92 protein-coding genes, 1 tRNA gene and 1 riboswitch (1 of these 94 running past the window's edge) are annotated in these 115,343 nt (G+C 67.2%); of the genes, 47 read left to right on the forward strand and 46 right to left on the reverse strand.

What is annotated here, in order from left to right:
• A partial coding sequence (locus tag AAFU51_11420; protein ID MEO1571866.1) for a hypothetical protein occupies positions 1-205 on the forward strand: 205 nt, incomplete at its 5' end.
• Between the two features lie 6 nt (positions 206-211).
• On the opposite strand, the gene AAFU51_11425 is transcribed toward AAFU51_11420, so the two are convergent.
• The 7 genes from AAFU51_11425 to AAFU51_11455 all read right to left on the reverse strand — a co-directional run bounded on the left by AAFU51_11425 (position 212) and on the right by AAFU51_11455 (position 6,934).
• Positions 212-838: a hypothetical protein gene (locus AAFU51_11425; GenBank protein ID MEO1571867.1), complete on the reverse strand. Its 627-nt coding sequence runs from the start codon at positions 836-838 to the stop codon at positions 212-214.
• A gap of 125 nt (positions 839-963) precedes the next feature.
• On the reverse strand, positions 964-1,716 hold the full coding sequence (locus AAFU51_11430) for an SDR family oxidoreductase (GenBank protein ID MEO1571868.1): 753 nt from the start codon (positions 1,714-1,716) through the stop codon (positions 964-966).
• Positions 1,717-1,751: 35 nt separating this feature from the next.
• Positions 1,752-3,080, reverse strand: a complete 1,329-nt coding sequence (locus tag AAFU51_11435; protein MEO1571869.1) for an FAD-binding oxidoreductase — start codon at positions 3,078-3,080, stop codon at positions 1,752-1,754.
• A 3-nt stretch (positions 3,081-3,083) separates the two neighbouring features.
• Positions 3,084-4,016 (reverse strand): UbiA family prenyltransferase, encoded by a 933-nt coding sequence (locus tag AAFU51_11440; protein ID MEO1571870.1) that lies wholly within the window; start codon positions 4,014-4,016, stop codon positions 3,084-3,086.
• 59 nt (positions 4,017-4,075) lie between these two features.
• Positions 4,076-5,302: an MFS transporter gene (locus tag AAFU51_11445; protein MEO1571871.1), complete on the reverse strand. Its 1,227-nt coding sequence runs from the start codon at positions 5,300-5,302 to the stop codon at positions 4,076-4,078.
• A 61-nt stretch (positions 5,303-5,363) separates the two neighbouring features.
• Positions 5,364-6,161, reverse strand: a complete 798-nt coding sequence (locus AAFU51_11450) for a DUF4037 domain-containing protein (GenBank protein MEO1571872.1) — start codon at positions 6,159-6,161, stop codon at positions 5,364-5,366.
• A gap of 8 nt (positions 6,162-6,169) precedes the next feature.
• Positions 6,170-6,934, reverse strand: a complete 765-nt coding sequence (locus AAFU51_11455) for a TMEM175 family protein (protein ID MEO1571873.1) — start codon at positions 6,932-6,934, stop codon at positions 6,170-6,172.
• A gap of 221 nt (positions 6,935-7,155) precedes the next feature.
• Between AAFU51_11455 and topA the strand changes: the two genes are divergently transcribed.
• Both topA and AAFU51_11465 read left to right on the forward strand, forming a co-directional pair.
• Positions 7,156-9,759 (forward strand): type I DNA topoisomerase, encoded by a 2,604-nt coding sequence (gene topA / locus AAFU51_11460; protein ID MEO1571874.1) that lies wholly within the window; start codon positions 7,156-7,158, stop codon positions 9,757-9,759.
• Positions 9,760-9,856: 97 nt separating this feature from the next.
• Entirely contained in the window at positions 9,857-10,234 is a 378-nt protein-coding gene (locus tag AAFU51_11465) for a hypothetical protein (GenBank protein MEO1571875.1), read from the forward strand.
• Positions 10,235-10,248: 14 nt separating this feature from the next.
• Here AAFU51_11465 and ppdK read toward each other — a convergent pair whose 3' ends face one another.
• Both ppdK and rsgA read right to left on the reverse strand, forming a co-directional pair.
• Complete coding sequence (gene ppdK / locus AAFU51_11470) at positions 10,249-13,023, reverse strand: pyruvate, phosphate dikinase (GenBank protein MEO1571876.1); 2,775 nt, start codon at positions 13,021-13,023, stop codon at positions 10,249-10,251.
• A 146-nt stretch (positions 13,024-13,169) separates the two neighbouring features.
• The gene (gene rsgA / locus AAFU51_11475) at positions 13,170-14,177 is read right to left on the reverse strand and encodes a ribosome small subunit-dependent GTPase A (protein ID MEO1571877.1); all 1,008 of its coding nucleotides are present in this window, start codon (positions 14,175-14,177) and stop codon (positions 13,170-13,172) included.
• Between the two features lie 184 nt (positions 14,178-14,361).
• Here rsgA and AAFU51_11480 point away from each other — a divergent pair, with 184 nt between their 5' ends.
• Together AAFU51_11480 and AAFU51_11485 are read left to right on the forward strand one after the other, a co-directional pair.
• Complete coding sequence (locus AAFU51_11480) at positions 14,362-14,595, forward strand: hypothetical protein (protein MEO1571878.1); 234 nt, start codon at positions 14,362-14,364, stop codon at positions 14,593-14,595.
• A 5-nt stretch (positions 14,596-14,600) separates the two neighbouring features.
• Entirely contained in the window at positions 14,601-14,849 is a 249-nt protein-coding gene (locus AAFU51_11485; protein ID MEO1571879.1) for a hypothetical protein, read from the forward strand.
• A 242-nt stretch (positions 14,850-15,091) separates the two neighbouring features.
• On the opposite strand, the gene AAFU51_11490 is transcribed toward AAFU51_11485, so the two are convergent.
• The gene (locus tag AAFU51_11490) at positions 15,092-16,513 is read right to left on the reverse strand and encodes an adenylate/guanylate cyclase domain-containing protein (GenBank protein ID MEO1571880.1); all 1,422 of its coding nucleotides are present in this window, start codon (positions 16,511-16,513) and stop codon (positions 15,092-15,094) included.
• A 282-nt stretch (positions 16,514-16,795) separates the two neighbouring features.
• Here AAFU51_11490 and clpB point away from each other — a divergent pair, with 282 nt between their 5' ends.
• Entirely contained in the window at positions 16,796-19,531 is a 2,736-nt protein-coding gene (gene clpB, locus AAFU51_11495; protein ID MEO1571881.1) for an ATP-dependent chaperone ClpB, read from the forward strand.
• Positions 19,532-19,603: 72 nt separating this feature from the next.
• Entirely contained in the window at positions 19,604-21,112 is a 1,509-nt protein-coding gene (locus AAFU51_11500; GenBank protein ID MEO1571882.1) for an AAA family ATPase, read from the forward strand.
• A gap of 86 nt (positions 21,113-21,198) precedes the next feature.
• Here AAFU51_11500 and AAFU51_11505 read toward each other — a convergent pair whose 3' ends face one another.
• Both AAFU51_11505 and AAFU51_11510 read right to left on the reverse strand, forming a co-directional pair.
• A complete protein-coding gene (locus AAFU51_11505; protein ID MEO1571883.1) occupies positions 21,199-21,576 on the reverse strand; it encodes a hypothetical protein in 378 nt (125 codons plus the stop codon).
• Between the two features lie 417 nt (positions 21,577-21,993).
• Positions 21,994-22,350: an endonuclease domain-containing protein gene (locus AAFU51_11510; protein MEO1571884.1), complete on the reverse strand. Its 357-nt coding sequence runs from the start codon at positions 22,348-22,350 to the stop codon at positions 21,994-21,996.
• A gap of 156 nt (positions 22,351-22,506) precedes the next feature.
• On the opposite strand from AAFU51_11510, the gene AAFU51_11515 reads away from it, so the two are divergent.
• Both AAFU51_11515 and AAFU51_11520 read left to right on the forward strand, forming a co-directional pair.
• A complete protein-coding gene (locus AAFU51_11515; GenBank protein ID MEO1571885.1) occupies positions 22,507-22,821 on the forward strand; it encodes a heavy metal-binding domain-containing protein in 315 nt (104 codons plus the stop codon).
• Positions 22,822-22,910: 89 nt separating this feature from the next.
• Positions 22,911-23,786 (forward strand): hypothetical protein, encoded by an 876-nt coding sequence (locus AAFU51_11520; GenBank protein ID MEO1571886.1) that lies wholly within the window; start codon positions 22,911-22,913, stop codon positions 23,784-23,786.
• Positions 23,787-23,878: 92 nt separating this feature from the next.
• Here the strand turns inward: AAFU51_11520 and AAFU51_11525 are convergent, their stop codons facing one another.
• The 5 genes from AAFU51_11525 to AAFU51_11545 all read right to left on the reverse strand — a co-directional run bounded on the left by AAFU51_11525 (position 23,879) and on the right by AAFU51_11545 (position 27,977).
• Positions 23,879-24,901, reverse strand: coding sequence for an endonuclease/exonuclease/phosphatase family protein (locus tag AAFU51_11525; GenBank protein MEO1571887.1), 1,023 nt, complete (start codon positions 24,899-24,901; stop codon positions 23,879-23,881).
• Between the two features lie 73 nt (positions 24,902-24,974).
• Positions 24,975-25,928 carry an LD-carboxypeptidase gene (locus AAFU51_11530; protein MEO1571888.1) on the reverse strand — a complete coding sequence of 318 codons (954 nt, stop codon included), beginning with the start codon at positions 25,926-25,928 and terminating at the stop codon, positions 24,975-24,977.
• Between the two features lie 96 nt (positions 25,929-26,024).
• The gene (locus tag AAFU51_11535; GenBank protein ID MEO1571889.1) at positions 26,025-26,480 is read right to left on the reverse strand and encodes a hypothetical protein; all 456 of its coding nucleotides are present in this window, start codon (positions 26,478-26,480) and stop codon (positions 26,025-26,027) included.
• A gap of 44 nt (positions 26,481-26,524) precedes the next feature.
• Positions 26,525-27,379: a ParA family protein gene (locus AAFU51_11540; GenBank protein ID MEO1571890.1), complete on the reverse strand. Its 855-nt coding sequence runs from the start codon at positions 27,377-27,379 to the stop codon at positions 26,525-26,527.
• A gap of 319 nt (positions 27,380-27,698) precedes the next feature.
• Positions 27,699-27,977, reverse strand: coding sequence for a hypothetical protein (locus tag AAFU51_11545; protein MEO1571891.1), 279 nt, complete (start codon positions 27,975-27,977; stop codon positions 27,699-27,701).
• 557 nt (positions 27,978-28,534) lie between these two features.
• On the opposite strand from AAFU51_11545, the gene AAFU51_11550 reads away from it, so the two are divergent.
• Positions 28,535-30,526 (forward strand): caspase family protein, encoded by a 1,992-nt coding sequence (locus AAFU51_11550; GenBank protein MEO1571892.1) that lies wholly within the window; start codon positions 28,535-28,537, stop codon positions 30,524-30,526.
• A 70-nt stretch (positions 30,527-30,596) separates the two neighbouring features.
• Here the strand turns inward: AAFU51_11550 and AAFU51_11555 are convergent, their stop codons facing one another.
• Positions 30,597-32,534, reverse strand: coding sequence for an ATP-dependent DNA helicase RecQ (locus AAFU51_11555; GenBank protein MEO1571893.1), 1,938 nt, complete (start codon positions 32,532-32,534; stop codon positions 30,597-30,599).
• A gap of 84 nt (positions 32,535-32,618) precedes the next feature.
• Complete coding sequence (gene thiO, locus AAFU51_11560) at positions 32,619-33,770, reverse strand: glycine oxidase ThiO (GenBank protein ID MEO1571894.1); 1,152 nt, start codon at positions 33,768-33,770, stop codon at positions 32,619-32,621.
• 95 nt (positions 33,771-33,865) lie between these two features.
• Here thiO and AAFU51_11565 point away from each other — a divergent pair, with 95 nt between their 5' ends.
• Positions 33,866-34,807 carry an SMP-30/gluconolactonase/LRE family protein gene (locus AAFU51_11565; protein MEO1571895.1) on the forward strand — a complete coding sequence of 314 codons (942 nt, stop codon included), beginning with the start codon at positions 33,866-33,868 and terminating at the stop codon, positions 34,805-34,807.
• Here AAFU51_11565 and AAFU51_11570 read toward each other — a convergent pair.
• The 3 genes from AAFU51_11570 to AAFU51_11580 all read right to left on the reverse strand — a co-directional run bounded on the left by AAFU51_11570 (position 34,804) and on the right by AAFU51_11580 (position 39,177).
• Complete coding sequence (locus AAFU51_11570) at positions 34,804-37,035, reverse strand: ATP-binding protein (GenBank protein MEO1571896.1); 2,232 nt, start codon at positions 37,033-37,035, stop codon at positions 34,804-34,806. The two genes, AAFU51_11565 and AAFU51_11570, sit on opposite strands and share 4 nt — an antisense overlap.
• A 217-nt stretch (positions 37,036-37,252) precedes the next feature.
• Positions 37,253-37,642 carry a hypothetical protein gene (locus AAFU51_11575; GenBank protein ID MEO1571897.1) on the reverse strand — a complete coding sequence of 130 codons (390 nt, stop codon included), beginning with the start codon at positions 37,640-37,642 and terminating at the stop codon, positions 37,253-37,255.
• A gap of 74 nt (positions 37,643-37,716) precedes the next feature.
• A complete protein-coding gene (locus tag AAFU51_11580) occupies positions 37,717-39,177 on the reverse strand; it encodes a PQQ-dependent sugar dehydrogenase (protein MEO1571898.1) in 1,461 nt (486 codons plus the stop codon).
• Between the two features lie 111 nt (positions 39,178-39,288).
• Between AAFU51_11580 and AAFU51_11585 the strand changes: the two genes are divergently transcribed.
• The gene (locus AAFU51_11585; protein MEO1571899.1) at positions 39,289-39,930 is read left to right on the forward strand and encodes a DUF1684 domain-containing protein; all 642 of its coding nucleotides are present in this window, start codon (positions 39,289-39,291) and stop codon (positions 39,928-39,930) included.
• A gap of 18 nt (positions 39,931-39,948) precedes the next feature.
• On the opposite strand, the gene AAFU51_11590 is transcribed toward AAFU51_11585, so the two are convergent.
• Positions 39,949-40,875, reverse strand: a complete 927-nt coding sequence (locus tag AAFU51_11590) for a hypothetical protein (GenBank protein ID MEO1571900.1) — start codon at positions 40,873-40,875, stop codon at positions 39,949-39,951.
• A 302-nt stretch (positions 40,876-41,177) separates the two neighbouring features.
• Positions 41,178-41,454, forward strand: a riboswitch (cobalamin riboswitch).
• Positions 41,455-41,612: 158 nt separating this feature from the next.
• Between AAFU51_11590 and AAFU51_11595 the strand changes: the two genes are divergently transcribed.
• From AAFU51_11595 to AAFU51_11610, 4 genes are all read left to right on the forward strand, one after another.
• A complete protein-coding gene (locus AAFU51_11595; protein ID MEO1571901.1) occupies positions 41,613-43,634 on the forward strand; it encodes a TonB-dependent receptor in 2,022 nt (673 codons plus the stop codon).
• A gap of 75 nt (positions 43,635-43,709) precedes the next feature.
• Positions 43,710-45,023 (forward strand): T9SS type A sorting domain-containing protein, encoded by a 1,314-nt coding sequence (locus AAFU51_11600; protein MEO1571902.1) that lies wholly within the window; start codon positions 43,710-43,712, stop codon positions 45,021-45,023.
• A 5-nt stretch (positions 45,024-45,028) separates the two neighbouring features.
• Positions 45,029-45,271 (forward strand): (2Fe-2S)-binding protein, encoded by a 243-nt coding sequence (locus AAFU51_11605; protein ID MEO1571903.1) that lies wholly within the window; start codon positions 45,029-45,031, stop codon positions 45,269-45,271.
• 179 nt (positions 45,272-45,450) lie between these two features.
• Positions 45,451-46,194, forward strand: coding sequence for a PIG-L family deacetylase (locus tag AAFU51_11610; protein MEO1571904.1), 744 nt, complete (start codon positions 45,451-45,453; stop codon positions 46,192-46,194).
• On the opposite strand, the gene AAFU51_11615 is transcribed toward AAFU51_11610, so the two are convergent.
• Together AAFU51_11615 and AAFU51_11620 are read right to left on the reverse strand one after the other, a co-directional pair.
• Positions 46,175-46,393 carry a hypothetical protein gene (locus AAFU51_11615; GenBank protein MEO1571905.1) on the reverse strand — a complete coding sequence of 73 codons (219 nt, stop codon included), beginning with the start codon at positions 46,391-46,393 and terminating at the stop codon, positions 46,175-46,177. The genes AAFU51_11610 and AAFU51_11615 overlap by 20 nt on opposite strands.
• An 88-nt stretch (positions 46,394-46,481) precedes the next feature.
• Positions 46,482-47,624 (reverse strand): metal-dependent hydrolase, encoded by a 1,143-nt coding sequence (locus AAFU51_11620; protein MEO1571906.1) that lies wholly within the window; start codon positions 47,622-47,624, stop codon positions 46,482-46,484.
• Positions 47,625-47,820: 196 nt separating this feature from the next.
• Between AAFU51_11620 and AAFU51_11625 the strand changes: the two genes are divergently transcribed.
• From AAFU51_11625 to AAFU51_11645, 5 genes are read left to right on the forward strand one after another with little or no spacing between them, the layout of a single operon-like run.
• A complete protein-coding gene (locus AAFU51_11625; GenBank protein ID MEO1571907.1) occupies positions 47,821-50,517 on the forward strand; it encodes a DUF5916 domain-containing protein in 2,697 nt (898 codons plus the stop codon).
• Positions 50,514-52,058, forward strand: a complete 1,545-nt coding sequence (locus AAFU51_11630) for a PLP-dependent aminotransferase family protein (GenBank protein MEO1571908.1) — start codon at positions 50,514-50,516, stop codon at positions 52,056-52,058. Before AAFU51_11625 ends, AAFU51_11630 begins: the two co-directional genes overlap by 4 nt.
• A complete protein-coding gene (locus AAFU51_11635; protein MEO1571909.1) occupies positions 52,051-52,581 on the forward strand; it encodes a GNAT family N-acetyltransferase in 531 nt (176 codons plus the stop codon). The genes AAFU51_11630 and AAFU51_11635 overlap by 8 nt, the downstream gene beginning before the upstream one ends.
• 3 nt (positions 52,582-52,584) lie before the next feature.
• On the forward strand, positions 52,585-52,800 hold the full coding sequence (locus tag AAFU51_11640) for a DUF1272 domain-containing protein (GenBank protein ID MEO1571910.1): 216 nt from the start codon (positions 52,585-52,587) through the stop codon (positions 52,798-52,800).
• A gap of 4 nt (positions 52,801-52,804) precedes the next feature.
• Positions 52,805-53,341, forward strand: coding sequence for a DinB family protein (locus tag AAFU51_11645; GenBank protein MEO1571911.1), 537 nt, complete (start codon positions 52,805-52,807; stop codon positions 53,339-53,341).
• Positions 53,342-53,356: 15 nt separating this feature from the next.
• On the opposite strand, the gene AAFU51_11650 is transcribed toward AAFU51_11645, so the two are convergent.
• The 3 genes from AAFU51_11650 to AAFU51_11660 form a co-directional block, all read right to left on the reverse strand.
• Positions 53,357-54,250 carry a GNAT family N-acetyltransferase gene (locus tag AAFU51_11650; protein ID MEO1571912.1) on the reverse strand — a complete coding sequence of 298 codons (894 nt, stop codon included), beginning with the start codon at positions 54,248-54,250 and terminating at the stop codon, positions 53,357-53,359.
• A gap of 20 nt (positions 54,251-54,270) precedes the next feature.
• Positions 54,271-55,809 (reverse strand): T9SS type A sorting domain-containing protein, encoded by a 1,539-nt coding sequence (locus AAFU51_11655; GenBank protein MEO1571913.1) that lies wholly within the window; start codon positions 55,807-55,809, stop codon positions 54,271-54,273.
• A gap of 249 nt (positions 55,810-56,058) precedes the next feature.
• The gene (locus AAFU51_11660) at positions 56,059-56,490 is read right to left on the reverse strand and encodes an IS1595 family transposase (protein MEO1571914.1); all 432 of its coding nucleotides are present in this window, start codon (positions 56,488-56,490) and stop codon (positions 56,059-56,061) included.
• Between the two features lie 308 nt (positions 56,491-56,798).
• On the opposite strand from AAFU51_11660, the gene AAFU51_11665 reads away from it, so the two are divergent.
• The gene (locus AAFU51_11665; protein ID MEO1571915.1) at positions 56,799-57,170 is read left to right on the forward strand and encodes a hypothetical protein; all 372 of its coding nucleotides are present in this window, start codon (positions 56,799-56,801) and stop codon (positions 57,168-57,170) included.
• A gap of 71 nt (positions 57,171-57,241) precedes the next feature.
• Here AAFU51_11665 and AAFU51_11670 read toward each other — a convergent pair whose 3' ends face one another.
• From AAFU51_11670 to AAFU51_11695, 6 genes are all read right to left on the reverse strand, one after another.
• Positions 57,242-58,735, reverse strand: a complete 1,494-nt coding sequence (locus tag AAFU51_11670) for a T9SS type A sorting domain-containing protein (GenBank protein MEO1571916.1) — start codon at positions 58,733-58,735, stop codon at positions 57,242-57,244.
• Positions 58,736-58,993: 258 nt separating this feature from the next.
• Positions 58,994-60,412, reverse strand: a complete 1,419-nt coding sequence (locus AAFU51_11675) for an alpha/beta fold hydrolase (GenBank protein MEO1571917.1) — start codon at positions 60,410-60,412, stop codon at positions 58,994-58,996.
• A gap of 282 nt (positions 60,413-60,694) precedes the next feature.
• A complete protein-coding gene (locus AAFU51_11680) occupies positions 60,695-61,669 on the reverse strand; it encodes a VWA domain-containing protein (GenBank protein MEO1571918.1) in 975 nt (324 codons plus the stop codon).
• A gap of 60 nt (positions 61,670-61,729) precedes the next feature.
• The gene (locus AAFU51_11685; protein ID MEO1571919.1) at positions 61,730-62,479 is read right to left on the reverse strand and encodes an NAD-dependent deacylase; all 750 of its coding nucleotides are present in this window, start codon (positions 62,477-62,479) and stop codon (positions 61,730-61,732) included.
• 45 nt (positions 62,480-62,524) lie between these two features.
• Positions 62,525-63,589, reverse strand: a complete 1,065-nt coding sequence (locus tag AAFU51_11690) for a hypothetical protein (protein MEO1571920.1) — start codon at positions 63,587-63,589, stop codon at positions 62,525-62,527.
• 35 nt (positions 63,590-63,624) lie between these two features.
• Entirely contained in the window at positions 63,625-64,515 is an 891-nt protein-coding gene (locus AAFU51_11695; protein ID MEO1571921.1) for a DUF58 domain-containing protein, read from the reverse strand.
• Between the two features lie 136 nt (positions 64,516-64,651).
• Between AAFU51_11695 and purQ the strand changes: the two genes are divergently transcribed.
• Positions 64,652-65,365, forward strand: a complete 714-nt coding sequence (purQ, locus tag AAFU51_11700) for a phosphoribosylformylglycinamidine synthase subunit PurQ (protein MEO1571922.1) — start codon at positions 64,652-64,654, stop codon at positions 65,363-65,365.
• 13 nt (positions 65,366-65,378) lie between these two features.
• On the opposite strand, the gene AAFU51_11705 is transcribed toward purQ, so the two are convergent.
• Complete coding sequence (locus AAFU51_11705; protein MEO1571923.1) at positions 65,379-67,724, reverse strand: T9SS type A sorting domain-containing protein; 2,346 nt, start codon at positions 67,722-67,724, stop codon at positions 65,379-65,381.
• A 326-nt stretch (positions 67,725-68,050) separates the two neighbouring features.
• On the opposite strand from AAFU51_11705, the gene AAFU51_11710 reads away from it, so the two are divergent.
• The 3 genes from AAFU51_11710 (at position 68,051) to AAFU51_11720 (ending at position 70,596) form a co-directional block, all read left to right on the forward strand.
• Entirely contained in the window at positions 68,051-68,527 is a 477-nt protein-coding gene (locus tag AAFU51_11710) for a hypothetical protein (protein MEO1571924.1), read from the forward strand.
• An 85-nt stretch (positions 68,528-68,612) separates the two neighbouring features.
• Complete coding sequence (locus tag AAFU51_11715; GenBank protein ID MEO1571925.1) at positions 68,613-69,977, forward strand: AAA family ATPase; 1,365 nt, start codon at positions 68,613-68,615, stop codon at positions 69,975-69,977.
• Between the two features lie 142 nt (positions 69,978-70,119).
• Positions 70,120-70,596, forward strand: coding sequence for a YdeI/OmpD-associated family protein (locus AAFU51_11720; GenBank protein ID MEO1571926.1), 477 nt, complete (start codon positions 70,120-70,122; stop codon positions 70,594-70,596).
• 36 nt (positions 70,597-70,632) lie between these two features.
• Here AAFU51_11720 and AAFU51_11725 read toward each other — a convergent pair whose 3' ends face one another.
• On the reverse strand, positions 70,633-73,104 hold the full coding sequence (locus AAFU51_11725; GenBank protein ID MEO1571927.1) for a CotH kinase family protein: 2,472 nt from the start codon (positions 73,102-73,104) through the stop codon (positions 70,633-70,635).
• A 295-nt stretch (positions 73,105-73,399) separates the two neighbouring features.
• Between AAFU51_11725 and infC the strand changes: the two genes are divergently transcribed.
• The 9 genes from infC (at position 73,400) to AAFU51_11770 (ending at position 83,761) form a co-directional block, all read left to right on the forward strand.
• The gene (infC, locus tag AAFU51_11730) at positions 73,400-73,900 is read left to right on the forward strand and encodes a translation initiation factor IF-3 (protein ID MEO1571928.1); all 501 of its coding nucleotides are present in this window, start codon (positions 73,400-73,402) and stop codon (positions 73,898-73,900) included.
• Positions 73,901-74,097: 197 nt separating this feature from the next.
• On the forward strand, positions 74,098-74,292 hold the full coding sequence (rpmI, locus tag AAFU51_11735) for a 50S ribosomal protein L35 (GenBank protein MEO1571929.1): 195 nt from the start codon (positions 74,098-74,100) through the stop codon (positions 74,290-74,292).
• A 72-nt stretch (positions 74,293-74,364) separates the two neighbouring features.
• Positions 74,365-74,718 carry a 50S ribosomal protein L20 gene (gene rplT / locus AAFU51_11740; protein MEO1571930.1) on the forward strand — a complete coding sequence of 118 codons (354 nt, stop codon included), beginning with the start codon at positions 74,365-74,367 and terminating at the stop codon, positions 74,716-74,718.
• Positions 74,719-75,071: 353 nt separating this feature from the next.
• A complete protein-coding gene (pheS, locus tag AAFU51_11745; GenBank protein ID MEO1571931.1) occupies positions 75,072-76,157 on the forward strand; it encodes a phenylalanine--tRNA ligase subunit alpha in 1,086 nt (361 codons plus the stop codon).
• 699 nt (positions 76,158-76,856) lie between these two features.
• On the forward strand, positions 76,857-79,469 hold the full coding sequence (gene pheT, locus AAFU51_11750; GenBank protein ID MEO1571932.1) for a phenylalanine--tRNA ligase subunit beta: 2,613 nt from the start codon (positions 76,857-76,859) through the stop codon (positions 79,467-79,469).
• 192 nt (positions 79,470-79,661) lie between these two features.
• On the forward strand, positions 79,662-79,949 hold the full coding sequence (locus AAFU51_11755) for a hypothetical protein (GenBank protein MEO1571933.1): 288 nt from the start codon (positions 79,662-79,664) through the stop codon (positions 79,947-79,949).
• A gap of 15 nt (positions 79,950-79,964) precedes the next feature.
• The gene (locus AAFU51_11760; protein MEO1571934.1) at positions 79,965-80,279 is read left to right on the forward strand and encodes a cell division protein ZapA; all 315 of its coding nucleotides are present in this window, start codon (positions 79,965-79,967) and stop codon (positions 80,277-80,279) included.
• Between the two features lie 486 nt (positions 80,280-80,765).
• A complete protein-coding gene (rny, locus tag AAFU51_11765) occupies positions 80,766-82,448 on the forward strand; it encodes a ribonuclease Y (GenBank protein MEO1571935.1) in 1,683 nt (560 codons plus the stop codon).
• Between the two features lie 884 nt (positions 82,449-83,332).
• Positions 83,333-83,761, forward strand: a complete 429-nt coding sequence (locus tag AAFU51_11770; GenBank protein ID MEO1571936.1) for an ADP-ribosylation/crystallin J1 — start codon at positions 83,333-83,335, stop codon at positions 83,759-83,761.
• Positions 83,762-83,764: 3 nt separating this feature from the next.
• On the opposite strand, the gene lhgO is transcribed toward AAFU51_11770, so the two are convergent.
• Positions 83,765-84,961, reverse strand: a complete 1,197-nt coding sequence (lhgO, locus tag AAFU51_11775; protein ID MEO1571937.1) for an L-2-hydroxyglutarate oxidase — start codon at positions 84,959-84,961, stop codon at positions 83,765-83,767.
• Between the two features lie 142 nt (positions 84,962-85,103).
• On the opposite strand from lhgO, the gene AAFU51_11780 reads away from it, so the two are divergent.
• The 3 genes from AAFU51_11780 to AAFU51_11790 all read left to right on the forward strand — a co-directional run bounded on the left by AAFU51_11780 (position 85,104) and on the right by AAFU51_11790 (position 87,277).
• Positions 85,104-85,679, forward strand: coding sequence for a hypothetical protein (locus tag AAFU51_11780; protein ID MEO1571938.1), 576 nt, complete (start codon positions 85,104-85,106; stop codon positions 85,677-85,679).
• A gap of 19 nt (positions 85,680-85,698) precedes the next feature.
• Positions 85,699-86,187, forward strand: coding sequence for a tRNA adenosine(34) deaminase TadA (tadA, locus tag AAFU51_11785; GenBank protein MEO1571939.1), 489 nt, complete (start codon positions 85,699-85,701; stop codon positions 86,185-86,187).
• A gap of 88 nt (positions 86,188-86,275) precedes the next feature.
• A complete protein-coding gene (locus AAFU51_11790) occupies positions 86,276-87,277 on the forward strand; it encodes a YpdA family putative bacillithiol disulfide reductase (GenBank protein ID MEO1571940.1) in 1,002 nt (333 codons plus the stop codon).
• A gap of 78 nt (positions 87,278-87,355) precedes the next feature.
• On the opposite strand, the gene AAFU51_11795 is transcribed toward AAFU51_11790, so the two are convergent.
• The 4 genes from AAFU51_11795 to serA form a co-directional block, all read right to left on the reverse strand.
• Positions 87,356-88,387: a PorV/PorQ family protein gene (locus AAFU51_11795; GenBank protein ID MEO1571941.1), complete on the reverse strand. Its 1,032-nt coding sequence runs from the start codon at positions 88,385-88,387 to the stop codon at positions 87,356-87,358.
• 34 nt (positions 88,388-88,421) lie between these two features.
• Positions 88,422-91,922: a hypothetical protein gene (locus tag AAFU51_11800; protein MEO1571942.1), complete on the reverse strand. Its 3,501-nt coding sequence runs from the start codon at positions 91,920-91,922 to the stop codon at positions 88,422-88,424.
• 91 nt (positions 91,923-92,013) lie between these two features.
• Positions 92,014-95,451 (reverse strand): TonB-dependent receptor, encoded by a 3,438-nt coding sequence (locus tag AAFU51_11805; protein ID MEO1571943.1) that lies wholly within the window; start codon positions 95,449-95,451, stop codon positions 92,014-92,016.
• A gap of 584 nt (positions 95,452-96,035) precedes the next feature.
• Positions 96,036-97,628: a phosphoglycerate dehydrogenase gene (gene serA / locus AAFU51_11810; GenBank protein MEO1571944.1), complete on the reverse strand. Its 1,593-nt coding sequence runs from the start codon at positions 97,626-97,628 to the stop codon at positions 96,036-96,038.
• Positions 97,629-97,852: 224 nt separating this feature from the next.
• Here serA and AAFU51_11815 point away from each other — a divergent pair, with 224 nt between their 5' ends.
• Entirely contained in the window at positions 97,853-98,710 is an 858-nt protein-coding gene (locus tag AAFU51_11815) for a sulfurtransferase (protein ID MEO1571945.1), read from the forward strand.
• 80 nt (positions 98,711-98,790) lie between these two features.
• Complete coding sequence (locus AAFU51_11820) at positions 98,791-99,204, forward strand: DUF423 domain-containing protein (GenBank protein ID MEO1571946.1); 414 nt, start codon at positions 98,791-98,793, stop codon at positions 99,202-99,204.
• A gap of 64 nt (positions 99,205-99,268) precedes the next feature.
• Here the strand turns inward: AAFU51_11820 and AAFU51_11825 are convergent, their stop codons facing one another.
• Positions 99,269-99,625, reverse strand: a complete 357-nt coding sequence (locus tag AAFU51_11825) for a hypothetical protein (protein MEO1571947.1) — start codon at positions 99,623-99,625, stop codon at positions 99,269-99,271.
• Positions 99,626-99,930: 305 nt separating this feature from the next.
• Here AAFU51_11825 and malQ point away from each other — a divergent pair, with 305 nt between their 5' ends.
• Positions 99,931-101,676 carry a 4-alpha-glucanotransferase gene (gene malQ / locus AAFU51_11830; protein MEO1571948.1) on the forward strand — a complete coding sequence of 582 codons (1,746 nt, stop codon included), beginning with the start codon at positions 99,931-99,933 and terminating at the stop codon, positions 101,674-101,676.
• A gap of 138 nt (positions 101,677-101,814) precedes the next feature.
• Here the strand turns inward: malQ and AAFU51_11835 are convergent, their stop codons facing one another.
• On the reverse strand, positions 101,815-103,122 hold the full coding sequence (locus tag AAFU51_11835) for a T9SS type A sorting domain-containing protein (protein MEO1571949.1): 1,308 nt from the start codon (positions 103,120-103,122) through the stop codon (positions 101,815-101,817).
• Positions 103,123-103,167: 45 nt separating this feature from the next.
• Entirely contained in the window at positions 103,168-104,985 is a 1,818-nt protein-coding gene (locus tag AAFU51_11840) for a T9SS type A sorting domain-containing protein (GenBank protein ID MEO1571950.1), read from the reverse strand.
• A gap of 1,277 nt (positions 104,986-106,262) precedes the next feature.
• On the opposite strand from AAFU51_11840, the gene treZ reads away from it, so the two are divergent.
• From treZ to AAFU51_11860, 4 genes are all read left to right on the forward strand, one after another.
• A complete protein-coding gene (gene treZ / locus AAFU51_11845; GenBank protein ID MEO1571951.1) occupies positions 106,263-108,098 on the forward strand; it encodes a malto-oligosyltrehalose trehalohydrolase in 1,836 nt (611 codons plus the stop codon).
• 16 nt (positions 108,099-108,114) lie between these two features.
• Positions 108,115-109,305, forward strand: a complete 1,191-nt coding sequence (locus tag AAFU51_11850; GenBank protein MEO1571952.1) for a CaiB/BaiF CoA-transferase family protein — start codon at positions 108,115-108,117, stop codon at positions 109,303-109,305.
• Positions 109,306-109,346: 41 nt separating this feature from the next.
• Entirely contained in the window at positions 109,347-110,216 is an 870-nt protein-coding gene (locus tag AAFU51_11855; GenBank protein ID MEO1571953.1) for an aldo/keto reductase, read from the forward strand.
• An 81-nt stretch (positions 110,217-110,297) separates the two neighbouring features.
• Positions 110,298-110,681: a TerB family tellurite resistance protein gene (locus AAFU51_11860; GenBank protein MEO1571954.1), complete on the forward strand. Its 384-nt coding sequence runs from the start codon at positions 110,298-110,300 to the stop codon at positions 110,679-110,681.
• Positions 110,682-110,795: 114 nt separating this feature from the next.
• Here the strand turns inward: AAFU51_11860 and rho are convergent, their stop codons facing one another.
• A complete protein-coding gene (rho, locus tag AAFU51_11865) occupies positions 110,796-112,523 on the reverse strand; it encodes a transcription termination factor Rho (GenBank protein ID MEO1571955.1) in 1,728 nt (575 codons plus the stop codon).
• Between the two features lie 776 nt (positions 112,524-113,299).
• On the opposite strand from rho, the gene AAFU51_11870 reads away from it, so the two are divergent.
• A complete protein-coding gene (locus tag AAFU51_11870) occupies positions 113,300-113,992 on the forward strand; it encodes a response regulator transcription factor (protein MEO1571956.1) in 693 nt (230 codons plus the stop codon).
• Between the two features lie 86 nt (positions 113,993-114,078).
• Here AAFU51_11870 and AAFU51_11875 read toward each other — a convergent pair.
• Positions 114,079-114,150, reverse strand: a tRNA-Met gene (locus tag AAFU51_11875).
• A gap of 185 nt (positions 114,151-114,335) precedes the next feature.
• Between AAFU51_11875 and AAFU51_11880 the strand changes: the two genes are divergently transcribed.
• Positions 114,336-115,343, forward strand: the 5' portion of a protein-coding gene (locus tag AAFU51_11880; GenBank protein MEO1571957.1) for a DUF1015 family protein. The gene runs 192 nt beyond the window's last position; 1,008 of the gene's 1,200 nt are visible here — the first part of the coding sequence; it begins with the start codon at positions 114,336-114,338; the stop codon falls past the right edge of the window.

The raw sequence follows: 115,343 nt of genomic DNA on the forward strand, positions 1-115,343 counted from the left end.
AGGGCGTGTCGCTTGGGTGGCATCGGCGTGGCTTGGAAAAGCGCCGAAGTTACCTCACATTTTCCAGACAGAGCCTAGCGAGACTGCTAAGAACGCAGGATGGCTTCTCAAAGCTGTGGTCGCGAAAGACCGCAGGCGGTTTGATACGAAAAAAGAGGCGCAGACTCGCCAGTATCGATGGACAGAGGACTTAGGAACGGACTGATGTTCGTCACGCCTCCACGTTCACGTTGCGCATCGCGGCGAGGGCGGCGAGGCCGTGGGCGCGCAGGAGGTCCTTGATCGTGTCCATCGGCACGCGGCCTTCGGCGGAGACGAGAAAGCGGCCCGCGACGATGACCTGCAGCTCGGCATAGTCGCCGCGCACCTCCTCATAGGCCCGGTGCCCCTCGAACTCGGTCGTCCGCTCGTAGCCCTCGCTCGACTCCCGGTCGATGGTGACGCCCATCCAGCCCACGCCGAACATCGTCAGTTGCGGGAACGTGCCGAGGTCCACGATATCGACCTCCACGTCGGTGCCCGCGTCGTCCTCAAACGTGGACGCAACGCGCGATACGGACATGCCCATCGCGCCTTCGGTGGCGCCTTCGATCTCAGTGCGTGTCAACCCCGCAGCTTCTTCAGGGACGAGCGCGCGGAGATCGCGGAAGTTGACGGGGGCAGAGGCGCGCCGCCCGTCTTCGCCGAACGCATCCTGGATCTGGTCCATGGCGTCGGCAATCGCGTCCTGCGGCGACTGCGGCGTGTCAGGGTCCGTTGCCTCGGTCGCAGTCGGACCGGCACCCGGCGCGTCGGCGGGGTCTCCACACCCGCCGCACACGGCGAAGGTCAACAGCATGGCGAGACAGAGAACGGATGCAGTACTACGACACATGGTATTGCAAACGGATGAGTTAGACCGAGTCGCTATTCCAACGTACGACGCCTTGCTCGAACAACCCTCACCCCAGGATGTGATATCCGCTACAGTCCCAGCCGCTTGAAGACGCGCTCGGGCAGATTCCGCAGCACGCCCATGATGGGCCGCCACCACGACGGCGTGTGGACGATGTCGCGGCCGCGCGTCATCGCGGCGTAGATGCGATCCGCCACATCCTCCGGCTCGGCGAAGAGGACGCCCTGCTCCAAGTGCGCCGTCATAGGCGTCTTGACGGGGCCCGGCTTTACGGTCAGCACGGTCACGCCCGCCGGAGCGAGTCGCACGCGTAGCCCTTCGAGGAACCGCGTCACAGCCGCCTTGGCCGCGCCGTAGACGTAGTTCTCGCGCCGCCCGCGGTCGCCCGCCACCGACGAAAGCACGGCGATCAGCCCGCGCCGCTCGGCTTCGAAGTAGGCGGCCACGGGCGTCAGCAGCGCCAGCACGCTCGTCGCGTTGACCTCGAAGGCGTACCGCATTGCCTCGACAGAACGCTCAGCCTTGGCTTGGTCGGGCAGCAGGCCGTGCGCCACCAGCACCGCGTCGATGCGGCCGAGGTGCGCCACGGCGGCGTCGAGGAGCGCTGGGTGGCGGTCGTAGTCAGTCGCGTCGAGGAGGAACGGCTCGGCGAGTGCCGCTCCATGGGCGAGGAGGTCGGCCGCAACGGCATCGAGCTTGGCCGGGTCGCGCGCAGCGAGCACGAACGACGCGCCCTCGGCGGCGAAGCGACGACACGTCTCGTGCGCGATGCGGGACGTGGCTCCCACGACGAGCAGACGACGGACGGTGAGACGAGGCATCCTGTGGGGTGTGGATGTGTGCGGGTGTGGACGTACTATGACTCCGATGCCGTGACGCGACGCCAGAAGGAGGACGAGAACTTCGGATCGACGTGCGCGCCGAAGGCCTCCCAGTCTGGGTACGACGCGCGAAACTGCGCAGGCGACATGACCGCGTCCTTCGCCGGATAGAGCGCGCCCCCCGCCTCGATGGCGATGGCGTTGAGGCGGCGCACGAGCGCGAGCGTCTCAGGGCCCCGATGCGGGAGGTCGAGCGCGAGCGTGATGCCGGGGCGCGGGAACGAGAGCAACCCCGGCGAGGGCACGTCGCCGAACGTCTTAAGCACGGCCAGAAACGATGCGGCCCCCGCTGCGCTGATCGCGGCGAGGAGCGCCTCCGTCACCGCCACGCCGTCCGCGAACGGAACCACGCACTGGTACTGTAAGAACCCGCGCCGCCCGTAGATCCGGTTCCAGTTGCCGACGGCGTCGAGCGGGTAGAAGAACGGCTCGTAGTGCGTCTGGGAGCGAGCGACGTCGCGACGCTGGGCGTGGTAGTACACCGCGTTGAAGGCGCGCACCGTGAGCGCGTTGAGCGTGCCTGAGGGTACGTCGAACGGAGCGGCGAGCTTCTGTCTAAAGCGCGACGGCGCGGGCAAGCCGCCCGGCGCGTGGTGTCCCTGCATGAAGAGCCCTCGCCCCGCCGGCGAGAGCGCGTCGATCCAGGCGACGGTGTAGGGCTGGTCGGCCGCAGCCCCGGCGAGCGCCAGGAACTCCGGGAGCGAGCGGAAGCGCGTCCGCGTCACCGCGATCTGGTCGCTCGGGATCGGGATCGCCTGGAACTCGGCCCACGTGATGAGCCCCGTCAGCCCTAGCCCGCCGATGGTGGCTCGGAAGAGATCGTCGTGCTCCCCGCTGGGCGTGAGGAGGAGGCGCTGCCCGTCGGACCGCACCAGTTCCATCGCCGTGACGAAGCGGCCGAACGTGCCCGCAATGTGGTGGTTCTTGCCATGCACGTCGTTGGCGATGGCCCCGCCGAGCGAGACGAACTTCGTCCCTGGAGTGACGGGCAGAAACCACCCGGCCGGGACGAGCACGTCGAGCAGCTTGGCAAGCGTCACGCCGGCCTCGGCCCGCACACGCCCCGTCACCCGGTCAAAGGCGATGAGCCGGTCGAGGCCGTCGGTGTCGAGCAGCACGCCGCCGCTGTTGAGACAGGCATCGCCGTAGGAGCGGCCTTGCCCGTAGGCCAGCACGGGCCGTTCGGACGCGCCGAGGTCGGGCAAGGCATCGCGCCACGCCAGCCGCTCCACAGCAGCCGGGCAGGCAACCGGGTAGCGGCCCCACGAGGCATAGTTCTTCGAGAGCAAGTCTGCCGGTGCCATGAACTAGATGCGTACGACGGCAGCGATGGCGACGAGCGCGGCGACCGCACCGAAGACGAGGTAGCTCGCCGGGTCCTTGACCGTGAACAGGATCGGGTCATCGTCCATGTCGCCGCGGTGGGCGAGCAGCCAGATCCGCATCTGCCAGTAGATCAGCAGCGGGCTCAGCAGCCACAGCAGCGCAGGCGACCGGTAGAGCATCATCACCTCGGGGCTGGTGAGGTAGAGCGCGAGGACGAGCACGGCGAGGTAGGCGCTCGTGGTGCCGAAGTTACGCAGCATGCCGAGGTCTTCCACCTGGTAGCCGCGGTTGTTGGCCCGCGCCTCGACGTTGGTTTCGAGGATGCGAAGCTCGGCGTAGCGCTTCACGAGGGCGAGCGCGAGGAAGAAGAAGAGCGAGAAGCTCAGCAGCCACTGCGAGATGGGGATGCCCGTGGCCGCGCCGCCCGCGAACACGCGCAGCGCGTAGAGCCCCGCGAGCACCAGCACGTCCACGATGGGCAGCCGTTTGAGCGCATACGAATACGCGACCGTCGTCAGTAGATAGAGCCCGAGCACCGCCGCGAACGTGGCTGGGAGCTGCCACACGGCGAGCGCAAACCCGGCGGCCACGAGCGCCGGCGCGAGCACGTAGCCAACCTCCGGAGCAAGCGCACCCGATGCGAACGGGCGATGCCGCTTCGTAGGGTGCAGCCGGTCGGCCTCGCGGTCGACAAGGTCATTGAGCACGTAGGTGCCACTGGCGCACAGGCTCAGCGCGAAGAAGGCGAGGCTGGCATCGAGCCACACGCTGACATCCATGAGCCGGTGGCCCATCAGCATCGGCAGGAAGACGAGGCCGTTCTTCACCCACTGGTGCAGCCGTACCGCGCGCACCGCTGCCCAGCTCGGTGAAGGGGCTGTAGCTGCTGCGAGAGGCGACGAGTTCGAGGCCATGTCAGTGTGGTGATCCAGCGCCGTCGAGTGGTGCGGTCGCAACCTACTCCGGCTTGCTGCTAGGCGACAACCGAATCGGCGTTCTCAGTAGGGTCGTAGTCTGCACGCTGCTCGACGCGCACGGCGGCCCGGCGAAACGCCCCGCTGCTGCCGAGCGCCATCGCGAGCGCGAGGACGACCAGAATCGAAAACGATCCGCGCAGGCTTGTCGCCTCGGCCACGAAGCCGAGCAGCGGCGGGCCGAGCATGAAGCCCATGTAGCCCACACTCGTCACCGCCGCGATGCCGACACCGCCCGCGAGCCCCGGCACGCGCCCGGCCGCGCGGAAGAGCGACGGCACCACGCCCGCAAAGCCAAGCCCCACCAGCCCAAATCCGACGACGGCCAGCGGAAGCACCGGTGCCACGAGGCACAGCACGAGGCCGACCGCGCCGAGGAGCGTACCGCCGCGCACGAGCCGCCGGTCGCCGAAGCGCGCCGTGAGCGCGTCCGCCGCGAAGCGCGCCGTCGCCATGCACCCCATGAACACGCCGAAGCCGAGCGCGGCCAGGCTCGCACTCGCGCCGTGCACGTCCTGGAGAAACAGCGCGCTCCAGTCGCCCATCGCACCCTCGACGATCAGTCCGCAAAACGACAGCGCCGCGAGGCCCACGACTGGCCCACGTGGCAGCGTGAACGTAGGCTCGTCCGAGCCGATAGATGCCTGCGTCGCCGTGTCCGGCTCGTGCTGTCGCACGGCCCACCCCTGCGCAATCGCCATGCCTGCGAACACGACGCCCGCGGCTGTGAAGTGGACGAATAGAGAGACGTCGAGCGCGGCCATCGCCGCGCCAAGGCCTGCACCGAGCATGCCGCCGAGGCTGAACACGCCGTGGCACGCGCCGAGGATAGGCCGCCCGCCGCGCGTCTCGACCCCCACCGCCCAGGCGTTCATCGACACGTCCACGAGGCCGCTCGCGAGGCCGATGAGCACGAACGCCCCCGTGAGCGGCCACAGGCTCTCGGCGAGCCCCGGCCCGGCCTGCGACAGCCCCATCACCGCGAGGCCGAGCAGCGCGATGCGGTGCGCGCCATGCCTCGCCACGAGGCTGCCCGTCGCCGACGCTGAGATCACGAGCCCGAGCGCCAAGCCGAGTAGGGCTGCGCCGAGTTGCGCCTCGTTCAGTCCCGTCTGCGCCTGGATCTCGGGGATGCGCGCCGCCCAGCTTCCATAGAGCACGCCGACCGCCCCAAACGGGAGCACGGCCGAGCGCAGCAGCGGCGTCGAGAGGAAGTAGGGGACCATAGACAGCGAACGTTTCAGAACGTGCAAGATCCGACACGGACGCACCGCGCGCAGGCTTCGCTCAGCCCCTCGGCATCCCCTCGCTTCCTACAAGCGCGTCGAGGCCGTCGCAGAGCGCGTCGACGGCAGCCACCCGCTCGGCGGACGATGCCAAGAGGAGGGTTCGAACCTGCGCGTCGAAGCCGTCGGGGACGAGCGGGAGGCGCGAAGCGTGCCAGAGGAGCCGCTTTTCGCCGGGGTGCGGGGCGCGGTTGAGCGCGAAGAGCACGTCGAAAAAGCTCGCCAGCAGCGCAGTTGTGCGGTGGTTGACGCTCACCGCGTCGTCCCGGTCGACGGCGCGGGCGAGTTGGTAGCGAAACGAGGCCGTCGTCGTGCGGAGCAGCGGGTGGTTTTTCGCCACGATAGCCTGGCGCAGCGGCTCGGGGTAGGGTTGCTGCGCCCGCGCGCGCAGCGCCGCGTACCACCCGTCGCGGTCGAAGAGCACCGCCGAGGTGCGGACGTTGTGCCAGAGACAGGTCGAGGTGCCCACCGACGCCTCGTGGCGCACCAGCACCCGGTCGAGTTGGTCCTCGATCCACGACGGCGCGCGAAACATCGCGTCGAAGCGGCGGCCTGCGGTGTCGGTCCACTCGTCGCCCGGCTCGAAGAACGTGTTGCCGACTTCGGCGTGCTGCGCATCAGCCGGAACGACAGATCGGCGTTCGTTGAGCGAGAGGGGCGGGTCGGCGTAGACGTAGAGGTCGGCGTCGGCGTCCGGTCCGCCTGCGCCGGTGGCGAGCGAGCCGCCCAGCGCCACGGCACGGACGCTCGGAAACGCGGCGTAGCGGTCGGCGACGGCCTGGATGGCATCGGGCTGCATGGACCTCCTCAGGCGACGAGTGAGGATTCCTCGTGTTCGCCCTCTAGACCTTGGTCGTTCTTGGCTACTGCACCAAGCGCTAGGTCTTCATCAGGCACCAGGTCACGCTCCGGCGCGCGCTCGCCCGACCACCAGCCGTGGACGCCACACAGCGGCCCGAGCAGCGCATAGATGAAGCCTGGCGCGCCGATCGTGAGCCCCCACCCCAGCACCGCTAGCGCAATCGACAGCAGCCCGACGAGCACAAACAGCCCGTAGTGCCGCGCAAGCATCGCGGCCTCGTGACGCTCGTAGACGCTCAGCCCGAGCGCGTCGCGTCGACGATAGGCATGCCCATACAGCAGCATCACGCACGCGAAGATGGCGACGAAGCCCACGCTGTAGAGCACGAACAGCAGTTGCAGATCGCCCTCCGACTGTAGGCCGAACTGCGCGCCGCCCGTGCCCATCACGAGCGCCGCCTGCATCTCGGCCATGAACTTGAGGGGGTAGACGTAGAACAGCACCACGAAGAGCAGCGCCGTGTTGAGGACCACCGTGAGGCCGTCGTCGAGGCCGTAGCGTCGGAAGAAGGCGTTGTGGACGCTCCAGATCAGCACGAGCGCGAGGAAGCTCACCCCGAACGCACCGAAGCCGCGCAGGTCGGCGACGAGTTCGGGGAACGTCTGCGGCACCTCCAGCGACACGACCAGCAGCGTCGCCGAGAAGCCAAACACGGCGTCGCTGAAGCCTTCGAGGCGGCTCACGGGGCGGGTGCGCTTCCAGGGCAGCATGGCACGGCGGCGGGGGGATCGGAACAGCGAAGGATAGCACGCCGCGCGCCATTAAGCTTCTTCGCGGAGTGACTTTGGCGGGAACGCCCGTGTGCGGCTTGCGTGAGACGCGCCCGGTTTCGCCCCTCTCCGCGCGCCGCTGACCCGCTGTTGGCACCCATCGCGCCTTAGGTTGGACGGCTCCCGCGAGCCCATCCGCACACGCTCATCCTCGCCCCTCTATGAAGCGCCTCGTCGTCGTCGAATCGCCGACCAAAGCCCGCACCATCCGCAAGTTTCTCCCGGCCGACGCCTACCAGATCGAGGCGTGCATGGGGCACGTGCGCGATCTCCCCTCGTCGGCGGCGGAGATCCCGGAGTCGGTCAAAAAGGAGAAGTGGAGCCGCCTTGGCGTGAACGTCAACGACGGCTTCACCCCGCTCTACATCGTCCCGCCGGAGAAGAAAAAGGTTGTCCGCGAGCTCAAGAAAGCGCTCAAGGACGCCGATGAGCTCTACGTCGCGACGGACGAGGATCGCGAGGGCGAGTCGATCGGCTGGCACCTGCTGCAGGTCCTGGAGCCGAAGGTACCCGTGCGCCGCATGGTCTTCCACGAGATCACCCGCGAAGCCATCGAGCGCGCCGTGGAGGAAACGCGCGAGATCGACCACCGGCTGGTGGACGCGCAGGAGACGCGCCGCATCCTCGACCGCCTCGTCGGCTACACGATCTCGCCGCTGCTCTGGAAGAAGATCCGTCCGAAGCTCTCGGCAGGCCGCGTGCAATCGGTCGCCGTGCGCATGCTGGTCGGGCGCGAGCAGGAGCGCCTCGACTTCATCCCGGCGGGCTACTGGGACCTGAAGGCGACGCTGGCGCAAGCCAACAAGAATGGTGATAGCCAGGCCTTCGAGGCGAAGATGACGCACCTCGGCGAGGAGCGCCTTGCCACCAGCCGCGACTTCGACGAGAACACCGGCAAGCTTAAGGACGGCACCGACGGCGTCCTCGTCCTCAAGGAGGCCGATGCCCGTCGCCTCGCCCAGACGCTGCCCGGTGCCGACTGGCGCGTCGCCGAGGTCGAGACGAAGGAGCGCACGCGCAAGCCCGCTGCACCGTTCATCACCTCGACGCTCCAGCAGGAGGCCAACCGCAAGCTCGGCCTCAGCGCCCGCCGCACGATGCAGATCGCGCAGGCGCTCTACGAGCAGGGCCACATCACCTACATGCGTACCGACAGCCCGACGCTCTCCGGCGAGGCCATCGGTGCGGCGCGCTCAGCCGTCGAGAAGCGCTACGGCAAGAACTACCTCAGTCCGAGCCCGCGGCAGTACGGCGGCAAGGTGCGCAACGCGCAGGAGGCGCACGAGGCGATCCGTCCTGCTGGCACGGCCATGAAGACACAGCGCGAGCTCGGCCTCACAGGCCTCGACGGCAAGCTCTACGACCTCATCTGGAAGCGCACCGTCGCCAGCCAGATGGCCAACGCGAAGCTACTCGCCACCCGCGCCACCATTACAGCTGAAATGGGCACGGCCACCGCGGGCGACGAGGTCGCGACATTCCGCGCCAACGGCCAGACGGTGTCGTTCCCCGGCTTCTTCCGCGCCTACGTGGAGGGCTCCGACGACCCCAACGCGGCGCTCGACGACCGCGACAACCCGCTGCCTGAACTCAGCCAGGGCGACACGCCCGCGTGCCAGGAGGTCGAGCCGCTCGGCCACGAGACGCGCCCGCCCGCCCGCTTCACGGACGCGACCATCGTCCGCGCGCTCGAATCGGAGGGCATCGGCCGCCCGTCGACGTACGCCTCGATCATCGACACGATTATCAACCGCGGCTACGTCCGCCGCCAGGGCAACCAACTCCTCCCGACGTTCACGGCGTTCGCCACGAACAACCTGCTGGAGCAGCACTTCAGCCGCCTCGTGGACAGCGAGTTCACCGCGCGCCTCGAAAACGCCCTCGACGACATCGCCGACGGCGATGCCAAGGCGCGGCCCTACCTCGACGACTTCTACCACGGCGACGACGGCCTCGAAGCCCGCGTCACGGACGGCCTCGACAAGGTCGACGCGCGCGGCGTCTCGACACTGGAGCACTTCAAGTGGACGCCGTTCCTCGTGCGCGTCGGCAAGTACGGCCCCTATGCCGAGGGCGAGATCGACGGCGAGACGCAGACAGCGTCGCTCCCCAACGACGTGGCCCCTGCCGACGTGACGCGCGAGGCGCTCGAAACGCTCGTCCGCGAGTCGAACAGCGAGCAGATGCTCGGCATCCACCCGGACGCCGACCAGCCCGTCTTCCTCAAGTCCGGCCCCTACGGCCCCTACGTCCAGCTCGGCGACGACGAGCAGGAGGGCAAGCCGAAGCGCACCTCGCTCCCGAAGGGCCTGGAGCGCCGCGACGTGACGTTCGAGATCGCACAGAGCCTGCTGGAGCTTCCCAAGACGCTCGGTACGCACCCGACGGACGGCGCCGACATCAAGGCCAACATCGGGCGCTACGGCCCCTACGTGCAGCACCACCGCACCTTTGCCTCGCTCAAGAAGGAGGACGACATCCTCAACATCGAGTTGCCGCGTGCGCTGGAACTGCTCGCCGAGAAGACGAAGAAGAACGAGCCGCTGCGCACCCTCGGCGCACACCCGGAGTCGGGCGAGCCGATTGGCGTCTACGAGGGCCGCTACGGCCCCTACGTGAAGCACAAGCGTATCAACGCCACGCTTCCCAAAGGCACCGCCATCGACGAGGTGACGCTGGAGCAGGCTGTCGTGCTCATCAACGAGAAGGCCGCGAAGAAGGGCAAGAAGAAAGGCGGGCGCAAGAAGAAGGCGAAGGCATCGTAAGGTGTGGACGTGTGAACGCGTGCAGGTGTGAACGTGGAGCGCTTCGCAACACACTCGCACCTCGCGTCATCCTGAACTTGATTCAAGATCCTCTCGCATGGACCCACGCGCCTCTGCCACGCTCAAACAGCTCCTGCTTAGGATCCCTGCCATCGGCGGAGCCATCGGCACGGGCCACCGAGACGGACTGTGGTGGGTCAAATTTCGAATCGACCTTCAACACCCGCTGGCCTGGCGCGTCGTCCAGGAACTTGCGTGGGTGCTGAACTATCTCTCGCTTCGGGAGCGACTCCCAACGGTGTTCACGCCCGTGTCGCCCGCGCCGTACCTCAACGGTGGACCCGATGACTACCTGTCGTGGATTGTTGAGGCCAAGGACGCGTCCTTCCGACCTGGTACCTGCGCGAAGTGGCTCGAAGGACGCCTTCCTCAGCCCGTTGAGGACGAGGCAGCATGGCAGAGCGAGCAGGATTGATCTGCCTCTGATTCCTACGAGGCGAGCGCGGCCTGCGCTGAGGCAAGCCGAGCGATGGGGATACGGAACGGGGAGCACGAGACGTAGTCGAGGCCGACCGCGTGGCAGAACGCCACCGAGGCGGGGTCGCCACCGTGCTCGCCACAGAGGCCCACCTTGAGGCCTGGCTTCGTTGCGCGGCCCGATGTGGTCGCCATCGAGACGAGTTGGCCGACGCCCTCGCGGTCGAGCGTCTGGAACGGGTCGGCGGGCAGCACCTTGCGGTCGAGGTAGGCGGGGATGAACGTGCCTGCGTCGTCGCGGCTGTAGCCGTAGGTCATCTGCGTGAGGTCGTTGGTGCCGAACGAGAAGAAGTCGGCCTCGGCGGCGATGGCCCCCGCCGTGAGCGCCGCGCGTGGGATCTCGATCATCGTCCCGACGAGGTAGGCGACCTCGGCCCCGCGCTCGGCGAAGACCTCCGCTGCCACGCGCTCCACGACGGCGCGCTGGTCGGCGAGCTCGGCGACTGTCCCGACGAGCGGCACCATCACCTCGGGCTGCACATCGACGCCCTCGGCCTGCACCTCCACGGCGGCCTCGAAGAGGGCGCGGGCCTGCATCGCCGTAATGCCCGGGTTCGTGATCCCAAGGCGGCAGCCGCGGTGACCGAGCATCGGGTTGACCTCGGCGAGCCGTGCCACGGCGGCCTGCACCTGCTCGATGGGCACGCCGAGGCGGTTGGCGGTCTCCTGCTGGCTCTCGGGCGTGTGCGGGACGAACTCGTGCAGCGGCGGGTCGAGAAGGCGGATGGTGACGGGGAAGCCGTCCATGGCGCGGAAGATGTCCGCGAAGTCGGCACGTTGGAACGGGAGCAGGCGGTCGAGCGCGGCAGCGCGGGCGGCGTCGGTGTCGGCGAGGATCATCTCGCGCATGGCCCCGATCCGGTCGTCACCGAAGAACATGTGTTCGGTGCGACACAGGCCGATCCCGGCGGCCCCGAACGCGCGGGCCTGGGCGGCGTCGGCAGGCGTGTCGGCGTTGGCGCGGACGCCGAGCGTGCGGGCGGCGTCCACCCAACCCATGAACGTCTCGAAGTCGCCCGTCAGCTCGGGCTCGACGAGCGCTTCCTGACCGAGGATGACCTCGCCGGTGGAGCCGTTGATCGAGAGCCAGTCGCCCGCCTCCACGACCGTGTCACCCACGGTAAAGCGGCCCGCCACCTCGTCGACGACGAGCGCGCCGCAGCCGGAGACGCAGGGCGTCCCCCAGCCTCGCGCCACCACGGCGGCATGACTCGTCATCCCGCCGCGCGCTGTCAGGATGCCCTGGGCGGCGTCCATCCCACCCACGTCCTCCGGGCTCGTCTCAACGCGCACGAGGAGCACGCGCTCGCCCGCGTCACGCTGTCGCTCGGCCTCGTCCGCCGTGAACACGACGCGCCCGACGGCCGCCCCTGGCGAGGCCGGCAAGCCCGTGGCGATCACGCGGCCGGCATAGCGATCAGCGTCAGCGAACTGTGGGTGCAGGAGTTGGTCGATGTGGTGCGGCTGCACGAGCGAGCGCACGGCGGTCGGCGGGTCGGCGAGACCCTCCCGCACGAAGTCGACGGCGATCTTGAGCGCGGCGGGGCCGGTGCGCTTGCCGTTGCGCGTCTGGAGGAGGAAGAGGTGTCCGTCCTGGACCGTGAACTCGACGTCCTGCATGTCGGCGTTGTGCGCTTCGAGACGGCGCGCGGCGTCCACGAGTTGAGCGTACACGCCGGGGAATGCTTCTTCCATCTCGGCGATGGCGCGCGGCGTGCGGAGGCCGCCGACCACGTCCTCGCCCTGGGCGTTGGCGAGGAACTCGCCGAAGAGGGCGGCCTCACCCGTGGCTGGGTTGCGCGTGAAGAGGACGCCCGTGCCGCTCGTCGGGCCGGTGTTGCCAAAGACCATCGCCTGGACGGTCACGGCGGTGCCGACGAGGTCTTGCATCCGGTTGATGCGGCGGAATTTGACGGCGCGGTCGTTATTCCACGAGGCGAAGACCGCGTTGATGGCGAGGCGCAGCTGGACGCGCGGGTCGGTCGGGAACGGTGCACCCGCGTGGGTTTCGTAGACGGCCTTGTAGCGCGCGACGAGGGTGCGGAGGTCGGCGGCGGTGAGGTCGAGGTCGGACGTGACGCCGCGCTCGGCCTTGAGCGCCGCGAGCGCCGCCTCGAAGTGGTGGTGCGGGACGCCTGTGACCACATCGCCAAACATGTCGATGAAGCGACGGTAGGCGTCGTAGGCGAACCGCTCGTTGCCCGTAGTCCGGGCGAGCCGCTCGGTGACGGCGTCGTTCAAGCCGAGGTTGAGCACCGTGTCCATCATGCCGGGCATCGACTGCGCGGCCCCGCTGCGTACGGAGAGCAGGAGCGGAGCCTCTGTGTTGGTGGCCGCCGTCGCGGGTGCTCCATCGCCGCCGACCTCAGTCGCGTCTTCAGCCTCGCCGAACTGTGCGCCCAGGATCGCCTCAATGTGACGCAAGCCTGCGTCCACCTCCTCGGCGAGCCCGTCGGGCCACGCGCCCTCGTGGTCGATGGTGTATTGGCAACAGACGGTGCTGATCGTGAAACCGGGGGGCACCGGCAGGCCGATGCGACTCATCTCGGCGAGGCTCGCGCCCTTGCCGCCGAGGAGCGGCTTGAGGCTCAGGTCGCCGTCGGCCTCGCCCGCGCCGAAGCGGTAGACGAGGCGGCCAGAGAGGTTGGCGACGGGTGCGCTCGTGTCGGAAGCAGAAACAGCGGGAGGGGCACCGTTCGAGGAACGGCGGTCGGGCGCGGCAGACATGCGGCTGGAGGGGCTGGGAGGGACGGGCAGATCAGCGCAGGAAGCGCTTCCGAGAGAGGCACCGTGGCTACGGGGCACACCGACGCGGGATCCGAGTCCTCAAACCTTCACCCTTCCTCCGAAACGTTCATCTACCACAGGCGATGCTACCGTCCCCGGTCCTCGCCACTGCGGAGCGATGCGAGGATGTTGAGGTAGCTGCCGTAGCGCTCCAGCGTGACGGTGCCCTCATCCACAGCCGCCGTGACCGCGCAGCCAGGCTCGTGGTCGTGCGTGCAGTTGGGGAAGCGGCAGTCCTGGATGAGCGGGCGCATCTCCACAAAGTAGCCGCCGAGTTCAGGGGGCGTCATGTCCCAGAGGCCGAACTCGCGGATGCCGGGCGTGTCGACAACGTAGCCCCCGGCCGCGAGCGGGTAGAGCGTGTAGAATGTCGTCGTGTGCTTGCCCTTCTGCGTCTTCTGGCTCACCTCGCCCGTCCGCAGGTCAAGCGCGGGGTCCACGGCATTGAGCAGCGACGACTTGCCGACGCCGGACGGCCCTGCGACCACGCTCGTTCGGTCGGTGAGCGCGTCGCGAAACTCGTCGACGCCGATGCCGAGTTCGGCGCTCGTGAGGAGGACCGGGTAGCCGAGGCTCTCATAGAGCGATATCCAGAACCCGATGGCCTCTTCGGCCTTCTTGTGGCCCACCATCAGGTCGGCCTTGTTGATGACGACGCCCGCCTCCACGCCGTACGCCTCGGCCATGACGAGCACGCGGTCGACGAAGCCGCTGTTGAACTTCGGCGCGAACACCGACTGCACGCACCACGCCGCATCGACGTTGGCGACGAGGACGTGCTCGCGGCTGTGGCGACGGCCGGCAGCGCGGCGCGAGAGCTTCGTCGTGCGTGGGCGAATGTCGGTGATGAGCGCCGTGCCGTCGTCTTCGAGCCGGATCTCCACGTGGTCGCCGACGGCCACCGGGTTGGTCTCGTCGATCTCCTCGGCGATGAGCCGGAACTTGCCCCGCGCCCGCGCCTGGATGCGCTCGCCGTCGGGCAGCAGCACATCGTACCAGCTCCCCGTCGAGCGCGCGACGACGCCCTCCGCGGTGGACGGTGCCTCGGGGGCAGCCTCGGGGGCGGGGTCAGCTTCGGGACTGAGATCGGACATGGAGGAGTGTGGGGCGGTGTTACCGTGTTGCGGTGGGCCTACGAATGCACCGCCCCACCGCGTAACTGCTGCACCGCCGCACTCTCTGAAACACAGGGGGCCTCTGAAACACAGCGGGGCAGTCTTCTCGTACAGGCAGCGGTCCGGTTTCGATCCATGCCCTCCCACTTGAACCTCAGCGACCATGCCTTCCGATAAGTCTGGCAGCACCGACTCGCCCTTCGCCGACGTCCGCGCCGCCTTCGACAAGCTCGCCACCGCCGACAAGACCGCGTTCATCGTCGAGGCCACCGTCGGCACGATCTCCAGCGCCATCGAGGAGACGAGCCAGCGCGTCACCGACTGGTTCGACGCGATGGACCCGGAGAAGCCGGCTGGCGCTGACAAGGGCACGAAGAACACCGACGACACGAAGTAGCCGCCGTGTCCGAGCCGAATTGGGTCGAGCGCTTCGAGCGCGCCGGACCCGTGGGGCGTGTCAAGCTCCTCGGCGGGGGTGCCGTGCGTCTGCTCGCCCTCGGTATCGAGCGCGTCCTCGACCGCACCGCCGAGACGATCGCGCTCGCAGAGCAGAACGTCCGCAAGGAACTCGACCCGAACATCTCCGACGCCACGATTCTGGAGGAGCAGGACGAGTCGGAGCGGAGAGACAGCGACGAGGCGAAGGGGTGAAAGAGGTGTGGACGTGTGCAGGTATGAAGGTGAGCCAGCCGGTTTGACTCCCCCCGCTTGACGCGCCTGAACGGCGGTCAAGCTGTCCCCCTCACGCGTGAGGGGGACAGTTCGAGGAGCGTAGTTCGTCAGAACGGAGGCGACGAGAACGGGGGGAGGCGCTTCGGCTAGAGGCTGTTCGCAGCGCGCCCTTGAAATTGAGGACAGTCTCCTACTTCATCCTTCGTCCTTCTGCCTTCCCCTCACGCCTCGCTTTCCTGTTCCAGCAGGCCGCGGACCACGCGGGCGGCGCCGGGCGGGAGCGCGGTGAAGCGGACCGTGATGAGGTCGCCCTCGCGGTCGATGACCTTGCCGTAGACCGTTTGGAGGCTCACAACCTCCGCGTCGTCGGGCGGCGGAAGGTAGAGTTGGAGGTTTTCGAGCAGCGTGAGCGCGTCCGGGTCGGCGGTGCGGAAGACGGCGGCGAGGCGTGAGAGCGCGACCAGTTCGGCGTCGGTGCGGTCGCCGGTGAGCATCACGCCGTCGATGCGGGCATACCCGAACGGCAGCGGCGCAGCAAGCGTGACGGGGTCGTCCTCGTCGGGGATGAGCGTGCAGTCGTAGGGGCCGCCCACGCCCACGGCGTCGCACACGGGGATCGGCTGCGGGAAGCCCTTCACCGAGACGCGCATCTCGCGGGCCACCTCGACCTCCGCTTCGGCCGCGTCGACCGTCGCTTGCGAGGCGAGCACCTGACCGCCGACCGTGTACGACTCGATGCGCGCGGCCAGGTTGACGTGGCTCCCGACGACGCCGTACTTCGCGCGGCGCTCGGAGCCGATGTTGCCGACGATCACCTCGCCCGTGTGCAGCCCGATGCCCATGCGCAGCGGCGCGATGCCGAACGAAGCCAGCCGTTCGTTGACGCCGCCCATCGCGTTCTGCATTCCAATGGCGCAGGCGAGCGCCCGCCCGGCGTCGTCGTCGCGCTGCATGGGCGCGCCGAAGAGCACGAAGATGCCGTCGCCGATGAACTCGTTGATGGTGCCGTTGTGCGCGGTGATGACATCGGCCATTGCGCCGAGGTAGACGTTCAGGATCTCGACGACGCGCTCCGGCTCCAGCGCCTCGGCGAGCGCCGAGAAGCCGCGGATGTCGCTCATGAGGATCGTCACCTCGCGCCGTTCACCGCCCAGCCGCAGCGCCTCCGGATCGGCGAGGAGCGTCTCGACTACTTCGGGTGAGAGGTAGCGCCCAAACGTGGAGCGCGCCAGCCGCCCGCGCGCCTCGCGCTCCGCCTCCTCAATGGCCTTGTCGAGCGTGATCTCGAGGTCGCTCAGGTCGATGGGCTTCGGGAGGAAGTCGAACGCGCCGCGGTTCATCGCCGCGCGGATGTTCTCCATGTCGCCGTAGGCCGTCACCACGACGGGCCGGAGCGTGCGCTGCTCGGCCTTCGTGCGGAGGTGTTCGAGCAGCGTGAGCCCGTCCATGCGCGGCATGTTGAGGTCCACGAGCGCCACCTGGATCTCGGGCGTCTCGGCCATCACTTCCAGCGCCTCGACGCCGTCCTGCGCGAAGTGGAATTCGTAGTCGCCCTGCCGGATGCGGCGGCGGAACTTCTGGCGCACGAGCAGCGCGAGGTCCGGCTCGTCGTCGACGACGAGGATGTGGGTGGGCGTGGGCACAGGGAGCGGGTCGGAGGTGAGAGGCGATGGAAGGTACCGCGCGCCTCTCTACGATGGTCCAGGCGGTGAGGTTTGGAAGGTCGAAGGTCGAAGGTCGAAGGTCGAAGGTCGAAGAAGCAAAGCGGCTTCAGAGGTGAGGCCAAACGAATTCGTCGCGTCCGGCCTCCCCCCTATTCGCCAATCGCTAGTCCCTAGTCGCCCTACTCTGCCATCCTGACAGGCCCCATGCGCTTGGCACGCCGTTCGTTCTAGCCCGAGCAGCAAACTCAACCACACCCGACTATGAACGTCCAGAAGTTTACCGTCAAGGCGCAGGAGGCCGTGCAGGCCGCGCTGGAATTGGCGCAGAGCCGCCAGCACCAGGGCCTCGAACCGGCGCACCTCCTGAAGGCCTTCCTCAACGACGAGGGCGGGCTTGCCCGCACGCTGCTCGGCAAGCTCGGCGCGAACCTCGACTACCTCGACGCCAAGACCGATGCCGCGCTCGACGCGCTGCCGAAGGTGAGCGGTGCCTCTGTCTCGGGGCAGTACCTCGGATCCGGCGCGAAAGCTCTGTTCGACATGGCGCTCGCCGAAGCCGAAGCGCTCAACGACGAGTACGTCGCCACGGAACACCTCCTCCTCGCGCTCGCGCAGGACCGTGGCCCCGTCGGCCAGGCGATGCAGCAGCAGGGCGCGGCGAAGGCGGCGCTCTTGACCGCGCTCCAGGAGACGCGCGGCAGCCAGCGCGTGCAGGACCCCTACGCTGAGAGCAAGTACGACGCGCTCAACCGCTACGCCCGCGACCTCAAAGTCCTCGCCGCCAAGGGCAAGATCGACCCCGTGATCGGGCGCGACGAGGAGATCCGCCGCGTGCTGCAGATCCTCTCGCGGCGCACCAAGAACAACCCCGTCCTTGTCGGCGAGCCGGGCGTCGGCAAGACGGCCATCGCCGAGGGCCTCGCCATCCGCATCGTGCAGGGCGACGTGCCCGAGGGCCTCAAGACGAAGCGCATCATGGCGCTCGACATGGGCGCGCTGATCGCGGGCGCGAAGTACCGCGGCGAGTTCGAGGACCGCCTCAAGGCCGTCGTTAAGGAAGTCGCGGAGTCGGAGGGTGAACTGATCCTCTTCATCGACGAGATCCACACGCTCGTGGGCGCTGGCGGCGGCGACGGCGCGATGGACGCGGCCAACATCCTCAAGCCCGCCCTCGCGCGCGGCGAGCTGCGGGCCATCGGCGCGACCACGCTCGACGAGTACCAGAAGTACTTCGAGAAGGACAAGGCGCTCGAACGGCGCTTCCAGATGGTGCTCGTCGCGGAGCCGTCCGTCGAGGACACCGTCGCTATCCTGCGCGGCATCAAGGACCGCTACGAGGTGCACCACGGCGTCCGCATCACCGACGGGGCCATCGTGGCCGCCTCCGAACTGTCGGACCGCTACGTCACGAACCGCTTCCTCCCCGACAAGGCCATCGACCTCGTCGACGAGGCCGCTGCCCGCCTGCGCATCGAGATCGACTCGATGCCAGAGGACCTGGACGCGCTCGAACGGCAGATCCGCCAGCAGGAGATCGCCCGCGAGGCGGTCAAGCGCGAGGGCGACACCGAGCAGGAGGCCGAGATCACGCGCATGCTCGCCGACCTCGAAGAGGAGCGCGACCGGCTGCGCGCGCGCTGGCAGCAGGAGAAGGCGCTCATCCAGACGATCAAGGAGAACAAGGCCGCCATCGACGCGCTCAAGACCGAGGCCGAGAGCCTGGAGCGCCAGGGCGAGTTCGGGCAGGTCGCCGAGATCCGCTACGGGCAGATCCCTGGCCTCCACGCCGAGATCGCCGACGCGACGCAGGAACTGGCCGAGGTCCAGAAGGGCGGCGCGCTCCTGAAGGAAGAGGTCGACGCCGAAGACATCGCCGACGTCATCAGCCGCGCGACGGGCATCCCCGTGAGCAAGATGCTGGAGACGGAGAAGGAGAAGCTGCTCCAGATGGAGCGCGAACTCGAGAAGCGCGTCGTCGGGCAGCCCGAGGCGATCCACGCCGTCGCGAACGCCGTCCGCCGAGGCCGTGCGGGGCTCCAGGAAGCCAGCCGCCCCATTGGCTCGTTCATCTTCCTCGGCACCACGGGCGTCGGTAAGACCGAGTTGGCAAAGGCGCTCGCCGAGCAGCTCTTCGACAACGACGACGCGGTCGTGCGCATCGACATGAGCGAGTACCAGGAGCGCCACGCCGTCTCCCGGCTCATCGGCGCGCCTCCCGGCTACGTCGGCTTCGACGAGGGCGGGCAGCTCACCGAGGCCGTCCGCCGCCGCCCCTACTCGGTGGTGCTGCTCGACGAGTTCGAGAAGGCGCACCCCGAGGTGTTCAACGTGCTCCTGCAGGTGCTCGACGACGGCCGCCTGACCGACTCGAAGGGCCGCACGGTCGACTTCACGAACACGCTCGTCATCATGACCTCCAACCTCGGCTCGGACCTAATCCAGCGCCGGATGGAGGCGCAGTCGATTTCTGGGGGTGACGGCCCGCTCACGGAGCGCGACCTCGACCAGCTCGGGGCCGACATGATGGCGCGGCTGAAGCAGCAGCTCCGCCCGGAGTTCCTCAACCGCATAGACGAGACGGTAGTCTTCCGCCCGCTGGGCCGCGACCAGATCCACCGCATCGTGGAGATCCAGGTCGAGGGCCTGCGCCGCCTCGCGCAGAAGAACCACAAGCTCGACCTCGTGCTCACCGCCGCCGCGAAAGACGTGCTCGCCCAGCAGGGCTACGACCCAGTGTTCGGCGCGCGCCCGCTCAAGCGCGTCATCCAGCGCGCGCTCGCCAACCAGCTCGCCGAGCAGATCCTCGCCGGGTTCGTCCGCGAGGGCGACGCCGTCAAGGTCGATGCCTCGGCCGACGGCGCGGGCGTGACGCTGGAGACCGTACCTGCCGGAACGGTTGTCGAGGGCACGCCGCTTTCGAATGGCGATGGCGCGACTGGCGATCCGGAGGTGCGCCGCCCTGGCATTCAGCCAAACGCACCAACGGCGCAGGCGTAACGATAAGGCGACTGCAACCTCCATCAAGCGGGTGCTGTACTTTTGAGCAGCACCCGCTTTTTCGTTACAGCTATGATCACGCGGCTCCAAATTGACGGCTTCAAGAACCTGCTGGACGTAGATGTCCGGTTCGGTCCCTTCACCTGCATTGCCGGCGCGAACGGCGTTGGCAAATCCAACCTCTTCGACGCAATCAGCTTTCTGAGCCGCCTTGCCGACTCGACGCTTAACGAAGCAGCTTCACGCGTGCGTGATCCTGAAGCCCGCTCCGGCGATCTCCGTTCGCTCTTTACGCTGGTAGGCGACGAGCGCAGCGAGGTCATGAAGTTTGGAGTCGAGATGGTCGTTCCTCGCGAGGCCACAGATGACCTCAACCTGCCTGCCGAGGCGAGCATCACGCTCTTGCGGTACGACTTGCACCTTGGGTTTGAAGAAGGGGACCACGTCACGAAGTCAGATCGCCTCACCATCCGCTACGAATCGCTCGTTCATCTCAACCGAGGCGGCACAAACGCGAAGCGGGTGTTGCCCTTCCTCGGAACGTCATGGAAACGAAGCGCCACTTGGCGTAAGGATGTCCTCCTGGGAAAAAGGAATGCCCCCTTTGTCTCCACGGTCGATGTCAACGGTGATAGGCTCGCGGCAAAGGATGCCAGCCGTGCTTCTCGGATTCAGCGACATCAAGACGGCAACCAAGGACGCCCGTATCCCTTCGATATGGCGTCCCTGCCACGTACAGTGCTTTCGACCGCCAATTCGCTCGAGAGCCCGACCATGCTTGTTGCACGACGCGAGATGCAATCGTGGTCCCTCTTGCATTTCGAACCCAGTGCGCTTCGCAGTCCAGACGACTTCCGAGCACCGGGACACATGGCCCCGAATGGCGCACACCTACCAAGCACACTCTATCGGCTTGCTCATCGCACCAGCCATGAACCAGACGACATCTACGCAAGCATTGCGAATCGGTTGGCCCAGTTGATCGACGATGTACGGCTTGTCCACGTTGATCGTGACGCGACACGAGAACTATTGACCCTACAAATCCAAGATCGAGCAGGCACGTTTCATTCGGCTCGCTCGCTCTCTGACGGTACACTACGTTTTTTGGCACTCGCAGTACTCCAAGAAGACCCTGACGAGCGCGGCGTATGGTGTCTTGAGGAACCGGAGAACGGCCTACACCCTGCTCGTATTCCGGCAATGATGGCACTGCTGACTGACATCGCAACGGACACGGGGAGCGCTGTCGGTCACGACAACCCCCTACGCCAGGTCATCATCAACACCCATTCGCCGGGCGTTGTCCAGAACGTTCCCGATGAGAGCCTACTCGCCGCAATGCCTGCTCAGGTGAAGCGGGTAGGCACTTGGCAACGAACGATCCGATTCCAGGCATTGGACAAGACCTGGCGCACAGATCAGGCAGACCCACCTGCGCAGTTGGTAGGTAAAGGGTGGCTGCTAGACTATCTCAACCGCCCGCCCCCGCTCCATGGTGGGGACGGAGAGGCTAGCGATGAGGTCACGCGGGTCATCGACCGGCCCGACGTGCGGCAGTTGGCGTTTCCCTTCGCGTAATGCGCCTGATACGGTTTACGCTGCTCAGCGACGGCCCCTCGGACCGTACGCTTCTCCCTGTGCTCACGTGGCTGTTTCGTGAGCATCTACCTGAAGGCCTCGTCCTGCAGCAAGCGCACGCGGACTTCCGGCGGCACCAACAGGCACCGGAGCGCTCTGATCTCGGGAAACGCATACGGCTTGCCGCTGAGCTCTACCCTTGCGATGTCCTCTTTGTCCATCGTGATGCAGAGCAAGCAAACCATACCACCGACCGCTTCGAAGAGATTGATGCCGGAGTCCGCGCAGCAGCGCTTGACCTTCCCTGTATCCCTATCGTACCGGTACGGATGAGCGAAGCATGGCTTCTCTTCGACAAAACGGCACTCCGCGAGGCCGCAGGTCGTCCCCGAGGCCGCATGACGCTCACGTTGCCACCCCTTTCCAAAATCGAGCAGGTCGATGCCAAGCAGGTCCTCTTCCACTCGCTGCGGACTGCGTCAGGAACGACGGGACGGAGGAGACGCAGCTTCTCTGTAACGCAGGCTAGACAGCGCGTTGCAGAGTTAATTGAGGACTTCAGTCCACTGCGGGCACTGGAAACGTTTGGAATACTGGAGCAGAACGTCGCTGATCTCTGCTCGCAGCTCAATGGCAACTGAGGCACAGGAGAAAGCCGCCGTAGGGCGTGAGGGCGTCATGCGGGTCCATGCGCAGCAGGCGAGGTAGCTGCGCGGACGTAACGCTGGGCGGTCGTACGTGCTAGCGCGCCACGTACGGTCGTCGGGAGGACGGCGGCGGGGCGGGGCACACCCCCTGTTTCCGTTCGCAGTCGCTTCGCTCCCAGGCGAACGAAAACTGTCCCCCTCGCCCGCGAGGGGGACAGATCGAACGCAGTGAGATCAGGGGGTGAACGTCGCAGCGATGGCCTCCAGCACCGCATACGCATCCGTGAAGACGGCCTCGTTGCGGAAGCACAGCACGCGGAGGCCCTCCGCTTCGAGGTGACGCTGGCGTTCGGCGTCGTAGGCGGTGCGCTCGGGCGTGTCGTGGACGCTGCCGTCGAGCTCGATCACGAGCGACTCGGCGCGGTAGTAGAAGTCCACGATGTACGACCCGATGCCGTGCTGGCGGCGGAACTTGCGCCCGCGGAGTTGGCGGCGTTGCAGGAAGACCCACAGCACCGCCTCGGCGGACGTGCCGTGCGAGCGGAAGTGCTGCCGGGTCGGCTTCTGGCGTGGGAGGTTGCGCGTACGCATGAGCAAGGAGGAGCAGTTTATCCCGCTAGACACGCGGCAACGCGCGCTGTAACGGCCGGCTATCTTCTGTGAAGGAAATTCGAAGCCGGTGGAACGTTTGCGTAGGCGCTGCCGTCTCTCGCTTTCTGTTCTCCCGGCTTTTCCCCGCTACCGTTCATGCTCGTCAGCACCACCTCGTCCCTCGATGGCCGTCCCGTCACGGAGTACCTCGGCCTCGTCTCAGGCGAGGCGATTCTCGGCGCGAACGTGGTCCGTGACTTCTTCGCGGGCATCCGCGACGTGATTGGCGGGCGCTCCGGGGCCTACGAGCGCGAGTTGCGCAAGGCCAAGGACATCGCGCTCGACGAGATGACAGACGCTGCCACCGACCTCGGAGCCGATGCTGTGATTGGCGTCGACCTTGACTACCAGACGGTCGGACAGGGCATGCTCATGGTCACAGCTTCCGGCACGGCGGTCCGCCTCCGCTGATCGCCGCCGTTGGGCGTCTACGCTGACGCCGCTACCACCGCTCACTCCCCGCTGCACCCCGCCTCGTCTCACGCAGCCACCCCGCGCCCATGCAAGCCCCCGCGTCCCCTCCACCCCCTATCTCCACCGGCGACGGCGCCCCTGCGTCCCGCCGCCGCGTGCTCGACTTCGACCCGAAGCGCGACGGCTTCGCGTTCACGAACGCGTTCGTCTGGACCGACCATGACCTCGACTTTCTGACGGAGCAACTCCAGCCGCTTCTCGTTGGAGCCGGCGGCATGCTCGGCGGCCTTACCGGGCAGCTCCTCGGACGCAGGCCCGTCCTCGGATCACTCGTCGCCGGGACGGTTGGCGCTGTCGCGGCACGGTGGCAGGGTCGTGCGCTCGTCGAGCGTGTGGCGCGGCAGTGGTCCAGCTTCGGTCTCTGCGGCGGAATGGCGCTCGCGGCCGTCGAGCGGTGGCCGCTCAAGGCTGGGCTACCTACCGCCAAGCTCGAACGCGAACGCGTCCGGGCGCTCCTCCGACGGCGGCAGGCGCGGACGCTCCGCGCGGCGTGGCAGCCGTTCCTGCGCTACTGGCTCGGCGTGCGGCTCCGCCCCGACGGCGTGCCCTATGCGCCCTACGGCGATGACCTCCTCGCTGCCTACCGCGCGATTCGCCAGCGTATCGACGGCGGGCGGCCCGTCGTCATCGGCCTCGTCGGCGACGCGCCGGACGTGTTCACGCAGCACCAGGTGGCCTGCTTCGGCTATGCCGATCACGAGGGCGTCGCAGGTGGCACGCTGCTCGTCTACGACCCCAACAGCCCCGGCGAGGTGAAAACCGTCACCGTCGAGGCGTTCGGCAGCCACCCGCGCCGCTGCTTCGTCTCCACCGACATCGAGACGGGCCCACGTGGCAACGGGACCTACTTCGTCAGCCAGCGCCACAACCACCTCAGCACGCTCTTCGTCGTAGACGCGTGACGATGGCGTGGACGTGTGCGAGTGTGTGGACGTAAAAATGATCCTCCCCACCGTTCGACGTTCACGCGTTCAAACGTCCATACCTGCACACATCACCGCTCGACCTGGCCGAGCGTGACGACGACCGGGAAGTGGTCCGGCGCGACGAGCGGGTCGTGGCTGTGCACGTAGGTGACTTCGCGGAGCGCGGCATACATCGCCTGGCCGAGGAGGATGTGGTCGATCGCGGACAGCTCGCCTCGGTCCACGCTGCCGTTGCCGTTGCGGTCGTAGAGCGCGGTGAAGCGGCGGCGCTGCGGGACCTCGCCCATCACGTTGGTGAGGTCGTCGGCAGGGTCGGCAGGGTCGGCACTCCGGATGCGCGTCATCACGTCGGTGATCGGCTGCGAGCCGCGCACATCGCGGACGCTGGCGTCGAAGTCGTTGAAGTCGCCGAGGACGGCTACGGCGCGGCCTGCGTTCTGCTCGCGGACGACGAGGCGGCGGATGACCTCGGCCTGCGCCTCGCGCCGGTCCTTGCGGCTCGTGTCGTCGGGGCGCGCGAGGAAGTGTACGCCGATGAGCGTGGCAGGCGTGCCACCGGGCAGCGTGAGCCGCACCCAGAGGTTCTTCGAGACGCCGTAGGTCTGCTCGCTCATCGCACCGACGGGCGCTCGCACGTTGGTGCGCCCGGCCTCCTCGATGGGCAGCCTCGTCAGCAGCGCCACATTCTGCCGGGTGAACGTGTCGGTGCCGTTCACGAGGACGCCCGTGTAGCCGAGTCCTCCGAGTTGCTCCTCAATGAGCAAGTCAAGCGCGCGCTGGTTCTCGACCTCCTGAAGCATCACGAGGTCGGCGTCGAGCATCTGCACGAGATGCCCGACGCGGGCCCGGTGCGCCTGCGAGGCAGCCGGATCGCCCTTCCAGTCGAATCCAGCGCCGCCCTCTTCGCCGTCGCCGTCGAACATGAACTCGGTGTTCAGCGTGGCGAGGCGCAGCCCAGCAGTCTTGAATGTCGGAGCCGGTTCGGCCTCGAACCCGCTGGCGGACGGCAGCGAGACGGACGGTCCAGAGCACCCCGCGCACCCGGCGAGGACGAGGAGCAGAAGCAGGGTGAGGAACGAGCGCAGAGGCATGGGCGAGCGGAGAGACAGCGAGGCAAGAAGACAGCGAGGCAGGAAGGCCGTGAGCCATGAAGGCAGCGATGGCTTACAACCTAGGACCGGTGACGGGATCGAGGACTGTGAGCGAGGCCGTACCCCCCGTGACGGCGAGGCGCGCGCGGACGCCGACCGGGAGCGTGGATTTTACGGGGAAGTGGCCGTAGACGAGGCCGCGGGCGACGGGGATCGAGACCGCCTGCGCGTAGTGGTTGAGCACCTCGTCCACGGAAAACGACGACGGCTGGCCACTCGGAGGCGTCGCGCCCGTGAACGCGCCGTAGACGAGGCCGCCGAGCCGGTCGAGCACGCCCGCGAGCCGGAGCCGCGCCAGCAGCCCGTCGATGCGGTAGGGCGCCTCGCCGATGTCTTCGACGAAGAGGATGGCGCCGGAAAGGTCGGGGAGGTAGGGCGTGCCGAGCAGCGCCGCTACGAGCGACAGGTTGCCCCCGAGCAGCGTACCCGTGGCCTCGCCAGGTCGCACCGGGACGAGCGCTTCGCCACCAGGGCCCACAATCTCGATGGGCGCTTCGCCGCCGGCGACCGCCCAGAACTGTGCCTCGGCGGCGCGGCCTACGTCGGACTCGGCGAAGCGGGGCCAGTCGGGCGCCGCCATCGGACCAGAGAGGCCGGGCAGGCCCGCGTGGGCGAACAGCGCGAGGTGCAACGCCGTGATGTCGCTGTAGCCGATGACCAGCTTCGGGTGGCGGCGCGCGGCGGCGTAGTCGACCCGGTCGAGGAGCCGCAGGACGCCGTAGCCCCCGCGCACGCAGAGGAGCGCGTCGAGGTCGTCGCGGGCGAGGAGGGCGTTGAGCGCCGAGACGCGGTCCCCGTCGGAGGCAGCGAGGTAGCCCTTCGGCGCCAGGTGCGGAGCCTCAACGGTCAGCCCTCGCTCTTCGAGCGCGGCGACACCAGCCGCAAGGTCGACGGGCGAGCGCGGCGGACTCGCAGGCGCCACGAGGGCGATGCGACTGTCGGGACGAAGCGGCGGCGGGAGAGGCACGGCGAAGCGCGGGCATACGGGCGGATGCCAAAACGTACGCGATTCCGTCCAGTCCAGTGCGCCTGTGTTCTCACTGTCCCCCGGTTGGCCGACGCTCTAGCCGCGTTCCAGGAACACCAGTGCGGAGAAATGCGGGCCGCTCGCACTCGTCGGTGTGACGTGGGCAACCCGCCAGCCCTCCGCCAGCGCCGCATTGAGCGCGTTCATGCCTTCAGTCTGGCTGCTGCTGCGTGCCACGAGGATCACCTGCTGCGACACGACCTGAGGCGGAGCAACAGGCTTGGGCGCCGGGTGCTCCTGGGGCGCCGTTGGGCGGTCGTCGGCGAAGAACACGGAGCGGGTGCTGCCGCGTCGCTCCGGCGACGGCTCGTAGGTGCTACGCCCGCTCCCGTCTCCGCCCTCGGGGAAGGCCGGGACCCGGTCGCGCGTGACGCGCCCCACAGGACTGGGAGGCGCGGCGACATCGCCAGCTACGGGATCGGCGACCATGAACGGGTCTTGGCCGAGCGTGCCGAAGAAGTCGATGGGGAATTTCCGCTGAGGCTTGGACATGAGCCGGGCAGGCGGACAGGCTGAGGTTGAGGGAGGCCGAGGAGCTAGGGGGCGGGCGCGGAGACCGGCGCGGGGGCCCCGTCGCCGGAGGTCTGCGCACGCGAAGCGCCGTTGAGTTGGGCGAAGACCGCGGCGTAGCGCTGGATGCGCTCGGTCACCTCGCCCACAAGCGCGTTGTAGTCTTGTGCGCCCTGGCTCTCGGGTGCGAACTCGAAGATGGTCTGGCCGAGGCCGGGCGAGTCGCTCAGCGTATCGTCCTTGCGGATCATCGTCTGGAAGACCTTGCTGCCGTAGTGGCCACGCACCTGCTGCTCAATCTCCGCGTGGCTGTCGTTGTTGGGGTCCACCATCGTCATGATCACCCCGAGCACGGGTGCTACCCGGCCCAGATTCATGCGAACTTGGGTGACCACCTCGCCAAGGCTCACCAAGCCTTCGAGGGCGAGGTAGGACGGCGAGAGCGGGATGATAAACGCATCCGCAGCCACGAGGATGTTAACGGACAGCAGCGACGTGGACGGGGGGCAATCCATCAGGATCACGTCGTACTCGTCCATGACCTCCTCGATCGTACGGCGCAGGACGCTCTCGCGCCCGGAGTGCTCGGCGAGGCAGAGGTCTGCGTCGGCGAGGTCGAGCGAGCCCGTGATGAGGTGCAGGCGCGGGATGTGCGTCTGCAGGATGGCGCGGCGAATCGGCACCTCCCCATAGAGGACGTGCGCGATAGACGGACGCAGCTTCGCGCGCTCGATCCCGAGCGCGAGCGAGGCCGAGGCCTGACTGTCCATGTCGACCAGCAGCACGCGCTGGGTCTGAGCCAGGCCCGCCGCGAGGTTGATCGACGTAGTCGTCTTGCCGACGCCGCCTTTGTTGTTGATGATGGAGATAACCTTGAGCATGGGGCAGACGGGAGCGTCGGCGCTGAGAGCAGGTCGTGCGAGTGGACAGACTCCCAACACAAAAGGCAGGCCACCCCAGGCCCGTACCCGAAAATCGCTGCGTGGCGGGCGCTAGAGCCCCCAGAGCGCCCCCATCTCGCTCCAGTCAGGGTGCAAACCTACCTGCCACGGCCCCCCTGCTTCCGGTGCCGCTTTCAAAAAGACCGCCCCCCAGTACGTCTTGTACCGAGGGGCGGCATCAGGCTAGCCTCGGAGGGGAGGAAGACTAGCGTGCTTTGTCTGAGGTCTCTGGGTGCGAGGCCCACCAGGAGAGCGTGCCTCAAGGGAGCAAAGCGGAAGGGGGCTTCTTTGCCACATGCGGCCTAGTCACGAGAGACGGAATCTCGCCGGACAGCGCCCCGTCGCCGACGTGACGGTGCGGGGTCCGGGCCAGCAGCACTTGTACGACGAAGTCAAGCGGGGCCGCGTCGGGCGGTGCCTCCGAGCGGACACCCACCACGCGCCAGCCGTTGCTTAGGGCCTCGTGAAGGCTTTCCACGCCTTCCACCACATCGCCGCGACGCACGAGCGTGAGCGTCTGCTGCACCAGCGAGGTCATGGTTGTGGCTCCAGGAGACTCCGTTTCAGCCGACGCGAGCGCGTTCGATCGGCGGTGTTGGAAAGAGGAGGGGAAGAGTCGAAGATGCGTCATCGATCCACGCGAGCTTGGCTAGAGGAAGGACGCGGCTGTAGGGTGGATCCAGCGGGTCACGCACTGTTTGGTCAAAGCCTGGGCCAACCGAATATGTGTAGGACCAAATACCGATTTCTTGCTAGCTGCGAGCATACTCTGCTGTCTTATTTCGCTACATAACGGAGAATAGGTGTCGCGACATATTTTTGTTCATACGACTTATTAATAATAGTATAGCAGTGTAAGACAAACACTGACACGATCTATGAATCAATACCCCAAGGCCTGAAAAATTCTACCACTCGGGGTGATCCATTACGCGACACCACGAATATTACAAAAGACCCCCACGCCCGGAAAAAGCGTAACAGGACCCCAAGTTGGCACACTGCGCCGTTGCTTCCGAGAGACATTATGTACGAGTAACGTTCCCCTAGACGGACCTGGTTTTTCTTCTTACCCTCTCCCCCCGACTCGCCCCCATGCCATTCTTCTCCTCGCCGCGTTCCCATACCCCATATGTGGAGGGGCGCCTGTGCACGTTCGTGACGCTGGCTGCCATCCTGCTGCTCCCCCTGCTCGTCCTCACCGAGAGCGCTGCTGCCCAGGACTCGCTCGCCGTGTCCAAGGCCGTCATCGGCACCGTCGCTACCAGTTCCGATGGCCCCACACCGATCGGCACGAAGGCGGCTGCGCTAGGCCAGGTGGGCCCCGGCCGCCTCGAAGGGGAGCCGGAAACCGTAACGCTCTCGTTTGACCACGCCGCCGTGCTCGACTCGACCGCACTCCGCATCGACGACGGAAGCCTCGCGGACTTGTTTGTGTTCAACGCTGCGCAGGACGACACCGTGATTGTGGCGATGACTTCGGAGGCCTTCACGCCCTACCTCGCCCTCGGGTATGGCGCGAGCACGGTGGCCCACGGGCGCGTCCAGCGCGTGCGTCCGATCGCTGAGGCGGCGGCGGTGGACGGCACAGCGGCGCTGCGCGTGGCGCTCCCGGCTGATGGCACCTACACGCTCCTCGCCAACGCAGCCACCCCCGGCGAGTCAGGCCCCTATCGCCTGGTGGCGCAGTCAGTGACCGCAGCCGATGCCCCCACGCCCCAGCCGATCCGCCTGAGCGACCTACCGGGCTCGCCCTTCCTCGACAAGGCGCTTGCCCCGCGCCTCCTAGAGTCCGGCACGACCGTGACGGGCCGCCTCACCCGGAAGGACCCGACGTTCTCGGACCGGACGCCCTTCCACACGTGGCTCTTCGAGGGGCAGACCGGCGACCGGGTCCAGGTCACGCTGCGCTCGGACGACTTCGATCCGTACCTCATCCTCGCCGAGGGCACGCCGAGCGCCCCGCGCAAGCTCGCCGAGAACAACGACGGTCCGGGCGCCACCGACGGCACCGCCGTCATCACGTTCACGCTGCCCAGCACCGGCACCTTCACGATCTACGCCAATGCGGCGGCGCCCGCCACCGGAGCCTATGCGCTCACCTACAGGTCCGGCGAGCGCAACGGGATGCCTGCCCCAACCCTCGGCTTCGCCGGGCGCTACCCAGGCGGCGGTGACCCCGACGGCCGCTACGCCGTGCTCGTCGGCATCAACGACTACCCGCCGGGCGTCTCTGACCTCGCCACACCCGTCTACGACGCCCGCCTGATGCGCGACGTCCTCATCGAGCGCATGGGCTACCGCGAGGAAGACGTGGTGCTGCTGACCGACCGGCAGGCCACGCGCGAGCACGTTCTCCAGGCACTCGGGCGCCACCTCGGCCAGGCCGGGCCGGACGGCTCGGTGTTCTTCTACTACTCCGGCCACGGCTCGCAGACCTACGGCAACGAGGCCACCCAGGACCCGGAGGCGGACGCGCGCGACGAGACGCTCAGCCTATGGAGCGAGGATGGCCGCGTGATCGACCTCCTCGACGACGAGATTCGGATTCTCCTCGACGCGCTGCCCGCGCGCCGCAAGCTGCTCATCTTCGACTCCTGCCACTCGGGCACGGCCGCACGCGGCGCGTTTGCCACGAAGCGCCTCGACCGCGACCTCGACCAGGTCGCCGACGCCTACGCTGACGTGTCGACCTACCTCACGCCGGAGTCGTTGCCTGCGTATGGCCTCACGCCGCGCGCACCAAGCAGCGACGGCACGGTCTCGGGGGGCGTCCTCGACGCCGATGGCCTGACGAGCCCCTACGTGCTGCTCTCGGGCTCGCAGGAAGACCAGTCGTCCTACACCTACACGGGGTGGCCCGAGTCGGCGGGGCGCGGCACGCGTGTGAGCGTGTTCACCTACTACCTCCTCGATGCGCTCGAAGCCTACGCCGACGCACCCGACCGCGCCCTCACGTTCGACGCGATGATGACCGGCGTGCGCGACACGACGGAGTCGTTCATGGCGCAGCACAGCTACGCCCAGACGCCCCACCTCTCCGGGCCACTCGGGACCCTCCGCCTCGCCGAGTTCTTCGCCCGGTAGGGTGCCCCGCCTGCGCAACGGTCCCAGATCGCTCTTCAGCACGACCTACACAGAGCTCTCCTGCAAGGACTCAGTCCGCCTCGGGGCGCGCGGATACGATGCCCAAAAATCGCTGTCCCCGCTCCGTCACTTCCACGCGCTCAGCGAGGGGGTCTGGGGCCCGAAGGTAGCCCTCGGCGAAGAGCCAGCTCGCGAGCGCCTGCGTACGGCGGTCCGACGCGGGCAGCGTGCCGGTGAGCGCCGCCTCGTCGAGCAGGGCGCGGAGGACGGGCTCGTCGGCGGGCGTGACGGTGGCGGGGCGATGGCGGCCCAGGCACACGTCGCAGCGACCGCAGCGGTCCGGTGCCGCCTCGCCGAAGTAGCCGAGCAGGAAGCGGCGGCGGCACGTCGCCGCCTGGGCGTAGCGCTCGACGTAGCCGAGCCGCCGTCGTGCGCGGGTGCGGGTCGCGTCGAGCGCAGCGTGGTCGAGATCGGCCTGAGCCGTGCGCGGACCGAGAAAGGTGAGGGCGAGGCCGGCAGTAGGGCCGAGGTACGCGATCAGGCCGTGCTCCTGAAGGAAGCGCAGCCCCGCGTCGATGCGGGCGCGCGGCAGGCGGGTGCGGCGGCTGAGCGCCCGCAGGTCGAGGTCGGTCCAGCCCGTGAAGGCATCGGCGTGGACGGCGCGGAGCAGCACGCGCACGAAGCGCCCAAGGGACGGATTGGGAGTCTCGGCGGCATAGCGGCGCAGCGCCTCCGCAGACTGGCGCACCTGGACGAAGCCGACATGGGGCCGCGGCTCGTGCACCTCCCAGACAGCAGCACGCGCGAGCGCCTCGACGGCCGCCCGTGCCGTTGACCGGGGCACACGAGCGGCGTCGGCGAGCGCGGCGAGGGCGAGGGGGACCGGCCCGTCGGGCTGGCTACCGACGGGCACCTGGGCGAGGCTGCACGCGGCGGCGTAGACGCGCTGTACGGTCACGGCATCGGGGTGGCTCACGTCGGCGCGCATCGCGGCCTCGGAGGCGGCGCCCGGCCCCACGAGCAGCACGGCATGCGCGGGCTCCCCGTCGCGTCCGCCGCGACCCGCCTCCTGGTAGTACGACTCCAGCGTCGGCACGAGCGCGGTGTGCACCACAAAGCGCACGTCGGGCTTGTCGATGCCCATGCCGAAGGCGCTCGTGGCGGCGATGAGGCGCGTCTCGCCGCCGAGCCACCGCTGCTGCACGGCGGCCCGCGTCTTCGCGTCGAGGCCTGCGTGGTAGGCCTCGGCGGCGATGCCCGACGCCGCGAGTACCTCGGCCCAGTGCTCGGCACTCTTGCGGGTCCCGGCGTAGACGAGCCCCGTCCCTGGCACCTTCGCCGCGATCTCGCGCAGCTTGCCGGCCACGTCCTCCACATGGTAGACGCTCCACAGGAGGTTTGGCCGGTCGAACCCGCGCACCTCGACGTGCGGCTCGGCCAGGTCGAGTTGCGTCACGATGTCGCGGCGAACCTCTGGCGTGGCCGTCGCGGTGACGGCGAGCATCGGCACGGGCCCCGTGAGCGCGCGCACCTCGGCGATGGCGCGGTAGGCGGGGCGGAAGTCGTGGCCCCACTCGGAGATGCAGTGCGCCTCGTCCACGGCCACGAGCCGGACACGCAGGCGCGGCGCCCGCAGCCGGAAGCGCTCGGTCTGGAGCTGCTCCGGCGCGACGTAGAGCAGCCGGTAGCGTCCGAACTCGGCGTCGGTCCAGACCTGCTCGGTTTCGCGGAAGGACAGCGCCGAGGTCAGCGCCGCGGCGGGGATGCCTCGGCGTCGCAAGGCGTCGACCTGGTCCTGCATCAGCGCGATCAGCGGCGAGACGACGAGCGTGAGCCCGCCGAGCACGACCGCCGGGACCTGGTAGCACACCGACTTGCCGCCGCCTGTCGGCAGCACCGCGAGCGCATCGCGCCCATTGAGTACCGACGCAATCGTCTCCGCCTGGCCGGGCCGAAACGCGTCAAACCCCCAGTGCGTCCGCAGCGCGTCGTGCGCGTCGTTGACCAAACGGGAGGATGAGGATCCGACAGCCACAACCAGAACGAGGAGTTAGAGAACGCCGGAATCTACCGTCCAGCGCCGCGGTGCTCGTTAGAACCGTCCCGGCGCGAACGGCGCGAGCACGTCGGACACCGCTGCGTCGTCGGCGAACCGTGCCATCACGAGGGCCGCGATCTCGTCGGCCGTCACGGGCGTGAGCAGGATGCCGTGGCGGTAGTGGCCAGTCGCCGCAACGATACCGGGCGCAAGGTCGCCGAGTAGCGGCGCGTGGTCACGGCTAGCCGGGCGCAGCCCCGCCCACGTCTCGATCACGTCGAGGTCCTCGATGCCGGGGCACGCTTCCCAGGCCCCTTCGAGGAGGCGGTAGAGGCCGCCCGCCGTCACGCGCGTATCGAAGCTCTGCTCCTCGCTCGTAGCGCCGACCACGAGGCGGCCATCGGACTTCGGGACAAGGTAGGCGTGCGGGGCGCGGACGACGTGGCGCAGCCCGAACGGCGGTCCGGCGACGGGCGCATCCATGCGCAGGCTCAGCATCTGCCCCTTCACCGGCCGGATCGGCACCTCGGCTGGAGCGAGGCCGTCTACGCCGCGGCTCCATGCCCCGGCAGCGAGCACCACCTGGCGCGCCGTCCGCTCCGTGCCGTCGTCCAGCACCACGCGCGGCTGCGCGGCATCCGGGTAGATCGCGCGCACGCCGACACCCTCGTGCAGCACGATGCCCTCGTGCTGATCGACCGCTACCCGGAGCGCCTCTACGAGCCGCCGGTTATCCACCTGGTGATCGCCCGGCGCATGCACGGCCGCCGCGATGCGTGGCGAGAGGAACGGTTCGAGGTCGAGCGCAGCGTCGCGGGAGAGCCAGCGTACCTCGGCGCCGTGCTCCTGCTGGAAGCGGAAGCTGCGCTGGAGCGCCGCCGCATCGTCGCGGTCGGGGGCGACGACCAGTGTGCCATCCGTGCGGTAGTCGACGGACTGGCCGGTTTCCGCTTCGAGGTCGCGGGCGAACGTCGGCCAGCGGCGGAGGCTCTCGCGGCTGAGTGCGTAGAGGTCGAGTTCCTCGAAGCCGAGTTCGGCCACGGGCGCCAGCATCCCAGCCGCCGCCCACGAGGCGCCGCGTCCGACTGCGCCTTTCTCTAGCACCGCCACGCGCGCGCCGCGCTGCCCGAGCCGCCACGCCACGCCCAGCCCGACGACCCCGCCGCCGACGACGAGCACGTCGTGAGAAGTATCTGCGTGGGCCATGGAACCGAAGACGAAAGGTGGGCGGTCGAAGAAGCAAACGGAACGCCCTCGCAGCGTCAAGCGAAATTGTCACGTACACCTGCTCTATCGTCGCCATGCTAAACCTGCTGCAACCTGGGACCGAGCCCACCGTCGTGGCCGACGGCCTGATCTGGGTCGAGGGGCCGGTCTGGGTCGCGCGGCTCGGCGGACTCCTCGTCTCCGACGTGAAGGGCAACACGATGTGGCGGATCGCACAGGACGATGGCGGGGCGTGGTCGCGCCGGGTGTTCCTCCGCCCGAGCGGCTATGCCGGTCCGGAGCCCCCCGGCATCGAACATGGCTCCAACGGGCTCGCCCTCGACGCCGAGGCGCGCGTGGTGCTCTGCTCTCACGGTGAGCGCGGCGTCTTCCGGCTCGATGAGGACCGCTGGCTCAAGCACCCCCTCGCCACACACGCTGACGAGGGCGGGCAGACGAAGCGCCTCAACAGCCCTAACGACGTCGCGCGCCACCCGGCGACCGGCGCGCTCTACTTCACCGACCCGCCCTATGGCCTTGACGATCCTGCCCTGCGCGAGTTGACCCGTGCCGCGGTCTACTGCATCGACCCGGACGACGGGACGCTGACGGTCGCCTCGGAGGCGCTCTACCGGCCCAACGGCGTCGGCTTCACGCCAGACGGCAAGACGGCGCTCGTGGCCTGCTCGGACGACCACTGCCCTGGCTGGTGGGCCTTCCCCGTGCACGACGACGGCACCTTCGGCGCAGGCACGCTGTTTCACGACGCCGCGCCCTACCTCGCCCCACCCCAGTCCGAGGCCCGCGCCACCCAGGCCATGCCCGACGGCTTCACGTTCGACGACGACGGGCGCGTGTGGTCGGCCGGGCCGCTCGGCCTGCATGTGTTCGCAGCCGATGGCACCGCGCTCGGCACGATGGATCTCGGACGCAAGGTGTCCAACTGCGCCTTCGGGGAGGACGGCCACAGCCTGTTCGTGACCGCGACGGACCGGGTCTACCGACTCCGCACCATCACGCCAGGCCCCGTTGGCTAGCCCGCTAGCGCTGCACCGACGGTGAGCACCAGTTCCATGTCGTCAAGCGGCTTGTGCAAGGCGGCGTCGAATCCGGGCGGCGCACCCTGGCCTGGTTCCGTCAGCGCGATCGCGTAGGCACCGGCGGTGCCCGCGCACGCACGCAGTTGGGCGAGAACCTCTCCAGACGCCGTGTCTGTGAGGTTGGGACTGAGCAAAAGGAGGTCGAACGGGCGCTCCTCGGCGCGTTCGAGCGCCTCGGCGAGGGTGGTCGCGGCATGCACCTCGCAGATGCCCATGAGGTAGGCACCGACGAGCGAGCAGATCGTCTGGTCCGTATCCACCACGAGGAGGCCGGTGGGCTGGGCGAGCGGTCCTGGTGCTGCCGTTTCGGGGGTCTGGACGGCGGCCATCGGCGGTTCGCGGCGCGCGGGTTCGCGCTGCTGCGACTGACGCAGCCCGCTCGGGGCAAACGGCTTGGCGTCGACGGGTACGCCATTCACGGGCACGCCTTCGACAGCGCTGGCAGGGGCATCGTCTGCGAAGCGGAACGCCTCCGGCTGGTCGGCCTCTGGCTGATTGGCCTCCAGCTGGGCCTCCCCTTGCTGCGTCGCCGCGTCGGCTTGCGTCGAGACTGGAGCCGCGCTGTCGGCGCCCGGCAGCCACGTGCAGGGGAGCGTGACCGTGAAGGTGCTCCCTACGCCGAGCGTGCTCCTCGCTTCGATCGTGCCGTCGATGAGCGCGGTGAGCCGCTGCGCAATGGTCAACCCGATGCCGACGCCGTCATGCGTCCGGGTCCATCCGTCGGATTCCTGCTCGAACGCGTTGAAGACGTAGGGCAAGAACTCGGGGTCGATGCCGCACCCTGTGTCCGTCACCCGCAGGCGGAGGCCGTCGTCCAGCGGCTCTAGGGCGACCTCAACGTGCCCTTCTTCGGTGAACTTGAGTGCGTTGGTGACGAGATGAGAGGCGATGCGGCCGAAGATGGAGGCGTGGCCCTCGGCCACGGATTCCGGAAGCGAGGCCTTCAGGTGCAGCGATAGCGCCCGCTCTTCAGCCAGGCTGTGCGCCTCGTCTAGGACGGTCTGCAGGAGGCGGGCTGGGGCGAAGCGCTCGAGTTGGGTTGGCATTTCTCCTGCCTCGATGCGTGCCAGGTCGAGAACCGAGTTCAGGGTCGTTTTGAGACGCAGGCTGTTCTGATGGACCAGTTCGAGGGGCTGCTGAAGGCTCGGCGGCGCTTCGAGGCGGAGCCACTCCGCGGCACCGAGCAGGCCGGTGAGCGGCGTCCTGATTTCGTGGTTGATGTTGGCGAGGAAGGCCCGGATCAGGTTGGCCGCCGCTTCGGCCCGGTCGCGGGCATACCGCAGCGCGTCCTCGGCCTGCTGCTGAGGCGTTACGTCGCGGATGACGCCCAGAAAGCCGTCGGCGCCCCCGGCGATCTTCACGCCGACGGTTTCGCCTACGAACGTGGTGCCGTCGGCACGGCGGTAGGTCACTCGGTACGCCGCCTCCCGGTCGGCCGCCTCTGGGTGGAAGCGCAGTCGTCCCTGGAGCGCGTAGTCTTGAGAGTCGGAGTAGAGCCGCTCGGTCGTGTCGCCGGCCACCTCGTCCTGCGCATAGCCGAAGAGCCGCTCGAACGCAGGATTGACAGCGACGATGCGCCGGTCGGGCGCCGCGAGGATCACCGCATCCGGGGTTGCCTCGGCGATGCGGCTCAGGCGCGCCTCGGTGCGGTAGCGGCTAGCGTCGCTCTCGTATCGCCCCACCGGTTCAGCGAGGCCCGCGGCGAGCTCCGAGAGAAACGCCACCTGGTCTGGATGCAGCACACGCGACTGGGTGTCCCAGAGACAGAGCGCTGCCAACGGCGTCACCTTGTTCGGTGCGGTCGGATCCTCGGCGTGGTAGCACACGAAGCCAGCGAAAAACCGGACCTCGGGAGGCAAGATCTCTACCCAGCGGTCGTGTGCATGGACGTCGTTGTGGATCTCGATGCCGTCGGTGACATGGCCGTCTGCATACAGCAGGCGCGCGTCGGGCTTGACGCCGTCGAGTCCTCCCTCGACGAGGCTCCAGATGCCGCGCTGCGCGTCGAGGAAGACGATCTGCACGCACGGCACCTGGGCGTAGCGGGCCGCCAGCCGTGCGATCCGGCGCAACCCTAGGCGGGCCGTGTCTCGGAGCGCCTGCAGCGGCGCGGACCTGGGCGCAGCGTCCAGTGCATAGGCGGAGTTGGAGGCGAGCAGCGGCATAGCGAAACGAACCGCCGGGGAGGTCGAAAGGTGAGCGGGCCACGGGAGCGCCTCCATGCATGGCCGCATGGCACCGCCACACGACGCCCGCTGACGCGCCCGTCTATGGCCCGCTCGTTGGGCAAGAAGCATACCGCCTGCACGCTGTCGCCAGGCACACCTTGAGGCGCTTCGACGTCCAGGCGTACCCGTACTCACGTGGCGGTGCCCTTTTTGATCAGGCCCCGTCCTCGCCGATGTGGAGCACGTCGGGGACATCGTTGCGCTGCACCTCGGGGTTGACCAACCCGCCCGTCAGGGGCAGCACGAGCGCCGTCAGAAACGGTCCGAACGCACCCAGCAGAAACTCCTGCTGGAACTCAAAGAAGTCGGGGTCGAAGCCCTTGGCCTCGCCCTCATGGCCGCGCACGTCGAGGTAGTACACGCGTGGCCAGTCCGGATAGCGGTCCTGCGCCTCCCGCACGAGGGCGAACGCCCCCTGCGCTGCGGTTTCGAAGGTGTCGTCCGCCTCGACCACCTGGTAGAGCGCGATCGTGTTGTCGAAGGCGAGGTGGATGCCCGGCGCGTCGGGCTTGTTGTACGTCGGGACGAACGGCGGCGGCTGCATGAGTCAGCGGAGTCGGAGAACGAGGGAATCGGCGCGGGGCAGGGATACCGTCAGGCTACGATCAGGTAGCTCGATCACTGGGCTACGACGAGGCGGCGCGTGACGCGCTCGCTGCCGAGGTCGAGCCGCGCGAAGTAGAGCCCGGCGGGGAGCCCGCGGGCCGCGAAGCGGGCCTCGACGACCTGCCCCGGCTGCATCGGCGTCGCGTTGAGCAGCGTGGCGACGGGACGGCCGAGCACGTCGAACACCTGAAGCGTCGCGCGGCCCGCCGCGGCGGTCTCGACACGCAGCGTCGTGGCTCCGCGGAAGGGATTCGGCCCCTGGAGGTCGAGCGCGATGGCGCGTCCGGCGAGGCCGTCTTCCTCCGTGGTCGTCGGGTTGCGCACGAACTGGAAGACCCGGGCCCTCGGCGACCCGAACGGGCTGCTGAGCACATAGAGCTCGTTGTCGGCGTCCACACCGAACGAAGTCGGGTTGGGGACAGACGCGATGCGCGCGTTCGAGACCTCGTCGAGGTTGCGCACGTCGAGCGCCCAAACGTTGCCCGTCACATAGTCACCGTAGATGTAGCGTCCGACGAGTCCGCCGTTGGTGGGCCCGCGGTAGACATGGCCGCCGGTCACCGAAAAGCCCGTATCGTCCCCGTGCGCGTAGACGAAGACCGGGTCAACTTGGCCTTCGAAGTCACAGTTGCGCGACGGCTCGTAGCACGCAAACCCTTCTTTTCGGTCCCAGCCGTAGTTCCCCCCGTTGACGACGCGGTTGATCTCTTCGAAGGCGTTCTGCCCGACGTCGGCCGTCCAGAGGTAGTCCGTGACAGGGTCGAACGAGAAGCGCCAGGGGTTGCGGAGGCCGTAGGCATAGATCTCGTCGCGTTCGAGGCCGTCGGTCGGGGCGAAGGGGTTGTCCTCGGGGATGCCGTAGGGGGCCCCGGCCGGGACATCGTCCACGTCGATGCGGAGGATGGAGCCGAGCAGCGTGGTCGGGTCCTCGCCGTTCTCCTCGGGGTCCCCGCCCAGTCCACCATCGCCGAGGGCGATGTAGAAGAGCCCGTCGGGGCCGAAGGCGATCTGGCCTGCGTTGTGGTTCTGGAAGGGCTGCGCAACCGAGAGGAGGACGCGCTCGCTGGCGGGGTCTGCGGCGGTTGGGTCGCTGGCCGAGCGGGCGTACTCCGCGACGATGGTGCGGATAGGCGACGGCGTCGTGTAGTAGACGAAGAAGCGGCCGTTGTCGGCATAGTCGGGGTGGAAGGCGAGGCCGAGCAGGCCCAGTTCGCCTCCCGCGAAGACGCGATCGCGGATGTCGAGGAACGGGGCGGCGTCGCTGCCATCGCCTGAGCGGCTGAAGGTCACGATGCGCCCCTGCTGCTCGACGAGGTAGAGCCGGTCCGGGTCGGCGTTGTCGTGCTGGAGATCGACGGCGAAGCCGAAGCTAGCCTCGGTGAAGACCTCCTGGGTGAGATAGAGGTCTTGGGCCATCGCAGGCGAGGCCGCGAGGACGAGGAGCAGCGACAGAATGCGGAGCAACGAGCGCATAGCGGGAGGCAAAGCAGGAGGAAAAGCCGAGGGACACAATCTGGGGGGCGGGCTGAACGTCTCGGCACGCTGCGGGTTCTACGCGCCACCGCTCGTCCATGCCCACCCTCGATGCCAGCGCTCTCCCGCTTCGTTCTGCTCCTCTGTGTTGGGGTGCTCTCCGCCGGGGTGCTCCACGGCTGCTCGGAGCCGCCCCCGCCCGAACCGCTCCCGCTCGACCGCTTGCGCGCGGAGTGGGACGCGGCCCTCGTCCGCAAGGACAGCCTCTTCCGGTCAGCCGCCTCCCCGTTGCTCCCGGCGGACACGGCGGCCTTCGACGGCCTGCCGCACTTCGCCTACGACTCGACCTTCGCCTTTCGTCCGCGCCTCACGCCGACGTTTACCACCGACACGCTGCTGCTGACCACGTCCACGGGCACCGCCCGCCCGTTCACGCACGCCGGGTTGCTCTCGTTCACCTACGACGGGCGCCCATTCCAGCTCACGGCCTTCGAGCCCGTCCTGGGACCTGCCACGCTCTTCATCCCGTTCCGCGACGCCACCAGCGGGCGCACGACCTACGGGGCGGGCCGCTACCTCGAACTGCGCTCCCAGCCCGACGGGCGCTACGTGCTCGACTTCAACTTCGCCACGACGCCGTATTGCGCCTTCAACCCGGCGTACGTCTGCCCGCTACCGCCCGCCGAAAACTTGCTGCCGTTTGAGGTCAACGCCGGCGAGCGCGTTGAGGGCTCGCTCGACCTAGCTGGGTAGACTACGGCGCTGGCTACACTACGGCGCGAGCGTCGTCAGTTGTCCGGTCTCAATGTTGGCGCGGAAGACCTGCGTGTCGAAGAGCAGACGGAGTGCCTGGAGCCCGGACCCACTCTCCAAGTCGATCTCGACGGTGCGCTCGACGGTTTGCTGGTCTGTGACCGCGCCGCCGACTTCGCGGGAGTACGTTGCCCGGTATGCGCCGGTGATGCGCCCCGTCGCCTCGCCGGCCCAGCCGTCGCGCCCATCGCTAGGGCCACGCACGTCCTCGATGGTGAGGACGAGGGTGAAGTTGGTCCCAGCGAACACGTTGTCGTCTCGCGCGATGCGGTCGAGCCCCGAGAGCGTCAGCGTGCCGTTGACGGTGAGCGCCGCCGCATCGAGGTCGGTGACCGTGAGGCTGCCCTGCATGTTGGTGAGGCGACTGCTGCTGCCCGGGAGGTCGCGGTCGCTGGTACCGCTCGTGACAGCGACCTGGAGAGACGTAGCCCGGTCATTGGGCGCGTCGAACGACGAAATGAGGCGGCCGTCGGACGTCAGGAAGTTGAGCGTGTAGGTGCGGCGGATGTCGGCGAAGAAGTCGGCATCGCGGCTGCCGCGGCGGCCGTCGGCGGTGACGCGCCAGGTGACGGCCGGGCCGTCGTAGCGGTAGGTGCGCGTGACACCGCTGGCCGAATACATCAGCGGCGCCGAAGCGGGCGAGATCGCCTCCACGCGTGCGAGCGCGAGGTCCGCGACGACGTCGAGCGCCCCGTTGGTGTGGAGCGCGAGCGCATTAGCCACCGAGAGCGCTACATCCTCGACGAGGGTCTCAGGCGGCGGCTCGTCATCGGACGCGGTGTCACAGCCCACGAGCAGGCTAAGCGCGAACAGGCCGAGGAGCACGGACAGCCACGTTGCATGCAGGCGGTGCAGCAACATCCGGCGAAACAGGCAGACAGTCATGATGGCGGCGATTTGGACGGTGCGGAGGGACCTCGTCGGAGCCAGCAGAGCGGGAGCAGTATGATGCCCTGGGTGGGCACTCAGCCAGTCAGCAGCACGCGCCCCGCGACGCGTGCGTTCTGCGGCAAGTATACCATATTTGAGCGGCTCTGCCGAGGGTGACTGCGTTACCCTTATCCCTGGACCAGGCTCGTTCGTGAAAATCGCCCCGCGCGGGAGCGCCTCGCGTGGCGGCGCCTATATTGGCAGCGGTTGGTTTATCGACCACTCGGTGGCGTCCCTGCGACGCACCGATGTTCGTTCTCTCACATACGCGCGCGGGTGTCCACGAAGACCGATCCAGTCGGCTTCGGGATGAAAAGGGAATCCGGTGCGAACGTGCAGGCCGCATGGTGCCCACCCAGTTGGGATCCACGCGCTCGCCGTTCCAAGCCGGAGCTGTGCCCGCAACTGTAAGCGGTCGGCTGCCGCTGCGGACGCGTCGTCCACTGCCCCACACGGGGCTGGGAAGGACGGCGCTGAGGCGGACGAGCCTGAGGACCGTGAGCCAGGAGACCTGCCCGTGCGCCCACGCCCCCCCTACCTCCGGGACCAGAGGTGTCTGGCGTCATCGGCCCCACCGGCTCACGTGCGGCGCGCTCGCGCAGTGTCACCCGGTGTGGCGTGCCCTATCCACGCGAGGGCGCGCCCGGTCCGTGCGACCCGACCTCTCCCTGAGGCCGGGTTTTTTCGTGCCCGTGCGCCACGCTATCGCCGCCCTACTCCTCTTCCTCGCGCTCCCACTCGTCGGGACGGCGCAGGTGATGCCGCGCGACACGCTTGGCGCCTCTCCCACGCTGCGCGACTCGCTCGGCACGGTGACCGTGACTGCCACGCGCACGCCGACTGCACCGCCTGAAGCCCCCGGCCGCGTGACCGTGCTCACCCGCGCCGACGTCGCTGCCACAGGCAGCGCTAGCGTGGCCGACCTCCTCGACGCCCGCAGCGGCGCGTTCCTCCGGCGCTATGGCCCCGGCGGCCTCGCCAGCCTCTCGCTGCGCGGCACCGGCGCATCGCAGACGCTCATCCTCCTCGACGGCCACCGCATCGCCGATCCGCAGCTCGGACAGCTCGACCTCTCGCTGCTGCCCGCTGTGCTCTTCGAGCAGGTCGAGGTCGTCCACGGCCCGGGCAGCGCGCTCCACGGCACCGACGGGCTCGGCGGCGTGGTCAACCTCCGCACGGGCGGTTCGGGACGCCAAGTTCGAGCCTACGGCGAGGCCAGCGCGTGGGGCGCACGCACCGCTGGGCTGCTCGTCCGCGACGAGGTCGCCCTACCCACCACCGCATTGGGCGGCGTTCTCGGAGACGGCGCCCGCTTCGGCGTGCTCGCCGTCGCCGACGTGACCACGCAGGAGGGCGACTATGCCTACTTCGACCCGACGCGCTTCGACAACGAGACGGGCACCTCGGGGCTATGGCTTCGCCGCGAGGACACCGACGAGCAGCGCCGCAGCCTGCTCGCGCGCTTTCACCTCGACACCGAGCGCACGCGCTCCAGCCTCGGCGTGTGGCACAGCGCGGCCGAGCGCGGCCTCTTCGCCTTCGGCGGCACCCGCGGCGAGCGCCAGTGGGACGAGCACCTCCGCATCTGGACCGACCACACGCACCGCTTTGGTGCGACGCAGCTCCGCGTCGGCGCGCTCGTCCAGGAGGGCCGCCTCCGCTTCCTCGGCGGCGGCGTGGACGACACGGGAGCCACGCGGACCCTCTCGACGCAGGCGAGCCTCCAGCGCCCGTTCGCGGTGCGCCTCCCCGTGGACGGCGTCTGGACGCTGACCGCCGGCGGCCACGCGACGTTCGGCCAGGCCTCACACCCGCAGCTCCGCGAGGACGCTGCCGACCGGAACCTCGCCGCCCACCTCAGCGCCGTCGGCGACTACGGGCGCGTGCGGCTCTTCCCGGCGCTCCGCTACGACGCCGTGCGCGCTGCCGACCAGGATTCGAGCGCGACGCTGACGGCGCTCAGCCCGGCGCTCGGCCTCAACGTCCAGCCGCTCGCGCGCGCCCCTCTCTACCTCAAGGCGAGCGCCCGCCGCGCCTTCCGCGCGCCCACCTTCAACGACCGCTTCTGGGGCTCCGTCGGCGACCCGGCGCTGCGCCCCGAGCGCGGCACGAGCCTCGACGCGGGGGCCGCGCTCGCCATTCGTCGCCCGATCGCGGAGGACGCGGCGCTGCACCTTGACGCGGAAGCGTCGTGGTTCGCGAGCCGCATTCGCGACCAGATCGCCTGGCGGCCGGGCAACGATTTCGTGTGGCGACCGGGCAACGTTGGCCGCGTGGAGACGCGCGGGTGGGAGCTGTCGGGGGCCGTCCGCTATACCCGCGCTGGGCGCACCGTGGAGGCGCGCGGCCTCGTCACGCTCACCGACGCACGCGACCGCTCCAACCCCGAGTCCAGCAGCTTCGACCAGCCGCTCCTCTACGTCCCCGATGCCCAGGTGAAAGCCGGTCTCGGCGGCGGCACCGACCTCCTCCGCGTCGACGTCGACGTGCGGCACACGGGGCGGCGCTACCACACATCCGACGGCTCACAGTCACTCGCGCCCCTCACCGTGGTCGATGTACAGGCACGCAGCCGCGTCGTGCTCTCCCAGCACGTCGCCGCCACGCTCGCGCTCCGCCTGGACAACGCCGCCGACCTCCGCTACGCCGTCGTCCGCCGCTTCCCGATGCCCCCGCGCCACCTCACCCTCCGCCTCGCCCTCGACATCCGCTAGGGCTCTTCTCTCCCCCGCTTCTCTTCACCGCCCACCCGTCGCACCGCTGCGACGCACCGCTCAACCCTACTTCCTATGCGCCTCTTTTCGCTACTCACCCTCCTCCTTCTCACGACCCCGGTCTTCGCCCAGGCGATTGACACGCGCGGCGTCTACGTGCCCAGCCAAGGGGCCTTCGGCGCCGACAACGCCTCGCTCACCTTCGTCGACCCCGGCGCGGGGAGCGCCTCTGAGATCCTCACGGACCGCGTCTACACGCAGGGCGCGCAGATCATCGGCGACCGGCTCTACCTCACCGCTGGCAACGACGGCGCGAGCCGCGTGGACGTGATCGACCTCGCCACGAACGCCCAGGTCGCCCAGGTGACGGGGAGCCTCACCGAGCTTCGCAACCCGCGCTACCTCGCCGAGGTCGCGCCTGGCAAGGCCTACGTCACCAACCAGACCTATGCCTTCTCGACAACGGACCCGGCCTTCGTGAGCGTCCTTGACCTCGCCACGAACACGATCACAGGCAGCATCACGGTAGACCGCCAGCCGGAGGGCGTCGCGGCGGCGGCCGGACGCGCCTATGTCGCCCTCGGCGGCTTCGGCGAGCGTGACTCTCTTGCTGTGATCGACGTGGCCACGGACGCGCTCGCGGAGTACGTCGACATCGGCTGCCCGGCGCGGCTCGTCTTTGCTGACAATGAGGACGAGATCTGGGCCGTCTGCGCCGACGAGGTCGTCGTCCTCGCTGCGGCCGACGGCTCAGAGGTGGCGCGCATCGCGGCACCGCAGCCCATCGCAGTCGGCTTCGCGCAGGAGGCCACCTACGAGCCGCTCACGAACACGCTCCTCACGGTCGTCGCTGGCGGCGTGCTCATCTTCGACACGGAGCGCAACGTGCTGGACGGCTCGGCCGTGATCACCGGCGACGCCGCGATCTCAGCCGTGGCGCTCGATCCCGAGGGCGAGGTGGTCTACGCGGGCCGCCCTGACATCGCCAACCCGTTCAGCGCGGCGGGCACCGTCACCGTCCACACGATCGACGGGCAGCAAGTGGCGAGCTACCCGAGCGGCATCTACCCGACCTACGCTGCTGCCTACGTCGTGACCTCGGTGTCGAACGAGAGCGACCAGCCAAACGCTGCGCCCGCGCTCGCCGCCTACCCGAACCCGTTCGCGGACGCGGCCACGGTCGCGCTCACCCTAGACGAGGCCGCGACGGTGCAACTCACGGTCTACGACGTGCTCGGCCGCGCTGTGGCCCACCTAGCGGACGGTCCGGTGGCCGCCGGGACACAGACGTTCCGCTTCGACGGCCGCGGGCTACCCGCCGGCCGCTACGTCGCCCGCGTTGTGACGGGCGGCACCGTGCAGACGCTCCCGCTCACCCTCGCCCGCTAGTCGCTGTGTCCCTCCGCATCGACCGCTGCTACTGCTTCCAGCAGACCTTCGCCTGCCTGAAGGACATCGCTGCCGCCACCGGGGCCGACTCGGTGGCGGCGCTCCAGGCGCACGTCACGTTCGGGCAAAAGTGCAAGCTGTGCCACCCCTACGCCCGGCGTATGCTCCAGACCGGCGAGACGGTCTTCCACGAGATCATCCGCGACGACGGTACCCAGAGCGACGGCACCCAGAGCGACGGCCCCTAAGAACCGACACCGGATGGGGCCGCCGAGGCCGCAGCCCGGTAGGCGTGCAGCGCGATTCCAGCCTGATTCTAGAGCCTATTTTCAGGCCACGCTGAAACGATTTAGGCACATCGCTCGTTGCAACAAACATTCGAGCGCCTGTACCGCTCCGTCGTTTCTCTGTCTCGCCGTCGTCCCCTGTGACCCTCCTCTACGTCTTCCCGCACCCCGACGATGAGTCCTTCGGCCCTGGCCCCGCCATGGCGCGGCACGCACGCGAGGGGCACGCCGTCCATCTGCTCACGCTCACGCGGGGCGGCGCTACGAAGCAGCGGCACACCTACGGCTACTCCGTCGAGGAGATGGGCGCCATCCGGGAGCGGGAGACGCTCGCCGCCGCCGAGGCCCTCGGCTGCACCTCGGCGACCGTCCTAGACTTCCCTGACAGCGGCCTCGCCGACCTCGACCCGCGCCCGCTCGAAGCGGCCATCCGGGACGCGGTCGAGCGCGTGCGACCCGACGTGCTCGTGACCTACGCCGCGCACGGCATCAGCGGCCACCCGGACCACCTCGTCACGCACGCCGTCGTGAAGCGCGTGTTTTGCGAGCTACGGGGACGTGCCGGTGCGCCGCGTCGGCTCGCGCTCTTCACGCTCATCGAAGGCGAGATCGTGCGCCCACCCGATCACCTCCAGGGCGTGCCGCGTGCCGACGTAGGCGCCATCGTGACGTTTTCCGACGCGGACCGCCAGCGCGGCACCGAGGCGTTGCGGTGCTACGAGACCTACCAGTGTGTCGTGGACGAGCACAACCCGCTCAAGCAGGTCGCCAGCGGCGTTCCGTTCGTGCTCTTCCAGGAAGACACCGACCGCGTCCTCAGCAACCTCACGGCAGGGTTGACGACGCGGACGGCTCCGCGCGTGGTCACCGGCGTCGGCGTGTGACGAGGCCTACGCCGAAGGCAAAGAGCGCCGAGCCGAGCACGGCCCAGATCACCGGAAACGCCTCGCCGCCAATACGCAGCACCCAGAACTCTGGAAACCCGAACTCGTCAGCGATCCAGGTGCCGAGGCAGGCTCCGATCAGCCCCACGACGGCTGAGACGAAGCAGCCGCCGAGCGAATGACCTGCGCCCGATGGCACCGCACACAGCAGCGATGAGGAGGTAGACGACGAAGCTGCCGAATGTCCTAGCGTGGTTCGAGAGGTGAGCGAGGGTGGTTGCTCCGACCTACGGCGCCTGCGCTGATGCCCCAGTGCGGCCTTGGATGCGGCCCCAGAGCCGCCGAAACGCCTCCGCGTCGAGGCTGCCGAGGTCGGGGGGCTGCTGCTCGAACGTCCAGGCTCCGGCGGCGTCCTGGTGGAGCCAAAACGTGAAGACGAACGGTACCTCGGCGTCGGTGGCGGTCCCGCCGATGCGGCCGAAGCGGAGGTCATGCACGAGGAGCCGGTCGCCGCGTTGCTCGGCGGCGTACCACCCCTGCGAGAACCACCGGAGCGTTTCGAGCGCCCGCGACCCTTCGGCTGGCGCGAGCAGGTCGGCCCGCTGCGGGATGACGAGGCCCTGCGTGAGGTCAAGTGTGCCGGGCTCATCGGCGAGCGCATAGGTCTGCGCCACAAACATCGTCTCGTCGTCGGCCCCGTCGAGCGTGGCGCCGGGGTGGAGCGCGCGGCCGGGCGGCACCTCCACGAGCACGTTCCACGCGAGCGTCGTGAATGGGAGCGCGGCGAGGAGGGTGCGTCCGTCGGCATGCTGCGCGTTGGCTACATCGCCGACCGCTGCTCGTGCCCAGGCGTGCGCGGCGAGGCTCCACCCCGCATAGGCCGTGCTCAGCGCTAGCCCCACGACCACGATGCGGCGGCGCCACGGGTGATCGCGCCGCAGCACCAGCGCGATGCCCACGCCGAGCACGAGCCACATCGTGTAGAGCGGGTCGATGATGAAGAGCGAGCCGACCGAGACGGGCGTGTTGCTGAACGGCTGGAAGAGCTGCGTCCCGTAGATCGTGAGCGCGTCGATGAGCGGGTGCGTGACGAGGGCGACGACGGAAACGGCTGCCCAGAGCCGCCACGAGGTCGCCGCGTGCAGCGCCTCGCTCGCCTGCGGCCCGGCGCGGTCCAGACGCCATCGGTAGAATCGCGCGAGGAGCCAGCCGAGGAACGGCCCCGCCACGAAGCCGAACAGCAGCCCGTGCGTGAGGCCGCGGTGGAAGTACAGCTCGCCCATCGGGTCGAGGAACGGGTAGGCGAGAATGTCGAGGTCGGGGAGCGTGCCCGCGACGCCGCCCCAGAGGGCAGCCCGGCCGCCGACGCGCCGCCCGGCTACGGCTTCGCCGCAGGCCGCGCCCAGCGCGATTTGGGTGAGAGAGTCCAAGAGACGTGCAGAGATATGGAGGTGCACACGTATGAACGAGAGACCGGACAGTCCGTTCAGGCCCGAGGCGAGATCCGATCCGATCTGCTGCAAACGAGCGGACCGATTGGTCTGCACCTTCGCGGCAAAGCGGCTCTAGGGACTGCCCCCGGCATCGGAGAGCTTGGCACATCGTACCGCTTGCCGCTGCCTGCACATGCCTGCTCTCGCGCTCCTCGCCGCCCTCGCCCTGCTCTCGATGCCCACCGCGGCGCAGTCGCCGTCTGCTGCCAACTCGGCACGGCCCTCGGCGCCCAGCCCTACCCACGTCCTGCACGCGACTCGGGCCAGCGACATTGATATCGATGGGCGACTCGACGAGGCCGCGTGGGCGACGGCCGAAGCCGCCTCGGACTTCGTGCAGTTCGCACCGCAAGCTGGCGTGGCCGCCAGCGAGCAAACGACCGCACGCGTGCTCGTCGGGAGGACGACGCTCTACGTCGGGCTGCGCCTCGACGACAGCCAGCCGAGTGGCATCGACGACCGCTTAGCCCGCCGCGACACGCCGCCCGCCACCGACGCCGCCTCGGTGATGCTCGACTCGTACGACGACGACCGCACGGCCTTCGTCTTTCAGGTCACGGCCGCGGGCGTCCAGCGGGACGCGCTCCTCTTCGACGACATCCGCGAGGATGCCTCCTGGGACGCCGTCTGGGACGTCGCCACCCGCCGCGACGACGCGGGCTGGACGGCCGAGTTTGCTATCCCGCTCGCTCAGCTTCGGTTTGCTGGCGGGGAGGGGCCGCACACCTGGGGCGTGCAGTTCCGCCGCACGCACTTCCGCACGGGCGAGGTCGCCTACTGGGCGCCGCAGCTGCCGAGCACGTTCGGCATCGTGAGCCGATTCGGGGCGCTGACGATCCCTGGTGCGCTCCGCGCGCCGCGCGCCGTCGAGGTGCAGCCCTACGTGGCGAGCGCACTCACCCGCGCCCCCGGCGACGCCGGCGACCCGTTCTACCAAGCTAGCGACCTCGCCCCGAACGTCGGCGTCGACTTCAAGGTGGGGCTGACGAGCGACCTTCGGCTCACGGGCACCGTCAACCCGGACTTCGGGCAGGTCGAGGCCGACCCAGCGCAGATCAACCTCACGGCCTACGAGCTGTTTTTTCCCGAGCAGCGGCCCTTCTTCATCGAAGGCTTAGAGGTGTTCAACTACGGGCGCACGCGGTCGTACTTCAACAACAACCGGCCGCTCTTTCTCTACACGCGCCGCATCGGGCGCGGGCCGCAGCGCACGGCGTTTGTGCCCGGTGCGGCCTACGACGCGGCCGGCGAGGCGGGGACCGTCTACACCGACGCGCCCGCCCAGACGACCATCCTCGGCGCGGCGAAGATGACCGGGCGCATCGGCCCATTCACCGTCGGCGTGCTCGATGCCGTCACCGCCCCGGAGTATGGCCGCTTCGCCGTGCGCGGCGGCACCGAAGCGATGGACGACCGAGCCCAGATCGAGCCGGCGTCGAACTACCTCGTGGCGCGCGGGCGGGGACGCTTCGGTGCGGCGCAGGTAGGCGGGCTCCTCACGGCGGTGAACCGGAACACCAACGATGATGCGCTCGCGACGCTACTGCCGAGCCACGAGTACGTCGTCGGAGTCGACGCGGAGTATGCGCTCTCGGACGCCTGGATCGTGAGCGGGCTGGGCGCGGCGAGCCACGTCGGCGGCAGCGCGGACGCGATGCTCGGCTTGCAGACGGCGTTCCGACGGCTCTACCAGCGCCCCGACGCCGACCACCTCGCCGTGGACTCCTCACGGACGACGCTCGTCGGCACGACCGCGGAGGTCGCCATCGCGAAGGTGAGCGGGACGCACTGGCGCGGCTCGCTCAGCGCGGCCTACACCTCGCCCGGCTTCGAGTCGAACGCGCTCGGCTTTCAGACTCGCGCCGACCAGAACTACGTCGGCCTCTCGGTCTTCTACGACGAGCCGGAGGCACAGGGCTGGCTGCGGCGCTGGACGGCGAATGTGTTCGGCTCGCTCGGCTACAGCATGGGTTGGGACCGCACGCACTCGTTCATGGGCTGGGGCCTGGGGATGGAGTTCGCCAGCCTGTGGAGCGCGCGGCTCAGCGGCTTCGCCAACCTGCGCACCGTCAACGACCGGATCACGCGCGGCGGACCGCTCTGGACCGACCCCCTCGGCGCACAGGCAAGCCTCACGGTAACCTCGGACCCGCGGAAGGCTGTCGGCGGGACCGGCTACGTCCACGGTGGCGGCGACGAGACCGGCGGCGGCTTCTACGGCGGCAGCGTGACGATGAACGCCCGCCCAGCGCCCGGCATCGTGGTCTCGCTCGGCCCCGACGTGACGCGCACCGTCTCGCCGTACCAGTACGTCACCGCCTTCGACGAGCCCGCAGCCGCGGCGACGTTCGGGCGGCGCTACGTCTTCGGGCGCATCGACCGGCTCGACCTCGCGCTCGTCTCCCGCCTCGACTGGACGTTCTTGCCCACCGTCTCGCTGCAACTCTACCTCCGCCCGCTCGTCTCGACGGGCCGCTACACCGACTTCCGCGCGTTCACCGAGCCTGGCGTGATGGACTTGCCCGTCTATGGCATCGACCTCGGAGCCCTACGCGACAACCCCGACGGCTCCGTCACCATCGATCCGGGCGACGGCGGCGCCACGTTCGAGATCGCTGACCGCGACTTTACCTTCCGGGCGCTCCAAGGCAACGCCGTCCTCCGCTGGGAATACCGCCCCGGCTCGACGCTCTTCGCCGTCTGGCAGCAGCAGCGCTCGGACACCCTCGTGCAGGACGGGCGGCTCCGCGGCCGGGACCTCTCGGCACTCTTCACGGACCCCGGCACGAACGTCTTCCTCGTCAAACTCAGCTACTGGCTCGCGCGATGAACCACCGCACGGACGCCCCGCTGATCGACCTTGTCGCAGACTTTACGGCCAGTCTCAACGCGGTAGGCCCGACGAAGGACGGCGCTTCGCAGGCGCCGCTCTACCACCGGCTCCGGGATCACCTGCGTGCCCTGATTCTCCGCGAGCACCTCAGCGCTGGAGCGCGGCTGCCTGCCTCGCGCGTGCTCGCCCGTGACCTCGGCGTGTCGCGCACGACCGTCGAGCTAGCCTACGACGAACTCGTCGCCGAGGGCTTCGTGGCGCGGCGGCGCGGCGCCGGGACCTTCGTAGTCGACCTCCTCCCGACGCGGCCGACGCCGCCCGCCTTGCCGGAGCCGGACGCGTCAACACTCCCGTCTTCGTCCCTCTCGACGCTGGGACACCGTCTCACCACGCTTCTCCGCTACCGTGATGCGCCGGAGACGCCCGTCGGCTTTGCGCCGTGCCTGCCGAGCGACGACATCTTCCCGCTCGCAGCATGGAACCGGCTCGTGACGGCGGTGCTGCACGAGCGAGGGCGCGACCTCCAGCGCTCGTCGCCGCTCCTGGGCGATGTCGGGCTGCGGACGGCGCTCGCCGACCACCTCGCGCGCACGCGCCGCGTCCAGTGCACCCCTGCGCAGCTGCTCATCGTGACGAGCACCCAGCAGGCGTTGTCGCTGCTCGCTCGCGTGCTCGTCGACCCCGGCGATGCCGTGTGGATGGAAGACCCCGCCTACCTTGGCGCCCGCGCGGCCTTTGCCGATGCGCGGCTCGTGCCTGTGCCGGTGGACGACGATGGCTTGGACGTCAAGGTCGGCCTCGATGCCGTGCCCGACGCCTGCCTCGCGTACGTGACGCCGTCGCACCAGTATCCCACCGGCGTGACCCTCTCCGCCGAGCGCCGCGTGGCCCTTCTGGACTGGGCCGCGCAGACGGGCGCGTGGATTGTCGAGGACGACTACGACAGCGAGTTCCGGCACGTCGGGCAGCCCCTCGCTCCGCTCCAGAGCTTCGACCGCGCGGGGCGCGTGATCTACGTCGGCACGTTCAACAAGGTGTTGTTTCCGGGCCTACGCCTCGGCTACGTGGTGCTTCCTGAATCGCTCGTGGATGTGATCGAGCGCGCGGTGGAGGCGTTTGGCGGCCAGCCTTCGGCGCTCGTGCAGGCGACAGTGGCGGCGTTTGTCGAGCGCGGGCACTTCGCCGCGCACCTCCGCCGGACGCGCGAGGTCTACCGACGCCGCCGCACCGCGCTCCTTGACGCCGCACAGACTGACCTGGGCACTCTCGTGACGTTGGGACCGACCGATACGGGCCTCCACGTCTGCGCCCGGCTCCCTGCGCACACCAACGACCTCGCCGTGTCCGCGCGTGCTGCGGCAGCTGGGCTGCACGTCCCGCCGTTGTCACCGTGCTATGTCGGCCCTATGAGCTCGCCTGGCCTCCTCCTCGGCTATGCGGGCGTCAACGAGCATGCCCTGCGGCGCGGCGTGGCACAGCTGACATTGCTGTTGCGCAGCGCCTCGTCCTCCCCCACAATACCTCCGCGCCATGAGTGACCTCGCCCTCCGTCCTGTCCGCCGTGCCGACCTGGACGCCCTGGTGGCGCTCTGTGCCGAGCACGCCGCCTACGAGGGCTGCGTCTACGATCCGACGGGCAAGGCGCAGCGGCTCGGCGCCCTGTTGTTCGGCGAGGCCCCAGGGGTTTACGGCTTCGTCGTCACGCAAGCGGATCGCCTGATTGGCTTCGCCACCTGGATGCCGCAGCTCTCGACCTGGGACGCGGCGCAGTATGCCCACCTCGACTGTCTCTACCTCCGCCCTGAGGCTCGCGGCCGCGGACTAGGCCGGAGGCTGGTCGCGTGCGTCGTCCAGGCAGCGACCGCAGCCGGGTGCATCCGCATGGAGTGGCAGACCCCTACGTCCAACGCCTCTGCGATCCGGTTCTACGACCACCTCGGCGCGACTTCCAAAGCGAAGCGTCGGTTCTACCTAGACGGCGACGCGTGGCAGGCCTTCCACGCTCCCCCCTTGTCGTTCGACGCGGCGCGCCCTCTCGACATCCCACTCTCTAACGCCTGACCGATGCTCGAACTCCGACCCGCCTGTGAGCGCTGCGGCACCGCCCTGCCGCCCGACTCGCCTCACGCCCGCATCTGCTCGTTCGAGTGCACCTTCTGCGCTGCCTGCGTGGACGGGCCGTTCGCCGGCGTCTGCCCCAACTGCGGCGGCGGCTTCGTCCCCCGCCCGATCCGCCCAGCCCACCTGCTCGAAAAGTATCCGCCCCTCTCGCCCTCGTGACGCCATGACTACGCTCACACTCCCCGGCGACAGCGACGCGTCGACCGTCGCCCGCTACCGCCGCGCCCTCCTCGACCTGCTTGGCAGCGCCGATCCGCTCGACGTGCTCCGCACGATGCCATCGTGGTGCGCGGACGTCCTGCGTGACACGCCACCTGAGCGACTAAGCGCGGCCGAGGCGCCGGGGCGCTGGTCCGTGGCCGCCGTGCTGCACCACCTCGCCGACTCGGAGGTCGTGTGGAGCGTCCGCCTCCGCCATACCCTCGCCGAAGAGCGGCCCGCGCTCGCCGGGTATGACCAGGACCTCTGGGCAGCGCGGCTCCGCTATGAGGTCCGCCCGCCCGGACCCTCCGTGGACGCGTTCAGGGCGATGCGGGCCGTCAACCTGCTCCTCGTCGGGCAGGCAACCGAGGCAGAGTGGCAGCGGGTCGGGCTACACGGCGAGCGCGGCGAGGAGTCCGTCGCGGACATGGTGCGGCTCTACGCCGGGCACGACCTTGCCCACCGCGCCCAGATCGAACGCATCCTCGCAGTGGACTAACGCCAGGTTAGACACTCAACACCGCTTTCCAGCGATGCGCAGCGTCACCGTCGGTGTCAGCCCAAGCCGACGCCGCGCGAGGTTGACCATGCTCCGGTTGTCGGCCTGAACCGAAAAGAGTCCCCGCCCATCTGGGGACTGATGCGCGTGCCGCTCGATGGCCGTGCGCAGCAGCGCGAGCGCGAGCGGCGTGCGGACAAAGTCGCGGCGGACCCAGAGCGTCGTGTACTGCCGCACACCGTCCTCGCCGACCTGATGAAGCAGCATCCACCCGACGACTTCGCCCTGGTAGCGTGCGCCGACGCTGCACGCAGCGTCGAGGCGGTTGGGCTGCTGGAACGGTGAGAGCGCGGCGGGGATCGTGTGGCCGATGCGCCGCGTGAGCGCACGGCGCTCGGCTTCGGTCAGCGCCACCCAGTCGAAAAGCGTGCACCCGTCGGGCAGGGCGAGGCCCTGAAACGCGGGCGTGTCGAGGACGGCCGCGGTGCCGCGAAAGAGGTACTGCGCCGGGCGCGGCGGGTCCCAGCCCCGCTTGGCGAGGACCGTCTCGACCGCGACGAGGCTCCGGAGGTCGGTCCGGTAGAGCGCTTGGACCGCTGGGCACCCTGCCTCCGCTAGGCGCGCTTCGAGGCGGCCGAGCAGCGCCGTCGCCATGCCTTGCTGGCGCTGCGCGGGCACCGTCGCGAGCGAGTAGACCTGCCCGAGTCCGTCGGGACGCACGGCTGCAAGCGCCATCGCCACGACGTGTTCGTTCGCGGCGTGTTTGTCCGTGACGGCCTGCTCCGCGAGGTACCGTTGCGTTCGCAAGGCGGGGACGGCTTCGAGCCGCCGCCGCCAGCGGTCCTGGATGGGCAAGGCGGGATCGGCGAGCACCTCCGCGCCGGTCAGCGCGACCGACGCGAAGGACACCCGCTCTAACGTAGACGCCTTCACTCGGGCAGCACCGTCAGCCGCTGCACGTCGGCGAACTGCTCACCCGTGACGCGCACGAAATACACCCCCGCGCTCAGGCCCCGGCCAAGCTCAACGCGCTCCGCCACGCCCGTCTCGACGCGGCCGCGGAACGCCTCCGCTACCTGCCGACCCGCCGCGTCATACACCTGCACCGTCACCTCCTGCGCCTCAGCGACTCGCAGCGTGAACTGCGCACCCGCCGCCGTCGGGTTCGGGTAGACCTCGCCCAGTTCATGCGTACCGGCTAGCCCTGTGCGCACCTCGGCCGTCGGTCCGTAGGCGCTGTGCCCGTCGGCCTCCACGCGACGCAGACGCACCTCCGAAGCACCGTCGCCGAGCGGGCCGGTGTGGAAGCGCACCGCCTCGCCGTCGGTGGCCGAGACGGAGCCGAGGAGGTCGAAGGCACCGGCGGAGCCGAGGAGGCGGTGGACCTCGTAGGTAGCGTCGGGGCCGGTGTGGGTCCAGGCGAGGAGCGCGCCGTCGGCGTCGCGGGTGGCGGCCGGAAGCGGCACGGAAACCGCTGCGAGGCTTGCGCTCCCTGCACGGACGCTTGCGTTTGTGACGTTCTCGAAGTAGCGAACCCCGTTACCGTCAGACCCAAAGGCGAGGTCGAGGTCGCCATCGGCGTCAAGGTCCACGAGCGCGGGGGTGAGCCCGTCGGTGCCCGTCACGCTCCCGAAGGGATCGCGGTCGATCGGCAGCAACACAAAACGAGGGGCCGTCGGCGTACCGACGTTCCGGTAGGTCCGGAGCGTCCGCTGGAACGAGTCGCTGATGCCTGCAACGAGATCGAGGTCGCCGTCGCCATCGCCGTCGCCGAACGCGAAGCCGTTGACCGACACAACCCCATCGAAGGGGTTGGCGTCGCCAAACCGCTGCTCAAAGACCGGTGCCTCCGGCGTGCCGACGTTCTCGAAGTAGGTAGGCACGCCAGTAGGACCGAAGGAGGTGCGCGCACCGGTTGGACCGATGAGGTCAAGGTCTCCGTCATCGTCCAGGTCGGCGAAGACCGTATCGTCCAACAGGCCAATAAAGCCACTAAATGGATTGTCAGTCCCGAACCGCTCTTCAACGCGCAGCTTGGTCGGCGTGCCGACGTTCTCGAAGTAGCGTACGGGACCGTCGAACGTGGTGAGCACGACGTCGAGGTCGCCATCGTCGTCGAGGTCAGCGAACGACGGCAACACGACATCGTTGATGTCTAGATCGAAGGGCTCAAAGAAGCTCGGATCCACCTGCTTGACGAAGGCCGGGTCGGTCGGTGTCCCGACGTTCTGGTAGACCGTGAACGAGCCGTACTTGTCGCTGAAGATGAAATCGAAATCGCCGTCGCCGTCGTAATCGGCGAATTTGATGGCCGAGTCTGGATTCAACTCGAGGGCCTCGATGCCTGCGAAGGGAGACGGATCCGGTTCGATGAACGCGACTTGGGCGTCGGCGTCCGGCACGGTCAGCGCTGCGGCTGCTCCGAGCGCCAGCGTGCCAAGGGAGTGAGGGGAACGGAGACGTGGCATGAGAGCGAGCAAGGTTGATCAATGAGAGCAGAACCGCCGACGTCGCCCCTCCTGCGACGCAGCACCGTCCACTGGAGCACGAAGGCTCGCTTGCGAACGACTTAGCCGCATAGTAGGGTGCCCTAGCGCACATCTCCTAACCTGTCCAGCGCCGTACGCCTTGCCCCAGAAACGATGGTGCACGTAGATAGGAAGGCTCGCGCACGTGCACGGGCGCAGGCACACGGGCCCTCAGCCGCTCTCTCTACCCTACTCTGTCACCTCCGCCACCTCGAACAGGACGTCCGCCAACGCCTGCGCTTCGTCGGCGCGCTCCTGGATGCGGCGGCACATCCGCAGCGCGGTCGGATAGGACACGCCGATCTCTTGCGCGACCTGCCTGGCTGAAGGCGGCTCCGACAGCCGGGCAAAGAGATAGAGGACGTAGAACCAGTCGGTGAGCGCGATTCTTGAGCGCTCGAACATCGTCGCAGTGGTGGGGCGGACCTGGGTGCCACACGTCTGGCACGAATAGCACCGCCGCGTGGCGATGAGATGGTGGCGCGTCGGGGCGCCGCACTTCTTGCAAGGGATGCGGTCTTCGTAGACTTCGGAGGGCCACCGCGCCTCCCTCAGAGCGTCGAGGCAGGCGTCGTTGGTGCCGTAGCGGGCGAAGAACTGAGCAAGGGGGAGCAGGGCCATGCGGCGCCTCCTTCGATGGGGGGTGAATGGGTGAGACGGGGCGCGGCGTCTCCCCGTGTGGCCCTACACGCTGCTGTTGGGCGCAGGCACAGCCGTGAGCGCCGACTACGTGCGGGATCGTTTCTAAAAAGCACCTGCTACATCCTGGAGCACGGTCCAGCCTGAGCGCATGCACGTCGTGGTTCCGTCCCTGCCTCAACGGGCGCCAAGCGCGCTGCCCATACGGGGAAAGACCTTCAGGACCCCAAGCCTGTGCGTCACCGCACACCGAGCGCGCGCTAGCCCCTCTCAACCTCAGCGTTTCCCCGATGCGCCTCGTCTTTGTCTACAACGCCGACCGCGGCCTCTTCAACGCCGCCACCGACTCCGTCCACAAGCTCCTCTCGCCGGGCACCTACGAGTGCCGCCTCTGCCAGGTCACCTACGGCGCATTCGCCATGCGCCGCGCCTGGCGCGACTACCTCGACGGCCTCGGCCTTCCCCTCGTCTTCCTGCACCGCGACGAGTTTCTGGGCACCTACCCTGCCCTCACCGAACTCCCGCTGCCCGTCATCCTCACCGACGGCGGCCCCGCCGACGCTGTCCCACTCGTGTTGCTCGGCGCGGCGACCATCGATGCGTGCACCAATCTCGACGCTCTCATCGCCGCGACAAACGAAGCCCTGCAGCGGCGGCCATGAAGGCTACCGCCCCATGACGGATGCCGCCCCATGACAGATGCCGCCCCATGACAGATGCCGCCCCATGCGGGCTACCTCGGCACGACCGTGAAGCGCTGCGCGTCCTGGAAGTGTTCGCCGGTCACGCGCAGCACATAGGCTCCCGCACCCAGCCCGTCGCCGACCACGAAGCGCCTCGGCAACCCTGCCTCCAGCGCCCCTGCGAAGACATCGGCGACGTGACGACCGGACAGGTCGTAGATCCGTGCCTGCACCGACTGCGCCTCCGCGGCCGTCAGGACGAACTGCGCCCGCCCAGGGGTTGGATTTGGATAGGGGGCACTCAGCGTGTGCGTTCCGGCAATCCCGGTCTGTGCCACCGCCGTGGGACCGTAGGCGCTGCGCCCGTCGTTCTCGACCCGACGCAGGCGAAGCTGGACGGTGCCATCGCCCAGCGGCCCGGTGTGGAAGCGAAGCTCCTGGCCATTGGTCGCCGCGACGGTGCCGAGCAGGTCGAACGCGCCAGTGGTGCCGAAAAGGCGATGGACCTCGTAGGTGGCGTTGGGGCCGGTGTGGGTCCAGGTGAGCAGCGCCCCGTCGCCATCGCGCAGCACTGTGGGCCTTGCAACCGCGGCCACGATCGCTGCGCTGCCCAGCAGTCCCGCCCCCGGTGCAGGCAATACGTTCTCGAAGTAGCGCACCCCATCTAGGCTCGTGCCGAGCGCAAGATCGAGGTCGTTGTCGCCGTCGAGGTCCATGAGGAACGGTCGGGGGCGGTTGTCCTCGATGTCGGCGAAGGGGTTGCGGGCGTCGGGGACCTGGCGGAAGCGCGGTGCGGTCGACGTGCCAACGTTGCGGTAGACGTTGAGGAAGCCTCGGACGTTGTCGACGCTGTCGTCCCTATCGATGGCCGCCACGAGGTCGAGGTCGCCGTCGCTGTCGCCGTCACCCAGCGTCAGGCCGCTGCCTCGTATGCCGTCGAAGGGGTTGGTCGCCCCCGTGCGCTGCGCGAACGCCGGGACCGTGGCCGAGCCGGTGTTCTCGTAGTAGCTCAGGAAGCCATCGCCGCCGTAGCCCTCGTAGTTCGCACTCGCGCCCGCGAGATCGAGGTCGCCATCGTCGTCGAGGTCCACGAACGCTATTTGCGAGAGCGGCACGGTGACGTTGAGGAGGGGGTTCGCGGTTCCTGTGCGCTCGCGGGGCACGGGGCGCTCGGGCGTCCCGGTGTTCTCGAAGTAACGCAGCGAGCCGTCCTGATTGGAGAGGATGCCGTCGAGGTCGCCGTCGCCGTCGAGGTCGCCGAGGGCCACGGGGCTGCTTGCGTCCGAGAACCCCGTCCCCGAGCCGATGATCGTGGTGTCGGCTACGGCCCGGAACGCCGGGGCTTCGGGCGTGCCCGTGTTCTCGTACGCCACGATCGGCCCATACTTGAAGCTGATGATCACGTTGAGGTCGCCGTCACCGTCGAAGTCGGCCAGGACCGGCGTGGTGGTCTCAGCGAAGGGACCAAGCTCGAACGGGGACGGGACCTGCTCGACGAAGGGAATTTGCGCCTCGGCGGCGGGCGTACCTACGAGGCCGAGCACAGCGGTTCCCAGGGCGAGGGCACCCGCTTGCTTTGGCGAAGATTGCTTTGGCGAAGGACCCGGCTTCGGCGTGCGGCTGTGACGGTTTTCCATGGTTCAGTAACGCTAGGCGGCAGAAACAACGCCTCCACGTTACGGGAAGAACCTCAGCACCTCGGATAAGGCTCGCTCGTCATCCGCCGAGGGGGAATCACTGCAAGCCCTGTAGGAGCAGCAACTCCCACACACTCAGGACAAGCCACTTCCAGAGGACCACCCCTACAGCGCTGGCTTAGCCACCGTCGCGTCGAGCCAATCGGCGAAGGCGACGGTGACCGCGGGGTTGAACGACGCGACCTGGTACGGATTCTCGCCGCGCTTCATCAGGGCGGTGTACTCCTCCATCGTGCCCACCTTGAGCATCGGGTGGTTGGTCTCGGGGATGACCTGGAAGACGGCCGTGTCAGGACGGTAGTGGTTCACGATGCGGACGAGCGTGCGCTGGTCCTCGTCGTGCAGCGCGGCGATGTCGACCTCGCCGTAGAGCGAGAGTACGTAGGCGTCGGTGCTGGCCCAGGCAGCGGTCGCGTCATGCTGGGCGAGTTCCTGCCAGAACGTGAAGTCGCGTCCGATCATGTCGCGGTCGCCGTTCCAGCCGAGGCCGTCGGTGAGGGCGGCGCGCGCGGTCTCGGAGGTGGCGAGGGCGGTGGGCGGCGTCTGGTCGTCGAAAAAGGCGTTGATGGTGGGTCGCCAGGCCCGAACGTTGGCTGATGCTTGCACAGGGTCGCCCTGTCCTTGGAGGAGACCCTGCGTGCGCGTGAGGTCGAGGATGTAGTCCCGCCAGGGCCGCATGCCGGTGCCGTAGACCGCGACGCCCTTCGGGCTGAAGCGGTCCATCGCGGCCAGCATCGGCGCCTGCAGGCCACCCATGGAGTGGCCGAGCAGGAAGACATTGTCGAGGTCCACCCAGTCGTAGGCGAGCAGGTGGTCGTAGGCCGCGGCGAAGGCGTCGAGTTCTTCGTCATAGCCGATGGCGCCGCACTTCGAGGTGCCCGCGCTGTCACCAACGCCCGGCTTCTCGACGCGGAAGACGGCATACCCCCGGTCCACGAGGCCGTCGATGAGCTGCGCGTAAGGGTGCTGGGGCGAGCCGAAGTCAATACTGGAGCACGGATAGCCTTGGACGAAGTAGACCGTCGGGAACGGCCCGTTTTGGGGTTGCCCGTCAGGACCAAACGGCTTCTTGGCGATGGCGCGGAGCGCGCCGTCCTGGAAGGGCACCGCGTCGTAGACCACCTCAGCGGCGCCGTCCGTCTCGAACGGCTTCGGCACGGCGGTGGCCGTGAGCGTCTGCGGCGTCCCGCCGCGAATTACCTCGACCGCCACCATGTCGCCCTCGCGGACGGTGCCGACCATCGCCACGAGCGCCTGCGGACTCGGCACTGGCTCACCGTTCATCGTGAGCAACACGTCGCCCGCTTCGAGGCCGAGCGCGGCCCCGGTCAGCCCGTCCATGACCTGCTGGATCAGCACGCCCGTGGGCGCGTCGAGGCCGAGTTCGTCGGCCATGTCCTGCGTGACCGGCGCGGGCCACACGCCGAACTGCGCCTGCCGCTTGAGCATGGGCTGCGCCTCAACGGGCACCGTACACACGGCAGCGAGGAGCGCAAGAAGAACGAGAGCGAAGACGTGGCGCATCGGAGAAGGAAGCAGGGTTTGTGCAACGAGACGCCTACGCTACGGCGGCCCCCACGCGCCGACTTTGCCCAGACTGCTCGGTTGTCCCCCTGCGTTCGTGGTTGTTCGAGGCAGGAACCGCGTCCCGCTGGAACGCTGAGAAACTGTGCCGAGACCGCTCCCCCCGTCCTGCGTCGTCTCCGCACTCACGTGCTCCGCTCCTCGGACTGTCCCCCTCATGGTGAGGGGGACAGTTTCGCGACCCTTCAGGGGGAGCGAAACGGGGGGAGCCGAGACCAAACGCTACGGCACCCGCAGCAACCTCGTCGTACCGAGCACCACGCTCAGCAGGAGCAGGAACAGCGCGGGGCGGAGAAAGAGCGGGTAGCGTTCGTCCACGTCCACGTAGACACGTTCCTGAATTTCGGTGCGTTCGAGCTCGGAGATCTCGGCATAGATCTGGCGTAGCGCCTCGGCATCGCGCGCGCGGAAGTAGCGCCCGCCCGTCTTCTCGGCGACGGCGCGCAGCGTCTCCTCGTCCACCTGGAGCGCCGGGACGCGCCGGGTGCCGCCAAAGGGCGTCTGCTGGCGCACCACCCCACCCGTCTCCGAACCCACGCCGATGGCGTAGATCTTCACGCCGAGCGCCTCCGCCACCTCCGCCGCCGTGCCCGGGTCGATCTCGCCGCGGTTGTTCTGGCCGTCGGTGAGCAGCACCATCACCTTGCTCGGCGTGTCGGCGTCGCGCAGGCGCGCCGTGCCCGTGGCGATGGCGGTCCCGATGGCCGTCCCGTCCTCGATGACGCCCATGCGCACCTCGGCGAGCATCTGCTTGAGGAAGCCATAGTCGAGCGTGAGCGGGGCCTGTGTGTAGGCCTGCGCCGCGAAGACGACGAGCCCGATGCGGTCGGAGAGCCGCCCGTCGATGAACTCGGCGGCGACGGCCTTCGCGGCCTGGAAGCGGTTGGGGTAGAAATCGTCCGCCTTCATCGACGTGGACACGTCGAGCACGAGCACGATGTCGATGCCCTCGGCGTACTGCTCGCGTGTGACGTCGCGCTCCTGGGGCCGCGCCAGCGCCACGATGCCGAGCGCGAGCGCCCCGAGCAGCAGCGCCCCCGGCAGCCACGCGAGCCGCGCCCAGAGCGTCGGCGGCACACCTTCCGCCGCCGCCGTCTCGGAGAACAGCAGCCCAGCTGCCGTACGCCGTCGCCCCAGCCACGCGAGCACCGGCACCGCAAGGAGCAGCAGAAGCAGCCAGGGATAGGCGAAGGTCATTTATTGATCTATGATTTTGGATGTACGACATGCGATCAGGTCGGCCCCCATCGCACATTGTCAATCGGACATCGCGCGCACGGCGCGCAGCAGCGCAGGCAAGACTTCGCCGGACTTGCCGATCACGGTCTCGTCGAGCGCGTGCGCGATCTCGCTTGGCTGGATGTTGATCTCGGCGACGTAGGCGCCGTTCCGCTTCGCCTCGACAGGCAGGCCCGCCGCCGGGTAGACCGCGCCGCTCGTGCCGATGGAGAGGTAGACGTCGGCCAGCATCGCCGCACGGGCCGCGTCGGCGAAGGCTTGCTCGGGCAGCATCTCGCCGAACCAGACTACGTCGGGGCGCAGCAGCCCGCCACAGGCCGTACACCGCGCCGTCTGCCCCTCCTCGATCACCACGAGGTCGTGCTCGCTCGCAGGCGTCTCGCAGTCGATGCAGTAAATCCGCCGTAGGTTGCCGTGCAGTTCGGCCACGTTCTGCGACCCCGCTTCGAGGTGCAGCCCATCGACGTTCTGCGTGGCGAGGTGGAAGTGCCGCTTCGACTGCTCCAGTTCGGCGAGCGCGTGGTGGCCAGGGTTCGGCGCGACGGACCGGATGACATCGCCGCGGTGGGCGTACCACCCCTGCACGAGTTCGGGGTTGCGGAGGAAGGCGCGCACGTTGGCGAGCTCCTCGGGCTTGAACTTCTGCCACAGCCCGCCCGGGTCGCGGAAGGTCGGCACGCCGCTCTCGGCGGAGATACCCGCGCCGGTGAGCACCGCGACGTAGTCTGCGCGGGCTAGGCGTTCGACGAGCCGGTCGGAGAAAGGCATGGGGAACGTGGGAAGTTCGACGGGTGACGTTTGAAGTGGGTGGTGTTACGGAGCACCGGAACCAGGTGCGGCGGTGTTGCGGTGCGGCGGTGTCGCGGTGTCTGCTTCGGGGGCGATCTCGTCGTCTCCCTGGCTCTCCGTTTTCTCGCTGCTCTGTCTCTCCGCCGCTTCCTGCTGCTCGCGGGCAGCGATGCGGGCCTGGATCTCGTCCACGCCCTCCGTGGCGGCGGTGCGGTCGGCGGTGCGCGTGGGGGCGTCGGGCGCGGCGCGGGCAAATTTGGCGAGGTCGGCGCGGCGGAGGAGCACGCTGAGGCGCAGGCGTGTGGCGTCGTCCACATCGGGATGACCGTCGAGGGCGGCGAGGAGTTCGCGCGTGGTCTGCTCCTGTGCCGGGACGTCGAGGGCGCGCGTGAGGTAGGTCCGCACCGCGTTCGAGAGCGCGGCGTAGTAGGCCGGCACCGCCTCGGAGTCGGTCGCGTCGATGTCGGCAGGCCGGAGCGCGTCGAGGCGCTTACGAGCCTGGGCGTGCGGCGGCAACGGTGGCGCCACAAGACCGGCCCGGCGGTGCCGCGTCCGCCAGAGCCAAAGGCCGAGCACCAGAAGCGCCGCACCGATGAGAACCGCCACCCACAGCGGCAACGGCTCCGGGAAGGCAAGCGCAGGCGCGAGCGGCAGTGGCGCCGCCAGGCTGTCCGGCACGACGGAGCGCACGGGCAGCATCCGCGTCGGCACGTCGAGCACGACCGTGTCGGCCGCGGCTCCGGTGCCCGCCACCAGCGCCACCGGAATCGGCCCGATGCGCGCGGCGTCGAGCGCGAACGTCGTCGCGAGGAAGACCACACTGTCGAGGCGCGCGCCAGTCGCGGTCTCGGTCGGCGGGAAGCGCCGGGCGGCCAGCACCTCGGCATCGCCGAAGACGGCGGCTGGCTCGACGAGGTTGTCCGCCCCGAACGTGTCTGACAGCGGAGGCAGGTCGGGAAACGCGACCCGCGTCGAGCGTCCGTGCTCCACGGCGACGCCGATCTCGAAGCGCTCGCCCACCGTCACGCTATCGGCTACCACGGTGGCGCGCACCTGCTGCCCGTGCACGGTTGCCGCAGCAGCCAGCACACTCAACACGCCATATGCAATCCGCCACATCCTCCTCATCGCTCCCGATTTCTGCGCCGGAAGAAAGCCACGAGCGGTTCCACATAGTCCGCGTCGGTCGCCACCTCGACCGTGTCGATGCGAGCACGGCGCAGCGTCTCGGCAATGCGCGCCTGACGATCGGCGGCCTGCGCGGCGAAGCGTTCGCGGGCGCGGCGGCTCCGCGTGTCGATGGTGACGGGGCGACCTGTCTCGGCGTCGGTAAGCGTCAGCAGGCCCACGTTGGGCAGCGCGCCCTCGCGCGGGTCGCGGAGGTGGACCGCCACGAAGTCGTGCTTCTTGCTTACGGTTCGCAGGGCGCGGCTCGTCGGTTCGTGGAGGTCGGCCTTCAGCAAGAAGTCGCTCAGCAGCAGGACGATGGCGCGGCGGCGGAGCGCGTGCAGCAGGTGGTCGAGCGCCGGGCGGAGGTCGGTGCCGCGCGCCTGCGGCTCGTGGACGAAGAGGTCGCGCACGAGCCGGAGCACGTGCTGGCGGCCCTTCTTCGGCGGGATGAACCGCTCGACGCGGTCGGAGAAGAGCAGCAGGCCAACCTTGTCGCTGTTCTGGAGCGCCGAGAAGCCGAGCACCGCGCACACCTCGGCGGCGATCTCGCGCTTGGCGCGGCCGACCGAGCCGAAGTCGCCCGAGCCGGACACGTCGACGGCCAGGATGAGCGTCTGCTCGCGCTCCTCCTCGTAGACCTTCACGTGCGTCTCGCCCGTCCGCGCGGACACGTTCCAGTCGATGGTGCGGATGTCGTCGCCGAGTTGGTAGGGCCGCACCTCGGCGAACTCGATGCCGCGGCCCTTGAACGCGGAGTGGTACTCCCCGCCAAACACGTCGTGCACGAGCCCCTTCGTCCGCACCTCGATGCGGCGGATCTTCCGAAAGAGCGCACGGGGGATCACAGAAGGTGTGGAGGGTTGGACGTGTGAACGTGTGAACGTGAAGCCAGGCCGGGACCGTGTGCAACAACGTGGGCGCGTAACTTACTTCCACACCTTCATACGTCCACACGTTCATACCGAACGAAGTCCGCACCCCATGACCGCCTCCGTCGCCGTCCTCGTCTTCCCCGGGTCCAACTGCGACCACGACGCCTACCACGCCGCGAAGCACCTCTTCGGCCAGGACGCCCGCTTCGTCTGGCACAAAGAGGAGTCCGTGGGCGATGCCGACCTCGTGATCGTGCCCGGCGGGTTCTCCTATGGCGACTACCTCCGCTCAGGTGCCATCGCGCGCTTCAGCCCGGTCATGAAAGATGTGGTGCGCTTCGCGGGCGACGGCGGCCTCGTGCTCGGCGTGTGCAACGGTTTCCAGGTGCTCTGCGAGGCCGGCCTGCTACCGGGCGCGCTGATGCGCAACGCCTCGCTGCGGTTCGTCTGCAAGGACGTCCACCTCCGCGTCGAGAATGCCCAGACGCCGTTCACGAACACGCTCAACGAAGGCGACGTGCTGATGATTCCCGTGGCGCATGGCGATGGCAACTACGTCGCCGACGACGCCACGCTCGACATGCTGGAGCGCGAGGGCCGCGTCGTCTTTCGCTACGGCACGCCCGACGGCCAGCTCACGCCGGAGGCCAACCCGAACGGGTCCGCGCGCAACATCGCGGGCATCGTCAACGCGGCGGGCAACGTGCTCGGGATGATGCCCCACCCCGAGCGCCACTGCGACCCGCTGCTCGGTCGCGCCGACGGCCGCCCGCTCTTCGAGAGCGCCCTCCGCCACCTCGGCGTGGAGGTAGCGGCCGTCTAGCGCAAAGACGGGTCTACTTCAGCAGGACGACCCGCCGTGTCTCGGCGCTCTGCTCGGTGACGAGGCGCACGATGTAGACCCCGCTCGGCAAGCTGCGCGCATCGACGCGGGCGACGTGCCACCCGGCCTGCTGCCGCCCGTCGGCGAGGCGTGCGACCTCCCGGCCGAGCGCGTCGAGAACCACGAGTTGCACCGGGCCGTTGGTCGGGATCGCGTAACGGAGGGTCGTCGCGGTGCTGAACGGGTTGGGGTAGGCCGCTTCCAGCATCGGCACGTCTGGGAGCGCTGCACTGGACGCCGTCGCCCGACCGCTCTCACAGGCCTCGTTGTTTGCCGAGTCGGGATCGTTCTGGTTGCCCGGCGTCACCTGCACGCACCCATCGACGGCATCCGTGACGCGCTGGCTCACCTGTTGGCCGGGGGCCAGCGGCGGGAGCCCCAGCGAGACGGGACCGCGACGGCTCTGGTATCCCGCCTCGCCCCCCGTGGACGCATCGGGGCCGAGGTTGGTCACCACAGCCGTTCGGCCATCGTAGATGATCTGCAGATCGGCGCCCCCGTCGCCCGGTTGCGGAGGTGGGAGGTCCTCGCCATCGCACGCCTCGTTGTTGGCGGTGTCGGGATCCGCCTGCCTGCCTGCCTGGACGCGCACGCAGCCGTCGGTCGGGGCCACGCGTTGGGATACCGACCCACCGACGCCGAGCGTTGGCAAGCGGAAGGTGACGGGGCCCCGCGTCCCTTCGAAGGTGGCCACGGCCCCGGTCGCCGTCTCTGGGCCGAGGTTAGTCACCACGGCCATCGTGCCGTCGTAGGCGATGGCGAGGTCGGCCCCCTCCTCCTCAACGGGCGATGGCAGGGGCGGCGGGGGCGGCTCGGGAAGATCCGTGGGCAGTGCTACACCGCCGCCGGCCGAAGACCGCCCATCGAGGCGACGCGTCGGGGTGGGCCCGTAGTACGAGGACGTGGTCGTGTAGGCGAACGCGCCGGGCGCAAACGCCTCGGCCTCGGCGCGGCTCGTCGCCGCGGCGGCGAAGCGCGTGCGACGCAGCCCCGCGACGGTCCAGAAGCCGCTGCGGCGTGGGTCCGTCTCCTCGATCCCCTGCTGCACGTAGAGGCCGCTCGTGCCGCGGTCAACCGCGTCACCCGTGCAGGCTTGGACGGCGTTGCCCTCGGCATAGTAGGACGTGAGCGTGACGAGGTCGTCCCAGTCGGTCGTCACCTGGAGCGCCGTTGTGACCGAGCGCCCTGGGGCGTTGACGACCTCCCAGAACGGCACGCCGACATCCCGCGCGCCCTCGACGTCACCGTCCGGGCCGGCGTCGATCGGCAGCGCGATGTTCTCGGCGTTGTCGTAGGTCGCGCCGGCGAGCGTCGGCGCGTAGTCAAGCAGGTCCATCAGCGACGGCACAGGGTGCACGCGGAGGTCGGTGACGCTGACGATGTCCGTCTCGTAGAAATAGTGCGTGCGCGTGGTGAGCGGCCCCGAGTTGAAGCCGCGGACCACGCGGATAGCGCGTACGGGCCCGTCGATGTTGGCCACGACCGTGCCAGCACCAGCCGAGGCCGTCCACTCGGTACGGTCGCAGACGCCGGGCGCGAAGCGAACCTGCGCACGGTCGAGCAGGTCCGGCCCGAGGCCAAACCCAGACTTGACGTACAGCTCGTCCTGGATCCAGCGGTCCGCAAACACGGTGCGGTAGGTCGCCGTCTCGATGGTCGAGCGCTCGGGGTTTGCACCGAGGTCAGAGCCGGTGGGCTGGCCGTTGTTGCCGCCCTCGATGGCTTCGAAGTCATAGGCATCGGGAAACGCTCCGGCCGTGAGCGCAAACTGGTAGTCCACGAGATCGACGCCAGCCGACGGGTTGGCGCTGCCGCTCGCCACGTAGAGGTAGACGGCCCCGTCGCCGGCGGCCACGGCGGTCCGCGTACGCATCACGACGCCAGCCGGATGCCGGTCAGCGGGGGTGGGGTCGCCTGCGAAGCGCGCCATGAAGACGAGTTCGTCGTCCTCGTCGAAGGCCGGGTTCGAGTCGGCGCCGACGTAGGTGTCCGGGTCGGCATATTCGAGCACCTCGACGATGCCGATGCCAGCGGTGCACTCAGGATCGGTGCAGCCCGAAAAGTCGCGACCGGCAAACGACACGACGATGTCGAGCCACTCGCGCTCGTCGACCTGTACGGGGATGGGGGTCCATTGCCCCGCGCGGTAGGCGTAGGCGACGAGGTCGGCGGGCGCTGCGCCGAGGAGGGACGGGAGTTGGGCGCCGGTGCGGACGATTTCGCCCGCGCTCGCCGCCGGCACGTAGGCGCACAAGACGAGCAGGAAGCAGGCCAGAAGGCCTCTCCGGGAGATAGACATGGTGGTGGGGGATACAGGTCCGTCGCGCCTGAAGGGAGGCGGCACAACGGGTGGCGGGAAACAGCGGCGCTTGAGATGGGCGAAGGTGCGCCTGACGCGAGAGCACCGAGCAAACGGGATACCGGGCTCCTGCTTTTCTATAGCTCGCCAAGGATTCAGGTTCGCCGAACTCCTGCATAACCAGGCCATTCAGGAGCCACTGGCCTGCAAGGCCACACCATGACGGCACGATGTTCGACGCAACAAGTAATTCGACGCTCGGCGGAGCCTCGCATGCAGCGCGGCGTGTACCTTTTTCTAATCACTCGTCCTCTTTTTCGTCCGCCATGACCCTCACTGTCCCCGTAGACATCGTGCGCGAGGTGCGCGTGCAGACCCGCGCCCAGGACGCGCTCATGGCGCTCTCGGACTTCCCCAGCCTCCTCCACCTCTTCCCCGCCACGGAGCACGTCGAGCGTTTGGCCGGGCGGGCGCTGCGGTGGACCGTCCAGAAGCTCGGGCCTCCACCCTACGCGCAGCGCATCATCTACGCCTGCCGCTTCCACGTGGACGAGGCCACCCGGCGCATCTGGTGGGAGCCCACCGACGACGCTATGGCCGACGACCGCATCCATGGCGAGGTGAAGCTCCTCGACGATGGCCCCACCACCCTCGCGCGGCTCTCCGCCCAGGCCGAGATCGTGCTCGATGGCATCCCGTTCTTCGCCAAGAAGCTCGCCCCGCCCATCGTGCGCGCCGAGTTCGAGCGGCTCACGGACAAGTTCGTGCAGAACATCAAGCGCAGCCTAGAGACGCAGGCGTAGGTCGAGGGTGCCATGCCCTTGACAGTAGCTCGGTGGTAGGTTGTGCGATTCGTCGCCTGCCCTGCACTGCCATGTCTGCGCCGCCATGTCCGACCTCTTCGCCGCCGCCGCCGACGCCCGCCTGCGTGCCAACGCGCCGCTCGCCGACCGCATGCGGCCCCGCACGCTCGCCGAGTTCGTCGGGCAGGCGCATATCCTCGCCGAGGGCACGCTCTTGCGCCGCGCCATCGAAGCCGACCGGCTCACGTCGGTGATCTTCTTCGGGCCGCCGGGTACGGGCAAGACCACGCTAGCCCGCATCATCGCAAACACGACCGCGCGGCACTTCGCCACGCTCAACGCCGTGCTCGCGGGCGTGCGCGACATCCGCGCCGAGATCGAGGCCGCGCAGGAGCGGCTGCGCCTCCACGGCCAGCGCACCATCCTCTTCGTCGACGAGGTGCATCGCTTCAACAAGGCGCAGCAGGACGCGCTGCTCCCGCACGTCGAGAATGGCACCGTGACATTCATCGGCGCGACGACGGAGAACCCCTACTTTGAGGTCAACAAGGCGCTCGTCTCGCGCAGCCGCGTCTTCGAGTTGCGCACGCTCACGCAGGACGCCCTCCGCATCATCGCTGAGCAAGCCCTCAGTGACACCGAGCGCGGCTATGGCTCACGGCATGTCGCCATCGACGCCGACGCCCTGGACCACCTCGTCGACACGGCCAACGGCGACGCGCGTAGCCTCCTCGGGGCCTTCGAACTCGCCGTGGAGACGACGCCCGCTGCGGAGGGCGTCATCCGCATCGACCTCGCCGTGGCGGAGGAGTCGATTCAGAAGCGCGCGGTGCTCTACGACAAGGACGGCGACGCGCACTACGACGCCATCTCGGCGTTCATCAAGTCGATGCGCGGCTCCGACCCGGATGCGGCGCTCTACTGGATGGCGCGCATGCTCTACGCCGGCGAGGACCCCCGCTTCCTCTTCCGGCGCATGGTCATCTTCGCTGCCGAAGACGTAGGGCTAGCTGATCCGCAAGCCATCCAAGTCGCCGTCGCGTGCCAGCAGGCCTATGACTTCGTGGGGATGCCCGAGGGCCGCTTCCACCTCGGCCAGTGCTGCCTCTACCTCTCCACCGCACCCAAGTCGAACAGCGCCTTCGCCTTTTTCACGGCGCTCGCCCATGTCGAGAAGGAGCAGAGCGGTGAGATCCCGAACCACCTCAAGGACGCGAAGCGCGACAAAGCGGGGCTGGGCCACGGTGTCGGCTATCAGTACCCGCACGCCTTCCGCGACCACTACGTCGCCGAGCAGTACCTCCCGGGCGGCATGCAGGGGACGTTCTTCTACGACCCGTCCGAGCAGGGCTACGAGGCCCGCGTCAAGGAACGCCTCGCCACCCAGCGCGAGCGCGACGCGGAGGAGTCGATCGAGAAACGCGTCCGCCGCTACGTGGACGAGGGCTAGGTGCGACTTCGACATAGGGCTCGTGGGGTCGGCGTCACAGCCGGTGTTGCGTGGTGCGTCTTGCGTGTTGGACCGAGCCCGTGCAGCGTGATGGGGCCCACCTCTTAGCTTTCCCTTTCGTTCGCTCTGGCTTGTCTCTCCTATGTCTGACTTCCACTTCTTCGCGGGTCCTGTCCTTCGCGAGGACGATGCGATGGGTATGCACTACGTCCCCGTCCCCGAGCCCATCGCGGCAGCCTTGCTTGCGGTGGGTCATCGGCGCGTGGAGGGTACCCTCGAAGAGCGTCCGTTCACTCGCGCACTCCACGGCCCAGCGGACGATGCCCGACTCCGCTTTGGCAAGGGCTTCCTGCGCGAGTGCGGCCTTGCGTGGGGCGCAACGGCACACCTCGATGTGCGCTCTGTCGCCGATCCCAACGCGGTCGCGCTCCCTGAAGAGTTGGTTGCTGCACTCGCGGAGGACAAGGAGGCAGCTACACGCTTTGCGACGTTCACGCCGGGCAAACAGCGGTCACTGGCTCACTACGTCACGAGCGCCAAGCGCACGGAAACCCGCGAGCGCCGCGCCTACGAACTCGCACGCAAGATCCGGACGCACACGCTCCATGGTGACCGCTAGCGCAGCAGTGCGACAGCTAGCGCAGCACCGAGATCGCTAGCGCAGGACGACCATCCGACGCACCGCGTGGGTGTCCCCCGACGCCATCGCGTAGGCGTAGACGCCGCTCGACAGCGTCGCCGCGTCCAGCACGAGCGTGTAGGTACCCGCCACCCGGTGCTCGTCGACGAGGCGCACGACTTCGCGGCCGAGGAGGTCATAGACGGCCACCGTCAGCAGCCCTGTCTCCGGGTGCGTCACCTCGATCTGGGTCTGCGCGCGGAACGGGTTCGGGTAGTTTTGCGCCAGCCGTGCTTGCGCGGGAGCCTCGTCGTCCTCGGCTTCGGTCCCGAACGCGAAGGTGGCTGCGAGCGACGTCGTCCCGGTCAGCACGACGGAGATCGCCGCGTCCTCGGAAGTCACCGCTTCGGTCCAACCAACGAAGCGGTAGCCCTCGTCGGGCAAGGCCTCCAGACGCAGCGGCACCTCGCGGTAGAACGGCAGGCGGCTCGCACCGCGCGGTAGCGGTACGCCCTCGGCCAGCACCCGGCCGCCTTCGGTAGTCTCGAGTTCGAGCGCGGCCGAACCGGCCACCCCGAGCGTCTCTACGACGTGCCCGCGCATCTGCACGGGGCGGTTGCGTGTGAAGTCGCGCATCTCGTCCACGAGTGCATCCCAGCTTGGCCCGAACGAGATCGACTGCGGCCAGCGGGCCTTGTGACGCGGGATCTCGGCAGCAATGCCCGCCTGCAAACTGTCGATGATGCTGAGGACGCGCGCCGGGGCGTAGGTCGTCGCGGAGCGAGCCGCGAGACGCTGGATGAAGGTGGAGCGGAAGGTGTCGTTCTCCATCAGCCGCCGGAAGAGGAACGTGGACCACGGCGGGTTGGGCCACGGCGGCCCGGCGGGATCGAGCGCGAGGGCAAGCGTGTTGTCGAGCGCCTCGCCGTTGGCGTTGCCGCCAAAGCCGAAGTCGAGGTCGAAGAACATCCACCGCCAGCGGCCGTCGGACTCGTTGGGCCGCCAGAGCTTCAGGTTGTTGCCTGGCCAGTCGGCGTTGGCGCTGTAGATCTCAGCGATGACATAGTCGAGGTAGGCCTCCACCTCCATCTGCGTCTGGACGTACGTGTAGTGCTGAGGCTGCGTGATGTCATTGGCCGCGAGGTAGTCCAGGAGCGCGTCGTAGTGCGGCGAGTCGTCGCGGGGATCGCCTTTGCCCGCATCGAGCAGTTCCACGTCGTCATCGTCGATGCCGTAGTGCGCGGCGACGTAGTCTTCGTTGAGCTTCTCGCGGAGGTTGTGGATGCCCCAATAGTCGCCGTTGAGAAAGACGATTGCCGGGCGGTAGGCTTGCTTGTCGAGGTCGCCCTCGGCCATCGTCTGGATGGCGGCGTCGCGGAACATCGTGCGCCACCAGTCTTGCGCGGAGCTGCGCAGCACGAGGTCGTCGAACACGTCGATGTCGAGGTCGGGGAAGACGCGGTATTCCACTTTCGACGCGCCGTAGCGGCCTCGCGCATACAGCGCGAGCGACTTTTGCGGATAGATGCGGGAGCAGCCGCCAAAGATCTGGACACCCATGCCCTGCTCGAAGCCGAGCGTGCCGTCCGGCTCGTAGAAGGCGACATGGACGGGGTGCTCCCAGTCCTGATTCCAGTTGACCGGGTCGTTGCGGCAGCGCCCAGGGATGCCGTTCGTGCCCTCCACGTAAATGCCCGACGTGTCGCTGAAGAAGTTCGCGGGGTCCGTGACGAGCGAGACGACGGGGACCGTCACTGCTTCGTCGATGAAGAAGGTTCGCGTGACGACCGGGCTGGGTAGGCGTTCGGGCTGGAACGCGATCGCCCGAAGCACCCCCGTCTCAGTAAACGTGATGGACTCGGTGTAGACGGGTGAGTCCTCGGTGGGCGGCGTACCGTCGCGGGTGAAACGGATTGTCGCATCAGAGGCGGCCGTCAGCGTGACGGCCTGGGGCCCGGCGTAGAAGCCACCCGCAAGCGACGCCGCTGGAGCCTCCGCGATGCCGCCGCTCGAATCCGTCGAGTTGGACGCGCCCGGCGTTGGCGTCTCGAAGAGTTGAAACGACTGTCCGCCGTCGGGCGAGCGCCCTAGTGAGATATCGGTGGTTTGTTCGCCGTAGGTGAGCGTGTCCACGGCCGTGCCGTCGGGCGCATAGAGACCGACTTGCTCACCGCCTGCGGAGAGCTTGAAGTCGGTATGCAAACCGGTGTCCTCATCGTCGGCCCAGATGAGCAGGAAGCCACCAGCGGGGATGATCGTGCCGTCCGGGATCTGCCAGCGGTCGGGCTCTTCGAGGTCGTCGGTGAGCGTGTAGCCACTCAGGTCTACCGCGTCCGGCTCGGCGTTGTAGAGTTCGATCCAGTCCGCGAAGTCGCCGAAGTCGGGGTCGGCGACGACGGTGCTGTTGGACGCCAGGAGTTCGTTGACGAAGACCTGGGGTTGTGCCTGGACGGCGGTGACCGAAGCAGCGGTGACACTACCCAGTCCGAGGACAGTGGAGAGGGTCAACCGGCGCAGGAGTGAAGGGGCCGCTAAGGACATGGTCGGTCAGGAGATGAGCATACAACGCGCCTGGAAGGTAGGGCGTGCCGACTGTATCTCTTCGAACAAAATGGGGAGGTTTCTAGGCGGTCTTTGCTTTGCCAGAAACCTAGACGGTGGCTTGCCGCGTACTACATGGCCTAATTCTAGGCCAGCAGCGTTTACCCTGGCTATATTTAGACATTCCAACAACCAACCTGAGAGGCCAACCATAGCCCGGAGATACAACCGCCCGCAGCCGCGGCGCGAACCCCAGACCCGTGTGAACGACCGCATCCGCGCCAACCGCGTGCGCGTCGTCGACCCCCAAGGCGAGCACGGCATCTACGACCTCGACCGTGCCCTGGAGCTCGCGCAGCGCCGCGGCCTCGACCTCGTCGAGATCGCCCCGAACGCGGACCCGCCCGTGTGCAAGATCATGGACTTCGGGAAATACCGCTACGAGCAGCAGAAGAAGATCAAGGAGCAGCGCAAGAAGCAGGCGCGCCAGGGCGAGCTGAAGGAGGTACGCTTCCGCCCCAACACGGACGACCACGACTTTGGCTTCAAGACGAAGCACGCCCGCGAATTCCTCGAAGAGGGCAACAAGGTGAAGGCGTGGGTGCAGTTCCGCGGCCGCGACATCATCTACAAGGACCGCGGCCTCGATCTGCTCGCACGCTTCATCGAGGAGTTGCAGGACGTCGCGAAGGTGGACCAGGCCCCGCAGATGGAGGGCCGCCGCATGACGCTGCTGCTCTCGCCCGACAGCAAGAAGAAGTAGGCGGTGAAGCGGTGGAAGATGTCCGTCCTACCTTGTCGCGTCAAGCTGCTGCCCCACCTCTGCACGGCGACACGGCCTCACCGCAACACTCATTGGCCCCCGTGAAGCTTTGGCCGAATGCCGGACGTACCCCGGAACCCGGACGGCTAGCCCCTATATTTGCGATTCTCTGTTCATCCGATCCATTCGAGGCGGTCATGCCGAAGATGAAGTCCAACAGTGGAGCGAAGAAGCGTTTCTCGCTGACCGGCACCGGCCGCGTCAAGCGCAAGAAAGCCTTCAAGTCCCACATCCTCACCAAGAAGTCGCCCAAGCGCAAGCGGAATCTCCGCGAGACGACCCTCGTGTCGCCCGCCGACGAGCCCCGCGTCAAGCGCATGATCACCGGCTAAACGCCGATGTGGCCCCGTAGCGGGTCTGCGACTTCTCGTTCACCGTTTTAATCCCCCTACCCGGAGAATCAAATGCCACGCGCTCGTAACCTCGTGGCTTCCCGTCGCCGTCGCCGCAAGATGCTCTTGCAGGCGAAAGGCTACTGGGGTCGCCGTAGCAACGTTCGCACCGTTGCCATGCACTCCGTTGATAGGGCGATGCAGTTCGCCTACCGCGACCGCCGCCAACGCAAGCGGCAGTTCCGGAAGCTGTGGATCACGCGTATCAACGCGGCGGCCCGGCTGAATGGCATGAGCTACTCGCGCCTTATCAGTGGGTTGAAGAAGGCCAACGTGCCTCTCAACCGTAAAGTGCTCGCTGACCTCGCCGTCCACGACGCGGAAGCCTTTACGTCCGTCGTCGAGCAGGCCAAAGCCGCCGCCTAGGCCGCTGCCGCTGCTCGACGAGAACGCCCGCCCTGCGATGCCCCAACGCATCGCGGCGCGGGCTTTTTTCTTGAGGTGAAATCTCATTCTCGGTACGCCTCACGGCCTCCGCTCTGCCACCTCTGAAATCCGCTCCCGCATCGCATCGCTGAAACGGAGAGACGAGGAACCGATGAAGCGGCGAATCGCCTCTCGACAGCTTCCGATCTTTCCGACCGCGCTCACTCCTTCCAGCTTGTCATGCTGAACTTGGTTCAGCATCTCAGCAATGCCACGCCGGATCGTAGTCGTCAGAGATCCTGAATCGAGTTCAGGATGACACGAACGAAACACCACGTCTCTCGAATTCTGCCATGTCCACCGCTCCCGACAACTTGCCCGACGCGCTGATCGCGGCGCTCCACGACGAGATTGCCGCCGCTGACCTCGTCTCCAACCCAGAGACCGCCGCCGATGCCATCGAAGCTGCGCGCGTCGACTGGCTGGGGCGCAAGAGCGGGCGCGTGACGGCGCTCTTCGGGCGCATGAAGGACGTCGCGCCGGAGGGCCGCCGAGCGTTCGGCCAGCAGCTCAACGGGCTCAAGCAGGCCGCCGAGGCCAAGCTCGCCGAGGCGCAGGACGCGCTCAAGGCGGCCGAGCAAGCCGCTGGCGCCCTGGATGCCAAAGGAAGACGCCTCGACTTGACCCTGCCGGGCCGCTTCCCTGCGCCGCATGGCTCGATCCACCCGCTCACGCAGACGCGTATGGAGATTGAGGCCATCTTCGCAGGCTTCGGCTTCGGCGTCGCCGAGGGCCCCGAGATCGAGGACGACTGGCACAACTTCTCCGCGCTCAACTTCGGCCCAGAGCATCCGGCGCGGGACATGCAGGACACGTTCTTCGTCGACGCTCCGCCGCCGAACGGCCCCGGCACGGTCCTCCGCACCCACACGTCGCCCGTGCAGGTGCGCGTCATGGAGCACGCCGTCACGAAGGGTACGGGGCCGCCGATCCGCATGATCGCGCCGGGCCGCGTCTTCCGCAACGAGCGCATCACCTACAAGTCGTACTGCCTCTTCCACCAGGTCGAGGGCCTCGTGGTCGACGAGAGCGTGACCTTCGCCGACCTCAAGGAGATCCTCGTGCGCTTCGCCGAGGCGCTCTTCGGTGGCGACGTGCGCATGCGCTTTCGCCCGAGCTTCTTCCCCTTCACCGAGCCGAGCGCGGAGGTTGACATTTGGTGGGCCGACGACAGCCTCCCCGGCGGCGGCCGCTGGATGGAGATCCTCGGCTGCGGCATGGTCGACCCCAACGTGCTCACCAACGTCGGCATCGACGCCGAGCGTTATACCGGCTACGCCTTCGGCATGGGCATCGAACGGATGTGCATGCTCAAGCACGGCATCGGCGACATCCGGCTCTTCTACGAGAACGACGTGCGCTTCTTGCAGCAGTTTTAGTCCATTCTCATGACGACACTGGGTTAGATCGATGAGGCCCCTACTTGTCATGCTGAACTTGATTCAGCATCTCAGCGGTGCTACGAGATGAACGAGTCGTCAGAGATCCTGAAACGAGTTCAGGATGACACCATGGCTATTCACAAGTAGATCCGGTATGACTCGTCTCCTTGAAGACGTTCGAGCCAAGGTCGCTGGCACGGACCTGCCTACTAAACTGAGCTATCCGGGTCAACCTACTCTCAGCCCGCCCGCTTCTGACGCACAGATCGCGCAGGCTGAAAAGACACTCGGCTTCGTCTTACCAACATCGCTTAAATCCCTCTACTCGTCTATCGCCAACGGAGGCTTCGGTCCCGGTCACGGGATGATCGGACTCACGGGTGGGACCCCTGACGACACAGGAGCTACCTGTGAAACCATCTATCTCGGCTGGCGCGAACCAGACCCCGGAGACCCATCCTGGCACTGGCCCGAACGTCTGCTCCCGATTGCTCACTGGGGTTGCGCGATTTACTCCTGCCTGGACTGCACCACGCCCCAGGCACCCATCATGGTTTTCGATCCTCATTTCCTCGACTCAGACTCGTCGCCTTCGGCATTTCGCCCGCATCGTCTGTCGCTAGAAGACTGGCTCCATGCCTGGCTTGACAATGTGGACCTCTAGCGCGAGATGTACCCAAACTGACTCCTCCACCGATGAACCTCTCTCAGAACTGGCTTGGCGAGTACGTCGCCCACGGCCTCGCGACGGACGACCTCGCGGACACACTCACCATGCTCGGCCTCGAAGTCGAGGAGGTCACGCACGTCGGGCCCGAGGTAGACGGCGTCGTGGTGGGGCATGTCCTTGACACGCGCCCGCATCCGGACGCGGACCGGCTCACGCTGTGCACGGTCGACCTCGGCGCGCTGAACGCAGGCAGCGAGCCGGTGCAAATCGTTTGCGGCGCGCCGAATGTGGCCGCCGGGCAGAAGGTGCCCGTCGCGACCGTCGGGACGACGCTGATGCTGCCGTCGCGCAAGGACCCGCACACGAAGGAGCCGGTCCAGATCAAAAAGGGCAAGATCCGCGGCGAGGTGTCGTTGGGGATGATCTGCGCCGAGGACGAGCTCGGCCTGGGCGACGACCATGACGGCATCCTCGTGCTCGACGACAGCGCCGAGGCCGGGACGCCGTTCGCCGACTACCTCGAAGCGCAGGGTCTCGCCGAGCGCGACACCGTCATCGAGATCGCGATCACGCCCAACCGCCCCGACGCGACGAGCCATCTCGGCGTGGCGCGCGACGTGGCAGCGGTGACGCACCAGCACCTAGCTCCGCCCGTCGTGGACGAGCCTGAGGCGGGCGGGGCCGTCGCCGAGCACGTCGGCGTCGAGATCGAGGATGCGGCGGCGTGCCCGCGCTATGCGGCGATGCTCATTCGCGGCGTCACGGTGGCTGAGTCGCCCGCGTGGCTCAAGCGCCGCCTCGAAGCCATCGGCGAGCGCCCGATCAACAACGTCGTGGACGTGACGAACTACGTCCTCTTCGAACTCGGCCAGCCGCTCCACGCCTTCGACGCCGATCTCCTCGCCGGAAACGCTAGCAAAGAGTCCAGCATCGTTGTACGGATGTCGGAGCCAGGCGAGTCGTTCACGACCCTCGACGACGTTGAGCGCAAGCTACCCGAGGACACGCTGATGGTCTGCGATGCCGAGCGCTCAGTCGCCATCGCAGGCATCATGGGCGGGCAGAACTCCGAGGTGTCGGACGGCACGACGAACGTGCTGCTGGAGAGCGCCTACTTCGACCCGGTCACGATCCGCCGCGCGGCAAAAGGCCTCGGCCTTCAGACGAACGCGTCCTACCGCTTCGAGCGCGGCGTAGACCCGAACGGCGCCGTCCGTGCAGCAGCCCGGGCCGCTGCGTTGATCGCAGAGTTGGCAGGCGGGAAAATCGTCCCCGGCATCGTGGACGCTTACCCCGCGCCTATCGAACCGAAGAAAATCGCGCTGCGACCGGCACGCGTCACCCAGGTTCTCGGTGTCGAGATCGACACGGACGAGATCGTGCGGCTGTTAACAGCCATTGGCATCGAGGTAAACGACGATGCAGGCACCACGCTCGCGGCGTTTGCCGAGGGCGTTTTGCTAGGTGAGACGCCCGCCGCAGCCGCCGAGTCGGCGGACGACGCGGCGCTCCGCTGCACCATCCCGACGTTCCGCCCCGACATCGAGCGCGAGATCGACCTCATCGAGGAGGTAGCGCGACTCTACGGCTACGACAATATCCCGCAGCCGGGCCGCACGATGGTGCCGCTTCGCCCGCAGGCGCTCGCGCCGAGCCTCGCGCTGCGCCACCGCACGCTCCAGCACCTCGTCGGGCTGGGCTTCCGCGAGGTCTACTCCAACTCGCTGCTGCCCAACGCGGTCGCGGAGCAATTCGCCGCCGAGACGCTCGTGGGCGAGCCGTGGGCCGTCGCGGCGACGCTCAACCCGCAGTCGGAGGAGATGGCGGTGCTGCGCCCGAGCTTGCTGCCGGGCCTGCTCACGGCGATGGCGTACAACCAGAACCGCGGCGCGGGCGCGCTTCGCCTCGCCGAATTCGGCCACGTGTACGGCCGCACCGCCGATGCCGCGCGCACGGCCGAGTCCCCGGTGGAAGGCTACCGCGAGCGCACGAACCTCATCATCGGCATGAGCGGGCGCGTGCAGGAAGCAGGCTGGGACCAGAGCGCTCGCGCCGTCGACTTCTATGACGTGAAGGGCGTCGTGGCGCACGTCCTCGACAGCCTTGGGCTTCCGCTCGACAGCACCAGCGTATTCACCGAAGCCGTCACGACCGGCGACGCATTGCTCGCATACCGCCTCGACGTGAAGCTACCGGGGCGTGGCGGGGGCGTCGTCGTCGGCACCATTGCGCGAGTGTCGGACACACTCATGGAGCAGTATGCGCTCCAGCAACCCGTCTTCTTCGCCGAGCTCGACTGGGACGCGCTCGTTCAGCGCGCGGCGAAGCGCCTCGGCGGTCGCTACGAGCCCATCAGCCGCTTCCCCGTTGTCGAGCGCGATCTCGCCGTGGCTGTGGCGTCGGGCGAGCCCGTCGGGCCGATGCTCCAGACGGTGCGCAAGGCCGGCGGCAAGCTGCTCCAGGATGCCCGCGTGTTCGACCTCTACGAAGGTGACCGCATCGAAGCCGGGCAGAAGTCGGTCGCCTTCGCGCTGCGCTTCGGCGCCGACCGCACGCTCACTGACAAGCAGGTCGACAAACAGATGAAGGGCATTCTGAAGCAACTCACCCGCGAGCACAGCGCGACGCTGCGGGGCTAGTCGAAGGTCGAACGAGCGCACCGCTCCATTCGCGACGTCTCCATTCGCGACGTCTCCATTCGCGACGTCTCCATTTACAGCGTCTAGTCCTTGCGCCGCCTTACTGCGTCCCCAACTCGGCCGTTCGCGCTCGCCGTTTCCTTCCTGACGACGGCGCCGTACCTTTGTCAACTCCCGCTACCTTCCGCGCTCATGCCCACGGACACCCCACCACCTGCTGATCGTGCCCCGAACCTCGATGGGTTGGCACGGCTCCGCGCGCGGGTCGAGGCCGCCGCTAGCGAAATCGAGCGGTTGCGCGAGGAAAACATCCGGCTGGCCGAGCGTATCGCAGAGTTGGAGATAGACGAGTCTGACCGTCCGACTCTACCGCTCGAAGGTGACCGCGCGGCGATGCGCCTGCAGGTCCAGCGCTTTCTCGCCACCGTGGACACGCTCCTCGCCCAGCCCACTGACCGGCCAAACGCCGACGCTGACTAGCCCACCGCCTCAGCCATGCCCGACCCCCATCCGGCGGACGTGCGCTCCATCCGCGTCCGTGTTCTCGACCGCGAGTACCCCCTCAAGGTGCGAAGCGACAAAGAAGCCCTGATGCGCAAGCTCGCCGAACAGGTCAGCGGGCGACTTACTCGGCTCAAGCGGCAGATCCCGAACCAGCCAGACCTTACTCTGGCTGTCCTGGCTCTGCTCCAACTTGCCGAGGAAATGGACGCACGCGAGGGCGAACTCGATGAACTGCAGGCCTCGCTCGGGGCAGAAGCCAACGCACTAGCTGACCAGTTGGACGCGGTGCTCTCAAAGAAACCCTAACGCCCCTCATGTTCGCCCCACCTTCAAGAGGCCTTTGCAAAACGGAGCGGAACAGCGTGCACCGACAGCACTATCAGGATGCGGTCCGGCACGGCGCTTGCCGTAGCCTGGACCACCGGCTGTGGCCCCGAATGAGAACCCTGACAATGATCCTCTCGGGAGCCTTCCTTCACGCCTGACCAGCAGGCCACACGTGCGCCTCGGCGCGCGCACCCATGCGGATTCGTCCGCTGGGACCGTGGAAGCAGAGAGGGCGTGGGCGGCACCCACCATGTGCATGAGAGGGTTCCTCTTTCCCCGCTACAGTTGGTTTTAATGCCCCGTCGGTCATCCGGCGGGGCGTTTTTTTATGCCCAATCGGCATTCTGGTCCTGCGCCGAGCGGCAAGCGTGGCGCCACGCAGCCGGAGTGGCTCCCCCCTTTCGCACCGAACACCAAGGATGCAGGAACGTACGTGTCCCCTCACCCACGTATCTAGTCCCCGTCATGTCCTCCTTCACCGTTCTCCTCCTCGTCATCGATGCGGTCATTGCACTCACTGTCGGTGTGTTTGTGGGTCGGTGGCTCAAAGGGCAAGCACTCGCCCAGCGCATGGGGGAGTCTAAAGCACGGGCCGAACGCGTTCGCACAGAGGGAGAGGCGCTCAAAGTCGAGAGCACCGCGAAGCTTAAGGAGTTGAAGGCCCGCCGCCGCCGACTCGACCAGAAGACTGCCGAAGTCCGCGAGCGCCAGCGGCTCGAGCAGGAAGCTCTCGATGCGCAGCGGGCGCAGCTCGATATGCGAGGCGAGCGCGTCGGCGAGCACGAGGCGGCACTCGGACAGGCCACCGAGGCGCTCGCCGCGCTCACCCAGGAGGCTGAGCAGCGCCGTGCCGAGACGGAAGACCTCCGCGCGACGGTCCAGAAGAACGCTGCGGCTTTCGGGCGGCGGCAGCAGGAAATCGCTGCGCGGGAGCAGGAGCTCGATGCCCGCGCCGAGAAGACCGCCCGCGAAGAAGAGCGCCTGGAGCGGCTCACCGACGAGTACTTTCGCAAGCTCGAAGCCGCGTCCGGCGTCTCGAAGCGCGAGGCGCTGCGGCGGCTCAACGACGAGCTCGTCCGCGAGGCAAAGCTCTCCTCGGCGGCCCTTGTCAAGAACGTCCGCGACGAGGCGAAGGCGAAGGCAAAACGCGCCGCTCGCGAGGTCGTGCTCACCGCCATCCAGCGCACTGCTGCCGAGAACACGATTGAAAACACCGTCTCGGTAGTGACGCTGCAGTCGGACGACATGAAGGGGCGCATCATCGGGCGTGAGGGCCGCAATATCCGCGCGTTCGAGGCCGCGACCGGCGTCGAGGTGATCGTGGACGACACGCCAGAAGCGGTCCTGCTCTCTGCGTTCGACCCCGTCCGCCGCGAAGTCGCGCGCCTCTCGATGGTCGAGTTGCTCCAAGATGGCCGCATCCACCCCGGCCGCATCGAGGAGGTCGTCGAGCAAAAGCAAGTCGAGTTGGACGAGGAGATCGTCCTCGCAGGCGAGGAGGCCGCGCTCGACCTCGAACTGCCAGGGCTGCACCCCGAGTTGGTCCGGCTCGTTGGGCGGATGCGCTACCGGGCGTCGTACGGCCAGAACCTGCTCATGCACTCGAAGGAGACCGCGCGCCTAGCCTCGCTGATGGCGTCCGAACTCGGCCTCGATGCGCGCAAGGCGCGGCGCGCAGGGTTGCTGCACGACATCGGCAAGGTAGTCGAAGAGAATCTTGAAAAGCCACACGCCCTGGCCGGAGCCGAGCTTGCCCGGCGCTACGGCGAACACCCCGACGTGGTCAACGCCATCGGCGCGCACCACGACGAGATCGAGATGACGACGCTCATCGCGCCACTCGTGCAAGCTGCCGATGCTGTCAGCGGCGCGCGCCCCGGTGCCCGTCGCGAGGCGTTAGAGAACTACGTGCAGCGCCTCAAGAGCCTCGAAGCCATCGCCGACTCGTTCGCGGGCGTCGAGCGCGTCTACGCCATCCAGGCCGGCCGCGAGCTGCGCGTGATTGTGACGCCCGATATCGTCACCGACGCCGTCGCAGAGCAACTCGCCATCGACATCGCCTCGCGCATCGAGCGGGAGCTGCAGTACCCCGGCCACATCCGCGTGACGGTCATCCGGGAGACCCGCGCCATGTCCTACGCGCGGTAGATCTCAACGGCATCGCCGCCCGGGGCATCTCGACATACCCTGAGCACGTTTGGTTTTACCGAGGATGTGCGGTACGATTAGGGACATCCTACCCCTAGTTCAATGCGCCCGGTTTTTCTCCTGGCAGCAATGCTGTCGACGCCACTCGTTGTCGCGCAACAGCCGCTGAGTGTTTCGCCGAACCCGTTCGACGGCTCCGTTGCAGACACCTTGGAGCTTCGTAATGCTTCTACCGTGTCTGTGCCGATCGATAGTCTCCAGTTCGATTCGCTAGATAGCGGGTTTGGACCAACGGGTTGGTTTTTCTCCTTCAGTGTCAACCCAGGCGGCGACGAGCAAATAGGACTCATTGAATGCTATCCGCGAGGTTTTTCCCCAGAGAATCGCCCCTGTGTTGTGCAATCTGGCCAAGGTGATCAAACCTTTGGGATCACTCTAGCTCCATCCGAAACGCTTCTACTCTACGGCTTCGAGTTGGGATGCTTTAGGTGCGTTGCCCCGACCCATACTAGTCAGGAAGACACGCTGTTTATCTACAGTGGAGGCAAATCAGAACCGTTACGAGTTCCCATTCTCAACATTCGGTTTGTTAACACAGAGGAACTGTCTCGCCCCACCAATTTCCGCGTCGTCAGCTATCCTAATCCCACTCGCGACCGCATCTCCTTGAACGCCACAGTCCCGTCATTCACAGACGTGGAGATCGAGGTCGTCAACGTGGTAGGACAACGCGTAGCTGGCCCAGTCCGGCGGACGTTTGCAGCAGGAACGCACACCCTCCTCCTTCCCCTCGATGCGCTACCAGCGGGGACCTACCATCTCATCATTCGCTCCACAGATGGGGCCATCGCCGAGCGAACGCACCGCGCTATTGTACTGCTGAAATGACGCTCTTTCGCCCCGTCGGTCTCAAGGAACTCGAGTTGATCGCGGAGTCGGGCTGGCGGGCGTTTCCGCCGCGGCTGGAGTGGCAACCGTTTTTCTATCCGGTGCTCAACGTCGAGTACGCCGAGCAGATCGCGCGCGACTGGAACACGACGGACGACAACTCCGGGCACAGCGGCTTTGTGACGCGGTTCGACGTGGACGATGCGTTCGTGAGCCGCTACGACGTGCAGATCGTCGGCAGCGCAAAGGTGCACAAAGAGCTATGGGTCCCTGCGGAGGAACTTGATGCGTTCAACACGCACGTGCTCGCCCCCATCGAGGTCGTGGCGTCCTACTATGGCGAGCGCTTCTCTGGCGAACGCGACGCACGCTCTGGCTTGCCTACCTCGCTCGTCAGCTTCCCTCGGAGCGCCGAGGGCCGATAGCTATCAGTCGAAGGCGACAAGCCGCTCGCTCAACTGCGCCGCGATGCGTGCCCCGATGGCAAGCGAGGCCGTGGCCGCCGGGCTCGGCGCGTTGAGGACGTGGACCTGTCGCTCCGTCGCATGAATCACAAAGTCGTCGGCGAGCGCACCGTCACGGGTGACGGCCTGGGCGCGGACACCAGCGCCGCCGTCGCGGAGGTCGGCCCGGGTGACCTCGGGGACGAGTCGTTGGAGCGACTTGAGGAACGCGCCACGGCTGAGCGAGCGGTGCATTTCATAGAGCCCCATCCGCCAGTGCTTCGCCGCAAGCCGCCGGAAGCCGCCGTAGCCAAGCGTCTCTGCAAGGTCACCGAGATTCACCGTACCCCAGTCATAACCCTCACGTGCGAGCGCTAGCACGGCGTTCGGCCCGCACTCGACGCCGCCGTGAATCATGCGGGTGAAGTGGACACCGAGGAACGGAAAAGCGGGGTCGGGCACGGGGTAGATAAGTGTCCTGCAGAGGTGCTCTGCGTCGGGACACAGTTCGAGGTACTCGCCCCGAAACGGCACGATCTGTACGCCAGGGTTGAGGCCTGCCATACGGGCGACTCGGTCGGCGTGGAGGCCCGCACAGGCCACGAGCGTCTGTGCTGTGATCGCTCCCTGCGTCGTCTCTACGGTTATCCCGCTGGCGTGCGAGGCGATGTTCGTGATGGCGTGGTTGAGGCGAAGATCGAGCCCGCGCTCCTGGGCACGCTCGGCGAGGCGGCGTCCCAGCGCTGGGTAGTCGGCGATGCCTGCGTCGGGCACATGGATCGCCGCGATGCCTGTGACGTGCGGCTCCAACTCGCGCAAATGCTCCGGGCCAACAAGCTCGCAGGCAACGCCGTTGGCTTGGCCGCGCTCGAATATCGCCTGGAGGCGCGACCGCTCGTCTTCCGTGACGGCAACGATGACTTTGCCGCACAGTTCGTAGGGTACGCCCTCGGATTCGCAAAATTCGAGCAGGGCAGCTCGCCCGGCCCGGCAGTTGGTGGCTTTGAGCGAGCCGGGCTTGTAGTAGACGCCCGAGTGGATCACGCCTGAGTTGTGCCCCGATTGGTGCGCCGTGAGCGCGTCCTCTTTCTCGACGAGCACGACGGACGCGCCGGTCTGTGTGAGGTGGTAGGCCGTGGCAAGGCCCACCAGGCCTCCGCCGACGACGATGGTATCATACATAGCACCAAGGCGAGCTCTTGTGCGAGGCGGAACAGAAACGTAGCCTCTGTATCAAACGCCGTGCCCCGAGCCTCTTCATTTCCCCTTCTTGGTCCGTTTGTCGGCCAAGCCCTACCATGGGGCAGCTCTTCCCACCCCCAGCATGGTCAAGGTTCTCTTCGTCTGCGTCGGCAATGCCAGCCGCAGTCAACTCGCCCAAGCGTTTGCCCAACAGCACGGAGCGGGCCTCCTCGACGTGCACAGCGCGGGCACCGAACCTCGCCATGCGCTCGACACCCGTGTGGCGACGGCCCTGCAACGGCATGGCTTTGACTCTACGGCGTTCGTCCCGAAATCGGTGGACGCGGTCTCCAGTAGCCCGTACGAGTGGATGATTCGGATGGGCTGCGGCGATGTACTTCTCGTCCCGGCGCTACATCGCGAGGACTGGACGTATCCGGCCCCTTCCAACCTCTCCGGCCCGGGTTTCGAAGCGTTCTGCATGGACCTCGAAGACCGTATCATCGACTTTGTACAGCGTGTCCGTGTATGGACGGAAGAAACAGGCTTCGCGGTGGAGTCCGGCGACCACGCGCACTTGGACGATGCCGACCTCCTGTTGGCCGTGAGCGAAGCATCGCCTATGACTAGCCCGGAGGCTCTGGCGGGCTCCGTTCCAGCGCCTTTGCAGACTCCGTCACACGAAGCTTCCTCCAGGCCTACGGCTGATTCGCTCTAGGTCTCAGGATCGTATTGCCATGCCCGGAAGCCTCAACGGAGGAATCTCGTTACTCGATCCTCATCGCCGCTGGATGAGGCTTGCTCTGCGCGAGGCCGAGTTTGCGGCAGAAGTAGGCGAGGTCCCGGTCGGCGCCCTCGTCGTTCGCGCTGGGCAGATCGTGGGACGTGGCCATAACCATGTCGAGCGTCTCGGCGACCCGACAGCACACGCTGAGATGATCGCCATCACGGCGGCGTGCGAAACCTTAGGTACCAAGTTCCTCACCGACTGTACCCTTTACGTGACGCTCGAACCGTGCCCGATGTGCGCTGGGGCCATTGTCTGGAGCCGTCTCAAGCGCGTGGTGTTTGGCGCGATGGACGAGAAAGCGGGCGCAGGGGGCTCGCTGTTTAACATCCTCCAGGACGAGCGCCTCAACCATCGCACCGAGGTAATCGCTGGCGTGGAGGCTGAGGCGAGCGCCGACCTGCTTCGGCGGTTTTTCAGGGCGCGGCGCCCTGAATAGGTCCCCCCTGGCGTCGTCGACGGACTGAAGTGCCAATCTCAGGATTCTTCAGAAACAGCAGCACCGGGATTGGGTGTAGGGGTGCGCTATGCAGTTACCTGATACCACGGCTGAGTCCTACCTCCTCGATGTCCTGATTATCGGCGCAGGCCCGATCGGCCTCGCCTGTGGCATCGAGGCCAAGCGTCGCGGTCTTACCGCACGCATCGTCGAGAAGGGGGGCCTCGTCAATTCGATCATCGGCTACCCGACGAACCTGGAGTTTTTCTCGACGCCCGAATTGCTGGAGATCGGTGGGCATCCGCTCGCGACATCCAACTACAAGCCGCACCGCGAGGAGACGATCGACTACTACCAGAGTGTCGCCCAGCAAGAGCGCCTCGATGTCCAACTATACGAGCGCGTCGAGCGTGTGGATGGCTATGATGGCGCGTTCGCAGTCGCTACCAGCAAGGGCCTGCACCGTGCCAGCAAGGTTGTTGTGGCGACCGGATTCTTCGACCAGCCGAACCGGCTCGGCGTTCCAGGCGAGGACCTACCCAAGGTCCAGCACTACTTCAAGGAGCCCTACCCGTACGCTGGGCAGCGCATGGCCGTCATCGGCGCCAAGAACTCTGCTGCGAAGGTCGCACTCGACTGCTATCGCCACGGGGCCGACGTGACCCTCCTAGTTCGGGGCCCAGCGATCTCGGACTCGGTGAAATACTGGATCAAGCCTGACCTAGAGAACCGCATCAAGGAAGGGTCGATCCGTGCGTTCTTTGATACGACGGTTTCTGCCATTGAGACGGACTCGGTACATCTTCAGACACCAGAGGGCACCATTACGCTCCGCAACGACTTCGTGCTGGCGATGACCGGCTACCACCCGGACTTCAGCTTCCTCGAAACGCTCGGAGTCGCGCTCGACGGCGAGCGGCGCGTTCCACGCTACCACCCTGACACGATGGAGAGCAACAGAGCAGGCCTCTACCTTGCAGGCACCGTCTGCGGTGGCCTCAACACAAGCCGCTGGTTTATCGAGAACGGACGTATCCACGCGGCACAAATCATGACGCACATCGCCGAGGAGTTACCCGTACGGACTTGACTTGGCCTGTGCCAAAAGCAAAGTGGGGGTAGAGCACAAGATGCTCTACCCCCACTTTCGTAAGGCATTTTCCAGGGCTTACAGCGAGACTGCAGCCGTGATCAGGTTGACGCTGCTGAAGAAGTCAACCGGACGGAAGGCGTAGTCCACTGCGATCCCGACGCCGTCGAAGTCGTAGTTGATACCTGCGCCGACGTTCCAGCCCTGGTACATGGTCTGGTCCATGTCTTCGCGCAGTTCGAAGCCACCGCGGACAAACACGATGTTCTGGTAGCCCAATTCAAGGGCACCAGCGTACTGGTCCGGGTCGTAGGAGTTGGAGCGGAAGTTGCCGATGACCGTCGCGTCGATGCCCTCGGCGAACTGGCGGGTGTAGGCCACGCCGAAGTTCAGGAGCGAGGGCAGCTCGTGCGACTGGGCGCGAATCTCACCGGCGATGCCGTTGGTGGCGTCTACGACTGGGATCGGACGGGCAAGACCGCGACCGCCGAAGGACATCTGCGGACCGAGGTTCTTCAGGCTAACGCCGAAGCGGAGGCCGCTTTCACCTACGGTGTAGGTCATGCCGGCGTCGAACGCGACATAGGCCGCGTTCATGTCATCGATGGTTTCGTTGGCAAACTTCGCCGTCAAACCTGCCGCGATGCGATCGGTAAGCTGACGTGCGTAGGTAGCACCTACCACGATGTTCGTGGCTGTGTAGGTGGACGAGGGCGTCGGGTCGTCTTCGCGGATAGCGTCGATGTCGCCGAAGTCCCACGACGTGATCGTGAGCGCGATGTTGTTGTTGCCAACGCGCTGCGCGACACCGAAGTAGTTGACGCCGATGTCAGCCACGTAGCCCATGCGACTGAAGAGCGCGCTGGAGCCCGTGTTGGCCATGAGGCCAGCCGGGTTCGACTGGAGGGCCTCGATGCCGTTGAGGTTGGAGAGGCCGCTCGTGAGCGAGTTCGACATGGCTGCCGACCGCGCCGTGAGCGGGATGAGAAGGTGCTCGGCTCCTTGGGTGCCAGACTGCTCCGGGCTCTCGGCACGCTGTGCCTGGGCAGGCACAGCGGCGAGAGTTAGGGCAAGAAGCAACCCGTAGAGAGCGATATTGCGGGTGTTCATAACGGTGAGCGTTAGAGTTTACAGGTTGCGTGGCTTAGAAGTTGTTCAGCTGGATCTCGCGTTGCACGACGCCAAACTTGAGCACCTTCTCGCCGACTACCTCGCCTGCGTCGTTCTTCGCTTCCACGTAGATGAGGTACATCCCGCTTGCGACTGGCAGACCGGCTTCCGTGTTGAGGTCCCAGTCGAACTCAGGCTCGTTGGTTTGCAACGTGCGGATGAGCGTACCGGCCAGGGTGAAGATGCGGATGGTGGAGCGCTCCGTCAGATTGATGAAGCGAGCCACACGGTTCTCACCGCCGACTTCATAGCTAGACTCGCCGCGGTAGGGGTTGGGCGAGATGTAGATGTTGTCGACCGCTTCAGCCAGGCTTTCCTCCGTGCTAGGCGTGGAGCCTACAGACGAACCGGCAATCGTGAAGATGTCGCCTTCCGTGAGGAAGGGCTTCGTCATGATGATGCGCACCACGGTACCCGCGGGAGGCGTGGTGCCGCTGCCGTTCGCATCTGCAAACACCAGGTTGTTGATGACCGAGTTGCCACGGTCGCCCCCTCCACCTAGGTAGCAGAAGTCCGTAAACATGCCCTGGAGGCGGCAGTCATTGCCGTCATTCCCGAGCTCGACCTGACCGTCACTGTCACCGTCGCGATCGTACAGCGCGCCTGCCCCGCCGAAGCCGCGGGCGGCCTCGTTGAACTGGGCGTAGCCATCGGGGCGGTCCGGCATGTACATGAACAGGCGCTCCGTGACCGGTGCTCCCGGTCCGTCTGCCCAGTTGTCCGTACCCGGGAACGCGTTGGCGAAGTCCGTCACCGGGGCATCGCCCGACTCACGGAAGTACGGGATCATCTGGATGTCGTCCGAGGGGTCATCTGGCGTAGCTCTCACGTTCCAGATTTCGAACGGAACGCTGAGGATCTCACCGTCGCGAGACGATAGGTAAACCCCATAGCAGTTGCCTGGCGTAGCACATTCTTCAGTGAACCGGATCTCGAAATCATCCGGCGCAGCGATGTCTGCGTTCAGAGATAGGTCACCAAGGGCACCGGCAGCACCGCCACTCGAGATGTAGTAGTCACCCGAGGGGTCATGCCAGACGGTGTTGCCACCGTAGGTATCACATCCGGCGTCATCGTCGGCACAGACATCGCCGCTGGGGCTGCTGATTTCAACGATGCCAGCACCAGCACCAGAGATGGCAGGGGGGCCTGGAAGATCCGGGTTGTTCTCATCACGGTCAGCTGCAGGAACGGATGCCGGCAGACTGGTAGTAAGGAACGCGATACCGTCTTGGACGACTTCAAGTGGAGACGGCGCGCGACCTGTCAGGTTGACAAACTCCGTACCATCAAAGAGCAGTTCTTCACCGCGTAGAATGTCGTACGAGAAGATGACTTCGCCCTCTTCAGCACCCGGTAGCTCGACGACACGCACCGAGTAGGTAGCGTTGGCATCGACCGCGAAGGGATCGACCACCGCAGCGTTCAGCACGGCGAGGGAGCCACGTCCGGGGTCGTCCATGAGTTGGACAAGCTCAGTGGCGCCACCAATCTGGACCTGGTTGCCGTTGTTTGCTGCAAACACGTCGCGCGGACGCACCGTGATGCGGCGGATTTGGCCTTCTAGGACTTTCGGAATGGAGTCGTCATTGAAGGCATACGCCGACACTCCGTAGTAGAAGTCCTGATAGTTGGTCAGGTTGGTGATAGCCTGGTAGTACTGCAGGCCCGAGTCCGTACCAAACGCTGCGATGAATGGGAAGAACTCACCCGTCGAAGCATCCAGCGCGCGGTCGATCGGCTGGGTGACATCGTCCACAATGTCGTAGGTAGCGATCCGTGTTGGGGTCGCGTCCTCAGGGCTGTCGAACTGGTAGACGTTGAAGCCCTGGAAGTTGTACGTCCTGTCGGTCACATCGTCTCGGTTGGCCAAGAACGGGTCGCTGACCTCATAGGTACCGAGGTAGTTGCTCGACGACGGGTCATAGCTCCAAGACAGGACAACCTCGCCGTTCAGCTCAGACACGCTGAGTGCCGGCGGGGGAGGCGGGAGCGGAAGCTCGAAGTCCACGTCGAAGGCCGTCTGAGCAAGCTGGTCTGCGGCGAGCATGGCCGAGACCGACCCGATGTTGTCCGAACCCGTTGCCCAGACAATACCGAATGTGATCTCCTGAACATCGCCTGGGTTGATCGTGAACGGTCCAGTCGTCTGGAAGAAGCGGCGGTCACTTGGCGGTACCGGTTCACCACAGTTCGGGGTCTCCGGGCAGAGCTCGCTCCAGTAATCGCCGGGGAAGCCCGGATAGACATAGTCAACCGGCACCGAGCCGCCACGGCCTGTGCTGCCCTCTGTCCATGGTTGGCCGTCTTTCCAGCGGCCTGTCATGTAGTTGTAGTACTGCTGGGCGTCCTGCGGGTCACACAAGTCGTCGCATGCCCCGTTGTTGAAATAGCCGAACGAGGTCATGCCAAGGGTATCCGGTGCCATATCGTCACCGACACCCGGGAAGTCTTCGTCCACGATCGGGCCTTGGAAGAAGTCGTAGCCCAGAGCCGGAGGCGGTACACCGTAGCCGCCCTCGTCTTCGTTGTCAGCGTTGTAGATGTAGCCCACACCGAGTTCAGGATCGCTCCCGATGTAGTCATCCTCGAACTCCTCACCCAGGTCAGCATCCACGAAGAGTGTCAGGTAGGCTTCTTCGAGCGGCTGTGAACCGCGATAGATGAACTTGTACTTGTAGAAGGTGACATCGTTGAGGGCGTCAGCACGCGCAAAGGCAAAGGCCTGCGCCTGGATTTCAAGGCCGATAGGCGGGCTACCCGTACGCTGGTGTCGGTTGCCCACGTCGTTCATGACCCACCAGATGCCCTGGTCGCCGATGATGTCGGGGCGATCCCCGCCAGCGAGGTCGTAGGTGGAAAGGCCACCTGCTTGGCGTACGTCAGGATCGGCGCGCTCAGTTTCGTCGCGCTCGTCTACGCGACCGTCATCGTCGTTGTCGAGGCCGTCGGTGCCTTCATCCACGAGGCCGTCGCCGTCGTCATCGAAACCATTGGACCGGGCGGCGAGAACGGGCGCACCAAGTTCGGCAGGCCAGTCACGCAGGTCGGGAGCCAGGGCTGTGCCTGCCTCGAAGGCAAGAATGTCAGCACGGCTCACCTTGTAGAGCCGGTCGAACTGAGCACAGTCGTTCGGGTCCGGGAGCGTGCCGTCTTCATTGAGAGGACCGGGCCAGAACTCGAAGGGGCCGTAGGTCGAGCCCGCCATGCGGAGCTCGCCGTCGATGAGACCGCCGACCCAGATGCCGGCTGCAAAGATAGAGTTGGTCGTACCCGATGCTGGCACGGTGTAGACCGGGTCGGTCGAGCGCCAGAAGAGGTTACCGATGTTGTACATACGCGCCCGGACGTTGTTGACGTCGAGGTCACGCTGCGCCACACCAGTTTGGCAGTTGCCAGGGGCCTGAGCCTGAGTAGCTGGAGCCACTCCAGCTGTCAGAGCGATGCCCAAGGCCGCCAGAAGGAGATATCGCATGAATATGGGTGGGTGTCGCTAGAGGAAGACAGAGTTGGACACGCAGGCATGGCAGCACAGTGAGGAGGTTGCCATGCCTGCGGCGAGGTCGTTAGAAGCTGAAGAGGAGCCCTAGGCGGAACCGACGAGGCTGGCCGTAGAACCGCGAGCCTGCAGCTGCGGAGGTGAACTCGTCGCGGGCCACAATCACCGGGGAGGCGATGTAGGCTTCGTCGTAGAGGAAGTCAGGCACGCCCGCCACGCGGGTGGCTGTGCCCTGGAACGAGTCGTAGCTGCCGAAACCGTCTTCGTCAGGCTGTCCCGTCGTGCGGTAGACGTTGGCAATGATCTCCTGATCGAGGAGGTTCAGGATCCAGAAGTACGCGTTCAGCTGCGCACCGCCGAAGCCGAGGTCGAAGACGCGGTTGACCTTGAGGTTCAGCTCAGCCGTCGTGGGCATCGTGACGCTGTTCGGCGAGCCAACGACGTCGCCCACGTTGATGTCCGAGGTCAGCGGGGCGTCGCGAATCTCGCGTGCCGTGAACGGCTGACCGCTCTGCACTTGAGCCAGGAGGTTGACCCCGAAGTTTTCCAAGATGCTGGCACCCAGCACCTGAGGACCTTCGTCGTTGCCGAGGCGATAGTCGATGGACGCCGTGAAGACGTGGCGCCGGTCGAAGTCCAGCGGGAAGATGGTCTCCGGAATGATACCATCGCGGAAGGCCGCCGTGAAGGAGGACAGGCCCGAGGAGCCGGTCCCCTGCGCGAAGGAGAGCGTGTAGTTCACGTCGAGGGCCAAGTTGTTGGTCCGACGCAGGTCGAACCCCAGTTCCATGCCCTTCGTGGTGGTGAAGTCCGTGTTCAGGTACGTGAAGTACCCCAGTTCGCTGAACTGCACCTCGCGGACGTTGATCTTGTTTTCCTGCGTCCGGTAGAAACCCGAGATGGTAAGCGCGGCGCGCTCGCCGAGACGCTGGCGGAAGCCCAGTTCGTACTGAGTTGTGCGCTCCGGCTTGAGGTTCGGGTTGTTGATGAACGCGCTCTCGAGGTCGATGTATCGGTTGAGCGACGCGAACGACCCGACCGTAGGACGCTGGCTCGTCACGTTGTAGCTCGCGAAGAAGAGCGCCCGATCAGTGACCGGGAAGCTGATGCCCACGCGCGGCATCACGGTGACCTGAGGCTCGTAGTCGACCAACTCAGGAGTCGTTCCACCCAGCGACGACGTCTGGCCACCCACGTTGAAGACGAGGTTGCCGATGTCGTTGCTGTTGATGCTCGTACCGTTCTCGTCGAAGAAGTTGCCTTCGAGGTCACGGTAGGCTACGATGCCACCATCGTCTCCGAAGTAGACCGCGAAGTCATCGTCGACGTTGCCGGGGCGCTGGAATCCGTCCCCCTGAAAGAGGTCCTCGTTCGGGTCCGTGAGCACGGCGTTGCCTGCGCGCACGATCGGGAACGGGGCATAGAGATCGAGGGGAGCTACCGTGTTGTTGTCGAAGACGTCTACACGAAGGCCGAGTTGGAGCACGAGGTCACGGAACTCGATCTTGTCAGAGATATAGCCCCCGTAGTAGAGCGGCTTGTGCGGCGCGATGTCGTACTTGTCATCGCCCTCGTAGGCCGTGTCGAAGAAGTTCGCGACGTTCTGGTCGTCTACTTCGCGGAGGCCGTTGAAGCTGTACCCGTAGTAGAGCGTCGGACCGCGCTGCGAGAAATCGCTGAAGCCAAGTTCGTCGTAGGCGCTTGCCCCGCCCTCGGTGAGACCTTCGGCACCAGGTGCGAACGGGTCGTTGGGGTCGTTTGCGAACTGCGCGAGGCGCGAGCCGTTCGTGAAGCGGAAGCGGCGGCGTGTCTCGGTTTCAAACTCGCCACCGAACTCGATCTGGTGCACGCCGAGCTGGGCCGTACCAAAGCCCGAGAAGCGGAGGCGCGTCTCGTCACGACGGTCGTAGGTGTCGTAGGCAGCCACGTTGCCCGGGTTGTTGAAGAGGCCGTAGCTATCTCCAACCACCGAACCGAAGTTGCCGTCTAGCGGGGGCGTTGCCACGCCGCCCTCGAAGCGGATGTAGCGCGCTGCGACCTCGTTCACCGGGTCAGAGATGTCGCCGTAGCGCAGCATGTCCTCCACGTCTCCACTGAAGCCATTCGGGAACAACACGGTCTCGAAGCTGCTGAACTCGCCCTGGACCTGGAAGAAAGCGGCGTCGCCGAGGCGTTGGCGGTAGTTGCCGAAGACGCGCCAGCTATCCGTCTCCCGAATGAAGAAGCGGTTGCGGTTGAAAAAGCCATTTGTGTACGAGTAAGACTCGTCGTAGTCCTGGTTGAAGTTGCCGCCCAACCGCACCGTTGCTGAGTTGACCGGGTTGAACGTCAGGTTGCCATCAACGGTGAGGCTGCGGAACGGGTTGTCTTTCGTGTCGACGCGCTCGTACTGGTCACCCGTGATCGTCTCGGTCGCATCGATGATGCGCGGGAACGTGGTGCCCGTCTCTTGGAGCAGGGTCTCGCCCTCACCCAGTTCGATGCCGAAGGCGGCCGGGTTGTTCAGGATGTCCTGACCGGCTGTGCCCGCCACGACGGCATCCGGGACCGGAATGAAGCGGCTGGTGCCGTCTTCGTTCACGACTTCGAAGAGCTGTGGAGCGGCGAGCAGTTGGTCAAACGCGGCGTCCGACAACTCGACGAAGTCACGCCCGTAGGGGTTCTGATCCGTCTGGGTCAGGCCCCCTACCGAGATGAAGAAGCTGGCTTTGTCGGCAGCACCTGCGCTCGGGACCAGCGGGCCACCGAGCGAGATCGTCCCTGTATTGAAGCCGTAGTTGTCGAGCACCTCGCTCGTGATGAGTTCGAGCGACCCGAAGTAGTCGACACCACCCGATTTGGTCGTGATCGAAACCACGCCGGACTGCACGTCGCCATACCGGGCTGGGATCGTGCCGAGGAGCATCTCCTGCTCGGCGATCGCCTGCTGGTTGACGTTGAGGCGGGCGCTGCTCGTCACCTTGACGCCGTCCACGAAGTAGACGACTTCCTCGCCACGGCCACCACGGATGAACAGGTCATCCGAGTCGGCTTCGCTCACAACGCCCGTCTGGAGCGCCGTCACCGCGCCAACGCCACGGACTGGGAGATTCTCGATCTCCTCGCCTGAGACAACGGTGGGCGCACCAATGGCATCATTCTGGATGAGCGGGCGCTCGTACTCGACTACGATTTCGTCCATGATGTCGCTGGACCCTAACTCGAAGTCGAGGATGCGCGTGAACCCCGAGTTCACCTCCGCTCCTTCGATGGTGACCGACGCGAAGCCCACGAAGGAGGCCGTCACGTTGTAGGTGCCGATGGGCACGCCTAGGATGACGTACTCGCCATCGATGTTGGTGGCGGCCCCGAGCGTGGTACCGTCGATAACGACGTTGGCACCAGGCAAGGGATCGCCTGCGTTGTCGGTGACGATGCCTGAAATCTTGCCGGTGCCTTGCGCAAGCGCCGTGAGCGGCGCGGCAAGCAACAGCAACAGCATCAGCGTACTCGCAGTACGGTACATATGCTACCTCCGTGATGGTGGTCTGGGGTGAAGGACGAATGCCAGCTAGGACGCTCCGCTTCCAAGGGGTGGATGGTCGTACGGGCGGCGCGTGGTGCAGTTGGAAGACCAACGTAACCAAAACACGCGAGTCGCCGTAGTGCGGCGGGGTGAACCTAGTGGCGGTGCAAGGTTAAGGGCGAAGCCGCGCGCGTGCCCCGGACCCGGAGTGCATTGCCGAAGCGCAGCACGAGTGAACGGTGGGGCGAAGAGGGGTAGTATCGAGGATGCGCGCGGATCGGGGTTACGAGAGTATTGCGGACTTGAGCGTGGCGAATATAGAGGGAGCCCTCAAAGGGTGTCAAGGCACTGTGGAGGTTCCCTCGAGCGGACGAGCCCGGGACAGACGCTCGCCATAGACCTGGCCCCGGGGATCGCCCCAAGCCATCCTAGTGGATTGCCAGGTCTTGTTCGAGCACAACTCAGACTGAGTGCAACCTACGCGCCCGGGACCATTCCCTCAAGCCGGATTCAGGGGCATGCACCTATTTGTCCCCCAGTTGTCGCATTTTTTTCGGGCTACGCTGCCTACGCTTCCATGCGAGCTATACAGCTACAAGGCGCACGTCTTCAACCCCCTCGATCGCCTCGACGCGGCGGCGCACTTCGGCGGGGACGCCCTCATCGGTCGAGATCACCGTGAGCGCCATCGAGCCGAGGCTACTGCGTCCGAGCGCGAGTGCCGCGATGTTGACCTCAGCTTCTGCGAGAATGCCCCCGACGGTCGCGAGCATGCCGGGCCGGTCCACGTTGCGATAGAACAGGAGGTGTCCAGTCGGCTTGCCCTCAAAGCGGTAGCCATCAAGCCCTACGAGGCGCCCATCGCCGGGCGCCCGGACGGTCCCGATCACCGAGCGCGTGCGCTGCGCCGTCTCCACGATCACCTCAACGAGGTTCGGATAGTCATAGTCCCCTGAGCTGGTACGCCACTCCTCGCTTGTGTGTAAGCCCATCTCACGGGCTAGGGTGTTTGCGTTGATGAGGTTCACGGGCTCCGGGCTCCAGCGCGCCATCACGCCACGCAGCGCCGCCACGGTGAGCACCTCGGCATAGCGGTGCAGCGCCTCGCCGTAGCTCCGCACGGTGATGCGCCGGAGGCTACCGTCCACAAGTTGGCTCGCGATCTGTCCCAAGCGGTCGGCAAGGTCGAGGAAGGGCTTGGCCTCGGGCTGTGCGGCGGCGCGGAGGGCGCCAGCGTTGACGGGCGTCGAGACCGGCTCGTCTTTGAGCGCACGCACCACCTGCTCGGTGATCTGCACGGCCACCTTCTCCTGCGCCTCGCCCGTGGACGCGGCGATGTGCGGCGTAGCGACGACCTTCGGATGCCGGACAAGCTTTAACAGCGCCTCGCTCAGCGGCTCCTCGGAGAACACGTCGAGGGCGGCCCCGGCAACTTTGCCGCTTTGGAGCGCGTCGAGCAACGCCGCCTCGTCGATGATGCCACCGCGTGCGCAGTTGACGAGACGGACGCCGTCCTTGCACTGGGCGAGCGTCTCGGCGTTGAGGAGCCCGCGTGTGCCGTCGTTGAGAGGCGTGTGGACCGTGATGTAGTCGCTCTCGGCGAACAGCGTCTGCAGGTCTACGAGCTCGATCCCGTGGCGGCGGGCGGCGTCCTCGCCGAGCACCGGGTCGAAGCCGAGCACGCGCATCTCGAAACCCTGCATCCGCTGCGCCACCGCCCGCCCGATCTTGCCAACGCCCACCACGCCGAGCGTCTTGCCCAAGAGCTCGGCGCCGGAAAACTGCTTGCGCGCCCACTCTCCTGCCGTAACCGAGGCGTGCGCGTGCGGGATGCGCCGCGCGAGCGCCTGCATCATCGCGCACGTGTGCTCAGCCGTCGAGATCGTGTTGCCGTCGGGGGCGTTGACGACGAGGATGCCCTTTCGCGTTGCCGCCTCCAGGTCGATGTTGTCCACACCGACGCCCGCTCGCCCGATCACCTGAAGCTTTGCCGCATGATCGATCAAGTTCGCGGTGATGGTCGTCCCGCTGCGGATGATCCACCCGTCGAAGTCGCCCGCGAGGGCGGCGAGTTCGTCCTCGGACCTCTTGAGATGTACCTCGAAGTCGATGCCATTCTGGGCGAGGCGGTCGTGGCAGACCGGCGCGAGGTTGTCGGTGATGAGAACGCGGGGCATGAGCGACGTGTGGACGTGTGGACGTGTGGACGTGTGGACGTGTGGACGTGTGGACGTGCCGGAAGGTGTCGCGTCAGCATGCAGGCGTCAAGCCACCTGAGCGCTCTTCACGCTGAACCCTTCACGCGTCACTTCTGCCTTCACTCGGCGGCCCGCCCGGAACGATTCGCCTCGCCGACGGATTGAGAACGTCGCCTTTCCCCTCTTCACCTATCCGCCCCCCCATGGCTGCCTTCGCCCATCCCGAGGTGCTCGTCTCGACCGAGTGGGTCGCTCACCACCGCTCCGACACGGCCAACGTACGTCTCGTCGAGAGCAACGAGGACCTCTTGCTCTACGGCACCGGTCACATCCACAACGCCGTCCACATCGACTGGGTCAACGACCTCCAAGACGAGGTCGTTCGTGACTACGTCGGCAAGGAAGCGTTCGCGCGCCTCTGTGCCGAGCACGGCATCACTGAAGACACGACGGTCGTCTTCTACGGCGACAAGAACAACTGGTGGGCCACCTATGCCTTCTGGACATTCAAACTCTACGGCCACCGCGACTGCCGCGTGATGGACGGCGGCCGCGCCAAGTGGATCGCCGAAGGCCGAGCCCTGACCACCGAAGCGCCGAGCTTCGAACTGACCGCCTACGAACCGAAGGACCCAGACCTCTCGATCCGCGCCTTCCGCGACGAGGTGATGGCCCACATGAAGCGCGGCGGCGCGCTCGTGGACGTGCGCAGCCCGCAGGAATACATCGGCGAGGTGACGCACATGCCGGGCTACCCACAGGAAGGGGCCATCCGCGGTGGCCATATTCCCGGCGCCGCCAACATCCCGTGGAGCCGCGCGGCGGCCGAAGATGGCACGTTTAAGCCGCGCGCGGACCTCGAAGCGATCTACCTTACCGAGCAAGGCCTCACCTCGCCCGACGAGACGATTGCCTACTGCCGCATCGGCGAACGCTCGAGCCACACATGGTTTGTGCTGAAATACCTACTCGGCTTCGACCGCGTGAAGAACTACGACGGCTCGTGGACGGAGTGGGGCAACCTCGTCGGTGCGCCCATCGAGAAAGGCGAACCCGAGTAGGCGGCCAACCTGAACAAGCATGGCCGTGCAGCCTTGAGACACCGCCGCACTGCAAGTCACACTGCAAGACCGCTCCACTCATGGGCAACCCCGACGTGCTTTCTCTGCTCGCCCCGTCTGCGCGCACGCTGCTCACACTCGGCGCTGTGCTTGGTGGTCTCGGCGTTGCGCTCGGGGCGTTCGGCGCGCATGGGCTGGAAAACCTAGCCTACGTCACGCCTGATCGCATCGCCACCTTCCGCACGGGCGTGCTCTACCACCTCGTGCACGCCCTCGCGCTGCTCGTTGTGGGGCTGCTTCTGCTCCAGGGGATCGATGCCCGCGCGGCCGGGTGGCTGTTCGTCGCCGGGATCGCGGTCTTTTCCGGGAGCCTCTACGTGCTGGTCCTGGCCGACCTGCCGATCATGGGAGCCGTCACGCCCATCGGCGGCGTGGCGTTCATCGCAGGCTGGAGCCTGCTTGCGTGGCGCGTCTGGCAGGGTGTCGCGGTGTAGCAGAGGACGAGGTGTCCATCGCGGCACGGTGTCCATCACAGCACCGTATCTGTGGTGGTTCCTCTTAGAATTCGTCTTCTTCGAAGAGGATCATGAACGTCGGCGTGAGGCCGTGCTCGGCGGCGAGCTTCAGGAGCTCGTCGGCGGCGGCGGCGGGGTCCTCATAGGTGCCGTGCTCCGTGCCATCCACCGCGAGCGCATAGTCGATCTCGCCATCGCGGTCGGCGTCGAGGTCTTCCCACTCGATGGCCTCCTCGATGAGGTAAATGTTGCGCTCGGGGTCGAACGAGGCGAGAAAGCGCTCGCGCGTCTGCTCCGGGTCGATGAGGCTGACGTTGCCGAGGGCGCTGTACTCCTCGTCGTAGAAGAGGCTCTCGATGAGGAGGGTGCGCGCGAAGTGCTCGATGCTGAAGTCGGCCATCGTTGAGGGGTAGGCTGGGGGAAGTGGGGCAGGGCCAGGCGGTTCCCGCGACCTGGCAGGCGTGACGCCCAAAGTTACGAGCACGCCCGCGCAGCGTTTCACCATCGAGGGTCTCGCCTTCCACATGAGAGGGTCTCGCCTTCCACGTGAGAACGTGCCTTGAATCCTAGCTGGCGCTAAACAAAACCCGCCCCCGCACGACGACGAGGACGGGCCCTGGAGTAGGTCTGTAGCGAAGGATCCGCTCCTGGCTTCGCCAACCCAAGACTTCGCCGAGCAAGTAGCGCCGCAGCGATTCAAGACGGATGTCAACTTACCCGCACGACACGCTCCAGCCGATTGCCTCTGTGTTAGCACTAGGTCATCGCTGCGTTACGCCCTGCAGGAACGGCGCGCGCGCAGCACCTCGGTTGAGGTGCCTCGTTCCCCCCTCCGCGCTCCGTAGTTTTCGGGCTCGCCGTTCTCCCCTCACCTCGCCCCCTGCCCCGATGTCCCTGCCTCGCTCCAGCGGCCTCCTTCTGCACATCACGTCTCTGCCTGGCCGCTACGGCATCGGCGACTTCGGCCCCGCCGCCTACGCCTTCGCAGACTTCCTCGCGGAGGCAGGCCAGCGCGTCTGGCAGGTGCTCCCCCTCGTGCCACCGGGCTACGGCGCCTCGCCCTATGCGAGCCCGTCCACGTTCGCGCTCAACCCCTACCTCGTCAGCCCCGACAAGCTGCGCGACGCAGGCCTGCTCACCGACGACGACCTCGCCGACGTGCCCGCGTTCCCAGACGACCACGTCGACTTCGGGCCCGTTGAGCACTACAAGTGGGACCTCCTGCGCCGCGCCCACGCGCACTTCCTGGACGGGGCTGGCCTGCCCGGCTACACCGCCGACGACCTCGCCACGTTCGAGGCGCTGCACGCGGACTGGCTCCCCGAGTATGCCCTCTTCGCCGCGCTCAAAGAGGCGCACGGCGGCGTCGCCTGGACGGACTGGGAGCCCGCCTGCGTCCGCCGCGACCCGGACGCCCTCGCGCAGGCCCGCAAGACGCACGCCGACGCGATCCGCCTCCACACCTTCGCGCAGTTCGTCGCCGACGCGCAGTGGCAGGCGCTGTGGTCCTACTGCCGCCAGCGCTCCATCCGCCTCCTCGGCGACCTCCCGATCTACGTCGCCCACGACAGCGCCGACGTGTGGGCCAACCAGGACCTCTTCCTCCTCAACGACGACGGCCAGCCGACCGTGGTGGCGGGCGTCCCGCCGGACTACTTCTCGGAGACGGGCCAGCGCTGGGGCAACCCGATCTACCGCTGGGACCGCATGAAGCGCAACGGCTACGGCTGGTGGGTCCAGCGCATGGCCCGCGCGATCAAGCTGATGGACCTCGTCCGCCTCGACCACTTCCGCGGCTTCGAGGCCTTCTGGCAGAGCCCCGGCGACGAGGACACGGCCGTCAACGGCGAGTGGATCGAGGGCCCCGGCTCCGACCTCTTCGCGATGTTCGAGAAGCAATTCGGCGCACCCCTGCCCATCATCGCCGAGGACCTTGGCATCATCACGCCGGGCGTCCGCGCGATCATGGCCGAGTTCGACTTCCCCGGCATGGTCGTCCTCCAATTCGGCTATGATGAGGGGCCCAACTCAGAGCACCTGCCGCACAACTACCGCCACGCGCACGTCGCCTACACGGGCACGCACGACAACGACACCATCCAAGGCTGGAACAACAACCCCGAGGTGACGGTGGCGGAAGCGGAGGCGAAACGCATCCGCGACTTCGCCTGTGCCTACCTCGGCCTCCCCGGCACCGACCACCTGCACTGGGCCTCGATCCGGGCCGTGCTCACGTCGGTCGCCAACCTGGCGGTGTTCCCCGTGCAAGATCTGCTCGGCCTCGGCTCGGACACGCGCATCAACCGGCCGGGTAGCCTCGGCGGCATCAACTGGGCGTGGCGCCTGGAAGAGGGCGTGCTCACAGAGGCGCTTGCGGAGCAGCTCCACCGCATGACCGCCGTGACGAACCGTCTCGAAGGCATGACTGCGCTGAAGAAGGTCGGCGAGTAGCAAGGCGGCTCCCCCCGCCCTGCGTCGTCTCCGTTCTGACGAACTCCGCTCCTCGGGCTGTCCGCCTCACACGTGAGGGGGACAGTTTTGGTTGAGGCGGGAGCGCAGCGACCGTCAACCGAAACGGGGGGAGCGGTCCTACCGCGCCACCGTCACCCGCCGCGTCTCCGTCACGGCCCCGACGCGAGCTCGCACCACGTAGACCCCCGCAGGCAGCCCGACCGTCTCGAACGTGAGCGTCTGCGTGCCTGCCACGAGCAGACCGTCGTGCAGCACTGCCACCTCGCGGCCGAGCAGGTCCACCACCGCCACGCGCACGGTAGTAGCCTGCGCGAGCGTGAGCGGCACCGTCACCGCCCCAGTGCCGGGATTCGGGTACGGGGTGCCCAGCACCAGGGCCTCGCTCGGCGTCGCAGGCTCCCCCGCCGCGCCCGACGCTGCCACCGCCTCCACCGTGCGCACCAACAACCCTTTCTTGAACGGACCTCCTACGCCCTGGCTGAAGCCCACCCACACCCGACCCTCCGGGCCGATCACCACGTCCCGCACGATGAGCCGGTTGCCCACCAGCGCCTCGCCATCGAAGGCGCCCACGGACTGCCACGTCACGCCCCCGTCCACCGAGCGCCATACCTCGCCTTGTGGGACGTTGTCCAAGCCCCCCATCACGGCCCACAGGCTGCCATTTGCCCCCGCTGCGAGTTTCGAGACAAACCCCCGCTCGTCGGCAGGCAACCGCCCCACCGTCTCCCATACCCGCCCATCGACACTCTTCCGGATCGCACCGAACTGGCTTCCCCCGTCCTCCACCGCTCCGTTCATCGCCGTGAAGAACGCCCCCAACGCCGCCGAGTACACCACCGACTCCGCATCGTAGCCGAAGAACTGCGCCAGGTTCGTCTCCTCCCACGTGAGCCCCCCGTCGTCGGACACGGCCGCGCCGCCCAGCCCCACCGTCACGAGCCGCCCGAAGGGGAGCTCCGGCGTCGGCGGGGCGAAGGCGAGGCCGCGCCCAAGCACCGTGTCGAAGACCGGAATGGGAGTCGCCGTCCAGGTGTCGCCCGCGTCGGTGGAGCGGTTGACATGGCCGCCATCGCCGACGACGACGAGCGTGCCCGTGGGCATCTCGAGGATGGCCTTGCCCTCGTGGACGGCGAGGGGGGTCATCGCGCCGTAGTCGGTGGACATGCGCACGCTGCTGTCGAGGAAGAAGAGGCGGCCCGTCGACGCCATCAGGATCCCCGTGTAGGCTCCAGCCCGGTTGAATCGGGTGAAGGACTCATCAGCGCGGCGCCACACCCAGGCCCCATCGGTTCCCACGAAGTGGACGGCGGAGTCGCCGCTCAGGGTGAGACTGCGCACCTGGAGCGAGTCGCTGACGACCTCCCAGGCGATCGGCTCCTGCGCCTGGACCCCTGGCGCTCCCCCGAGCAGGACGAGCGCCACGACACAGCGGCAGAACCAGCGGGATACGGCCTCGCTCATAACAGGCTACCGGACAACCGTGAAGGTCTGCTGGTGCTGCGTTGTCGCGGCCGCACTCGCGACCGTGACTTGCACCACGTATACGCCGGGGGCTAGCTCGGCTGTGTCGAGCGCGTACGCGTAGACACCGGGCACCTCGGAGCGCGCGGCCTGCTGACGCACCCGCTGCCCGAGCGCATTGGTCACGGTGAGCGTCACGTCAGCCCCCTCGGCCAGGGCTAGCGGGATGGTCACCCCACCCGTCGTCGGGTTCGGATAGGGCGCACGAAGCTCTGTCGCCTCCGGGAGCGCAGTCTCCGAGGCCGCTTGCACCGTTGGTGGGGAGGGCTTCATGCCTGCACGCGTCGCAAGCGTGCGCGGTAGTGCTGATGCCGCGCTTAAACCCGCCGTAGCCTCGCGCAGTACCGCGGCGTCGTAATCAGGCCACCGGGCCTCTACCTCGGCGAGTGCCGCCTCCGCCCCACCCCGATCCTTCGCGTCTGAGGCGAGCATGTAGCGCACGAGCCACCCTTGCCGCCCATGCTCCGTCTCCCCGTACTCCGCGATGAGCACGTCCGCGTCAGCCTGCGCCTCATCCACCCGGCCTGTACCGTAGTGGATCGCAGCCCGTGCTTCGAGGGCGTAGGGGCGGTGCGTAGTTCGGCGGCTCTGCCCAAAGAGAAAACCCTCGAGGCCAGGATGCGCCTCGTCGCTGCCCAACTGTGCGGCCACCTCATAGGCTCGGCGGGTTTCGGCAGGCGTGCGGGCGCGCTGGATGGCACTCACGATGTGCCCGATACCGACCGCCGGGTCCTTGTTCTCGATGCCGTCTGCGATGGCCCACCAACGCTCGGGCATCATGCCTGCAGGCGGCCCTCCTGCGGTCTGCTCCGTGCTCGGTGTGTCCGTGCCCGGCATGCTCGTCCGGGCCATGTGGTTCGTCTCGCCGGTGATCTCAAGGACACCACAAGTTGTGGAGACGTTCGGAGGGCTCGCGAGAAAGGGGTCGCCGTCGAAGATCCCCCCATTCTGCGTATCCACGAAGGTGAGGTCCGGGCCAGGAGCGTTGGTCTGGCCGTCGTTCCAGTAGTTGCACTCAGCGATCACATCTGCTGCGTAGATCCGGGCGTGGTGCTCGTTGGCGTTGATGACGCCGCGCCGGAACCAGCTATGGCGATAGTTGTCATCAAACCCTATTCCCTGCCCGCCGCCATAGACCGTACCGCCTGCGTCGGCATAGAGCGTGTTCGCGCCGCTGCTCGTGATGAAGTTGTTCTGGTCGTTGGCACCAGCGTTGCGTCCTGGGAACCCGAAGATGATACGCCCCTCGCCGTGCGCGCGTGCTCCATTCTGCCCACTTAGGTCGATTTCGGTCTCGCGGAGGTAGATGTCGCCGAACGTGGTGGTGTAGACGCCGACGCTACCACTTTCGAAAATGGTGACGTCGTCGAGGTAGACATCGGCGTGGTTGCCTGCCACGACCCCGTTCCCACCAGGGGAAAGGATTTGAGAAAGTCGCTGGCTACTTGGTTGCACAACCACATCGGCCTGGTTTCCGACAACGAAAAGGCCCGCTCCGGTTCCGCCATCAAGGACTACCCCCTCCAGCGTCACATCGGCGTTCTCGACGCGAACGGTGGGGGCAGGGCTGTTGCCGATCATGCTGTCCACGCCTTCCACAGTGGCGTCCTGAAGAAGCCCTGTACTACCGGGCTGGTAGCGGATGCCGCCCCAGCCATCGGTGGGGTTCGACGCAGTGAAGGTCGTGCCCTCCGCATTGAGCGCCCCGTGCACGATGAGCCGCTTGCCCGGTGCAAACTTTAGTGTTTCGCCGTAGAGAGTCAACGACTCATTGGAGTCGATAACTAGATCTTGGTCAAAGACAGGCAAGTCCACTCCTATGGAGCGTCCGCCAAGCGCCGTAGAACGCATGCGTGTGTGCTGATCTCCTTCAAACCTCTCCTTACACAGATCTGAGGAGTAGCTCATGTAGTTGTCAATAGGATCAGGTCCGTTAGCATCTTGGCAAGAATCCTGCGAGGGACAACTGCCACCCGCTCCCAAGTCGCTGTGTGGGGCTGTGCTACACATACCGTCCCCATACTCGTTACACTCACAGAATCCGTTGTCGTCCAAGTCACTAAACTGAGGACAACATCCTGGCTGTGGCCCATTAGTACATACAGGCACACTGTCTGCATGGCACCCACCAGCGAACGTGTGTAAGAGACCGAGCCAGTGACCGACCTCGTGCACCAATACCCCCCCGTCGAACGTCGCCCCCACACGCGGCCATGCGTGGTTCCCCGGAAATGTGTCATAGTCTATGTATACACCGTCGAAATATTCGCCGACACTTCCGGTAGGCCAAGCCCCATCTAGTCGTGCGGCCAGCACTCCCGAGTAAACGTTGAGAACTTGCGTGGGCATGATGTTCAATGACTGACTTACTGGCCCAGGACTATCTAAGTTGTAAAACAAGGCACCATCATTAACTCTATTTACCCCTAGCATATAAAATTCAATATCCGAATCCCTAAATCCGATATTCAGAGAATCAAGCTGAAGCTGTATCGTTAAATCTGTATGGTTGCCAATGCCGTTTTGGTCGTAGATAATGTGAAACACGACCGGAATACGAATGGTAGGGCGTGATGGCCCGGTAACTCCAGGAGTGCTGTAGTCCAGAGGCTCTACGAACCCAGGTGTTACTGTCCCGCACCAATCGGTTTGGCTCCCCTGGGCGCTGACCAGAGCAGAAGCGACAAGCGAAAACGTGAGGCCCATGAGTGCCAAGCATCGCGACCACTGGGCAAGTGCTACGCTACCAGAGAGAGAGACTATTCGACATGGCAGATCCTTAGACGACCGGTGAAACAACAGAAGCCCGTGGTAGGATGCCTTATGGTAGCTCTACGCGAACGGCTATCCAAACTATCTTTTCGGAGTCACAGATCTGCCTAAAGCCATCAGGAGGCATTCCCCTACAAACGGGTATACGTGAAGTCCAGGCCAAGCACAGCCGTTGATGTAGGTCTGCCTGGACCGTTCGGGGCACGGAATGGGTAGCAGCCCCTATCCTCTCCCACGATTTTTCTACCCGTCCTCCGGATTGCTACTCGATGGCTGAACCTGCTACCCTGACTTATCCCCGCCTCGGGGCCCTCGTCGAAGACGGCGGCACCCGCTTCCGCGGCTTCGCGCCCAAGGCGTCTGCGCTCACGCTCCACCTCGAAGGCGACGCGGCCCAGACCATCGAGATGACGCCCGTGGAGGACCTGGGCACGGGCCTCTTCGAGGCGTTCGTGGAGGGCGTCGGTGCGGGCGCGCGCTACCGGTTCCAGATGGACGACCAGACGCCGTTCCCGGACCCGGCCTCGCGCTACCAGCCCGAGGGCGTCCACGGGCCAAGCGAGGTCGTGGACCCGAGCGCCTACGACTGGCAGGACGGTAACTGGAGCGGCCTCGCGCAGACCGACCTTGTCTTCTACGAACTGCACGTCGGCACCTTCACGCCGGAGGGCACGCTGGCCGCCGCGCGCCGCAGGCTGCCGCACCTCAAAGCGCTCGGCATCACCGCCGTCGAGCTGATGCCGCTGGCCGACTTCCCCGGCCGCTGGAGCTGGGGCTATGACCACGCCGCGCTCTTCGCGCCGAGCCGCGCCTACGGCACGCCTGACGACCTCCGCGCCTTCGTGGACACGGCCCACCAACTCGGCCTCGCCGTCTTCCACGACGTCATCTACAACCACCTCGGTCCCGATGGCGCCTACATCGCCGCCTACGCGCCGATGTTCACCAAGAAGGCCCGCACGCCGTGGGGCGCCGCCATCAACCTCGACGACGAAGGCAGCGAGGGCGTCCGCACCTTCTTTATCGAGAATGCCCGCTACTGGCTCCGGGAGTACCACTTCGACGGGCTGCGGCTCGACGCCACGCACACGCTGCGCGACCGCTCCGAGCCGCACTTCCTGCGCGAACTCCGCGACGCGGTCCGCGCCTTCGAGGCCGAGCACGAGACGCACTACCGCTTCATCATCGCCGAGGACCACCGCAACCTCAACACGCTCATCTTCCCCGTGGATGACGAGGACGCCCCCGGCTACGGCCTCGACGGCGTCTGGACGGACGACTTCCACCACCAGGTCCGCAACTTCACCGCGGGCGACTCGCGCGGCTACTACGGCGCCTTCATCGGCACGCAGGCGCGCGACATCGCGCACACGCTCACGCAGGGCTGGTTCTACGACGGCCGCCGCAACCCGCTCACGGGCAAGGCGTGGGGCACCGAGACGAACCCGCGCAAAGGCCCCGAGGTGCGCCTCGACCAGTGCGTGATCTGCATCCAGAACCACGACCAGGTCGGCAACCGCCCGGGCGGCACGCGCCTCACCGACGACATCGACTTGGCCACCTACCGCGCGGCAACGGCAGCGCTGCTCTTCCCGCCGCTCACGCCGCTCCTCTTCCAAGGCCAGGAGTGGGCCGCCCGCACGCCGTTCCAATTCTTCACCGACCACAACGACGAGATCGGCCCGACCATCCTGCCGGGCCGCCGCCGCGAGATGCGCGACCACGCGGGCTTCCGCGACGGCGTCCCTGACCCGCAAGACCCCGCGACGTTCGAGAACAGCAAGCTCGACTGGCGCGAACTCGTCCTGCCGGAGCACAAAGGCACGCTGGCCTACTACCAGGACCTGCTCGCGCTGCGCAAGACGCTCGGCGGCGAGTACACCTCTACCGCGCATGGGCGCTTCGGCCTCCGCCTCGTGCGCGGAGACTACTACCTGCTCATCAGCTTCGAGGGCGACGCGAGCATGCACATCCCGAAGGACACCGAGTTGGCGTGGCACAGCGAGCAGGAGACCTATGTCCCCGATCCGCAGCCGCCGACGGTCGAGAACCTGCGCGTGAACTTCCGCCGCCCCGGCGCGGCGCTGTTCAAGACGATCGAGTAAGCCCCAACGACACTCGATGCTGCCCTTCGCCGACCTCGTGGTGCTGGAACTGGCGAGCGTCCTCGCTGGGCCGAGCGTGGGGCAGTTCTTCGCCGAACTCGGCGCGACTGTGCTCAAGGTAGAGAGCCCACGCACGCGCGGCGATGTGACGCGGCGCTGGCGACTGCCCACCGAGCCCGAGACCGACCGGCCAGCCTACTTCACGGCCATCAACTGGGGCAAGCGATCGCTCGCGCTCGACCTCGCCCACACCGAGGGCCGCGCCCTGCTGCATCGCCTCGTCCAACAGAGCGACGTGGTGCTGACCTCGTTTCGCCCCGGCGCTGACGCGCGCCTCGGCGCCGACACGCCGACGCTGCGAGCGCTGAACCCCCGTGCGATCGTCGCCTCGATCTCGGGCTACGGCCCGGACAACCCGCGTGCGGGCTACGACGCCGTCGTGCAGGCCGAGAGCGGCTGGATGTTCATGAACGGCGCCCCCGACGGCCCGGCGACGAAGCTGCCCGTCGCGCTGGTGGATGTGCTCGCCGCGCACCAACTGAAGCAGGCGATCCTCGTGGCGCTCCTCCAGCGCGAGCGGACGGGCGAGGGCACCGCTGTCCATGTCGCGCTGCTGGATGCCGCCGTAAGTGCGCTTGTCAACCAGGCAAGTAACTGGCTCAACGCCAGTCACAGTCCGCAGCGGATGGGCTCGGCTCACCCCAACATTGCGCCCTACGGCTCGCTCTTCCGCACCGCCGACGGGCGTGACCTCCTGCTCGCGGTGGGTACCGACCGCCAGTTCGCGCACCTCTGCGCGGTGCTCGGCCTCGACGCGTTGCCTGACGACCCGCGCTTTGCCACCAACGCGGCCCGCGTGCGCCACCGCGTAGCCCTCGAAGCACAGCTCGCCCCGCCGATTCTCACACACGAGCGCGATGATCTTCTTGCGGACCTCCACGCATTGCACGTCCCTGCGGGTGGCGTGCGGTCGCTGCCCGAGGTGTTTGCCGAGCCCGGTCCACAAGCGCAGGTCGTGCGGGCCGACGGTCTCGCAGCCGTCCGCCAGGCTGCGTTTCGGATGGAGGGCGCTGCAACAAAGGACCTGGCGCCGCCCCCCGCCTACGCTTCGGACACCGCCTCGGTGCTGCGCGACCGTCTCGGCCTCGATGCCCCGGAGACCGCGCGCCTCGCTGAGGTCGGAGCCATCGAGACTGCGAGCGCGTAGGCCACATTCACGTCCCGCTCACGTCTTTTCTCCTGCGTCCCATGGCTACGCTTCCCGCTCACGGTTCCGGCACCTTTCACCTCGGCGGCACCACGCCTATGCATCGCCTCGGCTTCGGCGCGATGCGCATCACGGGCGACGGTGTCTGGGGGCCTCCGAAGGATCACGCGAACGCCCTCGCGGTGCTACGCCGTGCGGTGGACCTCGGCATCACGTTCATCGACACTGCCGATGCCTACGGCCCGGACGTCTCTGAAGACCTCATCGCCGAAGCGCTGTACCCGTATGCCGACGGGATCGTGATCGCCACGAAGGGCGGGCTCACGCGACAGGGGCCGAGCCAATGGGCTCCCGTCGGGCGGCCCGAGTACCTGCGCCAGTGCTGCGAGATGAGCCTGCGTCGCCTCAAGCTCGACGCGATCCCGCTCTACCAACTCCACCGCATCGACCCGCGCGTGCCGCAGGACGAGCAGTTTGGCGTGCTCAAAGACTTGCAGGACGAGGGCAAGGTGGTGCACCTCGGACTCTCGGAAGTCGGCGTTGCCGAGATCGAGGCGGCGGCCCAGCACTTCACGGTAGCCACCGTGCAAAATCGCTACAGCCTCGGCCACCGCGAGCACGAGGCTGTCGTCGACCATTGCGACGCACATGGCATCGGCTTTATCCCATGGTACCCCCTTGACGCTGGCAAGCTTACCAGCAGCGATGTCCTCACCGAGACCGCCGAGGCGCTGGGAGCTACGCACGCGCAGGTAGCGCTCGCCTGGCTGCTCAGGCGCTCGGCCACGATGCTACCTATTCCAGGTACCGGTAGCCTGGCTCACCTGGAGGAAAACACCGACGCGGCCACATTCAATATAAAAGATGAACATTTCAAGAAGCTGAATGCGGCGACTAAAGCGGCGGTGTGACTGACCGAACAGGCACGCGGTTTGACTGAGGTAGGCTCATGCACTTCTAGCTGCCCTTCTCCCCGCAAGTCTCTAGTCCTGATGTCGAATTCTCCCTCGTCCGAGCAACTGCACCGTCTGGTTCTTCTCTATTTAGCCGTAACCTACGGACAAGACCGTACGCTGCACCCCCGTGAAGAAGCCGCGATCGTCCACCTCGTCCAGCGCTGGGTGCCGAGGCTGAGCGGCGCGCAGGTTCGCTCCGTTGTAACGACGGCCCTGACGGCCTACCGCGGAGGCACGCTATGCAACGTAGACTGCCTAGCCGCCTCCCTCGCCGAGTGGCTGGACGAGGCTACGCGCCTCGCCGTCCTTGCCGACCTAGGCCGCGTCGCTCGCGCCGACGGAGTGCTCTCCTTGGAGGAAGCAGCAACCATCCGCCGCATCCGCTCAGTCTGGAAGCACGGACTCGCCTGGCAAAAGTAGACAGCAGCCGTTTGCGTTTTCATACGGCCCTCCTGCTCACATACACCGCGCCTCGATCCCACTGGGAGATCGAGGCGCGGTGCTGTTGGATGCGGTGCTGTTGGATGGAGCCGCCTACAGTTCGGCGGGGATCAGCTCGTTGAGCAGGTGCGCGTTCGTCGGCGACATCTGAACGTGCTTGATGAGCGCCTGCATCGCCTCGACGGGGTGGCGCGAGTTGAGCGCGCGGAGCAGCATGTGGTGCTGGACGGTCGCGTCGCCGAGGAGGCGTTCCTCGTTGCGCGTGCCCGACTTGCGGAGGTTGATCGCTGGGAAGATGCGCTTGTCGGCGAGTTCGCGGTCGAGGACGATCTCTGCGTTGCCGGTGCCCTTGAACTCCTCGAAGATCACGTCGTCCATGCGGCTGCCCGTCTCGATGAGCGCCGTAGCGATGATCGTGAGCGAGCCGCCGCCTTCGATGTTGCGCGCCGCGCCGAAGATGCGGCGGGGGACGACGAGCGCCTTTGAGTCGAGGCCGCCCGACATGGTGCGGCCGGAGCCGCCCTTGAACATGTTGAACGTGCGGCCGAGGCGCGTGATCGAGTCGAGGAGCATCACCACGTCGTGGCCCTGCTCGACGAGACGGCGGCTGTACTCGAACGCCAGCGTGGCCACGCGGACGTGGTTGTCTTCCTGGAAGTCGTTCGACGAGGCGAAGACGCGCGCGGGCGTGTTGCGGATGAAGTCGGTGACCTCCTCCGGGCGCTCGTCGATGAGGAGCGCGATGAGCTTCGTGTCGGGGTGGTTGTGCGCGATGCCGGTGGCGAGCTTCTTGAGCATCACCGTCTTGCCCGTGCGCGGCGGCGCGACGATGAGCGCGCGCTGCCCCTTGCCGAGCGGAGCGACGAGCTCCACGACTCGCATCGAGATATCGGTCGGGCTCGTGACGAGGTTGAACTTCTCGTTCGGATAGACGACGAGGCCGCGGTCGAAGTCCTCGACCTGCTTCCACTCGTCGGGCTCCATGCCCATCACAGCATCGACTTGCGAGACCTGCATGGCGCCTTTGCGGCCGGGCTTGAGCTCGCCTTTGATGACTGCGCCGTCGCGGATGTTGAACTTCTGGATGAGCGGGGGCGGCATGAACGAGTCGTTGTCGCCCTTCGGCAGCGCGTAGTGAAGATCGCGGATGAAGCCGAACTTCTTGTCGCCGATCATCTCCAGCATGCCCTCGAACGGGACGCCGGGCTTGCTGCTGCTGCCGCCCTTGTTGCCTTTCTTGGAGCGGCTGCGCTTGCTGCGCTTGCTACGACCGTTGCGGCTGGACCGGCCGTCGTCGTCGCTGTCGGACTCGCCGGCATCGTCGCGGCCCTGCGGGGGGGCGTCGCTGGCGGCGGCGTCGCTGGCGGCCACGGGCGCGTCGTCCTGCGCGTCGTCGCTGGAGGCTACGGGCTCAGGCTCGGCCTTGCGGCGGGTCCGACGGCGGCGCGGCTTCGTTTCCGCGAGGGCTTCGTCTGCGGCGGGAGCACTGTCGGCTTCTGCCGCGGGGGCAGCAGCCGGAGCCGCTTCGGCTTCAGCCGCAGCGGTCTCGGCGGCAGGCGCGGCCTTTTTGCGGCGGGTGCTACGGCGGCGCGGCTTCGGCTTAGCGTCGTCAGACGCGGCCTGCTCGGCGTCGGCCTCTGCGACCTCGACCTTCCTCGCGCGGGTGCGGCGGGTGCGTTTAGGGGGCGCCTCGGCCTGCTCCGTGCCCTCGGCGGCGGTCTGCGCGTCCGGGGCATCGGGCTGGGCCTGCGTGTCCTGCGAGGCGGGAGACGCCGACGCGGCGTCTTGCTCAGCGCGCTTAGCGCTAGGGGTACGTGCCATGAATCAGTGCGGTTGGGAAAGGCTTCGCGCCCACGCACGGGGCGGACGGAAGCGGTCGAGTAGGCCACAGCGACCCGTAGTGGCTCTGCGCGCGGCCAGGCCAGGACGGCAGGCCCTACAGAGCGACCACGCAGACGGCGTGGCGAGTGAAACAGAGAAGATCAGGGGAGGCGGGCTAGCCCGACGCGGGCCAGGGCAGGTGCGTACCAGCGAGGCATCGATGGAGCAGCGCGCGAACGCCAACTACATCAGACGACCGTGGGGATCAAGGCGAGAGGAGGGCAAGCCAGCTTGGGGGACAGCCTCGACAGGGCAGAGTGACGATGCGCGTGCGACAAGAACCGAGCCATCGTGCTCAGACCATCGGAAGCTCGCGGTCGCGCCTATGTCCGTCATCAGGGTCTCGGCGCCAGCGCTCAGCCCCAACAACGGTGGGCACCTTGGGAGCGAACGAGTAGCCCCATGAGCGCATGTCTGAAGTCAAGACCGCGCAATATAGAAAGGGTTCCCTTCTCACGCCAAGTCCTTGTGCCAGCACTCATGCTCAGCCCCGCCGCTCGTTCTCCAAGAGTGCTCGTGCCCGTCCGTGACGACGCAGGGCGACTGGGGCCATCTCATGCGTTCACAGGATGCGGCGCCCTCTGCTGGACTTCTACCCTAGAGCACACCCATTCAGCGTGTACCCTCGCCTACCTTTCCCGTCTGCCCCACCGCGTAAACGCATGCCTGCCATTGCCCTGCAGCCGTCTCCTTCGCTTCCAACGCTTCCCTCCGTCATGACTGGATCTTCCTCCCTATGCGTCTGGGTGGTCGAAGACGACGCGGCCTATCGCGACACGCTGAGGCTCGTGCTCGACCAGACGCCGGGGATGACCTGCGGCGAGACCTTTGGCAGTGTCGAGGAGGCGCGAGCCTGGATCGACCTGGGCGCTGCGGCGGAGGCTCGCCCTGAGGTGCTACTCCTCGATGTCAACCTCCCTGGTATGGACGGGATCGAAGGACTGGGACACCTCAAGGCTCGGCTGCCCGAGACCCGCATCCTGATGCTCACCATCCGCGACGACGCTGCAACGATCTACCGTGCGCTTGGCGCGGGCGCCTCGGGCTACCTCCTCAAAAACGCAGGCGTAGACCAGCTGCTCGACGGCGTACGGCAGGCCCATCGCGGCGGCATGCTCATGCCCGCCCCCGTCGCCCGTCAAGTGGCTACGTTTTTCCAGACGCACCAGGCTCCTCAGGATTATGGCCTCACCAACCGGGAGCGCGACGTCCTCGCCGAGATGACCAAGGGCTACTCGCAGAAGGAGATCGCCGCGCGCCTCTTCATCGCGCCCAACACCGTCAACACGCACGTGCAGCACATCTACGAGAAGCTCCACGTCCATTCCGGCATCGCGGCCGTGGCGAAGGCAGTCCGGGAACGGCTCGTCTCGGAGCAAGACGGGGTGCGGGACGGCTCGCAGGACTGAGGCACCGTGCCCTCGAACCATCGCACCCCATGGCAGCCAACCTCAACAGAAAACGCCGATCCTGGAATAGGACCGGCGTTCGGTAGTAGCGGGGACAGGATTCGAACCTGCGACCTTCGGGTTATGAGCCCGACGAGATACCACTTCTCCACCCCGCAGTGTGTGTACCAATGTATGGGGCAACAGGGCGGTCGTTCCGCTGCGAGAGACGGAATCTGGTAAAGATCCGATAAAGTAGGAGGGCTACCTTCGGGGAGCCGCGGTCCCACCCGGCTCAAAACCAGCCGAGTGTCCCTATTTTTCGGCTTCGTTGCTGTTCGACCCGCCTGTCTTTCTCCTACCCATGGCCACGGTCCACCCCTTCCGCGCGCTGCGCCCACTCCCGGAGCACGCCGAGGAAGTCGCCTGCGTCCCCTACGACGTCATCAACACCGAAGAAGCGCTCCAGCTCGCCGAGGGTCGCCCCCGCTCCTTCCTGCACGTCATCCGCCCCGAGATCGACCTGCCGCCTGGCACCGACGAGCATGATGAGGCTGTCTATGCCAAGGGTGCACAGAACCTCCGCGCGCTCGCGGCCGACGAGGCCACCGTCCAGGAGGTGACGCCCGCGCTCTACGTCTACCAGCTCGTCATGGACGAGCGCCCGCAAGTCGGCGTGTTTGCCTGCGTGAGCGTTGCCGAGTACGACGACGACACCATCCTCAAGCACGAGAAGACCCGCCCCACGAAGGAGGACGATCGCACGCGACACATCCTCACGCAGGAGGCGCACGCCGAGCCGGTGATGCTCACCTACCGCGGCACCGACGCCATCGATGCCCTCGTGAACGACGCGATGGAGGACAAGCCGCTCTACGACTTCACCGCCACCGACGGCGTCCAGCACACGATCTGGAAGGTCGACGCCCCGCAGCCACTCGTGGACGCCTTCGCCGAGGTTGACCACCTCTACATCGCCGACGGGCATCACCGCTGCGCCGCCGCGAGCCGCGCGGCCAAAGAGCGCCCCGGCAACCCCGAGGCTCAGCGCTTCCCGGCCGTGCTCTTCCCCGTTGAGGAGATGGAGATCCTGCCCTACAACCGCACTATCAAGAAGCTGCCCGCCGGCAAGCGGCGCTTCCTCCAGCAGCTCGAATACCAGTTCGACGTGGAGCCGGTCCTCTTTGCCGACCCCGACCAGCCCGGCGAGATCCGCATCTACTTCGGCGATAGCCAGTGGTACCGCCTCGACCTCCCCGAGACGGAGCGCGGCGGCGTGGCGGACACGCTCGACGTGGCACGCCTCGCCGAGCACATTCTAGAGCCGCTGCTCCGGATCAGCGACCCGCGCACGGACGAGAACATCGCCTTC

The organism is Bacteroidota bacterium, assembly GCA_039821555.1.
In the GTDB taxonomy this organism is placed as follows: Bacteria; Bacteroidota; Rhodothermia; order Rhodothermales; family Rubricoccaceae; genus JBCBEX01.

Coding starts and splice junctions, on each gene's coding strand:
- AAFU51_11425 (MEO1571867.1), bottom strand. CDS start 838: ATGCTGTTGACCTTCGCCGTGTGCGGCGGGTGTGGAGACCCCGCCGAC.
- AAFU51_11430 (MEO1571868.1), bottom strand. CDS start 1,716: ATGCCTCGTCTCACCGTCCGTCGTCTGCTCGTCGTGGGAGCCACGTCC.
- AAFU51_11435 (MEO1571869.1), bottom strand. CDS start 3,080: ATGGCACCGGCAGACTTGCTCTCGAAGAACTATGCCTCGTGGGGCCGC.
- AAFU51_11440 (MEO1571870.1), bottom strand. CDS start 4,016: ATGGCCTCGAACTCGTCGCCTCTCGCAGCAGCTACAGCCCCTTCACCG.
- AAFU51_11445 (MEO1571871.1), bottom strand. CDS start 5,302: ATGGTCCCCTACTTCCTCTCGACGCCGCTGCTGCGCTCGGCCGTGCTC.
- AAFU51_11450 (MEO1571872.1), bottom strand. CDS start 6,161: ATGCAGCCCGATGCCATCCAGGCCGTCGCCGACCGCTACGCCGCGTTT.
- AAFU51_11455 (MEO1571873.1), bottom strand. CDS start 6,934: ATGCTGCCCTGGAAGCGCACCCGCCCCGTGAGCCGCCTCGAAGGCTTC.
- topA (MEO1571874.1), top strand. CDS start 7,156: ATGAAGCGCCTCGTCGTCGTCGAATCGCCGACCAAAGCCCGCACCATC.
- AAFU51_11465 (MEO1571875.1), top strand. CDS start 9,857: ATGGACCCACGCGCCTCTGCCACGCTCAAACAGCTCCTGCTTAGGATC.
- ppdK (MEO1571876.1), bottom strand. CDS start 13,023: ATGTCTGCCGCGCCCGACCGCCGTTCCTCGAACGGTGCCCCTCCCGCT.
- rsgA (MEO1571877.1), bottom strand. CDS start 14,177: ATGTCCGATCTCAGTCCCGAAGCTGACCCCGCCCCCGAGGCTGCCCCC.
- AAFU51_11480 (MEO1571878.1), top strand. CDS start 14,362: ATGCCTTCCGATAAGTCTGGCAGCACCGACTCGCCCTTCGCCGACGTC.
- clpB (MEO1571881.1), top strand. CDS start 16,796: ATGAACGTCCAGAAGTTTACCGTCAAGGCGCAGGAGGCCGTGCAGGCC.
- AAFU51_11500 (MEO1571882.1), top strand. CDS start 19,604: ATGATCACGCGGCTCCAAATTGACGGCTTCAAGAACCTGCTGGACGTA.
- AAFU51_11510 (MEO1571884.1), bottom strand. CDS start 22,350: ATGCGTACGCGCAACCTCCCACGCCAGAAGCCGACCCGGCAGCACTTC.
- AAFU51_11515 (MEO1571885.1), top strand. CDS start 22,507: ATGCTCGTCAGCACCACCTCGTCCCTCGATGGCCGTCCCGTCACGGAG.
- AAFU51_11520 (MEO1571886.1), top strand. CDS start 22,911: ATGCAAGCCCCCGCGTCCCCTCCACCCCCTATCTCCACCGGCGACGGC.
- AAFU51_11525 (MEO1571887.1), bottom strand. CDS start 24,901: ATGCCTCTGCGCTCGTTCCTCACCCTGCTTCTGCTCCTCGTCCTCGCC.
- AAFU51_11535 (MEO1571889.1), bottom strand. CDS start 26,480: ATGTCCAAGCCTCAGCGGAAATTCCCCATCGACTTCTTCGGCACGCTC.
- AAFU51_11540 (MEO1571890.1), bottom strand. CDS start 27,379: ATGCTCAAGGTTATCTCCATCATCAACAACAAAGGCGGCGTCGGCAAG.
- AAFU51_11545 (MEO1571891.1), bottom strand. CDS start 27,977: ATGACCTCGCTGGTGCAGCAGACGCTCACGCTCGTGCGTCGCGGCGAT.
- AAFU51_11550 (MEO1571892.1), top strand. CDS start 28,535: ATGCCATTCTTCTCCTCGCCGCGTTCCCATACCCCATATGTGGAGGGG.
- thiO (MEO1571894.1), bottom strand. CDS start 33,770: ATGGCCCACGCAGATACTTCTCACGACGTGCTCGTCGTCGGCGGCGGG.
- AAFU51_11565 (MEO1571895.1), top strand. CDS start 33,866: ATGCTAAACCTGCTGCAACCTGGGACCGAGCCCACCGTCGTGGCCGAC.
- AAFU51_11570 (MEO1571896.1), bottom strand. CDS start 37,035: ATGCCGCTGCTCGCCTCCAACTCCGCCTATGCACTGGACGCTGCGCCC.
- AAFU51_11575 (MEO1571897.1), bottom strand. CDS start 37,642: ATGCAGCCGCCGCCGTTCGTCCCGACGTACAACAAGCCCGACGCGCCG.
- AAFU51_11580 (MEO1571898.1), bottom strand. CDS start 39,177: ATGCGCTCGTTGCTCCGCATTCTGTCGCTGCTCCTCGTCCTCGCGGCC.
- AAFU51_11585 (MEO1571899.1), top strand. CDS start 39,289: ATGCCAGCGCTCTCCCGCTTCGTTCTGCTCCTCTGTGTTGGGGTGCTC.
- AAFU51_11590 (MEO1571900.1), bottom strand. CDS start 40,875: ATGACTGTCTGCCTGTTTCGCCGGATGTTGCTGCACCGCCTGCATGCA.
- AAFU51_11600 (MEO1571902.1), top strand. CDS start 43,710: ATGCGCCTCTTTTCGCTACTCACCCTCCTCCTTCTCACGACCCCGGTC.
- AAFU51_11625 (MEO1571907.1), top strand. CDS start 47,821: ATGCCTGCTCTCGCGCTCCTCGCCGCCCTCGCCCTGCTCTCGATGCCC.
- AAFU51_11630 (MEO1571908.1), top strand. CDS start 50,514: ATGAACCACCGCACGGACGCCCCGCTGATCGACCTTGTCGCAGACTTT.
- AAFU51_11635 (MEO1571909.1), top strand. CDS start 52,051: ATGAGTGACCTCGCCCTCCGTCCTGTCCGCCGTGCCGACCTGGACGCC.
- AAFU51_11640 (MEO1571910.1), top strand. CDS start 52,585: ATGCTCGAACTCCGACCCGCCTGTGAGCGCTGCGGCACCGCCCTGCCG.
- AAFU51_11645 (MEO1571911.1), top strand. CDS start 52,805: ATGACTACGCTCACACTCCCCGGCGACAGCGACGCGTCGACCGTCGCC.
- AAFU51_11655 (MEO1571913.1), bottom strand. CDS start 55,809: ATGCCACGTCTCCGTTCCCCTCACTCCCTTGGCACGCTGGCGCTCGGA.
- AAFU51_11660 (MEO1571914.1), bottom strand. CDS start 56,490: ATGGCCCTGCTCCCCCTTGCTCAGTTCTTCGCCCGCTACGGCACCAAC.
- AAFU51_11665 (MEO1571915.1), top strand. CDS start 56,799: ATGCGCCTCGTCTTTGTCTACAACGCCGACCGCGGCCTCTTCAACGCC.
- AAFU51_11675 (MEO1571917.1), bottom strand. CDS start 60,412: ATGCGCCACGTCTTCGCTCTCGTTCTTCTTGCGCTCCTCGCTGCCGTG.
- AAFU51_11680 (MEO1571918.1), bottom strand. CDS start 61,669: ATGACCTTCGCCTATCCCTGGCTGCTTCTGCTGCTCCTTGCGGTGCCG.
- AAFU51_11685 (MEO1571919.1), bottom strand. CDS start 62,479: ATGCCTTTCTCCGACCGGCTCGTCGAACGCCTAGCCCGCGCAGACTAC.
- purQ (MEO1571922.1), top strand. CDS start 64,652: ATGACCGCCTCCGTCGCCGTCCTCGTCTTCCCCGGGTCCAACTGCGAC.
- AAFU51_11705 (MEO1571923.1), bottom strand. CDS start 67,724: ATGTCTATCTCCCGGAGAGGCCTTCTGGCCTGCTTCCTGCTCGTCTTG.
- AAFU51_11710 (MEO1571924.1), top strand. CDS start 68,051: ATGACCCTCACTGTCCCCGTAGACATCGTGCGCGAGGTGCGCGTGCAG.
- AAFU51_11715 (MEO1571925.1), top strand. CDS start 68,613: ATGTCCGACCTCTTCGCCGCCGCCGCCGACGCCCGCCTGCGTGCCAAC.
- AAFU51_11720 (MEO1571926.1), top strand. CDS start 70,120: ATGTCTGACTTCCACTTCTTCGCGGGTCCTGTCCTTCGCGAGGACGAT.
- rpmI (MEO1571929.1), top strand. CDS start 74,098: ATGCCGAAGATGAAGTCCAACAGTGGAGCGAAGAAGCGTTTCTCGCTG.
- rplT (MEO1571930.1), top strand. CDS start 74,365: ATGCCACGCGCTCGTAACCTCGTGGCTTCCCGTCGCCGTCGCCGCAAG.
- pheS (MEO1571931.1), top strand. CDS start 75,072: ATGTCCACCGCTCCCGACAACTTGCCCGACGCGCTGATCGCGGCGCTC.
- pheT (MEO1571932.1), top strand. CDS start 76,857: ATGAACCTCTCTCAGAACTGGCTTGGCGAGTACGTCGCCCACGGCCTC.
- AAFU51_11755 (MEO1571933.1), top strand. CDS start 79,662: ATGCCCACGGACACCCCACCACCTGCTGATCGTGCCCCGAACCTCGAT.
- AAFU51_11760 (MEO1571934.1), top strand. CDS start 79,965: ATGCCCGACCCCCATCCGGCGGACGTGCGCTCCATCCGCGTCCGTGTT.
- rny (MEO1571935.1), top strand. CDS start 80,766: ATGTCCTCCTTCACCGTTCTCCTCCTCGTCATCGATGCGGTCATTGCA.
- AAFU51_11770 (MEO1571936.1), top strand. CDS start 83,333: ATGACGCTCTTTCGCCCCGTCGGTCTCAAGGAACTCGAGTTGATCGCG.
- lhgO (MEO1571937.1), bottom strand. CDS start 84,961: ATGTATGATACCATCGTCGTCGGCGGAGGCCTGGTGGGCCTTGCCACG.
- AAFU51_11780 (MEO1571938.1), top strand. CDS start 85,104: ATGGTCAAGGTTCTCTTCGTCTGCGTCGGCAATGCCAGCCGCAGTCAA.
- tadA (MEO1571939.1), top strand. CDS start 85,699: ATGCCCGGAAGCCTCAACGGAGGAATCTCGTTACTCGATCCTCATCGC.
- AAFU51_11790 (MEO1571940.1), top strand. CDS start 86,276: ATGCAGTTACCTGATACCACGGCTGAGTCCTACCTCCTCGATGTCCTG.
- AAFU51_11795 (MEO1571941.1), bottom strand. CDS start 88,387: ATGAACACCCGCAATATCGCTCTCTACGGGTTGCTTCTTGCCCTAACT.
- AAFU51_11800 (MEO1571942.1), bottom strand. CDS start 91,922: ATGCGATATCTCCTTCTGGCGGCCTTGGGCATCGCTCTGACAGCTGGA.
- AAFU51_11805 (MEO1571943.1), bottom strand. CDS start 95,451: ATGTACCGTACTGCGAGTACGCTGATGCTGTTGCTGTTGCTTGCCGCG.
- serA (MEO1571944.1), bottom strand. CDS start 97,628: ATGCCCCGCGTTCTCATCACCGACAACCTCGCGCCGGTCTGCCACGAC.
- AAFU51_11815 (MEO1571945.1), top strand. CDS start 97,853: ATGGCTGCCTTCGCCCATCCCGAGGTGCTCGTCTCGACCGAGTGGGTC.
- AAFU51_11820 (MEO1571946.1), top strand. CDS start 98,791: ATGGGCAACCCCGACGTGCTTTCTCTGCTCGCCCCGTCTGCGCGCACG.
- AAFU51_11825 (MEO1571947.1), bottom strand. CDS start 99,625: ATGGCCGACTTCAGCATCGAGCACTTCGCGCGCACCCTCCTCATCGAG.
- malQ (MEO1571948.1), top strand. CDS start 99,931: ATGTCAACTTACCCGCACGACACGCTCCAGCCGATTGCCTCTGTGTTA.
- treZ (MEO1571951.1), top strand. CDS start 106,263: ATGGCTGAACCTGCTACCCTGACTTATCCCCGCCTCGGGGCCCTCGTC.
- AAFU51_11850 (MEO1571952.1), top strand. CDS start 108,115: ATGCTGCCCTTCGCCGACCTCGTGGTGCTGGAACTGGCGAGCGTCCTC.
- AAFU51_11855 (MEO1571953.1), top strand. CDS start 109,347: ATGGCTACGCTTCCCGCTCACGGTTCCGGCACCTTTCACCTCGGCGGC.
- AAFU51_11860 (MEO1571954.1), top strand. CDS start 110,298: ATGTCGAATTCTCCCTCGTCCGAGCAACTGCACCGTCTGGTTCTTCTC.
- rho (MEO1571955.1), bottom strand. CDS start 112,523: ATGGCACGTACCCCTAGCGCTAAGCGCGCTGAGCAAGACGCCGCGTCG.
- AAFU51_11870 (MEO1571956.1), top strand. CDS start 113,300: ATGACTGGATCTTCCTCCCTATGCGTCTGGGTGGTCGAAGACGACGCG.